We start from the raw sequence: 115343 nt of genomic DNA, 5'->3' as shown, positions 1-115343 counted from the left end.
ACAACGACGCCGACGAGGTCGTCACCACCACCGACGCCCGCGGCAGGACCCTCTGGTACGGCTACGACGCGCTCGGCCGCAAGACGCAGCTGCGCGAGGGCTCGGCCACCGGCACGCTGCTGGCCGAGTGGAAGTACGACGGGCTGGCCAAGGGCCACATGCACGCGGCCATCAGGTACGTGGACGGCCAGGCGTACACCGCCGAGATCAACGCGATCGACGCCGACTACCGCACGCTCCGCCAGACCGTGACCATCCCGGCACGGGAGGGCAAGCTCGCGGGTTCCTACCAGCTCAACACCCGCTACACGGCCGACGACCAGGTCCAGTCGATCAGCTTCCCGGCGGGCGGCGGCCTGGCCGAGGAGTCGGTCGTCTACAGCTACGACGGGCTCAGCCAGCCGGTCAAGGTCAGCGGCCTGTCGGCGTACGTGAGCGCGGCCCGCTACAGCAAGCTCGGCGAGACCCTGCAGTACGAGCTGGGCGAGGGCAGCAAGAAGACCTGGCTGACCTACACCCACGACGAGGCCACCCGCAGGCTCACGAGCATGCGGCTGGACCGGGCCGGCGCGCCCGCCAGCGACCTCGACCTGTCCTACACCTACGACGCGGCCGGCAACATCTCCAAGATCGCCGACCGGGCCGCCCAGGACACGCAGTGCTTCACCCACGACCATCTGCGCCGCCTCACCTCGGCGTGGACGGCCACCGACGACTGCGCGAGCGGCGCCCCGCAGTCGGGCAGGATCGGCGGCGTGGCCCCGTACGCGGTCAGCTACGCCTACGACGTCACCGGCAACAGGACGAAGGAGACCAAGCACGCCTGGGGCGGCGCGGCCGAGCAGGTGCGCACCTACACCTACCCGGCGGCCGGCGGCAAGCAGCCGCACGCGCTGCAGAGCGCCGGCGCCGACCTGTTCACCTACGACGCCGCCGGCAACACCACCAGGCGCAAGGTCGGCACCGCCGACCAGAGCCTGGTCTGGGACGCCGAAGGCAACCTGGAGTCGGTGACCGAGGGCGGCAGGACGACATCGTTCATCTACGACGCCGACGGCGACCGGCTGCTGCGCAAGACGGCCACCGACGCCACCCTCTTCATCGACGACATGGAGCTGCGGCTCGACTACGCCAAGAACACCGTCGAGCAGACCAGGTACTACACCATCGGCGGCGAGGCCATCGCGGTCCGCACGCCGGACAACCAGGTCTACTTCATGGCCAACGACCACCAGGGCACCGCGCAGGCCATGGTGAACGCCGGCACCGGGGACGTGGCGATCCGCCGGCAGACCCCGTTCGGTGAGGATCGCGGGTCACCACCGCCGTGGTGGCCGGGACAGCGCGGCTTCGTCGGCGGCACCAAGGACGCCACGACCGGGCTCGTGCACCTCGGAGCCCGCGAGTACGACCCGGCCAACGGCCGCTTCCTCTCGGTGGACCCGATCATCGACGAGGGAGAGCCGCAGCAGCTCAACGCCTACGCCTACGCCAACAACAGCCCCGTCTCGATGAGCGACCCCGACGGCCAGCTCGTCTGGTTCGTGGTCGGCATCGCGGCGCGGATCGCGGCGCGGGCCATCGCCAGGAAGCTGGCGCAGGCCGCGGCGCGGCGGGCGGCAGCGGCGGCGGCCAGGCGGGCGGCGCTCGCCGCGGCCCGGCGCAGGGCCGCGGCCCTGGCCAGGAAGCGTGCCCTGGAGGCGGCCAAGCGGCGGGCCGCGGAAGCCGCCAGGAAACGGGCGGCGGCCGAGGCCAGGAAGAGGGCCGCTGAGGCCGCCAAGAAGCGGGCGGCGGCCATAGCAAGGAAGAAGGCGGCGCTGGCCAGGCAGCGGGCGGCCGCGGCGGCGGCCCGGCGACGGGCGGCGGCAGCGGCACGGCGGGCCGCGGCGGCCCGGCGGCGCGCGGCCGCCGCACGCAGGGCGGTCACCCGGCGGGCCAGCAAGCCCAAGGCCACGGTCCGGCACCGTCCCGCCACCCGGCCCACCAGCCGCAAGGCCGTGCAGCGGCAGTCGCCGCCCAAGGCCCAGCGGTCGCCGACGAGCTCGTCCCAGCCGCGCGGGCTGAGCGAGGCGCAGAAGCGCTCGATCGACGAGCAGCTCGGCCGGGTGCGGCCCACCGGTTCGCACACCAGGGCGACGCCCAGGGAGGCCGACGGCATCGCCGACCAGGGCACCGGCTGGAGCCCTGCGTCGAAGGCGTACCAGTCGGACACCCCGCGCCCGGGCTCGAAGTGGTGGACGGTGGTTTATCGCCTGTGGCAGGTCTTCCGGCCGCCGGCGACGCCCTCCTAGAGAAAGGACACGACAGAGCCCCCGCTCCGGCCGGACACCCGTTCGGGGCGGGGGCTTCCCGCGTCCCGGTTCCGCCCCCGACGCCCGTTCGAGGCGGGGGCTTCCCGCCGTCCGGTTCCGGCCGCAGGCCCGGCCGGGCGTTTCCCTGGTTCGGGCTCCTCAGCCGGCCGGGGCGCGGTGGTGCAGGGCGAGCAGCATCGCCACGAGCAGCACGACCAGGAGCGCCAGCTCCGCCAGCCCCGCCCACAGGCCGGCCAGGGCGGCGGCCGGCGCGGCGACCGCGACCACGCCCTTGACGCGCGCCCAGGGCAGCCGGAGCATCCGCCGGAACCAGAAGTCGCCCGCCAGGTAGAGGGTGACGCCCATGGCCAGGACGATCGCCGCCGACGGCTTGAGCGGATCGACGGGGTGCCCGATGACCTTCTTGATGCCGCCCGACACCGCCACCACGCCGAGCAGCATCGGGATGTGCCCGTAGAAGTAGGCGCCGAGGATCATCCTGGTCCGCCGTACCGGCTCGGTCGTGGCCAGCGTGTGCTCGGCGGCCCGCTCGTCCTCGCCGGCGAAGTACGCCCACCACAGGCACGCCGCCAGGCACAGGGCGAGCACTCCCGCGACGCCGAGACCCAGGTTGACCGGCAGGTCCTTGGCGCCGATGCCGAGCGCCAGCATCGACTCGCCGAGCACCACGATGACCAGCAGTCCGTGCCGCTCGACCACGTGCGCGGCGCGCAGCGCGAAGCCCTGCTGGCCGATGAAGTACGGGCTGCCCCACAGCAGGACGAGCGCGGCGATCCACGGCAGGTAGGAGTAGGGCGTCTCGAGGAACCCGGCGACGCCGATGAGCGCGGTCGCGGCCAGGTTGAACGGCACCACCCGCACGATCGCCCGGGTGGCCTGCGCGTACAGGGCGCTGTGCACCAGGATCAGCAGCAGGTAGCCGACGGCGAAAGCGACCCCGCCGCCGGCGAACGTGCTCGGGATGGCCAGCGCCATGATGAGGAAGCCGGCCATGCCGAGCAGGACCAGGATCCGGCGGGCCGGCCGTACCGGTGGCACGGAGTTGAGCAGCCAGACGTACCCCGCGTACATCCACCACATCACGCCGAAGACGAGCAGCACCTGCAGCGCGCTCTCCCCGATGCCCACGGCCGGATGCCCGGGCGGCGGCGTCTCCATGCCGGCCACCAGCAGCGCGGTGAGCTGCGTGATGGTGAAGACGAAGACCAGGTCGAAGAAGAGCTCCAGGGTGGAGACGCGTAAGTCGGGCTCGGGAGCGGCGGCGGGCCGCTCGGCGAACCAGCTGGGCAGTCGCATGGGGGCCTTTCGATGTATGTCAGGGCTGGTACGGCGGGGCGACGCCCCATCCCCAGCGGGGCACCGGCGCCTCGGCCGGCGGGGTCGCGCCGGGCTGCGAGTTCTGGACCGCGATGCGGGTGCCCCACTCGATGTAGCCGGCGAAGGCGGCACGGAACTCCGGGTCGCCGGGCAGCCCGACCTCCTCGGCGGCGTCCATGAGCAGCGACACCCACCGCCGGCGCTGCTCCTCGCTCAGGCGCCGGTTGAGGTGGTGGGCCAGCATGCGGGGGTAGCCGCCCAGCTCGCGGGTGTAGCGGTCGGGACCGCCGAAGACCTCCGACAGCCAGATCGCCACGTGCCGGGGATGGTCGGGGCTCATGCCCGCGAACAGGGGCCCGATCAGGTCGTCGGCGAGCACGTGGCCGTAGAAGACCTCGGTGAGCCGCTCGAACGCCGCCGCGCCGCCCGCCCACTCGTAGAGCGTCGGCTCGGTCTTGGTGATGAGCTGCTCGTAGTGCCGCATCTCCTCGATCGCGGAGACGTACGGCTTGATCTCGGCGAAGAACGCGGCGAAGTGGTCGCTGTTCCTGAAGCCGTTCAGGTGGTCCTCGGCCGAGGTCCACTCGATGCGCAGGACGTAGCAGGCGGGCTCGTCCACGCAGCGCGACAGCTCGTAGCCGAGGCACTGGGGCGCCTCGCCGAGCGGGACGACGGCACGGCGGTAGGCCGCCTCGAACTCCCTGGCCGCTTCCGGAGGGACGCGGTAACGGATGTACTCGACGATCACAAGGTCCTCCGCTGTGTAATCAAGTAATCTAAATGCTCAGGCATCGTAAGAGACAAAGAGGGTTTTGTCTCCTTGATTACGTCCGCGGCGAGATCACCTTGACGGGCGTGACCGTTTGCCCGCTTACTGGTGACCCGGAGTTCGATCCAGGGGAGGTCATGGCGGGAGCGACGTTCGGCATCCTCGGTCCCGTCCACGCGTGCCGGGCGGACGGGCGGGACGTCGCGCTCAAGGGCAAGGAGTGCGCGCTGCTGACCGCGCTGCTCCTCAACGCCAACGTGCCGGTCTCGCGCAGGCGGCTGATCGACGCGCTGTGGGAGACGCCGCCCGCCTCCGCGGTGCCCAACCTGCAGACGCACGTCGCGCGCATCCGCAAGACGTTCGGCACCGACATCAGCCTGTCCACGGTGGGTCCCGGATATCTGCTGGAGGTCGCTCCCGAGGAGCTCGACCTGCTCGTCTTCGAGCAGGAGACGCGGCGGGCGCGGGCCGAGGCGGAGCAGGGCGACCTGGCCGCCGCGGTGCGCCGGTTCGAGCGGGCGCTCGAGGTGTGGCGGGGCCGGCCGGCCGAGGGCGTGCAACTGCACGACTGGGCGCTGTCGCGGGTGGCGGAGCTGGACGAGCGGCTCGACGAGACGCGGCTCGACCGGGCGGAGGCGATGCTCGGCACCGGCCTGCACACCGAGGTGATCGGCGAGCTGCGGCCGTTCCTCGCCGAGCAGCCGCTGAGCGAGCGCGCCTGGCGGCTGCTCATGCTCGGCTACGCGCGGGCCGGGCAGCGGCACCGGGCGCTGGAGGCGTACCGGCAGGCGCGCGAGCGGCTGGTCGGCGAGCTGGGCATCGAGCCGGGCGAGGAGCTGCGTCGGCTGCACGCCGTCATTCTGGACGACGCCCTGCCGGCGGCCGGCCCCGAGCAGCGCAGGCCGGTCTGCCAGCTCCCGCCAGGCCACGCCGACTTCGTCGGCCGGCACGCCGAGGCGGCCGCGGTGACGGCCGCCCTGCTGTCGGCGCGCGACGACTCCTCCGCGCTGCCGGTCAGCGCCATCTCGGGGCCGGGAGGCGTGGGCAAGACCACGCTGGCCGTGCACGTCGCGCACCGGCTGCGGGGCGAGTTCCCCGACGGCCAGCTCTACATCGACCTGCGCGGCTGCGAGCGGCACCCGCTCGACCCCGCCGAGGCGCTGGCCAGGTTCCTGCGCGCGCTCGGCATGGACAGCTCGGCGCTGCCCGCCGACCTCGACCAGCGCGCCGAGCTCTACCGCGAGCGGATCGCCGACTCGCGCCACCTCGTGGTGCTCGACAACGCGGCCGGCGAGGCCCAGCTGCGCCCGCTGATGCCGGGCACGCGCGGCTGCGCCGTCCTGATCACCAGCAGGCACCGGCTGGCCACGCTGCCCGCCGCGCAGCGCGTCGATCTCGGCGTGCTGCCCGTCGCGGACGCGGTCGAGCTGCTCGGCAACATCATCGGCGCCGACAAGACAGCGGAGGCGCCCGACGAGGCCCGCGACCTCGTACGCCTGTGCGGCGGGCTGCCCCTGGCCGTGCGCATCGCGGGCGCCAAGCTCGCCGCCCGGCCCTACTGGAGCCTCGGTCACCTGGTCTCGCGCATGAGCGACGTCCGCGGCCGGCTCAGCCAGCTCGCCCACGGCTCCGACGAGGTCAGGGCCAGCATCGGCGTCGGCTACCAGGGCCTGCCGCCGCAGGCGCAGCGCATGTTCTGCCGGCTCGGCCTGCTGGAGGCGCCCGACTTCCCCGTCTGGGCCGGGGCCGCGCTGCTCGACGTCTCCGAGGACGCCGCCGAGCAGCTGATCGAGCAGCTCGCCGACGTGCGGCTGCTCGAAGTGGCCGGCCAGGGCGCCGACGGGGCCGTCCGGTTCCGCTTCCACGACCTGACCAGGGCGTACGCGCGCGAACGCGCCGAGGCGGAGGAGGACGAGCACGAGCGGGCGGCGGCGCTGCGCCGCGTGTTCAGCGGCTGGCTGGCCCTGACCCGCCACGCGCACGTCCGGCTGTGCGGCGGCGACTACCGGGTCGTGCACGGCGGCGGCATCGTCTGGCGGCCGGACACCCCCGGACACCTCGTACGCGACCCGCTCGCCTGGATCGAGGCCGAGCGGGCCAACGTCGTCGCCGGCGTCCGCCAGTGCGCCGCCCTCGGCTTCGGCGAGCTGTGCTGGGACTGGGCCACCAGCGCCATGAGCCTGTTCGAGACCCGCGGCCTGCGCGACGAGTGGCTCGCCACCCACGAGACCGCCCTGCACGCCGCCCGCCTGTCGGACGACGTCCGCGGCCAGGCCGCCATGCTGCACGGCCTGGCCCGCCTGCTCTTCGCCCAGGACGACCTGACCGGCTGCGCGGCCGCCCTGGAGGAGGCCCTGGCCCTGTTCGAGAAGGCCGACGACCGGTACGGGCACGCGCTGGCCCTGGTCACCCTGGCCGAGCTGGCCCGCCTCCAGGGCCGCAACGCCGACGCGCTGGCCCACTACGAGGCGGCGGCCGACGGTCTCGCGCAGGCCGGCGACCGCAGCACGGAGATCACCGTCGTGCGCGGCATCGGCCGCATCCACTTCAACCAGAACCGGCTGGAGCTGGCCGAGCCGTTCATCCGGCGGGCGATCGGGCTGGCCGACGACACCGGCGACGTGCGCTCGCGCGAGTTCACCAGGATCGTGCTGGGGGAGATCGAGCTGGCCCGCGGCGATCTGGCCGCCGCCGAGGGCAGCTTCCGCCAGGCGCTCGACGGTCTGGACGCGCTCGGTTTCCCGAGCGGCATCGCGTACGCGGCGCTGGGCCTGGCCGAGGCCAGGCTGGCACGGGACGACGTGGCGGGCGCCGAGCGGCTGCTGCTGCGCAGCCTCGCGATCTACCGCGACACCGACGACCACGTGGGCCAGGCCCGCGTGCTGTTCACCACGGCGCAGCTGTGGCGAAGGCAGGGCCGTACGAACGAGGCCGCCGCCACGCTGCGCGAGGTCATCGGCATCTGCCAGGCGATCCCCGCGCCGCGCCGGCAAGGGCTGGCGCTGCGCGCGCTGGGCGACGTGCACCGCGACACCGGGGACCTGGCCGCCGCCGTGGACGCGTGGCGGGCGGCGCTGCAGATTTTACGCGCGACGGGTGCGCCGGAGGCCGACGAGGTGGCCGCTCTGCTGGAGTCGTACGGCGCTCAGCAGCAGTGATGGGGAAGTGCCGGGAAACCTCCGGCCAGTTTCACTGTATAGCAGATGAGCGCGCCTCATGAGAAACCGGGAAATGGTTCATACTGCCCGTTGCCCATCGCCCCGACGACACTCTGGAGCAACGGACGTGCCTTTTGTGCTGGCTTTCGACCAGGCCGACGCGACCCACACCGCCCACACCGGCGGGAAGGGAGCCCACCTGGCCGAGCTCTCCCGCGTCGACGGCGTACGCGTGCCGGACGGCTTCTGCGTCACCACCGACGCCTATCGGAGGGTCGTGGCCGCCGCCATCGAACCGCACCTCGACCTGCTGGCCGCCGCCGACCCCGACGACCGCGCGGCCATCGCCGAGCTGAGCGCCGCCGTGCGCCGGGCCGTCGAGGACGTCACGATCCCCGAGGACCTCGCCGCCGAGATCGCCGCCGCGCTCGCCCGGCTCGGCGAGCACACCCCCTGCGCGGTGCGCTCCAGCGCCACCGCCGAGGACCTGCCGACCGCGTCCTTCGCCGGCCAGCAGGACTCCTACCTCAACGTCACGGGCCCCCAGGAGGTCCTGCGGCACGTACGGCGCTGCTGGGCCTCGCTGTTCACCGAGCGCGCGGTGACCTACCGCGCCCGCAACGGCTTCGACCACCGCAAGGTGCAGATGGCCGTGGTCGTGCAGCGCATGGTGGCCCCTGAGGCGGCCGGCGTGCTGTTCACCGCCGACCCCGTCACCTCCAACAGGAAGGTCGCCACGGTGGAGGCCGTGTGGGGGCTCGCCGACGCCCTCGTCTCCGGCCAGGTCCCCGCCGACGCCTACACCGTCCGCGACGACCGCGTGCTGACCGTACAGGTCGCCACCAAGGCCCACGCCGTGCTGGCGGCGCGGGACGGCGGCACGCGGGACGTACCGGTCGAGCCCGAGCGCCAGACCGCGCCTGCGCTCACCGACGAGCAGGCGGTCGAGCTCGTACGCCTCGGCCGGCGCATCGAGAAGCACTTCGGCCGCCCCCAGGACATCGAGTGGTGCCTGACCGGCGACGGCTTCCACATCGTGCAGAGCCGGGCCATCACCACCCTCTTCCCCATCCCCGACGCCGGCGACCAGGGCCCTCACCTCTACCTCTCCGTCGGCCACCAGCAGATGATGACCGACGCCATGCGCCCGCTCGGCCTGTCGGTGTGGCAGCTCACCACGCCGCGGCCGATGCAGGAGGCGGGCGGGCGGCTGTTCGCCGACGCGGCCCCCATCGTGGCCACTCCTGGAGGACGGGCCGCGTTCCTGGAGGCCATGCGCACGGCGGACCCGCTGTTCCTGGACGCCGTCCAGACCGTGCTCGACCGTGGCTTCGTACCGCTGCGGGAGGACGCCGAGACCGACCTGCCGTCCAGCCTCGCCCCGCCCGGCGAGATCGAGACCGACCCGGAGATCGTCGCCGAGCTGATCAGGACCAACGCCGACTCGGTGGCCGCCCTGCGGCGCGCGATCGCCGGACTGACCGGGCCCGAGCTGCTCGACTTCATCCATGACGACTTCGGCGAGCTGCGGCGGCTGCTGTTCGACCCGCGCGGCACCCGGGTCATCATGGCCGGCATGAACGCCGCAGTCTGGCTCAACGAGCACCTCGAAGAGTGGCTCGGCGAGAAGAACGCGGCCAACGTGCTCTCCCAGTCCGTCCCGCACAACGTCACCGCCGAGATGGGCCTCGCCCTGCTCGACGTCGCCGACGTCGTACGCCCGCACGCCGAGGTCGTCGCGTTCCTCGGCCGCGTCGCCGACGAGCGCCCGGAGGGGGTCGCCTTCCTCGACGAGCTGGCCGGCCTGCCCGGCGGCCCCGAGGCCCGCGACGCCATCATCGCCTACCTCGACACGTACGGCATGCGTTGCGCCGGCGAGATCGACATCACCAGGACCCGCTGGAGCGAGAACCCCGCCGAGCTGCTGCCCACCCTCCTCGGCAACGTCGCCAACTTCCCGCCCGGAGCGGGAAAGCAGCACTTCGAGCGCGGCCTGGCGGAGGCGCGCCGCAAGGAGCAGGACGTCCTGACCCGCCTGCGGGCCCTGCCGGACGGCGAGCACAAGGCCGAGGAGACCAAGCGGATGATCGACCGCGTCCGCACCTTCACCGGCTACCGCGAATACCCCAAGTTCGGCATGATCAGCCGCTACTTCGTCTACAAGCAGGCGCTGCTCGGCGAGGCCGGCAGGCTCGTCGCGGCCGGCGTGCTGCACGAGCCGTCCGACCTGTACTTCCTGCGCTTCGACGAGCTGCGGGACGCCGTCCGCACCGGCAAGGCGGACGCCGCGCTCATCCGCGAGCGGCGCGAGGCGTTCCGCACCCACCAGACGCTCACCCCGCCCCGCGTCATCACCTCCGACGGCGAGGCGCTCACCGGCCAGTACCGCCGCGCCGACCTCCCGCCCGGCGCACTGCCCGGCATGCCCGTCTCAGCCGGCACCGTCGAAGGCCGGGCCCGCGTCGTCACCGACATGGCGCAGGCCAGGCTCGAAAAGGGCGACATCCTCGTCACCGCCTACACCGACCCCAGCTGGACCCCGCTGTTCGTGGCCGCCGCCGGACTGGTGACGGAGGTCGGCGGCCTCATGACACACGGGGCGGTCATCGCCCGCGAGTACGGCCTGCCCGCCGTCGTCGCGGTCAACCGCGCCACCCACCTGATCCGCGACGGCCAGCGCATCCGCGTCCACGGCACCGACGGCTACATCGAACTCCTCGACTGACGCTTCCACCTCGGCTCGGGGGCATCGGGCGGGCGCCGGCCCGCCCACGGTGGTGATTGATCCACTCGAACCGTTCGCCGTAGCATCAACCGTCCCCTGCGCCCCTACATTGAGGACCCGAGATGGCTGATGATCTGGCTCGCGGGGTTCGCCGTGTGACGGCTTCGGGCGTGGCGGTCGCCGTGGCCATGGGCCTGTGCCCAGGGGCCGCTGCTCACGCCCGGGCCACCGAGCCCCTTGAGAAGGTCGTGCATGAGGTGCCGCGGCGCCTGCCCGGTGGTGGGCAGGCGCGGCCGCGGCTCATGCTGGATGCCACCAGGCTGCTGCTGACCGCCGGGAAGAGCCTGTACGTCCGCCACCTTCGCAGCGGCAAGACGGCGAAGCTCGCCGACGTCCCGCTGCCTGCCGCCGCCCTCACGGGCCGGGCTGGTCACCGGGCTTGCCGTCACGCCGAAGGGGCTTGCCTGGTCGGCGGGGGATGACGGGGTGTTCGTCGCCGCCGGGGCAGCGGTGAAGCGGGTCGAGGGCACTCGGGGCCGGCACCTTCTGAGCTGGCCCTGGGCGGGCTCGCCCGGTCCCTTTGACCCGAGGCGGACGCCGTACCAGTCGGTCAAGAACGTCGAGACGGGGGAGACCCGCCGAGCGCCCGGCCCGGGTTCCGCCGTGGCCTATCCGCCCGGTCGCGTGCTGGTCCACGACGTCACGACCAGGACCGCGGTCGTCGTCAAAGGGGTGGACACCAGCACCCGGTACGGCGCGGCTCCGGGTGACGATCTCGTCGTGTTCAGGCGTGGCGACAAGTATGTGATCGTCAATCTGGCCGCCGTCAAATGACCTGCGGTTGCTCGGGCGACGCCGGGTAATTTGCGGGGATATCTGGGTATTTCGCGGGTGGTCTGGCGGCCAATAATTTCCGTTGGCGAGTTCATTCCGACGGTGCTTCCGAGCTCTTATACATAGACCGGATAACCGTCCCAGAAGGGCTCGCATATGGATACGCTCACCGCCGTGGTCACCATCATCTCGGTCGTCACCGCTCAGGCGGGTGCGCTGCTGGCGTTATGGCTGCGGCTGCGGTGGCAGCTGCGGCATGCCCGGGTCCAGGGCCGTCACCTCGTACGGCTCGCCGAGGTCGCCGGGGGCGAGGGGCGGCTACAACTCGTAGAAAAGCACGGAAAATCGCACCACGTCACGATAAATCTGACATTTTCCACGAGAGCAGATACGGCCCCATGAGCGACCCCGACGCCCAGGAGGGGCTGAGCCCGTCGCGCCAGGAAACCAGGGCGGAGACCCTCCGCGCCACCGACCTCGAATTCTCCTCGTTCTATCGCAGCGCCATTCACAGCCTGGTCGCTTTCCTCATCAACCAGGGCGCCAGGATCTGCGTGGCCGGTGACATCGCCCAGGACACGATGACGAAGGCGTACCAGCACTGGCCGGAGATCGACAACCCGCCCGCGTGGGTGCGGACCGTCGCCTCACGGGCCCTGGTCCGGCACTGTACGGAGACGCGCGAGGAGGCGCTGGACCCGGTGCCCGAGCCGACGGCGCTCCTGCCCCGCCCCGAGGAGGCCGCGGCGTGGGAGGCCAGGCAGGACATCGTGCAGGCGCTGCGCACCCTGCCGCCCCGCCAGCGCCAGGTCATGGCCTGGACGCTCAGCGGCTACACGCCCGCCGAGATCGCCGAAGAGCTCGGCATCTCGCCCAACGCGGTGAGCGCCAGCCTCAAGAAGGCCCGCCGCGCCACCATCGCCCACCTCGCACGCGCGGAGGAGGATCGTGATGCTCGCCCGGGGTCAGAATGACGCAGGACGGCTCGACCTGTGGCCCAACGCGCTGATCGACGAGCTGCACGGCCTGCTGGACATCGAGGCCGGGCTGCGTGAGGTGCTGCTGCACTCGCGTCACGCCGCCCAGCTCGACGGCCTGGCCGAGGTGCTCGACGTCGAGGCGGGACTCGGCGCGATCCTGCTCGCGGGCGGCGGGGGCAGGGAGGAGGTGCCGAGGCCCCGTCGCGAGCACGCCTTCCCGTCCATCGACGCCGAGGAGCGGCTGGCCCTGCGGCAGCACCCGCCGGTCCGCACCGCGCATCGTCTGCTCACCCGCGCGCTCGACCATCACCACGCTCTGGGCCTCGACCTCCACCTGGCCCGCAAGCTGACCTGCCACGTCGACCGCCCGCAGGCCGATCGCAGGCGGGCCTGCGTGCTCGCGCACCAGCTCGTCCGCCACCTGCACGCGGACCGCGAGCGCGCCGACGACCTGGCCCAGGCGATCGCCCGGTGCGCCGGCGCCGGGATCACCGCCGCCCACCTCGCCCACGCCCTCGACCACGCCAGGGAGCTCGGCCTGGTACTCGACCTCGCCCACGCACTCGAACGCGACCTCGACGGCGACCTCGCGGGCCAGCTCGTCCGCTGCCTCACCCGCGATCTCGGCGGCCTGCACGAGGGCACCCGTACGCTCCTCGCGCACGCGCTCACCTGGGTGCTCGTCGCCATCAGGGACCGGCTGGGCCGCGAGGTCGCGCTGAGCCAGGAGACGGTGTGCCAGTTCCTCGACGACTTCACGACCTCCGACCTGCGCGCGGTGCGGCTGTCGGACGTCGAGCTGGAGGGGGTGCGGTGGTCGGAGGCGGGGACGTGGTGGCCGGACGACGTGGACGTCGAGCATCTCCGGGCCCGCTCCGACGTGATCGGTGGCGGCGACGGGGTCTTGGTGATCCGTTCCGGGGCCGCCACCGTGCGGGACCTCGCCGGCCATTGAGCTACTCCCCGCGCGGTACGGGCGGCTCATCCTTGAGAAGGATGGCCCTCGATACCCCTAGGGGGCATGGTGGAAGGGACTGGCCGAGAAGAAGGACGCGAGATGTTGCTGATCGACGTGTACGTACCCAAAGGAACCCTGAGCGAGCAGGAGCAGCAGGAGCTGGGCCGCCGCCTCATCGACACGCTCATGGTCGAGGACGACGGCAGCCACGCCAAGGAGGTGATCGACGCCCAGCGCACGATCACCCAGGTCCTGGTGCACGAGCCCGCCACCTGGGTGCTCGGCGACCGGCGGGCCCCCGCCGACCCGCCGCGCTACCTCGTCCGCGTCACCGTCCCCGCGTCGTGGCGCAAGGACATGTGCGAGCCCATCCCGCGCATCGTCACCGGAGTGCTGGCCGAGACCGAACGGGCCGCCGGCCGCGACCCGGGACGCCTCGAGCGCGAGCCGCACGCGGTCGTCCTGCTGGAGGGCGTCACCGAGGGCGGCATCGGCATCTTCGGCAGGGAGATGAGCAGCATGGACCTCATGGAGCTGGTCTCCCGCCCGTACCGGGACAAGGGCGCCGAGAAGACGGAGGCGATCGATCCGGTCTGCGGCATGGCCGTGACGCTCGACGACCCGGCGCTCACCCTGGTGCACGAGGGCGTCCGGTACGGCTTCTGCAACGGCCTGTGCCGCCGGGCGTTCGCCGACGAGCACGGCCTGTCGCTCAGCCGGCGGGACGCGTCCTAGACGGCGTGCGTCCAGACGCGCATAGCGGACGGGCCCTTGGTTCCGGCTACCTTGGCACTCATAGATAACCGTGCAAGAGCTTTGGCGCATCTCGCCGCTCCCGGCGCGGCTGTGACGTGCGATATCCCAGTGAAACTGGTGCTCTGTCGGCTCGTGGTGCCGGCTGCTTGGTGTGGACTTATCAGATAGGTGTGTAAGCCCTGGTCGTGAGAAGGTCGAGCAGTGGCAGGGAACCGGACGGACCGGAGCCCGACATGCCGGACTCGGCAGGGGAACGATGGCCGATGACACTGAGCCGAACGGCGAGTCGCGCACCGCGGGCGTGGTGCGGCACCTGGAGGAGCTGATCTTCGACGGCGACCTGCAGCCGGGTCAGTTCCTCCCGTCGGAGGGCGAGCTGGCCACCGCGATGGGCGTCAGCCGGCTCACCGTACGCGAGGGCGTACGCACGCTGGAGGCCCGCGGCCTGCTCGAAGTGCGCCGCGGCCGGCGTCCCGCCGTCGCCCACCCCAACGCGGCCCCGCTGAGCGGCTTCTTCGCCGCCTCCCTGCGCCGCGACCCGCGCAACCTGCTCGAACTCGTCGAGGTACGCCTGGCGCTGGAGGTGCACGCCGCCACGCTCGCCGCCCAGCAGGCCACCCGCACCGCGCTGTCCTCGCTCGAGCTGGCCTACGACACCATGCGGCAGGCCACCGACGCGGAGTCGTTCAACCAGGCCGACGTGCGCTTCCACGCCGTGCTCGCCGCCGCGAGCGGCAACCGGATGATCGGTTTCCTCATCGAGGCGATGGACGAGCCCATGCACGAGAGCCGGGTGCGCAGCCTGCGCGGTCACCTCGCCAGGGGGCGCTCGATGGACGACATCATGGACGAGCACGCCCGCATCCTGGCCGCCGTACGCGAGCGCGACGCCCGCGCCGCCGCCGAGGCCATGCGCGAGCACCTCGTCCAGACCCGCATGGACCTGCGCGCCTTCCTCGCCCTGCCCACCGCCGACGGCCAGGGCCGACCCCGCCCCGAGCAGCCCCCTGCTCATCCCATGGAGACACAGTGAAGATCACCGCAGTCGAGACCATCCTCGTCGGCACCCCGTGGCGGGAGCCGACGTTCGTCGAGCTCATCAGCGACGACGGGCTACGCGGCCCCGGCGTCGCTCTCCACAAAGAGGCGCGCGCCGCGCATCCCCGTACGAACGCGCACTTCACCCCCGTACGCGACGGCTGGGAACGCCGCGACGGCGCCGACGTCGAGGCGGTGCGGTCATGACCGCGAACCTGCCGCGCCCCGCCGAGCTGCTGGCCGCGCTCGGGCTGCCGGACGGCGACCGGCACGACCTGCCCGCCTCGTCACGCCGGTTCCCCGACGGCGCGCAATACCGCGTGGAGATCCCCAGCGTCGAGGGCCCCGAGTGCCTGGCGGCCGTGCTGGAGGCCGCGCGCACGCTCGACGTGCCGGTCACCCGCGTCTCCCAGGGCACCGGCGTCGGCCTGCTCACCGATGCCGAGCTGGGGGAGATGGCCGCGCTGGCCGCCTCAGCGGGCGTCGAGGTCAGTCTCTTCGCCCGGCCCTGCGCGGGCTGGGACGCCTCCGCGATGGCCCGCAGCCCCGCCGGCTCCATCCTCGCGCCGGCCGCACGCGGCCAGGACCAGGTCGCGGCGGTGCTCGACGAGATCCTGCGGGCCGCCGAGCACGGCTTCCGCAGCGTGCTCATCGCCGACCTCGGCGTGCTGTCGATCTTCGGCAGGCTCAGGGCCGCCGGGCACCTGCCGCCCGACATGCAGGCCAAGGTCTCGGTCATGCTGCCCGCGGCCAACCCCGAGTCCGCGCGCGTGCTGGAGGACCTCGGCGCCGACAGCCTCAACCTGCCGACCGACCTGACGCTCGCGCAGATCGCCGCGATCCGCGCAGCCGTGGCGATCCCGCTCGACGTGTACGTGGAGGCGCCCGACAACGTCGGCGGCTTCGTCCGCCACTACGAGCTGCCCACCCTCGTCGAGGTCGCCGCGCCGGTGCACGTCAAGTTCGGCCTGCGCAACGCACCCGACGTCTACCCGGCGGGCACCCACCTGCTGTCCACCACCGTGGCGCTCTCCCGCGAACGGGTGCGCCGCGCCCGCCTCGGCCTCGACCTGCTGGCCCGCCACCGGCCCGGCGCGCACGGCACCGCGCCGGGAGACGAGGGCGCGCGGCTGCGCATCCCCCTGCCCTGAACGGCCTGCCGCCTCTGCCACCCCTGCCGCCCCGGTCCGTCCTCACGGGCCGGGGCGGTCGCGTGCGTCAGGTGTAGAGGAAGTAGTAGCGGTAGCGGCTCTCCCACTCGCACTTGTAGGCGTGCCACCAGCCCTGGGCGACGCCCTGGCGGCCGACCCGCTCGCAGTCTGACTGGTTCTTGAAGACGCCGACGAGCTGGGTGGTGGCCTGTGCCGGGGTGGCGCCGATCGTCAGCGACAGTGCGAGCGCCATGATGGTGGTGCTGACAACTGCGCGGGCCTTACGCATTCGTCCTCCTGGGACCGGGGGGATCATGACGCCGGACAATATCACTTACCCAGCGCCGTGAGAATTGTCAGGCGTGATTCAACAGCAGCCTTTCCCAGGCCTTTTCCGGCGTGATCACCGCTGGTAATGTCAGCGTCACTGTTTCGGGATGTAGGAAAACAGCCGTCGAACGCCTCGGGGGCGGGTATCCGACCGCCTGTACACTCCCGTGCTGATCTTGGTGCTTAAGTACGATTTATGCAGGTTTATCGTTGCATTGGGGGGCGGGCGGGAAAACTTTGACCATTCTCGCTCCGGTGTCATATGGTCGGCGCCGCCCATATCGAGTGAGCCGATCATCCGGAGCCGCACCATGCACGCTCGACCCCGCACGGCCACGATCGTCTGCATGGCGATGGCCCTGCTGGCAGCCGTCGGTCTCTCAGCAGCCTTACCCCGGCCGGCGCACGCAGCGCAGGTCGTCACCGATATCGCGTACGCACCCGCGCAGCCCGCCGGCAGCCGAGGGCACCTGCTCGACCTCTACCTCCCCGACACCGGCACCGCGCCGAGGCCGCTGCTCATCTGGCACACCGGCTCGGCCTGGAGCAGCGACGACGGCAAGGCGGGCGCCGACGCGATCGCCGCCATCTTCAACCCGCTCGGCTTCGCCGTGGCCGGCGTCAGCGTCCGCAGCAGCACTCAGGCGATCTTCCCCGCCCAGGTGCACGACATCAAGGCGGCCATCCGGTGGCTGCGCGCCAACGCCGCCACGTACCAGATCGACCCCAACCGCTTCGCGATCGCGGGCGACTCGTCCGGCGGCTGGCTGACCGAGATGGCGGTCTTCTCCGGCGGCGTCGCCGCGCTCGAAGGCAACATCGGCGTCACCGGCGTCTCCAGCGCCGTGCAGACCGGGCTCGCCTTCTACAGCCCCACCGACTTCCTGCAGATGAACGCCCAGAACCTGCCGGGTGGCGGCCTCGACCACAACTCGCCGGCCTCTCCCGAGTCGCTGCTGGTCGGCTGCGCGATCCAGACCTGCCCAGGGACGGTCGCGCAGGCCAACCCCATGACGTACGTCGACGCCAACGACCCGCCGCTGCTGTTCCTGCACGGCCAGGCCGACTTCCTGGTGCCGCACGGTCAGAGCGAGCTGCTCTTCAACCGCGTCAAGGCGCAGTGCGGGCGTGCCACGTTCGTCTCGGTGCCGGCCGCCGACCACATGATGGACCAGATCATGGACCCCGCCCAGTACGGCGCCGAGACCGTCCGCACCACCGCCGACTGCGGCGAGACCGTCCGCGTCGGCACGCTCAACGCCACCTGGGGCAACTTCACCACGTTCCTGCGCGGCGGCCTGCAACTGGGCACCTCCTGCGAGGTCATGTACGCGACCGGCGCGTGGAACGGCGCCTTCAACGGCAGCGTGACCATCAGGAACACCGGCACCACCCCCGTCACCGGCTGGACCGTCACCTGGGCCTGGCCGGGAAACCAGGCGATCACCAGCGCATGGAACGCCACCGTCACCCAGGCCGGCGCCCAGGTGACCGCCCGCGACGCGGGACACAACACCTACATCGGCCCCGGCTCCAGCCAGAGCTTCGGCTTCTCGGCCACCGCCACCGGCTCGAACAACCCGCCCGCCCAGTTCAAGATGAACGGCGTGACCTGCACCAGAGTGCTCGGCTGAGACCTCCGCGCCGGACCCGCGCGGAAAGGCGCGGGCCCGGCGCCGCACGCATTCCGAATTGCATTCGGCGAAACGCCGTGGAAAAGCGCCGGTAATGCAATACGTTCCGTCCTTCGCTGGTCACGATATGTCGCCGACCAAATGCTGGACACCGCCATTGCCTCGCCCGGCGGGCCGCCCCTATCCTTGCCGTGAAAACGGCCCGCCGGCCCATTTCACGGTTTCTCACCATCGGGCGGGCTCTTGATATCCCCGGACCCCGCGCCATTCAGCAGCGGCCGCCTTCCCGTGCCCGAAGGCCGTCGTCCGGGATCGTCGATGAGTAAAGGGGACGTGTGCGTACCTCGAATATGTTCGTCAGAAGCCTCGGCGTCCACGTACCGGAGAGCGTGAGCGTCGAGCACGCGGTCCGCGAGGGCTGGTACCCGGCGGAGGAGGCGGAGCGCCACCGGCAGCTCGGCGCGGCCGTGGCAGGAGACATGCCGGCGCCCGAGATGGCGCGGCTCGCCGTCCTCGACGCCTACGACCGCTGGGACGAGTCCGCGCCCCGCGACCTCGACCTGCTGCTCTACCCGTCGGTCTGGCACCAGGGCCCGAACGGCTGGCAGCCCCAGCACTACCTGCAGCAGCACCTGCTCGGCGGCCACGTGCCCGCCTTCGAGATCAGGAGCGGCTGCGTCGGCATGATCAGCTCGCTGGAGCTTGCGGCGAGCTACCTGCGCGCCGACGACGCGCGCGAGACGGCGATGGTCGTCTCCGCCGACAACCACGGCACCCCGCTCGTGGACCGCTGGCGGATGACCCCCGGCGCGCTCATCGGCGACGCCGCCGCCGCGATGATCCTCGGCAAGGAGTACGGCATGGCCGAGCTCCTGTCGGTCAACGTCGCCGTGATCCCCGAGGCCGACGCGGTCAACGACGGCGCCTACCCGCTGTTCCCCCCGGACGCCACCGTCGGGCGCGGGCTCAGCTTCTCCGACCGGCACGAGGAGTTCCGCCGGAAGCTGCTCGAAAAACAGGGCACCGGCATCCACCTGACCATCCAGAAGACGATGATGCAGCAGGTCGAGCAGACCCTCGACGAGGCCGGCATCGAGCTCGGCGACATCACGCGGGTGGCCTTCCCGCACGGCAGGCGCGAGGACCTCGACGGGCAGATGTCCTGGCTGGGCATCGAGGAGGACCAGACGACCTGGGACTACGGGCGGCGCGTCGGCCACTGCGGCGCGGTCGACCAGTTCATCGCCTTCGAGCACCTGCTCGCGACCGGCGGGCTCAAGGCCGGCGACCACCTGCTCATGGTCGGGTTCGGCTCCGGCACCTCCGTCGCCGCGGCGGCCTTCCGCGTCCTTTCCCCCCGCCCCGTCACGAAGGGATCCCGCGCATGACCGAGCTCACCGAGAACCTCACCGGAAATCTCACCGAGAAGCTGATCGCCTTCATCCAGGACAACCTCGTCCAGGACGGCGACGACCTCACCATCGACGCCACCACCCCGCTGCTCGCCTCCGGCCTGCTCGACTCCCTGCGCACCGCGCGGCTGCTCAACCATCTCCGCAAGGACCTCGGCGTCCCCGTCCCCGCCGCCAAGCTTGACCCCGAGAACTTCCGCGACGTCGCCACCATCGCCGCGATGGTCGCCGAACTCGAATCCGTCTAGCGGGGAGCAGGCATGCGGTACGCGGACATCTACATCGGCGGCGTGGGAACCTACCTCCCGCGCACCGTCGTCAGCGTCGAGAAGGCCGTCGCCAAGGGCTGGTACCCGGCCGAGGAGGCCGACCTGCACCAGCTCGGCGGCGCGGCCGTGGCCGGCGACACGCCGGCGCCCGAGATGGCCCTGCACGCGGCGCGCAGCGCGCTCAAGCGCAGCGGCCGCGCGCCCGGCGACCTCGGCCTCCTCCTGTACGCCTCCACCTGGCACCAGGGCCCCGACGGCTGGCCACCGCACTCCTACCTGCAACGCCACCTCGTCGGCGGCGACGCCCTGGCCACCGAGATCCGGCAGGGCTGCAACGGCATGTTCATCGCCCTCCAGCTCGCGGCCGGCCACCTGCACGCCGACCCCGCCCTGCCCGCCGCCCTGCCCGCTGCCCTGCTGGTGGCCGCCGACAACTACGGCACCCCGCTCATGGACCGCTGGCGCATGGGCCCCGGCTACGTCGGCGGTGACGCCGCCGCCGCGCTCGTCCTGACCAAGGAGCCCGGCTTCGCCCGCCTGGCGTCCGTCTGCACGACGACCGTGACCGAGGCCGAGGAGCTGCACCGGGGCAGCGAACCCCTCTTCCCGCCGGGCGTCACCGTCGGCAGGAAGATGAGCTTCGCCGCCCGCAACGACCAGTTCCGCCGCCAGGTCATGCCCACCGGCGAGGCCACCGCCGCGCTGTTCTCCATCCAGCGGGCCCTCGAAGAGGTCGTCGAGCAACTGCTCGCCGAGAGCGGCATCCAGGCCGCCGACCTCACCAGGGTCGCGTTCATGAACTACTCGCGGGAGATCGTCGAGCAGCGCTGCATGGCCCTGCTCGACCTGCCCATGTCCCGCTCCACCTGGGACTACGGCCGCACCATCGGCCACTGCGGCGCCGCCGACCAGGTCCTGTCCCTCGACCACCTGCTCCTCACCGGCCGGCTCGGTCCCGGCGACCACCTGCTCATGCTGGGCACCGGGCCCGGCGTGACCGTCTCCGGCGCCGTCATCGAGATCATCGACACCCCTCAATGGCTCTGAACACCGAAGGGAAACCGACGCGCATGGCCGACAGCCCCCGCGCAGACCGTCCAGAACCCGTGGCGGTGATCGGCATCGGCTGCCGCCTGCCCGGCGACGTGCACGCACCGGACGAGTTCTGGGACCTGCTGCGCGCCGGCCGCAACACCACCGCGCCGCTGCCCGACGGCCGGTGGCGCCCGTACGAGCGGCGCAGCCCCGAGGACGCCGCCGCGCTGCGCGACGCCGTACGTCATGGCAGCTTCCTGCGCGACATCGACGGCTTCGACGCCGAGTTCTTCGGCCTGTCGCCGCGCGAGGCCGAGCTGATGGACCCACAGCAGCGCCTGCTCATGGAGACCGCGTGGGAGGCCCTGGAACACGCGGGCGTGCCGCCGCACACGCTGGCCGGCACCGACGCCGGCGTGTTCGTGGGCGTCTGCACCGCCGACTACGGCGGCCGGCTGCTCGAAGACCTGCCCCAGATCGAGGCGTGGACCGGGATCGGCGCCGCCACCTGCGCCGTCGCCAACCGCGTCTCCTACTCCCTCGACCTGCGCGGCCCCAGCATGGCGATCGACACCGCCTGCTCGGCGTCGCTGGTCGCCCTCCACCTCGCCGCGCAGAGCCTGCGGCTCGGCGAGAGCGACGTCGCCCTGGCCGGCGGCGTCAACCTGCTCGCCACGCCCGGCCAGACCCTCACCCTCGGCACCGCGGGCGCCCTCGCGCCCGACGGGCGCTCCAAGTCGTTCGACGCCGCCGCCGACGGCTACGGGCGCGGCGAGGGCTGCGGCGTCGTCGTGCTCAAGCGGCTGCCGGACGCGCGGCGCGACGGCGATCGTGTCCTCGCGCTCGTCATCGGCAGCGCCGTCAACCAGGACGGCCACACCAACGGCATCATGGCGCCCTGCGGCGAGGCCCAGGAGCACGTGATGGCCCGCGCCTGCCGGCAGGCCGGGGTCGAGCCGTCCACCGTCGACTACGTCGAGGCGCACGGCACCGGCACCCGGCTCGGCGACCCGCTGGAGGCCGCCGCGCTGTCGGCCGTCTACGGCGCCGCCCGTCCCGCCGGCGACCCGTGCCTCATCGGCTCGGTCAAGTCGAACATCGGCCACCTCGAAGGCGCGGCCGGCATCGCCGGCGTCATCAAGGCCGTGCTCGCCCTGCATCGCGCCGAGATCCCGCCGACCGTCCTGACCACCCTGAACCCGGCCATCCCGTGGGAGAGCTCCGGCTTGCGCGTGGTGACCGAGCCCACCGCCTGGCCGACCCGCGACCACCCCCGCAGGGCGGGCGTCTCCAGCTTCGGCTACGGCGGCACGGTGGCCCACATCCTCCTCGAACAGGCGCCTCCCGTCGAAGAGCGACCCGAGGAAGGGGATGCGGGCGAGCGCCTCTTCCCCCTGTCCGCCGCCTCCACCCAGGCCCTCCGCGCGTACGCGGCCCGCCTCGCCGGCCACATCGAAACCGGACCCGGTCCGGCGTCGGTCGGGCACACGCTGGCGCGGCGCCGTACCCATCTGGCTCGGCGCGCGGTCGTGACCGCCGCCGGGCGGGACGACCTCGTCGCCGCTCTGCGGCGGCTCGCCGACGACGTGCCCGCCGAGACCGTCATCACCGGGGACGTGCTGCCGGACCTCGGGCCCGGGCCCGTGTGGGTGTTCGCCGGGCAGGGGTGCCAGTGGCGCGGGATGGGGCGTGAGCTGCTGGCCGTGCCGGAGTTCGCCGCGCTGGTCGACGAGGTCGAGCCGATCTTCGCCGAGGAGATCGGGTTCTCGCCCCGCCAGGTCCTGACCGACGGCGACCTCGACGCCATAGACCGCGTCCAGACCATGATCTTCGTCATGCAGCTCGGCCTCGCCCGGCTCTGGAACGCCTACGGCGTCGAACCCGTGGCCGTCATCGGGCACTCCGTCGGCGAGATCGCCGCCGCGGTGACCGCCGGCGCCATGAGCGTCGCCGACGGCGCCCGCCTCATCTGCCGCCGCTCCCGGCTGCTGCGCCAGGCCGCGGGCAAGGGCGCCATGGCCATGGTCGGGCTGCCGTTCGAGGAGGCGTCGGAGCGGCTGGCCGGGCGTACCGACCTCGTGGCGGCCATCGCGTCGGCGCCAGGATCCACGGTGCTGTCCGGCGCCCCGGCCGCCGTCGAGGCCGTGCTGGACGAGTGGCCCGCTGAGGGCATCATCGTCCGGCGGGTCGCCTCCGACGTCGCCTTCCACAGCCCGCAGATGGAGCCGCTGGCCGTCGAGCTGGCCGCCGCCACCGCCGGGCTCGCGTTCGGCGCGCCGAGCATCCCCATGTACACGACCACGCTGCCCGACCCCCGGTCCACGCCGGTGCTGGACAGCGCGTACTGGGCGGCCAACCTGCGCGACCCCGTACGGCTGGCCGCGGCGACGGCGGCCGCCGCCGAGGACGGCCACCGCGTGTTCCTGGAGATCTCACCGCACCCCGTGGTGGCGCACTCGGTCACGGAGACCCTGTCGGAGCACGGCTACGAGGACGTCTTCGTCGGCACCACCCTGCGCCGCAACCAGCCCGAACTGCCCACCTTCGAGATCGCGGTCGGCACCGCCCACTGCCACGGCATCGAGGTGGACTGGCGGCGCCTCCAGCCGTCCGGCGGCCTGACCACGCTGCCCCCGTACGCCTGGCAGCACCGCCGTCACTGGCGCGACCCTTCGACCTCGAACGACCACCCGGGCCACGACGCGGACTCCCACACCCTGCTGGGCGCCGTGACCAGCGTCGCCGGCAGCGACGTCCGCGTGTGGCGCACCAGCCTCCAGGACGCCGACCGTCCCTACCCGGGCAGCCACGCGCTCAACGGCATCGAGATCGTGCCGGCCGCCGTCCTGGTCAACACGTTCCTGCAGGCGGCCGCCCAGGGATCGGACGACGACGTCACATTGACCGGCGTCGAGATGCTGCATCCCCTGATGACCGCGGAACGCCGGGAGATCCAGGTCGTCCACGAACCCCCGGCCGTCCGCCTCGCCGCCCGCACCCCGGCGGCCCCCGGCGAGCCTGAACCGGCCTGGCTCGTGCACGCCGCCGCCGGCGTGTCGGCCGCCCGCCAGGTCAAGCCCGACGTCCTCCCGGACGCCGGCGACCTGCGCCCCCTCGACCCTGGCTACGTCCACCAGCGCCTGACCTCCGTCGGAGTCCCGTCCACGGGCTTCGACTGGAGGATCGGGACCCTCCTCGGCGCCGAGGGCGCCCTCCGCGCCACCGTCCATGGGGAGCAGGGGGGCTGGTCGGCGGCGCTGGACGCGGCGATGTCCGTCGCGCCCTGCGTGTTCCCCGGAGACCCGGTGCTGCGGATGGTGGTGCGGATCGACGAGGTGGTCCTGACCGGCACGCCGCCGGCCACGGTGATCATCGACGCGGCGATGGACCCCGAGGCGGAGGACACCGTACGGGCGCTGATCGCCGACGTGGACGGCCGCGTGCTGGGGCACCTCACGGGCCTGCGCTACCCGGTGATCGACGCCCCCGCCCCGGCGGAGGACGACCTGCGCGGCCCCGCCGAGTCGTTCACCGGCCTGTCACCCGAGGACCTGCGCGAGCGCGTGCAGCCCGAGGTCCGCGCGGAGATCGCGGCCGTGATGCGGCTGGACCTCGACGATCTGGCGCTCCGGCGTCCCCTCGTCGAGCAGGGGCTGGACTCGGTGATGACCGTCATGGTCCGCCGCCGCCTGGAACGGCGCTTCGGCTGCCGTCTCCCGGCGACCCTGCTGTGGCAGCAGCCCACCATCACCGCGATCGCCACTCACCTGGCCGAACTCCTCACCGCTCCCCGCCCGGAGCCGGAGGCCCAGGACGGCCCGCCCCTGATCGCCGGCTGAGCAGAGGGCGGCCCGAGCCTCGGGCCGCCCGCCCGGATCATCAGGCCTTTCTGATGGCGTCGGCGACCTCGGCGGGGGAGGCGTGCCAAGGGGCGCCGTGTCCGGGCAGGACCCAGGACGCCCGCAAGCCGGCGATGCGGTCAAGCGAGGCGAGGGCTTCGGCCGGGTCGTCGGTGAAGGGGGCCGGTTGGGGGCCGACGCGGCCGGTCAGGACGTGGCGGGTCGTCAGTGCGTCGCCGACGCAGACCGCGTCGGCGATCGGGACGTGCACCGCCACGCTCCCCGGCGAGTGCCCCGGCATGCCCACGATGACCGGGCTGCCGGGCAGGTCGAGGACGTCCCCGTCGGCGATCTCGGTGACCTCCTCGACGTAGCGGGTGCGCAGGCCGTTCTTGCGCAGGGAGTAGGCGAAGAACCCGACCGTGGGGCCGATCCGCAGGGGACCCACCGCGACCTTGCCCTTCTCTCCCGTACGGGCGCGCGCGGCGTCACCCGCGTGCACGAACACCGGCACGCCATGGGTGCTGCGCAGGCGCTCGGCGAACCCGAGGTGGTCGGAGTCGCCGTGCGTGAGGATGAGCCCGCGGATGTCGGCCTCGGTCTTGCCGAGGGCGCGCAGCTCGTCCTGCAGGTCCTGCCAGTGTCCTGGCAGGCCCGCGTCGATCAGCGTGATGCCCTCGGGTGTGTCGATGAGGTAGCACGCCACGATGTCGTTGCCGAGGCGGTGCAGATGAGGTGCGAGTCGCATGGTCTCTTCCGGGGGCCGTATGGAACTGATTCAATGGCTAATGTAATTAGCCATCATGGCTAACGTCAATAGCTTTCATGAAGGGAAGAACGGGTGCCGGCTCCCGAGAAGACCTCGCTGAGCAAGATCGTCGCCGCGGGACGCGAGTTGCTGGAGGAAGTCGGCCGGCAAGGACTGACGATGCAGACCGTCGCCGAGCGGGTCGGCGTCCGCGCTCCGTCCCTGTACAAGCACGTCGCCAACCGCGCGGCGCTGCTGACCGCCGTCGCGGAGGCCACCATCGACGACCTGAGAGCCCAGGCGGAGGCGACCGACGGCTCTCTGGAGGAGCTGATGCGCAGTTACCGGCGCTTCGCCCACGCCAGGCCCGAGGGGTTCAGGCTCATGTTCGACGCCTCGACCGAGTCGCTCGCCCGGACGACCGAACCGGTGCTGCGCGCCTCAGGGCGGCTCGCCGGCGAGCGGCACGCCCTGGAGGCCGCACGTACGGTGACGGCCTGGGCCACCGGCTTCATCAACATGGAGCTCAGCGGGCACTTCCGGCTCGGCGGCGACGTGGAGCAGGGCTTCGAGTACGGCCTGGCCACCATCTGCCGCGCGCTCGGCAACGGAGCAGGTCAGGGGTAGACGGCCGATACGGGGGAAATGGCCAGGTACAAGGCCCGTGCGCGGCGGTGCTGGACGATCCGGGGCCGCCACAAGGGACGCCGCGCACGCACCGCCTCGGGGAGGAGGCGCATGATGCCCGCATCCATCGTGGCCGGGTTCGACGACTCGCGGCCGGCGTGGTCGGCGCTCGGCTGGGCGGCCGCTGACGCCGCCCGCCGGGGGCTGCGCCTGCGGATCGTGCACGTACGTGAACCCTGGTGCGCCGAGCACCCGATGGACGCCTCCGTCGAGACCGACACCCTCACCGCCCGCTGCGAGAGCATGCTGGCCGGCGCGGCGGCCCACGCCCGCGACACGGCGCCGGACACGCCGATCTCGACCGCGCTGGTGACGGGGGCGGTGACGGAACGGCTGGTGACCGAGTCGGAGACGGCCGACACCGTCGTGGTGGGCAGCAGAGGGCTGGGCGGGTTCGCCGGGCTGGTGCTGGGCTCGGTCGGGCTCGGCCTGGCCGCGCACGTCGCGTGCCCGGCGGTCGTGGTCAGGCGGCTGCCCCGCGCGCCCACCGGCGAGGTCGTCGTCGGGTACGACGGGTCGCCGGCGGCCGAGCGCGCCCTGGAGTACGCCGCCAAGCAGGCCGTCGCCCGCCAGGGACGCCTGCACGCGCTGCACGGCCTGCGCTGCCCGCCCGCCGCCCCGCACCCCGTCGGCTTCGGCCCGCTCATCGTGGACGACGGCGACGACATCGCCCGCCGCCTCGCCGAATGGCGCGAGGCGCACCCCGGCGTCGAGCTGTCGGTGTCGATGAGCTTCGAACACCCCATCGCGGCCCTGTCGGCGGCCTCCCGCACCGCCGACCTCGTGGTGGTCGGCTCGGTGGGGCTCAGCGGGCTGCCCGCGAACCGGCTCGGCTCCGTCGGTCACAGCGTCCTGCATCGAGCCCACTGCCCGGTGGCCGTGGTCCCCGGCCCGAGCGCCGCAGCCCAGCCTTAGCCCTGCCTGGCGCGTACCACCGCGACTGGGCACACCGCGTGGTGGAGCAGGCCGTGGCTGACCGAGCCCAGGACGGCGGAGGTGAAGCCGCCGCGGCCCCGCGAGCCGACCACGACCAGCTCGGCCGAGGCGGAGGCGTCGGCGAGGGCGGCGACCGGGTGCGCATGCACCTGCGAGCCGTCGAAGCGCACGTCAGGGTACTCCCGCGTCCAGGACGCGAGCCGCTCCTGCGCGGCGGCGCGGTCCTCCTCGAAGGAGTCGGTGAACAGGTCGGCGAACTGCGGGCCGTAGGTGGCCAGGATGGGCTGCGACCAGGCGTACACGGCCAGGATCCCGGCGTCTTGGGCCCTGGCCTGCGCGACGGCGTACCGCATGGCCTGGTCGGCGGTCGCGGAGCCGTCGTCGCCCACCACGATCCTGCCGTGCTCGCGCGCGGCGGCGCCCGCCCGTACGACGACGACCGGTCCCTCGGCGTGCCCCGCGACGGCGAGGCTCACCGAGCCGAGCGCCAGCCCCGCGAACCCGCCCACGCCCCGGCTGCCCAGCACCACGCAGTCACCGGTCACCGCCTGCCCGAGCAGCGCCTCGACCACGTTCCCCTCGAGCAGTTCGGTCTCCACCTCCAGGGCGCCCGCCGCGCGGGCCCGGTCGGCGGCGGCCTCCAGCGTGCCCGCGCAGTACTTGAGCCCCTCGGCGCCCCGCTTCTGCTCGCACACGTGCACGAGCCGCAGCGGCAGGCGCCTGCGCCGGGCATCGGCGGCCGCCCACTCCACGGCCGTGTGCGCAGGCGTGGAGCCGTCCACGCCCACCACGATGGGTCCGCTCACGTGCTCACCTCCTCAGCCGGTCGATCGGGCTCAGTACGTCAGTCGGGCGGGATGCGCGGTCGCATGAGCCGGTGGGGGAGTCGTCGTAGCCGACCAGCACGGCCCGGCCATCGCTCATCGCCTGCCTCCCGGTGAGTACCGTCGCGGTCCGGCTGCCCATGGACGGAGCCGCGAGCCTCACGGGACGGTAAAGGCTCGGCCGCGCCATGCTTGCCCCGAGCCGCGTTTGCCGGGAACGCCCCCGGTGAGGGGACCTGAATGAGCGGTCTTTTGATCGTGGGCACCGACGGCTCCGCGCCCGCCGTCGCGGCGGTCGAGTGGGCCGCCGACGACGCCCTGCGTAAGCGCGCCGAGCTGCGCATCGTGCACGCGCTCGACCGCGGGCCCTACGCCATCACCGGGGTGGCCGTCCCCGGGCCTTACGTCATCGCGGGAGCGGACGTCCCCGAGCTGGACGAGGCTCTGAGGCGCGCGTCGGCGAAGGTGCTGGAGGCGGCCGAGGCGGTCGCGCGCGCCCGGCAGCCCGAGGTGCCCGTCACCACGCGGGTCGTGGAGGGGACGCCCGCCGGCGCGCTCGTGGAGCAGGCGCGGGACGCGGACGAGCTGGTCGTCGGCGACCGCGGGCTCGGCGGCTTCACCAGGGCGCTGCTCGGGTCGGTGACCATGAAGGTGGCGGGGCAGGCGCCGTGCCCGGTGGTCGTGGTGCGTGGCGGGCCCGGTGATCGTACAGGTGATCGCACAGGTGATCGCACAGGCGATCGTACGGGTGAGATCGCCGTCGGCGTCGACGGCTCCGAGAGCTGCGAACCGGCCATCGCGTACGCCTTCGAGCAGGCCGCCCTGCGCGGCGCCACGCTCCACCTGGTCCACGCGTGGGAGGTGCCGGTCCACGCGTTCGCGCCCGAGATCTCCTACGACGCGGACGAGGTCCGCGCCGCCAAGCAGGAACTGGTCCGCGCCCGCACCGAGCGGTGGCAGGCGGAGCACCCCGAGGTGCCGGTCGTCATGGACATCCAGTGCGCGCATCCCGTGGACGCCCTCACCGCCACCCCGTACGACCTGGTGGTGGTCGGCTCCCACGGCCGGGGCGCGATCGGCGCGCTGCTGCTCGGCTCGGTCAGCAGAGGCGTGCTGCACCACGCGCGCGGCACCGTGGCGGTGGTGCGCCCACCGGCGTGAGCACGGGACCGAAGGCGGTCGCCCGCGGGACTTCCTACCCGGGCGCCGGGGCCTGCGACAGGGGAGGGTGAGAGCAGGAAGGAGGGGTCATGAACATCGAGTCGCTGACCGCGTCGCAGGTGATGAGCAGGGTCCTGGTGGTCGTCACGCCGGACGAGTCGCCGCTGATGGCATGGGAGCTGATGCGCAGGGCCGACGTGCACCACCTGCCCGTCGTGGAGAACCGGCACGTGCTCGGCATCCTGACCCGCGAACACCTGGCCGCCTCCTGGTCGGGCGGCCCGGAGGAGCAGTCCGCCCGTCCCGTGCGGTCGTTGCTGCAGCGCGTGCCGCTGCCCCGGGTACGCCCTGACACGCCGCTGCCCAGGATCGCCGCCCTGATGCTCGACACCTGCTGCGACGCCGTGCCTGTGCTGTCGGATGACGGGCTGATCGGGCTGGTCACGGCCAGGGACGTGCTCTCGGCCGTCGCCGGGCGCGCCAGGCCGGAGACCGGGCCGCGTGAGGTCGTGACCGGAATGTTCCACCTTGAACCCGTCCTTCCCGGCGGGAAGCGCTGAAGGAGAGGTGACGTCATGCCGATCCCCGTCAAGGACGTCATGGGCCGGGTGGCCATCGCCGTCCTGCCGGACGCGACGTTCGCGGAGATGGTGGCCGCGATGAGACGGTACGCGGTCGGCGCGGTGACCGTGATCGACGCGGAGCGGCGGCCGATCGGCGTGGTCTCGGAGGACGACCTGCTGCTCAAGGAGGTCGATCCGGTACGGCACGGCGTGTCGATCTTCGAGTCGCGCAGGCAGCGGCACGAGCACGACAAGGCCGCCGGGGTCACCGCAGGGGAGCTGATGACCTCGCCGGCGATCACCGTCACCCCTGGGACCCCCGTACGCGACGCGGCCCGGCTCATGCACGCCAAGCGCATCAAGCAGCTGCCGGTGGTCGACCCGGAGACCGGCCGGGTCGTCGGCGCCCTGCACCAGCGCGACGTGCTGCGGGTCTTCACCCGGCCGGCGGCCGACCTGGAGAGGGACGTACGCGCCGTGCTCCCGGAGGACGCCTCGTTCACCGTCGAGGTGGCCGCGGGCGTCGTGCGGATCGGCGGGCGGGTGCGCCGCAGGTCGCAGGCCATCGCGCTGACCGAGGCCGTCCGCACGGTCGAGGGCGTGGTGGACGTGGCCTGCGACGTGAGCCACGACGAGGACGACCTCATCGGCGTCCCGCCGCTGCTGTGACCGGGGGAGGCAGGTGATGGGCGGACACATCGTGCTCGGCTACGACGGCTCCGACTTCTCCATGCAGGCCCTCGACTGGGCCCTCGACGAGGCCGAGCTGCGCAACCTGCCGCTGCTGGTCGCGCACGCCTGGCAGTGGCCGTACGGCGAGGCGGCGGATGAGGCCAAGTCCCACCTGCGCAAGGCGGCCGAGCACGTGGTGTGGCACGGCGCCGACTGCGCCCGGCACACCAGCGCCGGCGTCAAGGCCGAGACCGACCTGTACGAAGGGCCGGCCGCCGAACGCCTGATCGAGCTCTCCCGCGACGCCGAGCTGGTCGTGGTCGGCTCGCGGGGGCTCGGCGCGCTGCCGCGGGCGGTCGTCGGCTCGGTCGCCGACCGCACCGCCCTGTACGCCGCCTGCCCCGTCATCGTCGTCCGCGGCCCCGGGCCGTTGCCTCTCGCGCCCAACCTGGGGCCCGTCGTCGTGGCCGACCCCGAGCCGGGCGCCGCCGTCCTGGAGTTCGCCGGCCAGGAGGCGCTCCTGCGCCAGGTCGGGCTCGCCGCCCGGAGCGACCTCACCGAGTGGTCGGCGAGCCATCCCGGCGTACGGATCGAGCCCGCCGGTCACGCACCGGCCACGCTCATGGTCGTCCGCCGCGCCACCGCCGCCCGCGACGGCCTCGCCCGCCACCTCCTCCAGCACGCCCCCTGCCCCGTCGCCGTGGTGGGCGCGGGGGTGGGCGCCGGCCACTGACCGGCGTCGGCGCGGGAACTTGCCGGAGCGGGCATCGGCCGTCAATCGGTCTTGGCGGGGGTGCGGGTGAGGCGGGCGTCCAGCGTCCGCACGCCCTTCTCGTGCGCGATCCCCTCGAACAGGGTCCTCGCCTCCTCCCAGACGGCTCCGGCCGTGCCGTGGTCGCCCGCCGCGCCGTGCGCGTCGCCGAGATCCTTCAGCGCGTGCGCCAGGTACGGCACATAGCCGCGCGTGCGCCACATCGCGACCGAGCGTTCGAGGGTGGAGATGGCGCCGGCCACGTTCCCCTCGGCGAGGTCCAGCCGGCCGAGCACGGCGAGCGAGTCGGCCAGGTAGTGGCCGTAGTTGCCCTCCTCGCTGTAGGCCAGCGTCAGCTCCGCGGTGGCCCTGGCCCGCTCGTCGCCGATGGCGGCGTACAGCTTGGCCAGGTACAGCAGCGAGAACGTCTCCTGGTAGCGGTAGTTCGCCCGCCGCGCCATCTCCCGCGACTTCTCCAGCAACTCCTGACCGCCGGCGAAGTCGCCGCAGAACGCCTTCGCCGCCCCCAGGAACTGCATGATGGTCGTCCGGTAGTGCGGGTTGCCGAGCGCCTCGGCGACCTTCGTCGCCCGCTCCAGCACGGAATGCGCCGCCTGCGGGTCGTCCTCGCCGTGGATGATCGCCATCACGTGCAGCGCCCGCGCCTGGCCGCCGAGGTAGTCCGCCTCGACGGCCGTCCGCAGGGCCCGCTCGGCCAGGGCGAGCGCCTGCGCGCTGCCGTTGCCGTCGGCGGTCATGCTCCAGGCCAGGCTGGCCAGCGCGTCGGAGATCCCGATCGGGTTGTCCAGCTCGGTCCACAGGTCGAGGAGCCGGGTTGCGCCGGTCCGCATCCTGATCATCGCCGGCCCCTGGCCGGGCGGCGAGTTCCAGGTGGTGACCTCCAGCAGGCCGCGCATCAGCACGCCCTCGCCGCGCCTGTCGCCGCTCTCGCGGCAGAGCGCGAGCGCCTGCTCGTGCATCCGCTGCCAGCCGTCGTACAGGCCGCGCGCGTTGAGGTATTTCTCGGTGGAGCCCGCGAGGTCCCACGCCAGCTCGGTCAGCCGCGCCTCGCACGCCTGCGCGACCCCCGCCATCAGCGCGGCGTGCTCCGCGCCGAACCAGGCCATGTGGTCGTCCACCAGCGGGCCCGAGATCCGTGCGGGCAGCCGCCAGCGGGACGCCTCGCTGTGGATGGAGGCGTAGCAGGAGCCGGGCACGCGCTCCGCAGCGACCTCCGCCAGCGCCAGCCACGCGCCGAGGGCCCGCTGCAGGGCGGCCTGACGCTCGGGCTCGGGGTCCTCGCGCTGGGCGCGTTCGCGGGCGTACAACCTGATGAGGTCGTGGAAGCGGTACCTGAGCCGGCCGGTCTCGTCGGGCCCGGTCTGCGCCAGCAGATGCGCGTCGACCAGGGTCTCCAGCTCGCGCTCCGCCTGGCGTACCGAGACGTCGAGCAGCGCCGCCACCGCCCAGGAGGCGAAGTCGGGCGCGTCGAGCAGCCCGGACAGCCGGAAGGCCCGCTGCGCGCCCGCGGGCAGCATCCGGTAGCTCAGCTCGAACCCCGCGCGCACGTCGAGGTCGCCCGCCACCAGCTCGTCGAGCCGGTGGCGCTCCTCGCCGAGCACGCCGGCGAGGTGCGACAGGCTCCAGTGCCTCCTGCTGAGCAGCCTGGCCGCCGAGATGCGGACCGCCAGCGGGACCCGGCCGCACAGCCGCATGATCTCCAGAGCCGCGTCCATGTCGTCCTTGACGCGGTCGTCGCCGACGATGCGCTTGAGCAGGTCGATGGCCTGGCTCGCGGGCAGCACGTCCAGCTCCAGCAGGCTCGCCCCCTCCAGGCCGACCAGCCGGACCCGTCCGGTGAGCAGCACCGCCGTGCCGGGCGCCCCCGGCAGGAGCGGGCGCACCTGCTTCTCGCCCGCGACGTTGTCGAGCAGGATGAGCATCCTGCGGCCCGCCATGCAGCTACGGAACAGCGCCACCCGTTCTTCGAGGGACTGGGGGATGCCGTGGGTGCTGACGCCGAGCGCGAACAGGAACCGGCTGAGCACGTCCTCAGGGCGGGCCGGGTCGGCGGAGGCGCCGCGCAGGTCGGCGTAGAGCTGGCCGTCGGGGAAGCGCTCGGCGATGCGGTGGGCGACGTGCACGGCCAGCGTCGTCTTCCCCAGGCCGCCGATGCCCGCGATGCTGGCGATGGCGACGGTGCCGGGCCGCCCCCTGGTGAGGACGTCGGTCAGGTGCAGCACCTCGTCGTCCCTGCCGGTGAAGTCCGCGATGTCCGGCGGCAGCTCGGCCGGCGTCGGAGCCGCCTGCGTCGGCGTGACCGTGACCTGGGCGGACGCTTCGGCGGGCTCTTCGGCTTGTTCCGCGGGCGGCGCCGTGCCGCGCGGCTCCAGGTCGAGCGAGGGGTCCTGGGTGAGGATCCGGTGATGCAGGTCCTGCAGCTCCTCGGCCGGGTCGAGGCCGGTCTCCTCGACCAGGATCGCTCGGGCCCGGCCGTACTCGGCGAGCGCGTCGGCCCGCCGGCCGCACCGGTACAGCGCCAGCATCAGCTGCGCCCGTAACCGCTCCTGCAGCGGGTACGCGGCGGTGAGCGCGGTCAGCTCGCCCAGCAGCCCCGCGTGCCGGCCCAGCTGCAGGTCCACCGCGATCCGCGACTGCAGCACCGACAGGCGGACCTCCTCCAGCCGCGTGGCCTCGGCCGCCAGCATCGGCACGTCCACCAGCCCCGCGAACGCGGGCCCGCGCCACAGGTCGAGCGCCTCCCGCAGCAGCCGGCTGGCCTCCGCCAGGTCGCCCGCGGCCTCCGCCGCCTGCCCCGCGCCGGCCAACCCCTCGAACCGCGTCGCGTCCAGCTCGTCCGCGGCCACCGGCAGCAGGTAGCCGGCGTCCTGGCGGACGACGAGGTCCGGCGCGCCCAGCCGCCGCCTGAGCCGGTGGATGTACGTCTGCACGTTCTTCGTGGCGCTCTTCGGCGGGGCGTTGCCCCACAGCGCCATGACGAGCTGATCCTGCGACACCGGGTGATTGGCATGGCACAGCAGCACCGCCAGCAGCACCCGTGACTTGGGCGTGCCCACATCGAGCCGCGCACCGTCGCGCCACACCGCCAGCGGACCAAGTATTCCGAACTCCATGGCGCCCCCTCGGTCGGGACGCACTGTAAACCTTGACGGAGCGCTTCGTCGCTTCTTCCGGGATATAGAAATTATTGCGATCCGGCCGGGCGTCCGAACCTCAACCGTGGCGGGCGACCGGCTGGGCGGAGACGGCGTCGAGGACCGCGTCGCCGTGCTCGCGCGCCCACTCCGTCAGCACGTGGATCGGCTCGATCAGCGTCGCCCCGAGCGGCGTCAGCTCGTACTCGACCCGGGGCGGCGCCTCCGCGTACGCCTGCCGCCGCACGAGCCCGTGCGACTCGAGGCGGCGACGAGCGTTTCCTGCGCGCCGCCCGCAGCGGGGCCGGCTTCGTCCGCGAGGTGAGCCTGACGGCCGACGGCCGGGCCCTGGTGCCGCACCACGTGCCCGGCTCGGGTGAGCTGTACTACGCCGGGTTCTGCTCCGGCGCGGCCGGAGTGGCCAGGATGTTCTACGAGCTGCACCGGGTGACGGGCGACCTCGACGACCTGGACTGGGTGGAGCGGCTGGCGCACGGCGTGGTCGACAGCTCGGCCCCGCCGCGCCGCACGCCCGGCTACTGGAACTCGGCCTGCCAGTGCTGCGGCACGGCCGGGCTGGTGGAGCTGTTCGTCGGGCTCTGGTCGGTCACGGGGCGCGCCTCCTGCCTGGAGTTCGCCCGTACGCTCGCCGCCGACCTGGTGGCCAGGGCCGACGGCCACGACGGGCGCGGCTACCGCTGGTACCAGGCCTACCGCCGGGTCCGGCCCGGTGAGGTGAGCGCCGACACCGGTTACATGGTCGGCGCGGCCGGCATCGGCGCGGCCCTCCTCCACCTGGACGCGGCCGGGCAGCCCGACCAGGCGCGCCGGGTGCTCCTCCTGCCCGACAACCCGTTCCCCGTCCTCCCGATCCCCCGCATCACCACCCAGAGCGGCTGACCTCTGCGAGCGGCTGCCCGGCGATCATCCCGGCGCGGCGTGCCGGGATCTCAGCTCTCCGCCAGCACGATGACGCTGTCGTGCGCCTCCAGCACGAGCTCGGCGTCCTTGGGCGGGTTGAGCCGCACGCCGTAGGCGGGGGCCTCCTGGCTGTGGTCGTGCAGGCGGTAGCCGAGGGCGGTATCGCCGCGCCTGCGCGGCGATTCGAGCACGGTGGCGAAGTTCGCCGCGACGCCCGGCCGCACGGAGGAGGAGGCGGGCTTGAGGTAGATCTCCGAGCCCGACGGGTCGAAGAGCGTGGCGAAGACGCCGTGCAGGTGGCGGTTCTCGCTGAGCTGGGTCAGCAGGAGCCTGATGAGGCGGCTGCCGACGATGAAGTCGTCGGCCTTGGTGACCTGGGCGACCTCGCGGTTGTCGTCGTCGTTCATCTCCGTGACGATCGAGAACGGGTCGCCCAGCCGCTCCTCGATGTCGCGCAGGTGCAGCAGCGTGATCAGCGTGCGGTCGTCGGCGTGGCCGGGCTCCACGTCGTCGTGGGAGAGCACGATGATGTGCTGGTAGGAGCCGAGGTCGAGGCTCTCCGGCGACGGCCGGTTGGTGGTGCGGCACGGCTTGTGGTGCACGGTCAGGTTCGTCCGCGGCCGGTCGAGGGCCTCGTCAGGACGTACGGGCGCCGCGACGTGCACCTCCGCTCCCGCCTCGACCAGCCGGTCGCGTTTCGTGGCGGGCCGGATCAGCAGGTCGTCCTCGGCCGGCACGATCAGCTGGTCGCCCGGCCTGATCGGGGTGTCCATGTCGGGGTTGACGAGCGTGCGGCTGTCGGAGGTCAGCAGGCCGAGGGGGATGCCGAGCTCGTAAATGTGCAGCGCCGCCCCGAAGGTGACGCCGGCCAGGGCGGGGTCCGTACGGTCTCGTCGGCGAGCACCACCACGCACGACCTGCGCTCGCTCTGGTTGGCCTTGACCAGCTCGCTGATGATCGTGAACACCTGGTCGGACCAGCCGAGCACGATCGTGTGGCCGCGCTCGATGAGCCTGGACCTGCCCTTGCGGAGCTTGGCGATCCGCTTGTCGAGGCCCGTGGTGAGGATGCCGATGAGGGCGCTGACGAGGAAGATGCCGCCGATCGTGACGAGCGGCATGAGCGCGAGGAAGACCGCGCTGCCCTGGTCGCCGCCCATCGTGCCGGGGTCGAGCGTGCGCAGCAGGCTCACCACGCCGGCCCAGCCGCCGTTCTCATCTGCCTCGCCATTGCTCCCAGTAATGGATATGTCGCCGTACGTAAAGATGTGCGGCATGAAGCTTAGCGACGGCACGCTCTTGGTCACGGTTATCGCAGGATCGCGCGGCGGTAGGTCAGTCCTTCTCGGCCCGGGTGCGGCGGAGCCGGGGCAGGGCGAGCCCCAGGAGGACGAGCGCCACGCCCGCCAGCCGGATCGGCGTGGGCAGCGCACCCTGCTGGACGCAGTCGATGACCACGGCCGACAGCACCTGGCCGCTGATCACCAGCACGGAGGCGGTCATCGCGCCGAGCCGGGGGAAGACGTAGCTGTTGACCGCGACGAACAGGGCGCCGAACACCCCGCCCGCGTACGCGGCGACGGGCGTGTCCGTGACGTCGGGCCAGGTGCGCAGGACGAGCAGGACCGCGCTGAGGAAGGCGAAGCCGACCACGTGGTTCCACACCGACGCGCGGAAGGCGCCCTTGTGGGTGCCGAGCCGGCCGTTGACCGTGCGGCTGGTGGCGATGAGGACGCCGTTGAGCAGCGCCAGGGAGACGAGGAAGACCATGCTCACGCCCCCGCCACGATGAGGACGCTGCCCGCGAGCACGCAGCCGGCCACCGCGAGGTCCATGCCGGTGACGCGGCGGCGGGGCGTGTGGAGCAGGCCCAGGCGGTCGGAGACCGTGCCGAAGATCATCTGGCCGGTGAGCATCAGCGCGACCGTGCCGGCCAGGGCCAGTTCGCTGTTGACCGCGATGGCGGACAGCACGACGACGAGCGCGCCGGGGACGCCGCCCAGGTAGTACCAGAGGGGCGGTCGGCCGTCGTCGGGGCCCGGGGCCGGTGCGCGGCGGGCGAAGACCGGCACCAGGGCCGCGGCCACGAGGGCGCCGACCGCGTGGGCGGCCCAGGACGCGTACAGGGGGTCGGTGTAACCGGCGAGCACCGCGTTGGCCTGGGTCATCAGCGTGAGCAGTACACCTCCGGCGATGGCGAGGGGGAACACGGTCGCGTGACGCATGACAACGAATGTAATGAGAAATCCGATCAAACGGGTAGGTCTTGCTGGCTTTGTCGTAATGTGCCGAGCGGGGCGGCGGGGGAGGGGCCCTGCTCATGCGCTTACGCAGGGGCGGATGTGGCGCTACATGACCGTACGACGCCCGATAAGGTCGCTGCATGACCGCGCCCACCTCTTCCTGTGACGCGTTCCACGCCTCCCCGCCGGCCGGCCCCTTGGACGACCCGGTACGCGCCGCGCTGCTCGGAACGCACGCCCACCTCGCGGAACAGCGCGGCAGGGTGCTGCGCTACCCGCTCGACGTCTCCCCGTTCGTGTCGCTGCCGCCCGACCCGGGCCCGGCCGACTGGGCGGACGCGGCGGCGCTGGCCGGCGCGGACGGCACCGTGCTGATGACCGGCCCGGCCCCCGCGCCGCCCGCCGACGTGGCCGAGTCCATGCTCATCCCCGGCGTCCAGCTCACCGGGGAGCACGTCGCCGGGGCCCACGACGACGGCGTGGTACGCCTGGGGCCCGCGGACGTGCCGGAGATGCTCGACCTCGTCGCGCGCACCCAGCCGGGACCGTTCCTGCCCCGCACCGTCGAGCTCGGCGTCTACCTCGGCATCCGCCGCGACGGCGCCCTCGTGGCCATGGCCGGGGAGCGGTTCCGCCCGCCCGGCTGGACCGAGATCAGCGCCGTCTGCACCGACCCCGCCCACCAGGGTCAGGGGCTGGCGCGACGGCTGGTGCTCGCGATCATCGCGGGCGTCAAGGAGCGCGGCGAGCAGCCGTTCCTGCACGCCGCCGACACCAACACCGGCGCGATCCGCCTGTACGAACGCCTCGGCTTCCGGCTGCGCCGCCCGGTCGAGTTCCGCGTCGTGAAGCTACCGGCGTCCGTCTGACACCCGGCTCGCGGGGAGCCGTCCCCGCCGGCTGCCAGGCACCCGGCTCGGCGCTGGCGAGCCGTCCGGCCGCCTGCCTCCCGGGCGGCGGCTCAGAGGGAGGCGAGGAGGGACAGCTTCTCCGCGCTGTCGGTGCCGGCGTCAGGGTGCATGACGACGAGAGTCTGGCCCGGCGCGCCGTCGAGGCTCAGCCGCTCGCGGTTCAGCCACAGCTCGCCGACCTGCGGATGGTCGAGGTTCTTCGGCGTGCCCGCGCACGTGTTGACGTCGTGGCGGGCCCACAGCCGGGCGAAGAGCGGGCTGCCCAGCGACAGCTCGCCGACCAGCTCGATGAAGCGGGGGTCGTCGGTGTCGGTGCCCACGGACTTGCGGAACCCGGCGACCATGCCCGCCGCGCCGTCCTCCCATCGGGGGAGCAGGGCTTGCTCGGCGGGATCGAGGAACATGTCCCGCAGCCGGTTGCGGCCCGCCACGAGCCGCGGTGACACGGCGGTGGCGAGGGTGTTGGCGGCCAGCACGTCGAAGTAGCGGCCCTCCACGTACGCGGGGAACGGCATCGTGCCGATCAGCTTGGCGACTCCTGGCGGCACGGTCTCCTTGCGGGCGCGCCGCCGTCGCCGCCCGGGCTGCTTCGCCCCAAGGTGCAGCAGGTAGGCCGTGGCGTCGTCGTCGAGCAGCAGCGCGCGGGCGAGCGATTCGAGGACCTGCGGCGAGGGGTTGCGGTCGCGGCCCTGTTCGAGCCGCAGGTAGTAGTCGGTGCTGATGCCCGCGAGCATCGCGACCTCCTCCCGGCGCAGCCCGCGCACCCGCCGCACGCCGGTGGCGGGGATGCCGGCCTGGTCGGGGGTGACGAGCTCCCGGCGAGCGCGTACGTAATCGCCCAGAAGGTTCATGACCCCCACGGTACGCGGTGCCGGTGCGGCCGTGCCTGGCCCTGCCGCCCCCAGGACGACGGGGGCCCTGGTTGTGTCGCCGCGTGCCCGGCAGCCTCGTGTCCTGCACGAACACCGCAGCTGAGCGAGGAGCATCGAGCATGTCGACGTATGTACTGGTCCACGGAGCCTGGCACGGCGGGCAGTGCTGGGAGCGGGTCGTCCCGCTGCTGGCCGAGGCGGGGCACCGGGTGTTCGCGCCGTCGCTGACCGGCCTCGGCGACAAGGCGCACCTGCGCGGCCCGGAGGTGAGGCTGGACACCCACGTCGATGACATCGTGAGCCTGCTCACCGAGCAGGACCTCACCGACGTGATCCTGGTGGGCCACAGCTACGCCGGGCTGGTCATCACCTCCGCCGCCGACCGCGTGCCCGAGCGCGTCGGCCGGCTCGTCTACCTCGACGCCATGGTCCCCGAGGACGGCGAGAGCGCGGTGGACGTGCAGCCCATGACGCAGGCGCTCATCGACCGCGCGGCCGAGACGGAGCCCGGCTGGCTGGTGCCGCCGATGCCCGAAATGCCGCCCATGGGATTGTTCGGGGTCACCGACCCGGCCGACGCGGCGTGGCTGCGGGAGATGCTGACGGACCAGCCGGTGGGCTGCTTCGTGCAGCCGGTACGGCTGACCGACCCGGCCCTGCGCCTCATCCCGCAGACTCACATCCACTGCGTGGCCGGCGTGCCGGAGGGGATCGAGCGGCGGCCTGTCCCGGCCTCCGCGCAGGTGTGGGAGCTGCCGACGGGACACGACTGCATGATCACCATGCCGGCCGAGCTCACCGAGCTGCTGCTCAAGCTGTGACGCAGGTGGCGCCGGCGATCACGTGGCTGCCGCTGGCGAGCAGAGCGCCTGTAACGATTCTCATGGCTTGACCCGTCGCCCGATGACCGCGATCGGCCCCCTGAGAATCGCCCGCGCACATGGGAGCGTCACAGCGCCGCCCCGGCGAGGGGCGGCGCTGTGAACGTGCTCAGCCCACCCTGGCGGCCAGCAGTGAGGTCAGCCCGTCGACGGTGACGCTCTCCAGCTCGGCCACCACCGCCCCGTGACCGTCGCCCAGCGCGGCGCCGTCCTCGGGCACGGCCACCACCAGGCAGCCCGCGGCCAGCGCGGACGCGACGCCGGGCAGCGAATCCTCCAGCGCCACGCAGCCGCGCGGATCGACGCCCAGCCGCCGCGCCGCCGTCAGGTACGCCTCGGGGTCCGGCTTCGGCCGGCTCACCTCGTCGCCGCAGACCACGACCTGGAACGTGCCGGGGTCGAGCCGGGCCAGCACCTCGTCCACCAGGACGCGGTGGCTCGACGTCACCAGCGCCGTGGGGATGCCCCGCCGGCGTACGGACTCGACCACGGCCTGCGCGGCGGGCCGCCACGGCACGCCGCGGGCGAACAGCTGCCTGGTCCGTTCCAGCAGCCACGCCGCCGACTCCGCGGCGTCCGCCGTGACGTGCAGGTCGTCGTGGAGGAGCTGCGCGGTGTCGCGCAGATTCCTGCCGACCACCTGGCGGCGGATCTCGGGCCGCAGCTCGCCGCCGAGCCTGGCGGCCAGGTCGGCGAGGCTGACGTCCCAGAGCGGCTCGCTGTCGAACAGGGTGCCGTCCATGTCGAACAGCACCGCTTCCATCCCGGCCGTCCGCACGCTCAACGCAGCGCCTCGGCGAGCCAGCGCCGCACCGTGCGGGGGTCGTCGCCGGTGGTGCCGTCCACGCCGAGCTCGACCCAGTGGCGCAGGTCGTCCTCGGTGCGGGTGGGCCAGCCGTGCACCGGGAAGCCCTCGTCGTGCAGCCGCTTGACGACGTCGGCGGTCAGCCCCTCGCCGCCGCTGTGGATGCGGCTGGAGCCGGTGTCCTTGAGCAGCTGACGGTAGCCGCCGGGGTGGGCCTCGGCGTCGGTCCACTTGGAGACGATGATGCCGCGCGGGATGTCCGGCAGCTTCTCGGCCACCGTGGCCATCGCCTTGACCGAGAAGCCGGTCAGGATCGTGCGCTCGGCGTACTCGGGATGCCGGGGGAAGAAGTCCGTCAGGCCGTCGATGGCGGCCAGGTCCTTGATCTCCAGCTGCACGAACCTGGTCGTCGCCTGATACATCTGCTCCAGCGTGGGCACCCGCTCACCCCCGCCCACGTCCACCGCGCTGATCTGCGCCCAGGTCAGCGCGGCGACCGGCCCCAGGTCCTTGCCGCCGGGCCCGGCGGCGGTCCGGTCGAGCGTCGCGTCGTGCAGCATGAACAGCTGCCCGTCCGCGCTGATGCGGACATCGGTCTCCAGCTCGTCGACCCCGACCTCCTCGGCCACCCGGTAGGACGCGATGGTGTTCTCGGGTGCTTCGGCCATGGCGCCGCGGTGTCCGACGATGGCAAATGCCACGATCTTCCTTCCTCGTTTCTTCTCTTTGTCCGTGACGTCCCGTGGGGGGCGGCCGTCGGAGCGGCGGCACGAGAGGTCCGGAATCAGGGCGCCACCAGCCGGTGATACTTCGGCATCACCCGCTGGACGGCGGGGTCGAGGTTGCGCATCGCCTCGCGCAGCGTCTCGGCCGGGTCGGCGTTGGCGGAGTAGACCTTCTGCAGGACGATCAGCATCTCGGAGATCGTCTCGTTGACGTAGCGGCGCATGACGTCCGCCTGGCGGGCCCGGCTCAGCTGGTCCTGGGCCACCTGATACTGCGGCGACTTGGCGTTGCGCTCCTTGATCTTCGGCGAGTTGAGCGAGCTGGTCGTCACCGGGAGATAGCCGGTGTTGAGGCTCCACTCGGGCGCGCCCGTGCCGGCCAGGTACTTGACCAGCTCCCAGGTGGCCTGCTTGCGCTCCTTGGTCGCGTTGCGCATGATCGCCAGCCCGCTGCCGCCGGTCGGCACGCCCGGCTGGTCCTGCTCGGGCAGGAAGGCCGCGCCGATGTCGAACGTGGCCGCCTTGAGCAGCGAGGTGAGCGCGCCGGTCGAGTTGCAGATGGTCGCGGTCACGCCGGCCGCGAAGTCGGCGTTCACGTCGCCGGACAGGTATGCCATCTTGTCGTCGTGGATGAACGCCCGGTCGAACTCCAGGGCGGCGACCGTCTGCTCCGACTCCAGCATGGGCGTCATGCCGTCGGAGTAGGCACCGCCGAAGGCCCAGGACGAGCCCTGGAAGTACCAGTCGTCCTTGCCGTTGTAGGCGCGCATCCTGATCTGCGAGCCGTTGTGCTTGTAGCCCTTGAGCTGCTGTCCCCATTCGCGCAGCTCGGTGAAGGTCTTGGGGCCGCGGTCGGGCAGGCCGGCGCCGGCGAAGATCTCCTTGTTGTAGTAGAAGAGCGGCGTCGAGCGGGCCCAGGGCAGCCAGAAGATCTCGTTCCTGATCGTGCCCTCGGCGAGGAACGTCGGGTGGAAGGCGTCGGGGCGGAAGCCCGCGTCGAAGTAGCCGCTCAGCGGCTCCAGCGCCTCGGCGAGGTAGTAGCGGTTCCAGTTCACGTCGCTGAGCGTGACGATGTCGGGCACCTGCGCCACCGCGAAGCTGGCGGCCAGCTTCGAGTCGAGCGCCGGGTAGCCGGGGAACAGCTGGATCTCGCAGTAGATGTCCTGCTGCGCATCGTTGAACCCGTCGATGATCGTCTGCAGGACCTCGGCGTTGTGCGCGGTGAACGCGCTCCAGAGCACCACCCGCTCGCGGCGGGCGAACTTGTCCGGCACCTGCCCGCTCACCTGGGCGTAGTAGCCCTCCTTGCGGCCTGCGCAGGCGCTCAGCGCCAGGCCGGCCGCGGCCGCGGTGGCGGCGGACAGGAGCCGGCGTCGGCTGAAACTCGGTCCCGTCACGCTGCTTCCTTTCTCAAGTACGTGATGCTCATCGGCGCAGCGCGCTCCCGGCCAGGCCGGCGACGATGTAGCGCTGCGCCAGCAGGAAGACGATGGTCACCGGAAGGACGACGAACAGGGTCCCGGCCATCAGGGCGCCCCAGTCGTTGATGCCGTCGTTCTCCTTGAGGTAGAGCAGCCCGATCGGCAGCGTCCGCATGTTGACCGAGTTGGTGACGATCAGCGGCCAGACGAAGTTGTTCCACTCGTCGATCAGGGCGATGAGCCCGACCGTGATGATCGCGGGCCGGGACATCGGCACGATGAACGACCAGATCGTCCGCAGGTGCCCGGAGCCGTCGATCTGGGCCGCCTCCAGCACCTCGTACGGCAGCGACCGGAAGAACTGGTGGAGCAGGAACGTGCCGAACGCCGAGGCCACCCCCGGCAGGATGAGGCCGGCGTAGGTGTTCAGCAGGTTCAGCTGGCCCACGGTGATGTAGTTGACCAGCAGCGTCACGTGCCCGGGCACCATCAGCGCGCCGAGCATGAAGACGAACAGCCAGCGCTTGCCGGGGAAGGGCAGGAACGCGAAGGCGTAGGCGGTGAAGACCGCCAGCACCACCTTCAGCACCGTCCCGACCGCGGCCACCACGACCGAGTTGACCAGGAACTGCCCGAACGGGGCCAGCTCCCAGGCGGTGGCGAAGTTCTCCAGCGTCAGCGACTGCGGGATCAGCCGCATCGGCCAGCTGTTGATGTCCTCGTTGGTCTTGAACGCCGTGGTGACGAACAGGTAGATCGGGACGAGGAAGATCAGCGCGGTGACCACCAGGCCGAGCACGCCCCACCAGGGTGTGCGCCGGGAGGCCGGCGACTTGTGGCGGGTGGGCTCGGTGGACGCCGCGGTCGGCATGACCGTCATCAGTAGTGAACCCTCCGCTCGACGAACCGGAACTGCAGGACGGTGATCGCCATCAGCACCACGAACATGATCATGGAGGCCGCGCTGGAGACACCGACGTTGGTGCGGTTGAACGCCTCGTCGTAGATGAACCAGCTCAGCGTGGTCGTGGAGCGGGCGGGCCCGCCGCTGGTCATCATGGCGATCACGTCGAACGCCTGGAAGGCCGAGATCGTCTGGGTGATGACCAGGAAGAACGTGGTGGGGGAGAGCAGCGGGAAGATCATGCGCCGGAACTGCGTCCACCGGCCCGCGCCGTCGATCCTGGCCGCCTCCAGCACCTCCGAGGGGATCTGCTGGATGCCCACCAGGTAGACGATCGCGACGAAGCCGAGACCCTTCCAGATGGAGACGATGATCAGCGCCCACAGCGCCCACGAGCCGTCAGTGGTCCACGCCGGCGAGGTGGCGCCGAACGCCTCGAACACCAGCCGGCTCAGGCCGTGGTTGGGGTCGAAGATGAACAGCCAGATGGTCGCGATCGCCGCCCCGGACAGCACGTGGGGGGCGAAGGCGAGCGTCTGCACCGAGGTGGTGCCGCGTATGCGTTGCGCGAACAGCATCGCCAGCGCCAGGCCGAGCACGAGGGTCACGACCACGACGACGACCACCCACACCAGCGTGCGGAGCAGCACGTCGGGGAATGACCAGCTGCTGAACAGGGCTTGGTAGTTGAGGAACCCGGCCCACTCGGCCGCCGGCGAGATGAAGTCCCAGGTGGTGAAGCTGAGGTAGATGTTCTGGATGATCGGCCAGTACGCGAAGACGGCGATCAGCACCAGGTTGGGCATCGCGAAGGCGGCGAACAGCAGGTAGCCACGCCGGCGACGGCGTGCCGCAGCCCGTTGGCCGGACGCCTTCTGCCCGGTGTCGTCAGGCCGCCGGGCGCTGACGGAGAGTGCCGATCCCGATTCGAGATCGCTGACTCCACTGCTCACGGGCTACCACCCATCGCATCGGGAACGAACGTGTGCCGACTTTACTGGCGGTTAAGTGCTCGAATCTGGTCATTTGGTGCTGAATCTGTGACCATTGCGCGAACGTTTCCATCACATGTGCAAGGGTGTCGGCAGATGTCGAGCGTGTTTCAAGGTCGTGCCTTCGACCGTCAGCAGCGCATCCTCGGTTACGTCCGCAGCGAGGGCCGTGCCGTCGTCTCCGAGATCGCCGACATGTTCGCGATCTCGCCCGCGACCCTGCGCAGGGACCTGCGGGCGCTGGAGGCGCAGCGGCTGATCGTCCGCTCGTACGGCGTCTTCTACCCCACCGACATCGGCCGGTACGAGACGCCGCTGGAGCACCGGCACAAGGCCAAGACCCAGGAGCGGGTGGCGATCGCGGAGGCGGCGACCGCGATGATGGCCGATGTCGGGACCGTGTTCATCGACGAGGGTGCCCTGCCGGAGGACCTGATCGGGCCGATGCGCCGGCTGAACAGGATGACGGTGGTGACCCGGTCGGTGACCGTCGCCGCCGAGCTCGGCCGGCACTCCGACCACGACGTCATCATCGTCGGCGGGCGGCTGCGCCCGGCGACCATGGGCACCGTCGACAAGTGGGCGACGGCGATGCTCGCCGAGCTGAACGTGGACCTCGCGGTCATGGGCACCAACGGCGTGTCGATCGAACGCGGGCTGACCACTCCCGATCCGACGGTGGCCGCGGCCAAGACGGCGGCGCTGCAGGCGGCCCGCCAGTGCGTGCTGGTGTGCGAGCACACCAGGTTCGGCGTGGCCAGCTTCGCCAAGTTCGCCGAGCTCGACCAGGTGACCTGGGTCGTCACCGGCAAGCAGCTGCCCAGGGCGGCGGCGCAGCGCTACGGGGAGGCCGGCCCCAAGATTCTGCGCGTCTGACCAGGACCACGCCCCGGTCTCCTGAGGGCCGCGGGCTAGGGATAACCCTGGGCCGGGCCCTGACGCCGGGCCGGTCGCGCGGGAGGACACTGAGGCCCTCAGCGGCCCGGCAGGGGTGGCCGGGCCGTCCCCGTCAGCGGAAACCGGCCGAATCGAGGCAACGATGCCGAACGAAGAGTTTCTCGCGCCCTCAGGACTGCCCGAGCCCTTCCCGTCCGTCGCCGACGACGTCATGGCCCGCGCCGCCGGCGCGGTCACCGACGCCGCGCTGCGGGACGTGACCAGTCCCATCCGTGACGCGCACGGCGAGCTCGAGGACGCGCGACGTCCCCATGATGGTGCGCCACGGCGTCTTCGACGCGCAGCCGCACCGCTTCCGCATCCGCCCGGCGCCTGGCGGCGTCTCCACCGGATCGCGGTGCTCGAGCGCTTCCGCCCGATCGCCTTCGGCGGCGCGCCCAACCTGGTCGACTGCGCGGTCGCCTGGTGCTGGCCCGAGCGCGTACGCCGCGAGCTGACCTACGTCTGGGGCGGCGGCCAGGCGTTCTTCCGCATCTCCTCCGCGCCTCCCAGACGCTGGCCAACCCGATCAGGCTGGTCCTGGACGCGCTCGACATCAACCTCTACACCTGACGCGGCCGTACGAGGCTTCCCCGTCACGGTGGAGATCAGCGGCACGTTCCGCGCTCAGTGACATCCGCGGCCGGTGACATCCGGGGCCGGGCCCTCGCCCGGCCCCGGCTTCACGAAGCCGCCGACCGCCTGCCAGGTGCCCGACGGGTTCTCCTCGCGGGTCGGCCATGACCTGATCCCAGGGAGGTGGCGGCGCGGCCGGCCCTGGACCAAGGCGACCTGATCGCGCACCTCGACAGGCTGGAGTCCCGTGGCGCGATCGGCGGTACCCCTGATCCGGCCGACCGCCCTCAGGTCCAGGCGACCGGCACGCTCACCGGGCCCGCGATGATCTGGCCGGTCTTGCGCTGGAGATCCTCCGCCGGTACGGCGAGTCTGAGGGTGGGCAACTCGCGGAGCAGCACGCTCATGGCCGCCGCTATCTCGGCGTGGCCCAGATGGCGTCCGATGCAGTGGTGGGCGCCGTGGCCGAAGGACAGGTGGCGGTTCGGGGCGCGGGTGAAGGTCATGCGGTGCGGGTCTGGGAAGACGCGGGGATCGTAATTCGCCGTGACGTGGGACGGGATGACGAGGTCGCCCGCTCGTAAACGGGCTCCGCTCGGCAGAGCGGTGTCGCAGGTCGCGCGGCGCGGCAATGCGTCCGCCGCGGCCGTGGTGAACATGCGTTGCAACTCCACCAGCGCGGGCTCCACGTTTTCGGGATGCTCGGCCAGATAGGCGTAGGCGGTCTCGTGATCGTCGTACGGGTGGGAGAGCAGAACCTGCGTGAACGTGCCGATGCTGCTGGCCGTCGTTTCCCAGCCGCCCACGAGCAGCGCGAGCGGTAATTTGAGCAATTGGTCGGGAGGCAGGGCCGCTCCCCGTGCGGCGATCGTCGACAGCAGGTCGTCCCCCGGCTTGGAGCGACGTCGCTCGATCAGGGTCGCGAGGTAGCCGACCATCGCCAACTGGGCGTCGGCGGCCTCTGACCGGCTGAGGGTGCTGGTGGCCAGGAACGCCTCACCCCAGGCCCTGAACGGTGACCTGTCCTGCGCCGGCAGGTCGAACAGGTCGCTGATGACGTTCAGCGCGTAGGGCAGCGCGTACGACTCCATGAGGTCCGCCGGCTCGCCCGCCTCCAGCAGGTGTGCCAGCTGCGCCGACGCGGCGGCCTCGATCCGCGGACCGAGCCGGCGCACCGCCCGCGGCGTGAAATGGTCGGCGACGACGCCGCGCACGGCGGCGTGCTCGGCGTCGTCGAGGCCGAGAATGGTGCCGCCGAGATCGATGTCGTCCTCGCCGAGTGCCTCTTTCCGGGAGAAAGTCGCCTGATCTCGGAGCACGGTCAGCACATCGTCATAACGGGTCACCAGGAAAGCCGGGGAACCATTCGGGCGGACGACCTGATGCACGCCGGTTTCGGTCTCACGCAGCTCGTGATAAAGGGCGTGAGGATATAGGCCGGGACGATTGACCCCGTCGGGACCGAGATCCAGCGGATGAGTGATCGGGCAGGCGGGCACGTGCGCGTTCGCTGCGGTCATCGCCGGAATTCCCCTGTTCTCGGACGGCCGCCGAGGCGGATTTTCCCACCTACGGCAAAACCCCTACACGTCCGGCTCAGAATAAGAACGTGATCGCGATGACACATGTAGCGTCACGGTTGTATCGAACGAACCTCCCGGCAAAAGCGCCCTCTATGACTTACGAAATTCGGGAATGCGCGCCGAAACGCTTCACCAGAGCTGACGGCGCACGCGTTCCACGTCGGCGCGGGCGGGTCCTGGTCAGGGTCTGCTCCGGGCCCATCACGGCCTCGAACCGGGCGGCCGCCTCCTCGTACGCGGCCGACCAGCGCGTCCGCCTCGACGGCCTGGCATGACAGCAGCGACCCCTCCGGGCCCCGAGCGGGCCGAAGGGGTCGAAGTGCGCTGAGGTCAGGCGCCGGCGGCGGCGAGGCGGGCGAGCTGGTCGTCGGTGAGCTTGACGTCCAGGGCCGGCAGCGCCGCCTCGTACTGCTGAAGGGTGCGCGGCCCGATCAGCGGGACGATGCTGGGCGCGCTCTGGTGCATCAGCCACGCGAGGACCAGCGCGTTCGGCGTCACCCCCGCCTCGGCGGCCACCTCGGCGACCGCGGCCAGCCTGGCCTCGGCGTCCGGGCCCTCGTACGGGTCCATCGCCCAGTGCCCGCGCCGCTTGGCCGGGTCGTCGTAGATGCCCTTGAGGATGGGGGAGTAGGCGACCAGCGTGAGGTCGTCGTGCGTCTCCAGGTAGTCGAGCTGCTCGTCGTCCACGATCGAGGCGTGCCGCAGCCCTGCCCGGCGGCGCAGGTAGGAGTGCTGCTGCTGGAGGGCGACCGGCGCCGGCCAGCCGTGCTGCGCGCACAGCTGCCTGATCCGCTCCAGCCGCCAGGTCCGTACGTTGGACCAGCCGATGTAGCGGGCCTTGCCGGCCTGGACGATGCCGGCCAGCGCCTCCAGCGTCTCCTCAAGCGGCGTGGCCCGGTCGTCGACGTGCACGTAGTACAGGTCGACGTGGTCGGTGCCGAGCCGGCGCAGGCTGCCGTCGATGGCGTCGCGCAGCGTCTTGGCCCCGGCGCCGACGAAGGTGCGGTAGGCCGCGTCCCAGTCGGGTCCTTCGCCGGTCCAGACGGCGTCCAGGTCGCGGACGACGGCACTGCCCTTCGTGGCCAGGAACACGTCGTCACGCTTGCCCGACCGGCGCAGCCAGCGGCCGATCAGTTCCTCGCTCTCGCCGCCGAGACTGCCCCGGTTCTCCCACCAGCAGTAGCAGTCGGCGGTGTCCAGGAAATTGCCGCCGGCCGCCACGTACCGGTCGAGCATCGTGACGGACTCGTCCTCCGGCGTGACGGTTCCCATGATCATGCAGCCCAGGGCGAGCCTGCTGACCTGCTCGCCGGTACGTCCCAGCTCTACGGTCTTCACGCGACTTCTCCTGTCGTCGATGACGGTCGGATGCCTGCGGCGCCTCACGGTGAGTTCGAGGCTAGGAGCTGAAGTGCGCTCCAGGTCAAGGCGCGCTCACCCGGGTGTTCTGAAAGGAGGCGAACCGCCACCCTTCGGGGGTGCGTACGGCGGTGAAGGAGACGGTCGAGCTGCGCAGCCGCCCGCCGACGGCGGTGCCGCCCTCGGAGACCACGAGTACGGCCCCGTCGGCCAGCCGCTTGAACCGGGGCTCGGCGAGGGCGGGCATGGTGGAGCCCTTGAGTGGCCCGTCGAACAGCCACCGGTGGGCGGCCTCGATGGCGGTCCTGCCCTCGGTGTGGGTGCCGTCGAAGGTGATGTAGTCGGCGTCCTCGGTGAAGAGGGCGGCGTAGGCGGTGGCGTCGCCCGCGTTCCAGGCGTCGGCCAGGCGGGTGAGCAGGGCGGTGATCTCGGCGTTCTCGGACATGGTCGCGGCTCCTTCGCTGATGCCTTCTTCCTTATTGCGAATTGCACTATAGCCTGATCGTATGGCTATAGTGCAATTCGCCATAGAGAAAGGTGCCATACCATGAAGATCCTCGTCATCGGCGCGACCGGCCGTACCGGAAAGCACGTCCTGGCCCAGGGCGCCGCGCGCGGCCACGAGATCACCGCCTTCGCCCGCCGCCCCGAGCTGCTCACCGACCGCGGCGGCCTCGCGGGCGTTGTCGCAGGCGACGCGCACGACCTCGAGACCGTGCGCGCGGCCGTCCAGGGGCAGGACGCCGTCATCTCCGCGGTCGGCGGCAGCGGCATCGCGTGCACGCTCATCACCGCCATGCGCGAGGCCGGCGTGCGGCGGGTGGTGATGACCAGCAGCAGGTCGGTGCCGGCCACCCGCCCCAGGCTCGCGGTCACGCTGGCCTGGCTGTTCTTCCGCGCGGCCTACGTGGACCTCGCGCGGGCGGAGGGCATGCTGCAGGTCAGCGGGCTCGACTACACCATCGCTCGCGCGACCATGCTGAAAGACAAGCCGCCCGCAGGACGGGTGCACATCGACTTCGAGGACAACGCCACGGGCGGGGCGGCGCAGCTCACCCGCGCCGACTACGCGATGGCGCTCCTCGACGCGGCCGAGGACCCCGCGCCGGGCGGCCGGGCCATGGGCATCTGCGGCCCCAGATGACGCCTTAAGGTATCGATCATGATGAGCCCGGATGAACACTTCGAGCAGGTCGGCGCCGAGCTGGCCGACCTCGGCGTACGGATCTCCACGATGATGGGCAGGCCCGCGCTCAAGGACCAGGCGGGGAAGGTGTTCGCGAGCCTGCAACGCGACGGCGCGATGGTGTTCCGCCTGGTCAGGGACACTCCCGAGTACGACGCCGCGCTGGAGCTGGACGGTGCGTCCCTGTTCGACCCGATGGGGCGGGGCAAGGTGGTGAAGGACTGGGTGGTCGTGCCTCCTTCCGCGTCCGAGCGGTGGACGGACCTGGCGGAAGCCGCTTTGAGCCGCCCGCGCTGACCGCCCTCATGCTGCGCATGCGGCCGGACCGGATCGTGGACCTCGGCCTGCGTACCGGTCCTTACCGGCTGACGCTCGACCGGCTACGCCGCCTGCCGCAGGGAGCGGACCTCGGCGTGAAGGGCCGGCCCCGCCACCACCTGCTCATGCACCCCGGCGACATGGCGGCCCGCGAGCTGCCCGGCACCAGCGCCAACGCCGTCACCGACCCCGCCTGCCTCGACCAGGTCAGCGGCACCGCCGTGCTCAACGGCGTGCCCGTCACCGTGGAGCGCCGCCCATGAGCACGCGACCGAGCACGCGACGTCAGCGCGCGGCCGACGCCGCCATCGAGGTGATCGCCGAGCAGGGCCTGCGCGGCCTTACGCACCGGGCCGCCGACGCGCGCGCCGGGCTGCCGGCGGGCAGCACGAGCAGTTGCTTCCGTACGCGGCGGTCGCTGCTCGAAGGCGTCCTGGAACGCCTGCTGGAGCTGGACGAGCCCGCGGTCACCCGGCTCCCGCCCGGCGCCTGGAGCACCAGGGACCAGGCCGCCGCCACCTTGGCCGGCCTGCTCAAGCACTGGCTCGGCCCGGCCAGGATCCGCACCCGCGCCCGCATGCAGCTCTACCTGGACGCCGGGGACGGCGCTCTGCTGCGCGCCGAGCTGGACGCCGCCGGCGAGCGGTTCGTCCGGATGGCCGAGGAGGGCCTGCGCGCGGCCGGCGTCCCGGACGCGGGGCGCGCGGCCCGCATGCTGGTGGCCCAGCTGGACGGCGTCCTCTTCGACGCCTGCGCCCGCCCTTCCCCGGAGAAGGAGGAGGACGCCTGGCTCCGCCACGCCGCCACCACCATCATGCGCGCCATCTCCTGAGCCGGTTCCCACGAGCTTGGGGAGCTTTGGCGGCCAGGAATCATGTGCGCTCCGGGGGCCGCCGTCGGCTCTCCTGTCTGATGATCGTGTCGATCAGGTCGCGGAGAAGAGGATCGCTGGCCTCGCGGATCCGGCCCCAGAATTGCCCGTTACGAAGTTTCCTGTACACGAATTCCGCTGAGACCTTCTCCATCGACATCCGCCCAAGCTTGACCATGTCGTCGATGGCACCGATGATGGCCGCCCGAAGTTCCGGCGGGAGCTCGCCGACCAGGTCATGCTTGCCGTCCCACGCTTGCTTGGGTTTGGTGCTGGTCACCAGGACGTAATGCGCCGGTCGGGCGGGATTGCCCATGAGACCTCCTTGGCAGGAATCTTCCTCGACGCTAGGAAGCGCCCGCGCCGCAGGTCCACGAACGGTTATGGGCACGAACCTGTCCGGTGGGCGGCAGGGATCCGCCGGAGCGGCACCTCCGGGTGGGCGCTCGGCGATCGTGGTGTTTAGGCTCTAGCGATCCAGAAGGGACTCCTGTCTGAGGTGGCCGTCCACGTCGCGGTTGTCGACCCTCTACCCATGTTCCGGCAGGGGGTCGCCACTGTGTTGTCCGCCGCGGGCCACGACGTCGAGACTCCCGCGGACGTGCTGGCATGGGTGCGACGCGGCAGGCGGCAACTGGTCCTGCTGACGCTCGTCCGAGAGCCTGACTGGGACCTCCTCGAACGGCTATGTGACGGGGGAGGGACGCACGCCGTGATCGCGGTCATCGGCGAGGACGACCCGGGAGAGATCGGGGCCAGAGCGGTGCGTACCGGCGCGCGATCGGTGCTCGAGCGCGAGGTGACGCCGGGAGCCCTGCGCCGTACTGTCGAGGCGACGGCCGACGGGCAGGCGGTGATGCCCGCGGCGGTGGCGAGTGCGCTCAGTACAGGACCGCGGTCGGCCGACGGGGTTCCGGTATTCCTCAGTGCGCGGCGACTGTCGTGGCTACGACAGCTGGCCGCGGGATCGACGGTCGCCCAGCTGGCCAGGCGGTCCGGATACTCCGAGCGCGCGATGTTCCGGATGTTGCAGGCGCTCTACCAGGAGATGGGCGTCTCGACCCGCATCCAGGCGATCGTCCGCGCGCAGGCGGAGGGCTGGTTACGCGCGGACGTGGAGCCGGAAGGGGACACCGTCGCGGGCTCCCGGGGACCGTCCCGCTGAGAACGGCCCATGGGTCACGCGCCGGCGGGGCGGGAGCGGGCCGAGCGGAGGTCCCGGATGACCGGCTCCAACCGGCCCGGCGTCGCACTCCGGCGATCGAGCAGCTCCACCATGGGGACGATGAGACCCACCCGGTTCGGCGCAGGCCGGAGCGTCTTCTCGCGTGCCGTGCCGAAGGTCTTGCGGGCCTCCTCCACGCTGAAACGGTCACCTAGACCGCACATGGCGAACCCGCGGTGGTTCCAGGCTGTGATGTCGTCGTCATCGTGCTCGATGCGCTCGCGGGTCTCCTCAAGGAGCTGCTCGAAACGAGCACGAGCGTCATCGGCGCCCGGCGCGACCAGCGCCTGGAGCGCGGGGACGATGAGCGGGCCGCCGGGCCGCCGGTACCGTGCAGCGCTCTCGATCTGCCGAGTGGCTTCGACCACGTTCACGTCGTCACCCAGCAGGTACGCGTAGCACAGGCTCGTCCGAGCCAGGAGCAGGGTCGCCGGATCGCCGAACTTGAGCGAGTCCTCCACCGCCAGCTTCGCCATCGGGACGGCATCCTGGAAGCGCCCCTGCAGGAGGCGATTTCCGGCCACCTTCGCGTTGAAGAAGGCCCAGAGATCCTCCCGGATGCGCCTCGGCTGGCGCGGTCGCCTCGCCTGGCGCGGTCGCCTCTCCTGACGCTCTATTTCCGCCTTCGCGCGGATCAGGAGGCCATCGACCTCCTCGTCCTCATCGAGTTCGATGTGCCATCGGGCCAGCTTCAGCGCGATGCCGACGCATCGGGCGGCGGCATCCCAGCCTTCCTCCGTGTCCGGATACGCCTCATCTTCGGGCTCGTCCATGGCCAGCCGGGCGAGCTCCAGCGCCTCGTCGTAGCGGCCGTGGTGCCGGTGGCAGTCGGCCAACCCCTCAAGGGCGCCCAGCCGGACCGCCCGGAGCGCGTCGTACCTGTCAGGATCGCTCGGGATGCTCTCGTCGCAGTCCTTCCTGGCCGCGCCGTACTTGGCGCAGGCCGCCTTGACGTCGCCGTGCCACCAGTGGGCTCCGGCCAGGTTCACCTCGATCCTGATGCGATTGGGCACGTCATCCCGTTGACGGGCACGACGCAGCGCGTTGCCGTACGCCTCGATCGACTCGGCGAACCTCCCTTGCGCGGCATAGAGATACCCGAGCGCGTTCTCGTTCTGCTGTGCCCACCACGGGTTGTCGAGCCGCCCCCTGAGCGCCTCGCGCTGCTCGATGAGCAGGTAACCGCAGTTCCAGGGACCCAGAACCGCGTCGAGAGAGTCGATCAGGTCGTAGGCGTGGTTGAGGGTCACCCCTGTCCGGAGATGAGCACGCAGGCCGGCGAAGTCGGCGCGCAGGTCCTCGATGCCGTCGGCGGGCCGTACCCGGCGCTGGAACAGCTGCTTGGCGCTCTCGTACAGCAGCATGCTGCGTTGCGCGTCGGTGAGTCGTTCCTGCCGCGTGCCGCGTCCGAGCCAGTCGGCCTCGGACGGCGGCAGGTAGTACCGGCCGTCAGGGGTGGTCCGTACGACGCCCTTCTCCGCCAGCGTCGCCAGCATGTCCTTCACCGGGCCCTCGGGATGCTCCTCCTCGAGGACGGCGCACACCCCGGCGGCGTCGATCGGCGTGCCGAAAGCGTCTAGAGCCTCCAGCACGCGACGTGCGACGAGGCCGAGCCCCTTGACCAGCTCGTCGGTGAGGACCCGTGACAGGCCGTCGGCTCCGGTGCCCAGCACGATGGAGGCGAACCTGCGGTGGTCGAAGGGCGGCGAGGCGAAGATCGCGTGCGCCAGCTCGGCGAGGCGGGGGTTGCCGCGCAACTGCTCGTGGTACTCGGCTAGCGGCTTGGCCAGGTCGTGCCCACCGGCCTTGTCCAGCTCGCCTAAGTAGCGGGTGAAGTCCTTGACGGGCAGTGCGCCGACCTCGAAGGAAGCCGCCATCGCCGGCCAGACGTGGCGTTCCGAGACCCGCGGCGCCGTCCGCGTCACCAGGAGCACGTAGGTCCGGTGACCGGAGGTGGTGGCGAGAGTGTTGAACGCCTCGTTCAACTCTTCATCGGCGATCTCCCCGATGCCGGCGTCCAGCAGGTGTTCGGCGCTCTCGATCACGATCACCAGGCATCTCTTGCCGAGCGCCTCCAGCGCCGCCCTGAACTGATCGGGCGCAGTCGCGTGCGGCTCGTATTTCTCCCACGCGACCGGCTGGACACCGCGCAGCCGTTCCATGTCGTCGACCAGCGCGCTCAAAGGTAATCGCCGGTCGGGCGCGGCCTCGTAGGAGATGATGTGCGGGCGCACCGGCGACCAGCGCCGCTTGCGCAGATCGTCCAGGACCGTGCTCACCAGCCGCGACTTGCCGATGCCAGGCTCGCCGCTGACGACCACCACGCCACCCGAGCCGTCGAGCAGCCTCCAGCGCAGTGTCGTCCGCTCGTCCGTGCGATCCCACAGCCGGGAGGTCGTGGACACCGTCTCGACGGGAGGCAGGGCGGCGGGACCGACGCGTGCCGCGGGGGCGACGGGTCCGGCCTCGTCCGCGATCCGGCTCCGGGCCTGCTCGCGGTGGGCGGTTCTGCTCTGGAGGACGAAGAAGAGGACCGCGAGCGTCGGGCCCAACGCGCCGGCCACCCAGCTCGCCTGCTCCCAGAAGTCGTCCTTCTCGGAACGGAACAGCAGCGTGACCGTGAACGGTGCGACCGCGATGCACCCGGCCCACACCCACCGCCGCCACCCGTCTGGCCCCACCACGTCATCATCGCGCCATCGGCATCGCCGAGAAAGTCAGGTTTCTGCCACCTTTTCCGGCTCCGTCACCGCGGGTACAGCCCGATCTGCCGGTAGACGCTCTTGAGGTAGCCGAGCATGCCGTCGGCGTCCGGTGGGTCGGGCTGGAGGACGCGCCAGGTGACGGCTCCGGCCATCATGTCGATGAGCACGTCGAGGTCGGCGTCCTCGGCCACGGTGCCGTCCTGCTGGGCGCGGCGGAGCATGGCGGTGGCCAGTTCGCGGCGGGGCAGGACGTGGTGTCGCCAGTAGACGGCCATGAGTTGCGGGTGGCTGACGGCCGCGCCCATCATGCGGGCGACCAGCGCGCGGAAGGCGGGGCTTGCGGTCGTCTCCGCCGCCGTCTTCAGGCCGGCCTCGATGATGTCCTGCGGCGCCAGCGCCCGCACTTCGGCGGGGGTGGGCACCATGTCGGCGCTGACCAGCTGCTCGACGGCCTGCGCGATCAGGTCCTCCTTGGTGGTCCAGCGACGGTAGACGGTGAGCTTGCCCACCCCCGCGCGCTTGGCGATCTGCTCGATGCTGGTGCCCTCGACGCCGCGCTCGATGAACAGCTCCAGCGCGGCACGCAGGATGGCGGCGTCGGTCTCGGGGTCGCGAGGGCGTCCGCGTCCTCGGGCGGCGGTCAAGCGAGTGCTCCGTCCAGCCGGCGGGTGATCTCGGCGGGGCCGCCCTTGCAGGCGAGGTGGGCGTCCGGGCGTACGAGCATAGTGGGCGCGGGGCCGGTCGGCCGCAGGTGGACCACGAGGTCGCCGAGCCGCCGGCGGGCCGCGTCGAACGCGGCGCCGTCGCCGAGCACCGCCCAGCGGCCGCGCAGCTCGGCGTGCAGGCGGGTGGGGGTGCCGTCGGGGCGCGTGCAGTCCAGGTCGGGGATCCGGTCGCCGGGACGTGGCCGCCGCCCGCCGCCCCCGAGCGGCCCGCGCCGGTAGCTGACCCACAGCTGGGACGTCGTGTACGTGACCCGCCGCTGCAACCAGGCGATGTTGAGCACGGGAACGAGAACCCGGTCGCGCAGGAAGCGGCCGAAGGGCCCGGAGGCGATGTTGACCTTGGTGGTGGCGCTGCTGCCGCGCAGCACCTGGGTGGCCAGCGGGCGCCGCTCGGCCTCGTACGTCTCCAGCAGCCGCTCCCCGGCCTCGCCCCGCACGACGAGGGCCAGCTTCCACGCGAGGTTCTCGGCGTCGCCGACGCCGGTGAGCATGCCCTGCCCGCCGAACGGCGCGTGCACGTGGGCCGCGTCCCCGGCCAGCAGGACGCGCCCGCGCCGGTAGGTGTCGGCCAGGCGCCGGTGCACCCGGAACAACGACGCCCACGACGCGTCGAGCAAGCGGATGTCCCGCAGGCCCGTGCGCTCGGGCAGGATGCGGCGCATGCGCTCGACGATCTGCTCCTCGCCCGGCTTGTCGTCCTGGAAGGCGGGGTCGTAGGCGAGCAGCCGCCAGTGCCCGCCCGGCATGGGCATCGCGCCCAGCATGCCTTCCGGATGCACCCAGCCGCTCGTTCCCGAGCGGTCGAGGGTGGTGTCGAGGCGGGCGTCGACGAGCAGGAAGCGTTCGCTCAGCTTGACGCCGGGGAAGCCGATGCCGGCGAGCTTGCGTACGGTGCTGCCGCTGCCGTCGCAGCCGACCAGCCAGCGCGCCCGCACGGTACGACCGTCGCCCAGCACGGCGGTGACGCCGTCGGCGTCCTGATCGGCGGCGACCAGGGCGGAGCCCCATTCGGGAGCGCCGCCCAGCTCGGCCAGGCGGTCGCGCAGCCGCGCCTCGACGCGGGCCTGGGAGATCACCATCGGGGGAGCGGCGGTCCTCATGCCGGGGTCGCCGAACCTGATGCGCATGATGGCGCGGTCGCCGGCGTAGGTGGTGATCGTCATCGCCCTGACCGACTCCTCGGGCAGGCCGCTGAGCGCGTCGAGCCGGTCGAGCACCTCGGAGCCGCGGGCGTGGACGAAGTTGGCCCGCGAGGTGGTGGCCGGGGCCGCGGCCTTGTCGATCACACGTACGGAGACGCCGTGTTGCAGGAGAGCACACGCCAGGGCCAGGCCGACCGGCCCGGCACCCACTACGAGAACGTCAGCGTCCATCGCCACCTCCTGAATAATTAACGGAACGGTATCGTAAACAAAATAGAGCGCCGCTGTCCATGGCCCTCCGCGTCAGAGAACCGTCAGTCCGCGACCGCCCAGTCCATGAGCGCCTGCAGCGTCACCGCGCCGATCAGCCGCCCGTCCTCCACCACCGCCACGAGCGGGCTGTGCGTACGGGCCATCAGCGCCGCCATCTCCAGCGCGGTCGCGCCCGGGTCGGTGATCGGCAGCTCGCGCGGCTGCTCGGGAAGGGCGTCGCGGACCGTGCGGCCGGTCAGGGAGCGCAGGAACCGGTCGGCGTGCGCCTCGTCCACCACCCGCGCCAGCGCCGGGTCGTCCTGGCAGTACGCGGGCACCGCGAGCCGCAGCACCTGGGTGCCCGGCAGGATGCTCAGCGGCCGGCCCCGCTGGTCGAGCACGATGAGGCCGGGCAGCTTCTGCTCGGCCAGCAGCTTCGCGGCCTCGTGCACGGAGGTGTCGAGCGTGACGGTGGGAAAGGGCGCGGTGAGATCGCGGGCGCGCATGTGAGGGGGCCTTTCGTGATCGACGGTTACGGCATCGCCGACCAGACTTCCCGGCACACCGACCACGAACGTACCAACAAGGAGCGGTCCGGCGTGGTGAATTCGATCAGCGGCCGAAAAACCCGGCCAATATCTGGATATTGGAAACCATATCTGTGTATGGTCGCGGCATGAAGGAGAGCAGCGAGAAACCGCTCGACGACCTGACGGCGCGCGCCAGGATCAGGGACGCCGCGCTGGCCCAGTTCGCCGAGCGCGGCGTCAAGGCCGCCCGGCTGCAGGACATCGCCGCGGCAGCGGGCGTGTCCGTGGGCCTGGTGCAGCACCACTACGGCACGAAGGACGGGCTGCGCGACGCCTGCGACGCGTACGTCCTCGACCGGCTCGTCGAACGCTCGAAGGACGAGGTCGCCAAGCCGGATCCGGGCGGACTGGCCGCCCTGTACGACGGCAGCGAGCCGATGGCCCGCTACCTCGCCCGCGCCCTGGTGGACGGCAGCCCCGCCGCCGACGCCTTCTTCGAGGGCGCGGTCCGGGTGACCGAGGAGTTCCTGACCGGCACCTGGCCCGACCGCTTTCCCGCGGGCTCGGCCAAGGCCCGCGACGCGGCCGCCGTGATGAGCGCGATGCATGCGGGCACGATCGTCCTGCACGGCCACCTCGGCCGCAGGATGGGCGTGAACGTGCTGTCGGGCGAGCACGCCACCGCCATCGGCGCCGCCATGGCCGACGTGTACGCCGCCATGGGCGACTTCGTCCGCTCGGCGGCCGGCCGCCGGATCACCGGGGAGCACGACGATGACTGACCCGATCGAGATCACCGGCCTGGTCAAGACGTACGGCAGGACCCGGGCCCTGGACGGCCTGGAGCTGTCCGTCCGCCAAGGAGAGGTGCACGCCTTCCTCGGCCCGAACGGCGCGGGCAAGACCAGCACGCTGCGCATCCTGCTCGGCCTGCTGCGCGCCGACGCCGGCCACGTCCGGCTGCTGGGCGGCGACCCGTGGCGGCAGACCGTCGAGCTGCATCGCCGGCTCTGCTACGTGCCCGGCGACGTGCGGCTGTGGCCGGGCCTGACCGGGGGAGAGGTCATCGACGTGCTGGCCAGGCTGCGCGGCGGCGTCGACCCGGCCCGCCGGGCGGAGCTGATCGAGCGCTTCGAGCTGGACCCGGGCAAGAAGACCCGCGCCTACTCCAAGGGCAACCGGCAGAAGGTGGCCCTGATCGCCGCCTTCGCCTGCGACGCCGAGCTGCTCCTGCTCGACGAACCGACCTCCGGCCTCGACCCGCTGATGGAGGCCGTCTTCCGCGACTGCGTGGCGGAGGAGCGAGCGCGCGGCCGGACGATCCTGCTGTCCAGCCACCTCCTGGCCGAGGTCGAATCGTTGTGCGACCGGGTGACGATCATCCGCGCCGGACGCACGGTCGAGACCGGCACGCTCGCCGACCTGCGCCGGCTGACCCGCACCGCGATCACCGCCCGGCTGCCCGGCCCGCCCGGCGGGCTGGCGGCGCTGCCCGGCGTGCACGACCTGGCCGTGGACGCGGACGGACAGGTGCGCTGCCAGGTGGACACCGGCGAACTGCCCGGAGTGCTGGCCCGGCTGGCGGCACTCGGCGTCGGCGAGCTGACCGCCAGGCCGCCCACCCTGGAGGAGCTGTTCCTGCGCCACTACCAGGCGCCGCTCTCCGGCAGGGCGGGCTGACATGGCCGGGACGACCGCGCTGATCCGGCTGATCCTGCGCCGCGACCGCGTCTGGCTGCCGCTGTGGCTGCTCATGGTCGCCGGCTTCGCGTACGCGACCGTCGCCACCATCGAGACCCTGCTGCCCACCCTGGAGTCGCGCCGCCAGTACGCCGAGCAGATCGCCGCCAACCCCGCCGTGCTGCTCATGCAGGGCCCCGCCTACGAGCTGAGCGTCGGCGCCATCGCCGCCCAGCAGCGCGCCGCCGCCACGATGATCTTCGCGGCGCTCGGCGGCGTGCTGTTCCTGGTCCGCCACACCCGCTCCGACGAACAGGCCGGGCGGCGCGAACTCCTCGGAGCCGCGCCGGTCGGCCGGCACGCGCCGCTCACCGCCGCGCTGACCGTCGTCCTGGCCGCGAACGCCGTCCTCGCCGTCCTGATGGCCGCGCTGCTGACGGCGGCGGGCGTGCCGGCGGCCGGCTCGCTGGCCTGGGGCCTGGTCGCGGGCTGCGGCGGCGCCCTGGCCACGGGCATGGCCGCCGTCGCCGTGCAGTTGACGCGCGGCGCCCGGCCGGCCGCGGTGGGCACGCTCACCCTGTTCTTCGCGCTGTACCTGGTCCGCGGGGTCAGCGAGCTGACGGGCGCCGCGTGGCTGGGCTGGCTGGTGCCGACCGGCTGGCTGCTGCGGGCACGACCGTACGCCGGCGAACGCTGGTGGGTGTTCGCCGCAGCCGCCCTGGTCGTCGCCGGGCTGGCGGCGCTGGCGTACCGGCTGGCGGAACGCCGTGATCTCGGAGCCGGGCTGCTGCCCGATCGCGCGGGCCCGGCGACGGCGGCGGCCTGGCTGCGCACCCCGCCGGCCCTGGCCTGGCGGATGCAGCGCGCGGGGGTGGTCGCCTGGCTCGCCGCCGCCGTGCTGTTCGGGCTGGTGCTGGGGTTCGGCGGGCAGGAGGCGATCGAGCGGTTCGGCCGGAGCCCCGGCCTGGCGGTGTGGGCGTCCAGGATGGGCGCCGCCGGCGCCGCGGAGGTCTTCTACGGGCTGGTGATCTACGTCTTCGGCGCCTACACCGTCGCGCTCTGCTCCCTGCTGATGCTGTCCAGGCTGTGGCGGGAGGAGGCGGACGGCAGCGCCGAAGTCCTGCTGGCGGGGCCGACCGGGCGGCTGCGGTGGGCCTCGGGACACGTGCTGATCGCCCTGGCCGTGCCCGCGCCGCTGCTGGCGGTCGTCGGCGTGCTGTGCGGGATCGGCGCCGGTGACGTGCCCGGCATGCTCGGCATGACCATGGCGCTGCTGCCCGCCGTCTGGGTGCTCACCGGTCTCGCGACCGCCGCGTACGGGCTGCTCGGCAGGGCCGGAGCCGTCGCCGCCTGGGCGGCCTTCGCGCTGGTCGTGCTCCTGGAGTTCGGCTGGGAGATCGGCGTGCTCGGCGACGGCGTCTTCCGGCTGTCCCCGTTCGCGCACGTGCACTACTCGGCGCTCGCCGACCCGGGGCCGGTCACCATGGCGGCGCTGAGCGGCGTCGCCGCGGCCCTGCTGAGCGTGGGCCTGGCCGCGCTGCGGCGGCGTGACCTGATCGGGTGAACACCGGCGAATCGGGTGCTGTTACGGTAGGTGCCGGTGTGCCGGGAAGTCTGGTCGGCGAAAATCTCCAGCTTCGGTCGACCGGAGGTCTCCGCCCCCCATGCTCCTGACAGCGTTCGCTCTCCTGCTCCTGCTGGCCGTGCTGCTGTCCAGCCTCGCTCACCGCACCATCCTGTCCACGGCTGCGCTGTTCCTGGTCGCCGGATTCGTCCTCGGCGACGGGGTCATGGGCGTGGTCTCGCTGACGGCGGCCGACCCGCTGGTGGCCACGCTGGCCGAGCTGGCGCTGTTCGCGGTGCTCTTCACCGACGGCATGCGCGTGGGCTGGCAGGATCTGCGCAGCGCGTGGCGGCTGCCCGGCCGGGCCCTGGGCTGGGGGCTGCCGCTCACGCTGGTCATCACCGCGGTCGGCGCGCACTACCTGCTCGGGCTGGGCTGGATCGAGTCGCTGCTGGTCGGGGCGATCCTGGCGCCCACCGACCCGGTCTTCGCCGCCGCGCTGGTCGGCAACGAGAAGGTGCCGCCCCGGCTGCGGCAGCTGCTCAACGTCGAGTCGGGCGTCAACGACGGGCTCGCGCTGCCGTTCGTGCTGGTGTTCCTGGCCATCGCCGCCGGCTCGCACGACCTGCACCTGGGCGAGCTCGGTCTGGAGCTCGGCCTCGGCGTGCTGATCGGCGTGGCGGTGCCGTGGCTGGCCATCAAGCTGGAGCGGACCCGCTGGTTCGCCGCCTCCACCCAGTACGAGCCGCTCAACGCTCTGGCCATCGGCCTGCTCGTGCTCGCCATCGGCAAGGCCACGCACGGCAACTTGTTCCTTGCCGCCTTCTCCGCCGGCATCACCGTGGCCACCTTCGGGCCGCGGCAGCGCGAGTCGTTCGAGCACTTCGGCGAGCTGATCGCCGAGCTGTTCAAGCTCGCGGCGCTGCTGGTGTTCGGCGCCCTCATCACGCCCTCCCTGCTCGCCGTGGGCTGGCAGGGCTGGCTGTTCGCGCTCGGCGCGCTGGTGCTGGCCAGGCCCATCGCCATCTGGGTGTCGTTCCTGCGCTCCCGCCTGTCGGTGCGCGAGCAGGCGGCGGTGGCCTGGTTCGGCCCGAAGGGCTTCGCCTCGGTCGTCTACGGCCTGCTCGTCCTGGCCTCCGGGATCGGCGCCGCCCAGCAGGTGTTCCAGATCGTGGCGGTGACCATCGTGGCTTCGATCCTGCTGCACTCCTCGACCGACATCGTGGTCGCCCGCTGGTTCGACGAGGAGCGCGAGCTGCCCGCCTGGTACGGCGTCGCCCGGCGGATCCGCGGCTCGAAGGAACCAGGCGACGAGCCGGCCTCATGAGGTGATGCGGGCGATGGCCGTCGCGACGCCGTCCTCGGTGGTCACGCGGGCGGCCCGCTCGCCGGCGGCCGGGGCGAGCGGGATCGCCGCCTCGATCGCGGTGGCCAGGCGGTCGGGGGTGAGGCGGCCGGTCACGGGGGCCGGTGCGACGCCGAGCCGGTGCAGGCGGTCGGCCCAGAACGGCTGGTCGCCCAGGAACGGGCGCACCACCTGGGGGACTCCGGTGCGCAGGGCGGCGGCCACCGTGCCGATGCCGCCGTGGTGGACGGCGACCGCCACGCGCGGGAACAACCACTCGTGCGGCGCCTCCTCGATCACCAGGACGCCGTCCGGCTCGCCCTCGGGACGCAGCGCGCCCCAGCCGGTGGACAGGACGGCGCGGCGCCCGGTCAGCCGTACGGCCTCCAGCACCGTGGCCGTCAGCGTGCCGGGGTCGCCGCCGGCGGAGCTGCCGAAGCCGACGTGGACCGGCGGGTCGCCGTCGTCGAGGAAGCGGGCCAGCCGCTCGGGCGGCGTCCAGTCGCCGGTGGGCAGCGACCAGAAGCCGGTCGGCCGGGCGGCGGCGGGCCAGCCGGCGGGGGCGGGCAGCAGGTGCGGGCTCCAGGCGTGCAGGACGTCGCCCGCCTCGACCAGCGCCGTCACCGGCCTGGGCGTGCCGCGCAGGCCGAGCTTGCCCGCCCGCCAGCCGCGTACGGTGCCCCGGTACGGCGCCTCGACGGCCCCCGAGATCCGCCAGCTCGCCCGGTTGAGGCCGCGCGGCACCCGGAAGGGGAGGATCGGCGAGGGGAAGGCGGCGGTGGGCAGGTAGAGCGGCACCAGCAGGCCGGCCAGGGCCGGGACGCCGAGCTTCTCGGCGATCGAGGGGCCGCCGAGCGATTTCGGGTGATAAATCACGACGTCGGCTTGTTCGGCGGTGAGCGCCGCCTGGTCGTCGAGCATCCGGCGCAGCATCGGCTTGACGGAGCGGGCGGCGGTGATGGCGGCGCGCACGCCCTGCCCGCGGACGGTGTCCTGCAACCCCAGCATCTCGTCGTTCAGCGGCGCGAACTCCACGCCATGGGCGGCGGCGAGCGGCGCGAAACGGCGCGGCGCCGCCAGCAGCGGCCGGTGCCCTGCAGCCAGCAGCCCGAGGGCCAGCGCCAGGTACGGCTGCACGTCACCACGGCTGCCCACGGTGATCAGTAAGGGTCTCATCGGCGGTCCTTGAGCTCGTCCCACTCGTCGAGCAGCCGGGGGAAGCGGTCCATCATGAACGCGTACATGTCGCGCATGAGCTCCAGCCGCCGCCGACGGGCCGGATCGTCGCCCACCGCGCGCAACCCCTGCTCGGCCAGGGCGCGGAAGCCGTCGAACTCGGCCATCTTCGCGCGGAAGGCGCGGGCGAAGACGTCCTCCGCCAGGCGGTGGCGGTCGCGCCGCTCGCCCCTGACCCGGAACCGCTCGATCAGCCCCGCCTGCTCCAGCTGCCGCAGGGCCACGCTCATGCTGCTCTTGGCCACGCCCAGCGCCTCGGCCAGCTCCGGCGCGTCGGCGCCGCTCGAGTCGGCGGTCAGCAGCAGGCCCATGACCCGGCCGGACGTGCGGCTCAGCCCGAGCCGCTCGTAGAAGAGGCCGGCGTCCTCCACGAACTCATCGACGCTCATGCCCCTATGCTATCGCTTTGTTCGGGTCGATCCGAACAAAGCGAATTAGAAGGTGGCGATCGGGTTGACGGGGCTGCCGGAGGTGCCGGCGAGGCGGAGGGGGGTGAGGGTGAGGTGGAAGTCCCACTGGCCCAGCTCGGCGGCCGTGGTCGCGCATGCCTCCAGGTCGCAGTTGTCCAGGAGCCACAGGCCCATCGCGACGAGGGCCACCGCGTGGACGGGCATCAGCACGTCGTCGTAGCCCGACGGCTGGACCTCCTGCGGCGTGTCGGCGCCGATCAGGGCGACGCCGCGCTCGTGGAGCCACGGCAGGCAGGAAGCATGCCAGCCGGCCTGCGTCCAGCCGTTGTCCGCCGCGCCTTCGTGGCGGGCGCGACCCTGGCCGGTGCGCAGCAGCACGGCGTCTCCTGGGCGTACCCGGACGTCCTGGCGGCGTTCGGCCGCCTCCAGGTCCTCGGGGAAGACGCCCTGACCCGCCCCCAGCCACGGCACCTTGCGGACGGCCGCGACGTCGAGCAGGACGCCGCGGGTGACGATGCCGTTCGCGGCGGCCGTGACCGTGCCCCACCCCGACCCCGTGGCGGCGTCGACCAGCTCATGCGACCGCCCGTTGTAGAGCTTGCCGTCCCAGAAGATGTGGCACGGCGCGTCGAGGTGGGTGACGGTGTTGCCGTGGAAGGTGAGGCCGAGCCGCTCGGTCGAGAAGCCCCAGCGCCGGTCGTTGGCGAACGTCGGCGACGGCATGTTCTCGGCGCCCGGCATCTCGGCCGCGCACGGGCAGGCCATCGTCGAGCGCTCCATGTCGCGCGGCACGGCGACCTCCCACGCGCACGACACGCTCCTGCCGTGCCGCACGGCCCGCGCCGCCGCCAGGCGGACCTCGTCGGTGATGTGGTTGAGGGTGCCGAGCTGGTCGTCCTCGCCCCAGCGCCCCCAGTTCGACAGCGTGTCGAAGTAGCCGAGCACGTCGTCCTGCGTGCGTCGCTGCGTGGTCATACGGGCATCCCTCCGGTCTCACGCGGGCGTCGAAGGCACGCTACCGCTCACCGGGCCGAGCGGGTGATCACCGGCGCGGCGCAGGACGTCATCGAGCGTGACGTCCTTGCCCGTGAGGAGGGTGGCCAGGCGGTCCATGACGAAGGGCACCCGGCTCAGCCCCAGCATGAGGCGCCGGATCCGCAGGTCGGCCGGGGTGGCGGGCAAGAACCAGCGGGCCAGCGAGCGGGCGTTGCGCTGCCGTTCGGTGACGACCGGCCGCCACAGCCGCTCGAAATCGGCGATGGCCGCCTCGATCGACGGCACGTGCACGAGCCGGTCGGCCAGCAGGTACGCCCCCGCGATCCCCAGCGACGCGCCCTGCCCGGCGATCAGCGACACCGCGTACGCGGCGTCCCCGAGCAGGACGACCCGGCCCGAGCTCCACCGCGGCAGCTCGATCTGCGCGACCTGGTCGTAGTAGATCTCCTCGGCCGGCGGGCACTGTTCGAGGGCGCGTGGCGTCACCCAGCCGAGGCCGGCGTAGGCCCGCCTGACCGCCGCGCGCGGGTCGCCGGGCAGCGCGGGGCCGGCGCTGCGGTGCACGGTGAACGCGGCGACCCGGCCGTCACGCAGCGCGTAGAAGCCCATCTGCCGGTCGACCGAGTCGGTGAGGCGGAACGCGTGCTCGGTGGCGGCGTGCACGTCAGGCGCGTCGAAGGTGAACGCCGCCGTGTGCAGCCCCAGGTAGCGCAGGTAGCGCTCCTCGGGCCCGAACACCAGCCGGCGCACGGTCGAGTGGATCCCGTCGGCGCCCACCAGCAGGTCGGCGTCGAGGACGGTGCCGTCCGCGAGCGTCACGGAAACGCCGTCGGGGCGCTCGGTCACGCCGGTCAGCCCGGTGTCGTAGCGCAGCTCGACCTCGGCGGGAAGGTGCTCGGCCAGGACGGCCTCGATGTCGGGGCGCATCATGCTCAGCAGCCGGCCGCGCGCGAAGCTCTTCGTCAGGACCGTGGCCCGGCGCCGGCCGTCCGCGCCGACGAGATGCCCTTCCTGATAGTGGTACGCCGCCCGCTCGAACGCGGGCAGCAGCCCCATGGCCTCGACCGCCTCCAGGCCGGGACCGAAGAAGTCGATCATGTACCCCTGGGGGCGGCGCCCGGGAGCCCGTTCGACCAGCACCACCTCGCCGCCCTCGGCCGCGAGTCGATGGGCCAGGGCCAGCCCGCTGATGCCGGCTCCGCAGATCACTGTGCGCATGGTCATTCCTCCTGGGCAAGGTCGGGGAGCAGCCTGCGCAGCACCGCCGAGGTGTCGCCGGCGGTCAGGCCGAGGCCGCGGTGCAGCAGCAGGCCGTCCACGCAGGCCGCGAGCACGGCGGCGGTCGCGTACGGGGCGGGCACTCCGTGCCGCTCCAGCGCCGCGCCGAACCGCTGACGGAACCCGGCGATCAGCGCGGCGATCCGCTCGCGCAGCTCGTCGTCGCGGGTGCTCGCCAGGTATGCCTCGACGAACAGCAGCGAGGTGGGGTCGGTGCCGGTGTAGGCGTCGACAGAGGCGAGCATCGTCCCGATCGCGGCGCCGGGCTCGGGGGCACTCGCCAGCAGCTCGTCCATCTCGGCGAGCATGGCGCTCATCCTGCTGATCGCGGCCTCGTTCAGCAGGCTCGCCAGCGAGGGGAAGTGGTAGTGCACCACGCTCGGCGTCACCCCGGCGCGCTCGGCGAGTGTCCGGGTGCTGACCGCCGTCCAGCCGCGTTCGGGGATGAGCTCGGCCGCCGCGTTCAGCAGGCGTTCCCGTACGGCGCGCCCGCGCTCAGCCGCCGGTGATCTCATGACACCTCCGAATCAGGGCAGTCGTCCTGTACGACTGCCCTGATTCTAGGCGCGCTCGACGGAGAAGCTCAAGCCGGGCCTGGTTCGCGGGGGCGTTCGAGGAGGAAGCGGCGCTCGGGCGCGTCATAGGCGGCACGCAGGTGCCGGCCGATCATCGTGATGGCCGTACGCGCGGTCTCTACCGGCCTGACGTGGGTGAACCCGTGATCGGAGCGGGCGAACTCGTGGTGCTCGACCTTCGCGCCCTGCGCCCGCGCCCGCTCGGCGAACGCGCGCATGTCGTGCCTGAGCGTGTCCAGGCCGCCGGTGAGGACGAGCAGCGGCGGAAAGTCTCCAAGCCTCGGGTACGCGGCCGGCGACACGACGGGATCGGCCAGGTCGGCGCCCGCGAGGTAGGTCGCGCGGACCATCCGCGGCATCCAGCCGCCGATGACCGGGAACCGCAGCGGCGACGTGCGGCTCTCGTCGGGCAGGGTGAAGTCCGACACCCCGTACTCCAGGCTCGCGGCCACCGGCGCCGGCCTGCCGTCCTGCAACGCCTGGACGATCACGCTCAGCGCGAGCTTGGCGCCCGCGCTCGCCCCGCCGGCCGAGACCCGGCTCTCGTCCCAGCCCCACGCGCCCGCCTGGCCGAGGATCCACGAATAGACGTCGTAACACTGCTGCTCGGCGACCGGGAAGCGGACCTGCGGAGCCACGTCGTAGTCGGGCAGGACGACGTAGCAGCCCACCTCGCTCGCCAGGTAACCGGCGACGTTGTCCTCCTGCTCGGGACGGCGGGCCGCGAACGCGCCGCCGTGCAGGAGCAGGTGGACGGGCGGACGCCGCCCGGCCGCCCGCTGCGCCTCGATGTCGGCGGAGATCGGCCGGTACAGCAGGGCGCCGACGTCGCCGTGCCGGGTCGGGATCGTGATCCTGGCCGGCACGGTGAGCGGTTTCGTGGCGAAGCGCAGCTTCGGCGACTCCAGCAGCAGCCGGCTCAGGATCGGGAAGCCCGCCTGGAACGCGCGGGCGAGCAGCGCGGGCCGCCAGGCGATGGCCGCGTCTTTGAAGGGCATCGAAGAAGCTCCTGGTGTCGGGAGGGCGGCGGGCTCGCCGATGCCGCCGAAGGGGCGGCACCGGCGAGCCCGAGGGGGGGTCAGCCGAGCCGTCGCGCGCCCGGGTGGGGCAGGCGTGCGATCGCGGCGGTCATGCCGCCCGTTCCTCCTTCGCCCGTTCCTCCTTCGCCCGTGCCTTGGCGAGCTTGCGCTCGCGCATGGCGCAGGCCAGCCGCACCGCCACCGAGCGGACGACCTCGATGGGCACGTTCGACGGCACGAACAGCTGCCCCTTCACCCGGGCGAGGTGCTGATGCCGGACGACGGACGGCCGCAGCTCCGACTCCCAGGCGGTCAGCGCGGCGTCGAGGGAGTCAGGGTGCTCCCGCAATGCCCGGCCGAGTTCGGCCCCGCCGCGCAGCGCGTACGTGGCCCCCATGCCCGAGTAGAGGTTCAGGCACCACGCCGCATCGCCGGTCAGCATCACCCGCCCGCTGCTCCACCGGAGCATCTTCACCTGGTGCACCGAGTCGAACAGGAAGTCGGGCGTCTCCTCCAGGGCGTCCAGGGCGTGCCGCACCACGGGGTCGTCCATGTCGGCGAACACCTCCCGCAGCCGCTCGACCCTGGACCCGGCGAACTCGGCGTCGACGTCCGAGGTCCGGTACGTCAGCAGCACGGTCGGCGGCCGGTCGGCGAACCCGAACACCCACGCGGCCCGGCCCGCACGGGCGACCGTGATGCTGTCGGCCTCCTCGAACGACGGCACCTGCTCCTTGAGCTGGAACGCGCAGATCATGGCGTTCCACCCGACCATGTGGTCCTCGTGCGGCCCGAAGACCATGCGGCGCACCTCCGAGCGCAGCCCGTCCGCGCCGACGACCAGGCCGAAGCTCTCCCGGCGCACCTCGCCCGTGGCGGTGTCCTCCAGGAGCACGCGCACCTCGGCGCCGGTGTCGTCGATGGCCAGCGGCCTCGTGCCGAACCGCACGGGAACGTTCCCCTGCACGCCCTTCCAGAGCGCGGCCTCGATGTCCCCGCGCACCACCGCGGCCGGGTCGCCCGGCTGGTGCAGGAAGCCGAGGCCGGGTTCGAGGTCGCCGCGCCGGGTCAGCGACCACGCCTTCCCGCCGCCCGGCGGGTTGCGGGTGTGCAGGTGGTCGCGGATGCCGAGGTCAGTGGCCGCCTGCCGGCCCTCCGGCATGAGGCCGACGAAGTAGCCGCCCCGGCGGCGTTCCGGAGCCCGTTCGACGATGACCGGCTGCCAGCCTGCCTGCCGCAGCCCGATCGCCGCCGCCATGCCGGCGATGCCGAGCCCGGCCACCAACGCGCGTCTCGCCATGATGGATCTCCTCTCCGTGCGGGCTCAGCCGGGGACGACGACGGCGCGGGTGCGGCCCTGGTGCGCCCATGCCTCGCCGACGCGGCTGAGCGGGTAGGCGGTGTACGGCGCGTCGAAGGTGCCGTCGGCGAACCGGGTGATCATCTGGGGGAACTCGGTGATCATGTCGGCCTTGGAGACCGAGCCGAGCCCGCTGCCGGTGACCCGGAACCGCCGGCTGCGCAGCAGCGCCGCGGGCAGGGCCGCCTCGTTGCCGGCGAGCGAGCCGATCTGCACGTACGAGATCCCCTCGCCGTCCTCGTCGGGGTGGAGACCGGCCAGCGCGCCGAAGGCGGCCTCGGCCACCCAGCCCCACACGAAGTCGAGGATCAGCGTGGGCCGCGTCTCGGCGAGCACGGGGGTGAGCGCGTCCAGGGCCCCGCCCTGGGTGAGCGGGACGGTGAGCGCGCCGCCGCCGGCCAGCGGCTCCAGCGCCGCGCGGTCGCGGCCGGCCGCGATGACCTGCTTGGCGCCGAGCGCCACCGCCGCCCGTACGGCGAGGCCGCCCGACATGCCGGTGGCCCCGAGCACCAGCACGGTGCCGAGCCCGCCGGTCTCCTTGCGGTGGGCGGCCAGCGGCATCCAGCCGGCCGACGCGGGGTTCATGCCGGCGGCGACGGCGAGCGGGTCGGCCCCTTCCGGCACCTCCACCTCGAACGGGGTGACCATCGACTCGGCCATCGTGCCCCAGGGGCCGCGGGCCAGGCCCGTGTAGACGAGCCGCCCGTCCTCGGTCCTGGCGACCGCGTCCACGCCGGGGACGAGGGGGAACGCGTCGCCGCCGCGGTAGTGGCGGCCGGTGGTCATGCCGCGGACGACGTGGTGCAGGCCCGCGCCCACGAGCCGGACGGGCGCGCGGCCCGGCTGGGGCTGCGGCTCGGGGAAGTCCGCGCACACGGGGGTGGCGTCGGGAGAGGTGACAACGGCAGCACGCATGACAGCGCCTCCTGAACTAAGTTCAATTGCGGATGCCGTCAACGGTGCCTGAACTTTGTTAAGGTGTCAACCGTGGCGAAGGGCATCACTCGGGAGCGGATCGTGGCGGCGGCCCTCGACCTGCTCAATGACAAGGGCATGGACGCGCTGACGGTCCGTGCGCTGGCGTCCAGGCTCGGCGTGGGGGCGCCCGCGCTCTACTGGCACGTCCGCAACAAGCAGGAGCTGCTCGACGAGATGAGCACCTTCGTCATGCGCCGGGTGATCCAGGCGCTCGCGGAAATCGATCCCGGCGCGGGGTGGCGTGACGCGATGGCCGCGTACGCGCGTGTCCTGCGCTCCGAATACCTCAAGCACCGCGACGGCGCGCGCATCTTCAGCGGCACCCGCTTCTCCGATCCCTCGGTGGTCACGGCGAAGGATCCGTGGCTGGAGAGCCTGACCGGGGCGGGGTTCTCGCTGGCCGAGGCGGACGACGCGATCGATCTGATCACCGCGTTCGTGGTCGGCTTCGTGATCGAGGAGCAGGAGCGCAACCGGCCGGGCGGCGAGGACTCCGAGCGCTACTCGCTGGAGGGGCGCGACGAGTGGCTGGGGGAGGGCGCCGAGCTGGTCAAGGCCGCCGGGCATCTGCGCGACGACGGTGACCAGCGCTTCGAACGGCAGCTCGGCGTCGTCCTCGACGGGCTGGCGGCCCGGTTGCGCTGATGCCGTTGATGCTCCGTTACGCGCCGTTCAGGCCGAACAGGCGCTCGGCGTTGCGGTGGGTGATCTGCTCCCGCTCGCCGGGGGTGAGGCCGAGCCCGTCGATGAACTCACGCGTGCCGTCGAGCCGCAGGAAGGGGTAGTCCACCGACCAGATCAGCCGGTCCAGCCCCACGACGGCGCGCACGAAGTCGAACTGGGGCCGCTGGTACATGCCGCTCGGCGTGATCCAGACGTGCGAGCGGTAGGTCTCGGTGATCGTCCGCGACAGGCCGGTGTCGCCGGGGGAGAGCACGTCGTCCAGCCGGCTCAGGTAGAAGGGCACCATCTCGCCCCAGTGGCCGCTGACGACCTGCAGGCCGGGGAGGCGGTCGAAGACGCCGGCGAGGATGAGCCGCAGCACGTGGATCCCCGCCTCGTGGTGCCAGCCCCAGCCGGCCAGCGAGAACTCCGCGGTCACCTTGTCGCCGAACCCGGCGTAATACGCCTGCTGGACCTGCGGCACCGGCGCGTACGGGTGCAGGTAGAGCGGCACCCCCAGCGCGGCGATCCGCTCCAGGACCGGCAGGTACGCCGGATCGTCGAGGAACCGGGCGCCCGGGCGCCCCATGATGAGGACGCCGCGCAGGCCGAGGCCGGTCACGGCGCGGTCCAGCTCGTCCACGGCGGCGGCCGGGTCCTGCCACGGCAGCGCCGCGAACCCCTGGATCCGGTCGGGACGGGCGGTGGCCGCCTTCGCCAGCCGGTCGTTGGCCGCCCGGCACAGGGCGAGCCCCCGGTCGCCCGGCACGAGCTGCACCGGGTTGGTCCAGGAGACGATCTGCAGGTCGATGCCGTGTTCGTCCATCAGCTTGACGCGTCCTTCGCCGAGGTCGGCCCCGAGCTCCAACGCCTCGTCGATGTTCACGGCGGGCCGGCGTCCGGGGCCGGGACGCACGGGCGAGTCGCTGCGGCTCTGCAGGCGCATGTACGGCGTCTCGCTGGCGATGGCCGGGCCCGCCGCCGCGGCGATCGCCGGATCGAGCGCGTGTTCTTCGATGCAGATGAGTGTCATGAACCTTCCTTCCGGCCGGCCGTGTGCCAGGCGGTGCCGCTCATCCGGTCACCGCCGGCCTGATGACTTCCTCGGCGAACGCGCGGAAGGTGGTGGGCGTGGTCAGCTCGGCGGTGCGCGGGACGGCGTTGTTGATGCCGCGCTCGCCGGCGAGGTCCATGTCCATCATCGAGCGGGCCATCGCCTCGGAGAAGCCGCTGCTGACGAGGAGTCGCACGACGTCGGCGCGGTCGCCGCGCTCGTAGCGGATGGAGGTGCCGAGCACATCGGTCAGGATGCCGGCGATGTCCTGGTACGACAGGTCCTCGCCGCCGAGGACGTCGACCGAGGCCTGCCCGGTCCAGGTGCGGTCGAGCAGGTAGGTGGCGGCGAGCGCCGCGATGTCCTTCGTCGCCACCCACGGCATCCGGAAGCCGGCCGGCTGGGTGCCGGTGATGAGCCCCTTCTTGATCGTGGCCGTCTGCCTGAGCATGTTGTCCATGAAGGTCGGCAGGGCCAGCGCGCGCACGTGCGCGCCGGTGCTGCGGAACAGGTCCTCCATGGCGTGCGAGGCGGAGACGTGGCCGGCGTACATCTGCGAGCCGCGCCCGAGCGCGGAGACGATCACGACACGTGGCACCGCGTGGCGCACGACGGTGTCCGCGCCGGGGATGGAGGCGGTGACGTATGCCTCGTACGGGCTGCTCGCGGCCGGGAACGTCGGCATGAGCCAGAACAGCGCGTCGGCGCCCTTGAGCGCCTGGTCCAGGACGTCGCGATCCTTGTGCGTCCCGGCGACGACCTCGGCGCGCTCGCGGACCTCCGGAGCCAGCTTGCCGGGATCGCGCACGATGAGGCGGATCGGCTCGTTCTGCTGGAGGAGCGCGGTGACGAGCTGGCTGCTGATTTGCCCGGTCGGAGCGGTAATCACAATCATGGACGATGACTCCAATCGCTGCGGAGAGCAAAGTAAACTCCACTGTACCGTATACTTTGAGGTGAGGGTGGCATGGCCCGACGCGGGCAAGAGTTGCGCGAGCACATCCTGGAGACGGCGAAGTTCGCGTTCCTGGAGGACGGCTTCGAGCGGACCTCGATGGACGCCGTCGCCGCGCGGGCGGGCACGTCCAAGCGGTCCCTGTACGCGCACTTCCCGACCAAGGACGCACTGTTCCACGCGGTCGTGGAACACATCCGCGGCTCGTTCGGCGGCCGGATCCGCACCCCCGCCGCCTACTCCGACGACCCGCGCGAGGCGGTCGCGCGCTACTGCGGGCGGTTCGTCCAGCTCCTGCACTGGTCGGCGGCGGCCAGGATGATCAGGCTCGGCATCGCCGAGGCCGACCGCCTCCCGGATCTGGCGGCCGGCCTCTACGACGTCCTCTTCGGCACCACGGCCGCGGACCTGACGGCGTACCTGACGACCGCCCTGGAGCTCCCGCCCGGCCGGGCGGAGGCGGTGTCCTTCGAACTGTTCGGCCTCGTCCTGCATCCGACGCTGCCGCGCCTGCTGTTCGGCCTGGAGCCCCTCGTGGACGAGCTGCCTGACGAGTCCACGCTGGCCTCCGACGTGGACCTCGACAGGATCAGGCGGCTCCTGCGCGAGGTCCTGCCGGCGGAGGCGTGAGGCTACTGCGCCTGCTGGTCGTACAGGCCGTCCATCATCCGGACGAGCGGGGCCGCGTACGTCGAGCTCTCGCCCTCCTCGCTCGCCGACCCGCCGTACTCCACCTGCCAGTCGCCGGTCGAGGTGTTGCGGATGGAGGTGTGGCTCAGCGTGCCGCCGCTCGCGTTCTCGTCGTACAGGGCCCAGTGGTGGGCGGTGCGCTTGTTCGTCGCCGAGTCGACGCTGACCGTGTCGTCATGCCGCGAGGCGAGGAAGGTGTAGTCCGTGCCCATCTGCGACTGCGGCTGCTTGCCCAGCCAGCTGATGAAGCCGCTGCCGGGACGCATGTCGCTGCACTGCTCGTGGGTGATGGCGCACGCGGTCACCAGCGCGCTGCCGATGCCCTGGTGCGGGGTGGCGAAGGTGACCATGTCCTCGATGTAGAGGAACGGCGGCCAGTCACGGGGCCAGTCGGTGGCGCCGATGTGATCCGGGTCGACGGTCAGCCCGCTGATGTCGGGCGGCGTCTTGCCCACGCCGTACCTGTTGACGCCCTCGATGGCAGCCTTCGCGACGAGGCCGCCCATGGAGTGCGTCACCACGTCGATGGCGATGTCCTTGCTGGAGTACAGGTAGTAGACCGTCCACGCGAACTGGCGGCCGACCTCCTGGATGCGCGTGTCGGTCGTGCCTCTGAGCCTGAGGTCGCAGTTGGTGGCCTTGTTGTAGTAGCCGAAGGTGACGACGTCGCCCCAGCCGTTGCCGTTCAGCAGGTTCCTGGCGCTGTTCCACGCGCCCGAGCAGCTGATGTCCGCCTCGCGGTCGAACCCGTGCACCATGACGGTGACGCGGTGCCCGTCGGCCCGTGCGGGCGCGGCCGACGCGGCCGTTGCGGTGGCGATGAGGGTGGCCGCGACGATGGCCCCGATCAAGGACAGGGATCTGGCTAACTTGTGCATCCACGGTCTCCGTTCCGTTGAGCCGGAGGCAGAGTAACGCGTGGACGATCATGGCGAGCCGCAGTTGAACGCCGGCACCGGCCATGGGAAGGCCCGCCGCCACGGCGGCAGTTGAACACGTCCCCCCCCGCACCAGGCGGGGACGTGCTCAGGGGATCGTGCCGTAGGCCAGCAGGTCCTCCAAATACGCCACGTGCGCCGGGGCGAGCTCCAGCCGGTACGTCTCGCCGTTCGCCGGATCGGTGATCGTCAGCACCGTCCGCGGCGCGTCAGGGCTGCAGTCGCGCACGCCGTCGACCAGTTCCTCCTGGAGGGTGAGGGCCAGCGACTGCGCCGCCGTGTAGGGGGTGTCCATCGGTCAGGAGTCCCGTCTCCGTCCGCTCATTCGGTACGCAGCGCTTCCGCGATCGTCAGGGTGGCCGCCGAGCGGGCGGGCAGGAACGCACCCAGCATGGCGATGGCCACGCCCGCCACGACCAGCGCACCCAGGGCCGCGGCCTGCCAGACGTCGAGCAGGATCGCGGGCGCGTTGAGCCCGACGGCGTCGAGCATGGCCTGCACGATGACCCGGTGCGAGGCCATGCCGATCGGGATGCCGATCAGGCCCCCGATGGCCCCCAGCGCCGCCATGGACGTGATCATCATCAGCGTCACCTGGCGCGGCGTCATGCCGATGGACTTCAGCATGGCGAGGTCGCGGCGGCGCTCGCGGGTGTTGAGCACGACGGTGTTGAAGACGCCCAGGGTCGCGACCGTGCCGAGGAGCAGCGTGAAGAGCGAGGCCGCGCCGATGATGGCCACGCTGTTCTGGTCGACCTGGGACTTGGCCTGCGGATAGAGGCCGGGGTCGGCGGCTTTGACGGCGGCGTTGAAGGTGTCGACGTCGGTGCCGGGGGTGAGCTGCACCTCGTACTGGGTGGCGCGGGCGCCGGGGTCGATCGCGGTCAGCGTGGGCCAGCTCACCATGATCAGGTCGTTGGAGGCGTCCATGACCTCGCCGACGATCGTGGCCTGGGTGCGGGCGGCGCCGAGCGCGATCGTGAGCCGGTCGCCGACGCGCAGCCCGAAGCGTTTCAGGAACGCCGAAGGGGCCGCGACCTCGTTGGGGCCGGAGAAATAGCGGCCCGACACGACCACGTCGCCGCGGGTCGAGGCGTCGCCGCGCAGGAACTGCGCCTTGCTGCGGCTGGTGTGGCCGGGCAGCTGCACGTCGATCCAGGCGTCGGCGGTGACGTAGCGGACGCCGGGCTGGGAGCGCAGCAGCGCCTCGATGGCGGCGTCGTCGAGCTTGGGCCTGACCTGGTCGGGACGTCCGACGTAGACGACGGAGTGGACGTGGCCGACGCGCTGCGCGGTGTCGCCGTACGCGGTCATGGTCTGGAACAGGCCGGTGGCGAGCGTCACCGCGGCCACACCGAGCACGATGGCGGCGAGCGTCAGCGTCGAGCGGCCCGGCCGGGCGAACGGCATCCCCAGCCCGAGGCTCATGCTGCGGGGCAGCCGGGTGCCGGACAGCACGCGCTGGACCGCCTGCCCGCGGCCCGCCCTGGGCGCGCTGCCGGAGCGGATGGTCTCGGCGGCCGACAGCCGGTGCGCGCGCGAGGCCGGGATGAGCGCGGCCAGCACGACCACGGCCGGCACGCCGAGCAGCGCGACGAGGTAGACCCACCAGCTGACGCCCAGGCCGATGGACGCGCCGATGCCGGCGAACACGCGATCGAGCAGCGGCTGCGAGATCAGCGCGCCGAGCCCGGTGCCGACGAGGCACCCGGCGAACCCGGGCAGCAGGACCATGGCCAGATAGACCGCCATGACCTGGTTGGGAGTGAAGCCGAGCGACTTGAGCACGCCGATGTGCCGCTGCCCCGCGACGACGGCGCCGCTGATGACGTTGGCCACGATGAGCACCGCGACCAGCAGCCCGAGCAGCCCGAACCCGGCGAGGAACGGCAGGTAGGAGGTGGCCGCCCTGGAGACGTCCTGCTTGACGGTGAGGTACGGCTGCTGGTTGAGCACGCCGGCCGGCGGCAGGTCGGCGGTGACGTTCGCGGTGGCGGCGCGCACGTCGTTCTCGGTCTCGGCCTTGGTGAACCGGTAGAGCATCTGGGCGGTCGTGGGCTTCATCGCCTGCATCTGCGCGGGCGTGACCCATGCCTCGGCCGTCCTGGTGACGCTGGAGGCCAGGCCCACGATGGTGAAGTTCAGCCCTTCCCTGGTCTGGACGGCGGCGCCGACCATGTCACTGAAGAGCGGCTCGACCGGCCGGTTCACCACGATCTCGCCCGGCTTGGCGGCCCAGCGGCCCGCCCACAGGTCGACCTGGTCCACCGGCCCGCCCGGTCCGGGCCGCCCGACGACCGTGAGCGGTCCCGACGGCAGGCTCTGCCGGGTGTCGGCGACGGTGAGCACGCTCTGTCCGTACGGCCCCGCCGCCGCCTCGACACCCGGCCTGGACGCCGTCTCCGCGAGCCGCGCGTCGGGGACCTCGTCCCGGTCGAAGGTGACCACGACGTGGGGGCCGCGCTGCTCGGCGAAGGTGCGGTCGAACGGCCCCGACGACGCCTCCAGCAGGCCGAGCGCCACGACGATCGCGACCGTGGAGCACAGGACCACCACGGCGAGGATCGTGCTCTGCAGCCGGCGCCGCCGCACCGCGGCCAGCGCGATGCGCATCACCACGTTCATGGGGTCCACTCCAGCGTGCGCTCCGCGGTGACCCGGCCGTCGGCCAGCTCGATCACCCGGCCGGCGCACCGCTCGGCGAGCCGCTCGTCGTGGGTGACCAGCATCAGGGTCTGCCCGATCTGGTGCAGGTCGAGCAGCAGGTCCATGACCTGCTCGCCGGAGTGGCTGTCGAGCGCGCCGGTCGGCTCGTCGGCCAGCAGCACGGCGGGCCGGTTCATCAGCGCGCGGGCGACGGCGACGCGCTGCCGCTCACCGCCGCTCAGCACCGCGGGGTACATGCGGGCGCGGTCGGAGATGCCGAGCTCGTCCAGCAGCTCCATCGCCCGCCTGCGTGCCTGGGCGGCGGGCGTGCCGGTGAGCTGCGCGGCCAGCGCCACGTTGTCCAGCGCGGACAGGTCGTCGAGCAGGTTGAAGAACTGGAAGATCATGCCGATGCGGCGCCGCCTGAACAGCGCGAGCCCGGTCTCGTTCATCCCGGTCAGGTCCTCCCCGTGGACGACGACGCGCCCTGCGGTGGGCCGGTCGAGCCCCGAGATGAGATTGAGCAGGGTCGACTTCCCGCAGCCGGACGGCCCCATCACCGCGACCGCCTCGCCGGCGCGGATCTCCAGCGAGACGCCGCCGAGCGCCACCGTCTCGCCGTATTGCTTGCGTACCTGGTCAAGTTGTACGACGATCTCGGTTCCGGTTGTCATGAGAAGGAGGCTACAAACGGCGCGGGAGGCCGGTCATCCTTCCCCGGATGTAGTTCCGCACCGATGTCATCCTGTGGATGTAGTGCGGATCTCCACGTCGTTTGCCAGGGTGGAACGGTGGGCGGAGTCTGGGCGTACGCCTTGGTCGTCGTCGTGGTGGTGCTGCTGGGAGTGACGCTGGCGCTGAGCGTCGCCCTCGTACGAGCGCAGCGGCGGCACCGCGCGGCCATCGAGGAGCAGGGCAGGTTTCTTGAGCGGGAGAGCGACCGGGCCGCGAGAGCGGCGGTCGACGCCGAGCGGGCGAGGATCGCCAGGGAGCTGCACGACATCGTCAGCCACAACGTCAGCCTCATGGTCGTCCAGGCCAGCGCGGCCCGCGAGGTGATGACCCTGCAGCCGGAGGCGTGCGCGGAGGCGCTGAAGGCGGTCGAGAACGCCGGCCGGTCGGCGATGTCGGAGCTGCGCCACCTGCTCGGCCTGCTCGCCCCCTCGCCCGACGGCGTCGAGGACCCCATGGAGGACGCGCTGGTGCCGTCGCCGAGCCTGAGCGGGCTCAACCCGCTGATCGACCGCTTCGCCTTCGCCGGGCTCACCGTCGAGACGCGCATCCTGGGCGAGCCGAGGCCGCTGCCGCCGGGCATCGACGCGACCGTCTACCGGATCATCCAGGAGGCGCTGACGAACGCGCTCAAGCACGCCGAGCCGGACACGAAGGCCGAGGTGACGATCCGCTACGCCGACAACCAGATCCGCGTGGAGGTGCTCAACACCGGCCCCAGCACGCTCACCGCCGACCAGCCGCCCGAGCGGGGCCGCGACGCCCCGCAGGATCGGCAGCGCAAGGGTGACGACGGGGCCGGGCGCGGCCTGCTGGGGCTGCGCGAACGGGTCGCCGTCTACGGCGGTGACCTCGACGCCAGGCGCCGGCTCGGCGGCGGCTACCGCATCCGCGCCCGGATCCCGCTGAACGCGCCGCAAGCCGGCGACCCGCAAGGCCCGCCCGGCGCGGGCGCCGCACTCCGACAGGACGGCCGATGACCCCCGAGCCCTCGCCCCGCGTGCTGATCGTCGACGACCAGGCGCTCATCAGGACCGGGTTCCGGCTGATCCTCACCACCCGCGGCATCGACGTGGTGGGGGAGGCGGCCGACGGCGTGGAGGCGGTGACGGCCGCGCGGGAGCTGCGGCCGGACGTCGTGCTCATGGACATCCGCATGCCGAACCTCGACGGGCTGGAGGCGGCCAGGCGGGTGCTGGCGCAGGACCCGGACTGCCGGGTGCTCATGCTGACCACGTTCGACCTCGACCGCTACGTCTACGCCGCGCTGGCACTCGGCGCGAGCGGCTTCCTGCTGAAGGACGTCACGCCCGAGCACCTGGCCAACGCCGTGCGGCTGGTCACCACCGGCGACGCCCTGCTGGCCCCGTCGATCACCCGCAGGCTCGTCGAACGCTTCGCCGCGCAGGACCAGGCCGGGGGCGCCACGGCCACGAGCGTGCCCGCCGACCTGGCCGTGCTGACCGCGCGCGAGCTGGAGGTGCTGACGCTGGTGGGGCGCGGGCTGTCCAACGCGGAGCTGGCCGAGGCGCTGACGCTGAGCGAGACCACGGTGAAGACCCACGTCGCGCGCATCTTCACCAAGCTCGGCCTGCGCGACCGCGCCCAGGCCGTGGTGGTCGCCTACGAGAGCGGGCTGATCAGCGCGGGCTCCGCCGGTTAGCCCGCCCGGCCGGCGGCGGCCCCGGCGGTGGCCCCGGCCGCGGGCGCCCGCTGCTCGGCCGGGTGCAGCCGGTTCAGCAGGGGGCCGGTGAGCGCGGTCGTGACGACGGCCATCACGACCATGAGCGCGTAGAGGCGTTCGTCCAGCACGCCGAGCTCCAGCCCGACGCCGAGCACGACCAGCTCCGTCAGCCCGCGCGTGTTCAGCAGCGCCCCGAGGGTGACCGCGCCGCGCGCGTCCAGGCCGCCGATGCGGGCCCCCGCGTACGCGCCGGCGAACTTGGCGGTCACCGCCGTGACCAGGATGACGGCCAGCTCTCCCCACTCGCCCGCGCTCAGCCCCGACAGGTCGATCGTGAGCCCCGCCATCACGAAGTAGACGGGCAGCAGCAGCGTCCCGCACAGCGGCTCGACCCGCCGGATCACGCACGCGCGCACCTCGTCGCCGCCGGACGTGGCCAGCAGCACGCCGAAGAGGAACGCCCCGAAGATGTAGTGCAGCCCCAGCCAGTCGGTGAACGCGGCCGACAGCAGCAGCCCGGCCAGCACGACCGCGAAGAAGAGCCCGCCGCCCGCCTCTCCGCTCCCGCGCAGCCGGGCCGCGCGGCGCAGCAGCGGGCGCACGAGCGTGACCATCACGACGACGTACGGCACGAGCAGCAGCAGCCACCACTGCAGGCGGGCGCCGGTGGCGAGCGCGACCACCAGCGCGAGCAGCGCCCAGGCCAGCACGTCGCAGACGGCCGCGCAGGTCAGCGCGGTCGAGCCCATGCGGGTGCCGGTGAGCCCGCGGTCGGCGATGATCCGCGCGAGGACGGGGAACGCGGTCACCGACATCGCCACCGCGAAGAACAGCACGAACCCGGGGGCCGACCCCCTCTGGTGCCCCGCGAGCAGCGTCGCGGCCAGCAGCGCGCCCAGCGCCAGCGGCACCGCCGTGGCGAACAGCGAGGTCCACACGGTCACCCGGCCGCCGCCCCGCAGCGCGCCCACGTCCAGCTCGGTGCCGACGACGAACATGAACAGCGCCACCCCGACCCCGGCCAGCGCGCTCAGCACCGGCCGCACCTCGACGGGGAAGACCACGGCCGTGACGGCGGGGCTGAGCAGGGTGGGGCCGAGCAGGACGCCGGCCACGATCTCGCCCACGACGGCGGGCTGGCCGAGCCGGCGGGCGAGCCCGCCCATGACCTTCGCCAGCACCACGACGAGTGCGAGATCCAGCAGCAGCATGTGCGTGGGAAACACGGGGAAACCCATTCTCGGAAATGACGCCGCATTGATTGCCGGGCGCCGACTCTATCCGGGTCGCTCGCCGTCCGCCCGCGTTCAACCGGGGTGCGGAGGCGGTTGAACGCGACGTCCGCCGAAAATAGGCTCCGGGCGGCCGCTGAATGCCCTTTCACCGAGGTGTGCCGGCCGGAGACGCCGTCCGGCGACACGGCGGGAAACAACGGTTACCGTGACGGGCATGCTGGTACTGGGGCTCAGTGGAAACTTTTCCGACGGGGACGTCGATCTCGCGTCCCGCATGAACGACGATTTCTTCCACGACGCGGCAGCCTGCCTGATCCGGGACGGCAAAACCATCGCGGCGGTGGAGGAGGAGCGGTTCAACCGCATCAAGAAGACCACCAAATTCCCGACCGAGGCGATTCGCGCCTGCCTTGACCTGGCCGGCGTGACGCCGTCGCAGATCGACGCCGTCGGCCACTATTTCCAGGAGATCTTCGTCGACCGGGCACTGCACGAGCTGTATCTCCAGCACCCGGAAGCGCCCATCCGCTATTCGCGGGAACTCATCACCGACCATCTCGGCGCGGAATTCGGCATCGAACTCCCGGCCGAGCGGCTGGTGTACGCGGAACACCATGTGTCGCACGCCGCGTCCTGTTTCCTGCGCTCGGGAATGAAGGACGCGCTCGTCGTCGTCATGGACGGCCGCGGCGAAATGCATTCGACGACCGTGTTCCGCGGCGGGCGCGGCGGGCTGGAGCCGCTCGCGACGTACGGCATCGACAAGTCGCTCGGGCAGTTCTACGAGGCGGCGACCCATCTGCTCGGTTACCGGATGGGCGACGAGTACAAAGTCATGGGGCTCGCGCCGTACGGCGACGCGAACGTCCACCGCGACATCTTCGACTCCCTCTACACCTTGAGGAGCGGCGGCGACTTCGAATTGCGGCCGATCACCGGCGCGTTCTTCGTCAACGGCTTCGTCCCGCGCAGAAAGGGCCAGGACTTCACCCGCGAGCACATGGACTTCGCGGCGGGCGTGCAGCGCACGCTGGAGCGGATCGCCATGCACGTGCTCGGCTACTGGGCCGACTACACCGGGCTGACGAAGCTGTGCTTCGTCGGCGGCGTCGCGCACAACAGCAGCCTCAACGGCGTGATCCTGCGCTCAGGAAAGTTCGACGAGGTCTTCATCCACCCCGCCGCGCACGACGCCGGCGCCGCCGAGGGCGCCGCGCTCGCCGCCGCCACGCAGCTCGGCGAGGCGCCCGCGCGCCGGTCGCGGCTGTTCAGCGCGAGCCTCGGGCCCGCGCTCGGCGACCATGAGGACGTCCAGCGCGAGCTGGCCTCGTGGGGCGACCTCGTCCTGTGCGAGCGGCCCGCCGACATCGTGGAGTGCGCCGCCGAGCTGCTGGCCGGCGGCGCCGTGCTGGGGTGGGCGCAGGGCCGCTCCGAGTTCGGGCCGCGGGCGCTCGGCAACCGCAGCATCCTCGCCGACGCCCGGCCGGGCGAGAACAAGCACCGCATCAACTCGATGGTGAAGAAGCGGGAGGGCTACCGGCCGTTCGCGCCGGTGGTGACGGAGGAGGCCGCCGACACCTACTTCGAGCTGCCGCCCACCCGCGCCAACTACGACTTCATGTCGTTCGTCGTCCAGGTGCGCGAGGAACGCAGGACGGAGCTCGGCGCGGTCACCCACGTGGACGGCAGCGCCCGGCTGCAGATCGTCACCCAGCAGGCGAACGAGCGCTTCCACCGGCTCGTCCAGCGCTTCGGCGAGCTGACCGGCACCCCCGTGCTGCTGAACACCTCGTTCAACAACAACGCCGAGCCGATCGTGCAGACCGTGCAGGACGCCGTGACCTGCTTCCTCACCACCGAGCTGGACTACCTGGTGATCGAGGACTTCCTGATCAGGCGGCGGTGGGGCCACTGGCTGGGCCTCGACGGCCTGGTGCCCAGGCACCGCCCGGTGACCAGGCTCGCCAAGCGGGTCCGCACCACGCCGGCCGGGCACCGCGACGTCGTGCACGAGATCTCCCTCGACTACACGAACGGGCCGCGCGCGGAGATCTCGCCCGCCGCCTTCGCGGTGCTGGAGGCGGCCGACGGGAAGCGGACCCTGGAGTCGCTGGCCGGCGACGCGGGGGTGAGCGACGACCTGCGCAAGGAGCTCCACCTGCTGTGGCAGGGCAGGTTCTTCGTCCTGGCCCCCACCGGCCCTTAGAGCGGGATGTTGGCGTGGTGCCCCCGGCGTGGTGCGGCCTCGGCGATCACCTTGGCGATGGCCTCGCGGCTCTTCGCCGGGTCGATGACCTCGTCCACCACGCCGAGCCGCACGGCCGCGTCGAGACTGCCGGTCTCCTTCTCGTGCTCGGCGGCCAGGGCCGCCTCGAGCAGCGGGCGCTCCTGCTCCGGCGCGGCGGCCAGGGCCTGGCGGTGCAGGATGCGCACCGCCGACACCGCGCCCATGACCGCCATCCGCGCCGTCGGCCAGGCGAGGACCCGGGTGGCGCCCAGAGCGCGGGAGTTCATCGCGATGTACGCCCCGCCGTACGCCTTGCCCACCATCAGCGTCACCCGGGGGACGCTGGCCTCGGCGAAGGCGTGCAGCAGCTTCGCGCCCCGCCGGACGACGCCGTCCCACTCCTGCTTGACGCCGGGCAGATAGCCGGGGACGTCCACCACGACCACCAGCGGCACCCCGAAGGCGTCGCACATCCGCACGAACCTGGCGGCCTTCTCGGCTGACGCGGCGTCCAGGCAGCCGCCCAGCCGGATCGGGTTGTTGGCCACCACGCCGACCGTGCGCCCGCCGAGCCGGCCGAGCGCGGTGACCACGTTCGGGGCCCAGCGCGGGTGCAGCTCGGCGCCCGGCTCGTCCAGCAGGCCGTCGAGCAGCGGATGCACGTCGTACGCGCGCCTGGGGTTGTCGGGCAGCAGCGCGGCGAAGTCCGTCCCCGCGGTCTCCGGCATGCGCGCGCACCCCTGGTGCCCGAGCAGGCCGGCCAGGCGCCGCGCCGCGGCGACCGCCTGCGCGTCCGTCGCGGTGACCACGTGCGCGACGCCGCTGCGCCGCCCGTGCACGTCGGGGCCGCCGAGCCCGGCCATGTCGACGTCCTCGCCGGTCACCGAGCGCACCACGTCGGGGCCGGTGACGAAGATGCGGCCCTGGCCCGACAGGATGACGACGTCGGTCAGCGCCGGCCCGTACGCGGCGCCGCCCGCCGCGGGCCCGAACACCGCCGAGAGCTGCGGCACGACCCCCGAGGCCCGCGTCATCGCCGCGAACACCAGCCCGACCGCGTGCAGCGAGCCCACGCCCTCGGCCAGGCGGGCGCCGCCGGACTGCCACAGCCCCACGACGGGCACCCGGTCGTGCAGGGCGCGGTCGTAGGCGCGCACGATCCGCTCGCACCCCTCGGCGCCCATCGCGCCGCCCTGGATCCTGGGGTCGCTGGCGAAGGCCACGACGGGCGCGCCGTGGACGCGGCCCACGCCGGCCAGCACGCCGCTGCCGTCAGCGGGCCCCAGCAGGCACAGGCTGGAGCCGTCGAAGAACGACTCCAGCCGGGTACGCGGGTCGCGCGCGTCGGGCACGCGCACCCTGTCGAGATCGTCCAGCACCGGTCCCTACCCCCGGATGAAGGCGACGGCGTCCTTGACCGTGCGCAGCTCCTTGAGGCGATCGTCCGGGATCTCCACCCCGAACTCCTCCTGCGCCGCCAGCGCCACCTCCACCATGGACAGCGAGTCGATGTCCAGGTCGTCCACGAAGCTCCGCTCGGGCGCGACCTCCGCCGCCGGGACGCCGGTGACCTCCTCGATGATCCGCCCCAGCCCGTCGAGGATCTCTTGCTCGGTTGCCGTCATGACAGTGCGCTCCCATCGGTGTTCGGTGTGGACGAGCCGGTCAGGCCGGCTCGGGCCGGGGCACGGCGTTCACCGCCGGCCCGGCGAACTGCGTGCGGTAGAGGTGCGCGTAGAGCCCGCCGGCGGCCAGCAGCTCCTCGTGGCGGCCGCTCTCCCTGATCCGGCCCGCCTCGACGACCAGGATCTGGTCGGCCTCCCTGACCGTGGACAGCCGGTGCGCGATCACCAGCGAGGTCCGCCCGGTCAGCGCGCTCTTGAGCGCGCGCTGGATCGCGGCCTCCGACTCCGAGTCCAGGTGCGCGGTGGCCTCGTCGAGCACGACGATCGGCGGCGACTTGAGCAGCAGCCTGGCCAGGGCGAGGCGCTGCTTCTCACCGCCCGACAGCCGGTAGCCGCGGTCGCCGAGCACCGTGTCCAGGCCGTCGGGCAGGCTCGCCACGACCTCCCAGATCAGCGCCGCCTCGCACGCCTCGACCAGCTCCTTCTCCGTCGCGTCCGGGCGGGCGTAGAGCAGGTTCGCGCGGATGGTGTCGTGGAACATGTGGGCGTCCTGGGTGACGACGCCGACCGCCTCGCGCAGCGACGCCAAGGTCAGGTCCCGTACGTCGTGGCCGCCGATGCGCACGGCCCCTTCCGTGACGTCGTACAGGCGGGGCACGAGCTGGGTGATCGTGGTCTTGCCCGCCCCGGAGGGCCCCACCAGGGCCGTCAGCCCGCCCGCGGGGGCGGTGAAGCTGAGGCCGGACAGCACCAGGCTCTCCTCGCCGCCGTTCCGGCGCAGGGCCGGGGGCTCCAGCGAGGCCAGCGAGACCTCCGCGGCGCCCGGGTAGCGGAAGGAGACCCGGTCGAACACGATGTCCAGGGGGGCGCCCCCGCTCGCCGCCGGCAGCGGCCGTGCTCCCTCGCGGTCCGCGACCAGCGGCTCGAGGTCCAGCACCTCGAAGATGCGGTCGAAGCTGACCAGCGCCGTGAGCGCGTCCACCTGCAGGCTCGACAGCTGGTTGATCGGCCCGTACAGGCGGAACAGCAGCGCGACCATGGCGACGAGCGTGCCGATCTCCAGCGCGCCGCCGATGACCAGGCCGCCGCCGACGCCGTACACCAGGGCCGTGGTGAGCGCGGTGAGCGCGGTGACGACGATGTGGAACAGCTGGCCGTAGACGACGCTCAGCACGCCGACGTCCCTGACGCGGCCCGCCTTCCTCGCGAACAGCGCCTCCTCCTCGGCGGGCCGCCCGTACAGCTTGGCCAGCAGCGCGCCCGCCACGTTGAAGCGCTCGTTCGTCAGCGAGCTCAGCTCCGCGTCGACGTTCATCTCCTCCCTGGCCAGCCGCTGCAGGCGGCGCCCGACGAGCTTGGCGGGCAGCAGGAAGAACGGGATCATCACCAGCGCGGCGAGCGTGATCTGCCACGACAGGTAGAGCATCGTGCCGATCACGATGACGAGCGTGATGACGCCGGAGGTCGCGCGGGTCAGCAGCGAGGTGACCGCCTGCCTGGCGCCCATCACGTCGGTGTTGACGCGGCTCACCAGCGCCCCGGTCTGGGTGCGGGTGAAGAACGCGACCGGCTGCCGCTGCACGCGGGCGAAGACCTCCGAGCGCAGGTCGTAGACCAGGCCCTCGCCGACCTGGCCGGACGAGCGGGCCTCGGCGTACAGCGAGAGCGACTCCAGCAGCGCCAGCCCGACGATCGCCAGGGACAGCGTCAGCACCACCCCGGGCCGGCCCGGCACGATGCCGTCATCGATGATCATCTTCAGCAGCAGCGGCGTCGCCGCGGTGATGGCCGCCGTGAGCATCGTGCTCGTCAGCAGCATCGCCAGCGGCCTGCGGTAGCGCCTGACGTACGGGACGATGCGCCGCACGGTCCCCGGCCTGACCCGCTGTCGGGTGATCGAGTCGTCGTCGAACGACACCTTGGCCATCATTTCCGGACCGCCCACAGTGGCCACGGCCGTGTCCCTCGCTTTCGGCAGGAGATCGGGTCAGTGCTTGTCGAGAAACTCGATGAGCGCGAGATTGACCTCCTCGGGGCGCTCCAGATAGCCCATGTGGCCGCAGTCGCGGATCTCCACGTAGTCGCAGTCCGGGATGCCGTCGGCCACCTCCGCGCACAGGTGCGGCGGGCAGATGAGGTCGTCGGTGAAGGCGATGACCCGGCAGGGCGCGGCGATCGAGCGCAGCCGGTCCCTGCGGTCGCCGACCGGGTCCACCCACGCCTGCCCGCCACCGCCCGCGCCGCCGGCCAGCTCGAAGATCTCCAGCCACGAGGAGACCGCGGCGTCGTTCCTGAGCGTCGCGGGCGACAGCATCTCCATCACCGAGCGGGTCGCCGCGTAGCCGGGCGGCACCGTGACGCCGCTGTCCAGCAGCGCGTGGTCGGCGACGGCCAGCGCGCGCCTGAACACGTCCTCGCGCCCGCGCGTCGCGATCAGCGCCGCGCACCTGACCAGGTCAGGCCGGTCGATCGCCACCTCCTGGGCGATCATCGCGCCGAGGGACGTCCCGACGATCCGGCACGGGCCGAGCGCCAGCGCCTCGATCAGCCCCACGGTGTCGGCGACCATGTCGGCCAGCGCGTACTTGCCCGGCGGCGCGTCGGACGGCGGGATGCCCCGGTTGTCGAAGACGATCGTCTCGTAGCCCGCCCGTTGCAGCGCCGGCGTCTGGTACGTCGTCCAGACGCGCCCGGCCGCCGACGACCCCATGATCATCAGTACGGGCTCTCCCTTGCCGGAGCGCTCGTAGGCGAGTCGGATTCCGTTGGCTTGAACAAAAGGCATGATCCGTCCGCGCTCTTCGTATTCACCACGCCGCATGACGGCGAAAGGCCCCGGTCGAACGCTCACTATGGCAGCGGGGGAGCGGCCCGGCAATGCGCGGATCGGCGGCCGTTCAACTGCCGCCGGGCGTCGGTTGACCACCCCCCGGCGGAAAACCTTGACCCCGGCGCCGCGCATTCCGCTGAATTGAGCGTGCTTTCACGCGGCCATTTCTGAATACGGTGAGGTAATCGAATGCCCGACGGTACGCCGCGGATCAATCTGGTGGACCCCGAACTCTACGCGACGGGCGATCCCTATGTGCAGTGGCGGTGGCTGCGCGCCAACGCGCCCGTTTATTGGCACGAGCCGACGGAGCTTCCCGGTTTCTGGGCGCTGACGGCGTACGCGGACGTGCGCGCCGCCTATCGCGACGCCGAGACGTTCAGCTCGGCCCGCGGAATCCTGCTGCGGCCCGCCGACCACGGCGCCGACCCGGGCGGCGGGCGGACGCTCGCGCTGACCGATCCGCCGCGCCACCGCGACCTCAGGAGGCTGGTCGACGAATGGTTCGCGGTCCGCTCCGTGCGCAGCATGGAAGGCGAGATGCGCGAGGTCACCGGGCGGGTCGTCGACCAGGCCGTCGAGCGCGGGCGCTGCGACTTCGTCGCCGACGTCGCCGCCCGCGTCCCGCTGTACGTGATCTGCAAGATGATGGGCGTGCCGGCCGGGGAGTGGGAGCGGCTCTTCACCCTCACCAGCCAGGCGTTCGGCGCCGGCGACCCGATGGCGCGGCGCTTCGCCCACCTCGAGATCATGGGCTACTTCGAGACGCTGGCGGCGGAAAAGGCCAAGGACCCCGGCGACGACCTGGTCAGCGTGCTCGCCACGGCCACTGTCGAAGGCGCCCCGCTCAGCCCGGACGACGTCATACTCAACTGCGACAACCTGCTGGTCGGCGGCACCGAGAACACCAGGATCGCCGCCTCGGGCGGGATGCTCGCCCTCATGCGCCACCCGGCCCAGTGGCGGCTGCTCCAGGACGACCCCGGCCTGCTGCCCGGCGCGGTCGAGGAGATCCTGCGCTGGACCTCCACCGCCACCCACATCATGCGCACCGCCACCAGGCCCGTGGAGATCCGCGGCCACCGCGTCGAGGCGGGCGACCGGGTGACGCTGTGGCTGCCGTCGGCCAACAGGGACGAGTCCGTCTTCGACGACCCCGACCGCTTCGACGTGCGCCGTCAGCCGAACAGGCACCTGGCGCTCGGCTTCGGCGAGCACTTCTGCCTCGGCAGCGTGCTCGCCCGGATGGAGCTGCGGCTGCTCTACGAGGAGATTCTCGGCCGCTCCCTGCGCGTGGAGCCCGACGGCGAGCCGACGATGCTCAGCTCCATCGTGGTGAACGGGCCCGAGCGGCTGCCGGTGACCTTCGCCCCCGGCCGGCCCGCTCCCGCGGTGTTCAACTGACGCGGAAACGCGGTTGAGCGGTCACGGCACTGTTGCGCGCCCGCCGAACGGCTCCCTTTACTACGAATGACGATCCAGCAGAGAAAGGACCGTGTGGTGACGAATCCGTTCGACGATCCGGACGCCGAATTCCTGGTTCTGGTGAACGACGAGGGGCAGCACTCGTTGTGGCCCGTTTTCATCGATGTGCCAGAGGGCTGGACCTCCGTTTTCGGTAAGGCGAGCCGCGAGGAGTGCCTGGCCTACATCGAGAAGTCCTGGACCGATATGCGGCCGAAGAGCCTGATCGCCGCCATGGAAGGAAAGTAGGCTCGCCCCGTTCGCGCGGCCGGCGTCCGGCCGCGCGACGCCGAGCAGGACGCCGCCGCCCGATGCGCACGGTCCGGGCGCTTTTTTTGAATCCTCTTGTTTTGCGCTGCGAATCCGAATGGGGTGTTTCACGGCATGCCTGAATTCCGGGAACTGATGGCGGGTCAGCTCGGCATCTGGTATGCCCAGCAGCTCGCCCCCGAGAATCCGGTCTACAACATCGCCGAATACCTGGACCTGCGCGGCGAGCTGGACGCGGGCCTGCTCCTCGAGGCCGTGCGCCGCATGCTCGACGAGATCGACGGCTTCCGCGTGCGCTTCCGCGAGATCGACGGCGTGCCGATGCAGTACGTCGACGACAGCCGCGACTACGCCGTCCAGCTCGTGGACGTCAGCGCCGAGCCCGATCCGGAAGCCGCCGCCCTGCGCTGGATGCAGGCGGACGTGCGGCGCAACGGCGACCTGCGCGCGGGCTGGTTGTTCAGCTTCGCGGTGCTCGTCCTCGCGCCCGACCGCCACTACCTGTACGAGCGCAGCCACCACATCGTCATGGACGGCCACGGCGGCGCGATGATCGCCGCCCGCACCGCCGAGATCTACACCGCCCTCCTGGAGGGCCGCCCGTCGACGGGTGACGGCCCGGAGTCCGTCCACGCGCTCATCGACGCGGAACGCGCCTACCGCGACTCCGCCGACTACGCGCGCGACCGCGACTACTGGCTGAACGCGCTGGCCGACCTCCCCGAGACCACCAGGCCCGGCGGCTCCCCGCACTCCGGCCACGGCGCCAGGAACCTGCCGAACCCGCCGGAAGGCTGCTTCGCCGGCATCGACCAGGAGCAGGCCGCGGCGCTCAAGGCCACCGCCCGCCGCATGGGCACCAGCCTCGCCGGCCTCATGATCTCCGCCGCCGCCCTCTACCAGCACTGCCTGACCGGCGACCGCGACGTCGTCATCGGCGTGGCCGTGCTCGGGGCGGGCCCGCGCGAGCGCGCCATCCCCGGTATGAAGGCCAACCTCGCCCCCATCCGCGTCCAGATGGGCCCGCGGACCACCATCCAGGACGTCGTACGGCAGACCACCCGCGCCGTCCGCGACGGCCTGCGCCACCAGCGCTACCGGTACGAGGAGATCCTGCGCGACCTCAAGCTCGTCAACCGCGAGGCCCTCTGCCCCGTCGAGGTGAACTTCGCCTCCTTCGACTACCCCGTCAGGTTCGGCGAGTGCACCGCCGAGCCGCACAACCTGTCCACCGGGCCCATCAACGGCACCCGGATCAGCGTCTACGCCGGCTCCGACGACATCGACATCAAGATCGACGCCAACCGGGACGCCGACGGCGTCGCACCCGCCGCGGACATCTCCCGCCGCTTCCGCACCATCGTGCGCTGGCTGGCAACCGCCGAACCCGCCGACACCATCAGTCGGGCCGGCCTCCTGGACGAGGAGGAACGGCGGCAGGTCGTGGAGGAGTGGAGCGGCGTCGAGGCCGCTTCGGTGGGTGGGTCGGTGGTGGAGTGGTTTGGGGTGTGGGCTGCTGGGGTGCCGGGTGCGGTGGCGGTGGTGTGTGGGGATGAGTCGTTGTCGTTTGGTGAGGTGGAGTCTCGGGCGAATCGGCTGGCGCGGTTTTTGGTGGCGCAGGGGGTGGGGCGGGAGTCGGTGGTGGGGTTGTGTCTGCCGCGTGGGGTGGATGCTGTTGTGGCGATGTTGGCGGTGTGGAAGGCCGGGGGTGGGTTTTTGCCGGTTGATCCGGTTCAGCCTGCTGAGCGGATCGGGTTCATGCTGGCTGATAGTCGTGCGGTGTTGGTGCTGGGGTTGAGTGAGGTGCTGGATGAGCTGCCGGCTGGTCGGGTGCGGATGGTCGCTCTTGATGACGCGCTGGTGCAGGTGCAGTTGTCGGTGTTGGAGGAGTCTCCGCTTGGCTTGAGCATGCCAGGCCAGGGCTTGGCTTATGTGATGTACACGTCCGGTTCGTCCGGTAAGCCGAAGGGTGTGGCGGTCACGCATGGGGGTCTGGCCACTTATGTGGGCTGGGCGGTGCGGGCGTATCAGACGGATGGCGGGGCTCCGGTGCATTCGTCGTTGGGGTTCGACTTGACGGTGACCAGTGTGTGGGTGCCGCTGGTGGCTGGGGCGCCGGTGCGGATGAGCGTCGAGGGCGGCGCGGAAGGCTTGGCGGCCCTGCTGAGCGAGAACTCCTTCGGCCTGGTCAAGGTGGTGCCCGGACATCTGGCGCTGCTGAGCGAGCTTGTGCCGGCGGAGGTTCTCGCCGGTGCCGCCAGGACCTGGGTCGTGGGTGGCGAGGCGCTGGGCGGCGCGGATGTCCGCCTGCTGCTGGAACGGGCGCCGAACGCGGTGCTGGTCAACGAATACGGGCCGACGGAGACGGTCGTGGGGTGTTGCACCTTCGAGGTGCGGGCAGGCGACGAGGTCGAGGATCGGGTGCCGGTGGGGCGTCCGTCGCCGGGGACGCGGCTGTTCGTGCTGGATGGCCGGTTGGAGCCGGTGCCGGCGGGCGTGGCGGGGGAGCTTTATGTCGCCGGTGATCAGGTGGCGCGCGGCTATGTGGGCCGTCCTGGGTTGACGGCGGAGCGGTTCGTGGCGTGTCCGTGCGGTGGGCGGATGTATCGGACCGGGGACGTGGCGCGGTGGCGGGCCGATGGGGTGCTGGAGTTCCTCGGGCGGGCCGATGAGCAGGTGAAGATCCTCGGCTACCGGATCGAGCCCGGCGAGGTGGAGAGCGTGCTGGCCGCGCACCCGCTGGTGCAGCAGGCGGCGGTGATCGCTCGTGGGGACGATGCGGGCGAGGTGCGGCTGGTCGCCTATGTGGTGGGGGCCGATGCCGAGCCGGACCAGGTGCGGGCTTGGGCCGGGCAGCGGCTGCCGGAGTACATGGTGCCCTCGGCCGTGGTGGTGCTGCCCGCGCTGCCGCTGACCGCCAACGGGAAGCTGGACCGGCGGGCGTTGCCCGCGCCCGAGCATGTCGCGGTTGCCGGTCGTGAGCCTGCCACCGAGCAGGAGGCGGTGTTGTGCGGGTTGTTCGCCGAGGTGCTGGGTGTGTCCGGCGTCGGCGTGGATGACGACTTCTTCGCGCTGGGCGGGCACTCGCTGCTGGCGGTGCGGCTGGTGAGCCGCGTGCGTGCCGTCCTGGGTGTGGAGGTGGAGATCCGGACGCTGTTCGAGGCGTCCACGGTGGCCGCCTTGGCGGAGCGGTTGGGGGAGGCGGATGAGGCCCGGCCTGCGCTGACGGCGGGGGAGCGGCCTGAGCGGGTGCCGTTGTCGTTCGCGCAGCGCCGGTTGTGGTTCATCCAGCAGTTGGAGGGGCCGAGTGCGACGTACAACATTCCGACGTCGCTGCGTCTGAGCGGTGAGGTGGATCGCGCGGCGCTGGGTGTGGCGTTGCGGGATGTGATCGGTCGTCATGAGGCGCTGCGCACGGTGTTCCCGACCGCGAACGGTGAGCCCTATCAGCACGTTCTGAGCATGGGCGAGCTGGAGTGGGAGCTGCAGGTCGTCGAGGTCGCGCCGGAGGAGGTTCAGGGTGAGGTGGCGCGGGTGTTCGCGCACACCTTCGACCTGGCGTCCGAGGTGCCGATCCGGGCCTGGCTGTTCGTCACCGGCCCGGACGAGCACGTGCTGGCGGTCGTGACGCATCACATCGCCGCCGACGGCATGTCGATGAGGCCGCTCGCGAACGACCTGTCCCTCGCCTACGCCGCCAGGTGCCGGGGCCGCGCGCCGCAGTGGCAGCCGCTACCGGTCCAGTACGCCGACTACGCCTTGTGGCAGCGGGAGCTGCTGGGGGCCGAGGACGACCCGGGCAGTGTGCTGTCGCGGCAGGTCGGGTTCTGGCGGGAGGCGCTTGAGGGCGTCCCGGAGGAGCTGGCGTTGCCGGTGGACCGGCCGCGTCCGGCGGTCCCGGGTTACCGGGGGCATGGGGTGCCGGTCGAGGTGCCGGCCGAGGTGCACGCGCGGCTGGTCGAGGTGGCCAGGGCCGAGGGCGCGACCACGTTCATGGTTTTGCAGGCCGCGCTCGCGGTGCTGCTGGCCAAGCTGGGCGCGGGCACCGACATCCCGATCGGCACGCCCACCGCGGGCCGCACCGACGAGGCGCTGAGCGACCTGATCGGGTTCTTCGTCAACACGCTCGTGCTGCGGACCGACCTGTCCGGCGACCCCACCTTCCGCGAGGTGCTGGGCCGCGTCAGGGAGACGGGGCTCGACGCCCACTCCCATCAGGACGTGCCGTTCGAACGGCTGGTGGAGGAGCTCGCGCCGGCCCGGTCGCTCGCCCGCCACCCGCTGTTCCAGGTCATGCTCACGCTGCAGAACGACACCGGCGTGCCACTGCACCTGGCCGGCGTGACGGCCAGGGAGATCTCCCCGGCCACGGCGCCCGCCAAGTTCGACCTCGACGTGGCGGCGGCCGAGGTGTTCGACGAGGCCGGCGAGCCGGCCGGGCTGCGGGGGTACGTGATCGCGGCGGCGGACCTGTTCGACCGCGACAGCGCCGAGCGGGTCGCGGAGCGCTGGGTGCGGCTGCTCGACACGCTCGTCAGGGACGTCTCCGCCCGCCTGTCCGAGGTGGACGTGCTGGCCGCCGACGAGTGGGACCAGGTGGTGTGGGCGTGGAACACGACCGACGCGCCCGTACCGGACACCTCCCTGATCGGGCTGGTGGAGGCTCAGGCGGCGCGCACCCCCGACGCGGTCGCGGTGGTGTACGAAGGCGCCGAGGTCACCTACGCGGAGCTGGACGAACGAGCCGGACGGCTCGCCGGGGCGCTGGCGGCCGACGGCGTGACGGCCGAGTCGGTGGTGGGCGTCGCCATGGAACGCGGCGTCGATCTCGTGGTCGCGCTGCTGGGCGTGCTCAAGGCGGGCGCGGCCTACCTGCCGGTCGAGGTCGAGCTCCCGCCTGAGCGGGTGGCCTCGATGCTGGCCGACGCGAGGGCTCGGGTGATGGTCTGCTCGGCCGGCACCGCCGCGCTGGTGCCGGACGGCGTGACCGCGCTGCGGGCGGACGACCTGCCGCCGGGCGAGCCGGTGCGCGGCGACGTGCGGCCCGGCCAGGCCGCGTACGTGATCTTCACCTCCGGATCGACGGGACGGCCGAAGGGCGTCGTGGTGCCGCACGCCGGCGTGGTGAACCGGCTGGCCTGGATGCAGCGGCGGCTGCCGCTGGAGCCCGGCGACCGGGTGCTGCAGAAGACGCCATACGGCTTCGACGTGTCGGTCTGGGAGTTCTTCTGGCCGCTGGTGACCGGCGCCACGCTGGTCGTGGCCAGGCCGGGCGGGCACCGCGACCCGGCGTACCTGGCGGAGCTGATCAGGGACGCCCGGGTGAGTGTCGCGCACTTCGTGCCGTCGATGCTGGAGGTGTTCCTGCGGCAGCCCTCGGCGGCGGCCTGCGACGGGCTGCGCTGGGTGGTGTGCTCGGGCGAGGCGCTGCCGCAGCCGTTGCAGGAGCGCTTCTTCGACGTGCTGGGCGAGGCGGAGCTGCACAACCTGTACGGCCCCACCGAGGCGTCGGTGGACGTCACCGCATGGCGATGCCGCAGGGACGCCCCGGTCGCGATCGGCGCCCCGGTCGCCAACACCCGCGCCTACGTGCTGGACGCCTCCCTGCGGCCGGTCCCGGTCGGGGTGGCGGGCGAGCTGTACCTGGCCGGGGTGCAGCTGGCCCGCGGCTACGCGGGACAGCCGGGCCTGACCGCCGAACGGTTCATGGCCTGCCCTTACGGCGAGCCGGGCGAGCGCATGTACCGCACCGGCGACCGGGCCCGCTGGCGGCCCGACGGGCAGCTGGAGTTCCTGGGCCGGGCCGACGACCAGGTGAAGATCCGCGGGATGCGCGTCGAGCCTGGCGAGGTGCAGGCCGTGATCGCGGCGCACCCGCAGGTGGCGCAGGCCGCGGTGGTCGCCCGCCAGGAGCAGGGCGGGGCGCGGCTGGTCGCGTACGTGGTCGGCGCCGAGGCCGAGCCGGACGAGGTGCGGAGCTGGGCCGGGCGGCGGCTGCCCGACTACATGGTGCCGTCGGCGGTGGTCGTCCTGGACGCGCTGCCGGTCACGGTCAACGGCAAGCTGGACCGCAGGGCGCTGCCGGCCCCCCAGTACGCCGCCGGCGCGGGCCGCGGCCCGTCCGGCCCGCGCGAGGAGCTGCTGTGCGCCGGCTTCGCGCACGTGCTCGGCCTCGACCGGGTGGGCGTCGACGAGGACTTCTTCGCGCTCGGCGGCCACTCGCTGCTGGTCGTCTCGCTGGTGGAGTGGCTGCGCGAGCACGGCCTGCGCGTCCCCGTACGCGCGCTGTTCCAGACGCCGACCGTGGCAGGGCTGGCCACGGCGGCGGGCGCCGAGCAGGCGGAGGCGCCGCCCGCCGCCGTCCCCGAGGGCGCCACCAGGATCACCCCCGAGATGCTGCCCCTGGTCGAGCTGTCGCAGGCGGAGATCGACCGGATCGTGGCCGGGGTGCCGGGCGGCGCCGCCAACGTCGCCGACATCTACCCGCTCGCGCCCCTGCAGGAGGGCATCCTCTTCCACCACCTGCTCGCCGGGACCGGCGCGGACGCGTACGTGCTGGTGACGGTGCTGGAGTTCGACGACAGGGCCAGGCTGGACGCCTTCACCGAGGCGCTCCAGCACGTCATCGACCGGCACGACATCCTGCGCACCTCGGTGGCGTGGGAGGGCCTGGACGAGCCGGTCCAGGTGGTCCGGCGGCACGCCGGCCTCCGCGTCCACGCCGTCGAACTCGGCGCGGGCGACCCCGTCGAGCGGCTCATCGAGGCCGCCGGTCTGTCCATGGACCTCGGACGGGCCCCGCTCATCGACGTGCACGCCGCCCAGGACGGGCAGCGGTGGCTCGGCCTCATCCGCGTGCACCACCTCGCCCAGGACCACGCCGGGCAGGAACTCGTGCTCGACGAGGTGCGCGCCTTCCTCGCCGGACACGGGGACGAGCTGGCCGCGCCGCCGCCGTTCCGCGGTTTCGTCGCGCAGGCGCGCGGCGCCGACGGCGAGGCGGAGCACGAGCGGTTCTTCGCCGAGCTGCTGGGCGACGTGGACGAGCCGACCGCGCCGTACGGGGTGCTCGACGTGCGCGGCCACCACACCGCCACGGAACGGGCCAGGCTCGGCCTCGCCCCCGACGTCACCGCCCGGCTGCGCCGGGTGGCGCGGGCGCTCGGCACGAGCCCGGCGACCGTCCTGCATCTGGCCTGGGCGCGCGTGCTCGCGGCCGTGGCCGGGCGGGACGACGTGGTGTTCGGGACGGTGCTGTTCGGCCGCATGAACGCGGGCGCCGGCGCCGACCGGGTGCCAGGACCGTTCATCAACACCCTCCCGGTACGCGCCCAAGTGGACGGCACCGGCGTCGTGGCGGCCGTGACCGCGATGCGCGACCGGCTGGCCGGGCTGCTGGAGCACGAGCACGCCCCCCTGGCCCTCGCGCAGCGGGCCGGCGGCGTGGCGGGCGACACGCCGCTGTTCACCTCGCTGCTCAACTACCGGCACAACGCCGCCGGTGACCGCACCGGCGTGGCCGAGGGCATCCGCGTGGTCGCGCTGCGGGAGTGGGACAACTACCCCCTGTCGGTGTCGGTGGACGACGACGGCGACGCGCTGGACCTGCTCGTCGAGGGCGTGCCGCCGATCGACCCGCACGCGGTGGCGCGCATGCTGCGCACGACGGTCGGGAACCTGGCCGGCGCGCTGGCCGAGGCGGTGGACGGCGGCGCGGAGCCGCCGCTGTCGGCCGTCAGGGTGCTGAGCGAGGACGAGCGCGACCGGCTGCTCACCGAAGGGAACGACACGGCGGCGGCGGTCCCCGACGGGCCGGTGGCGCGGTGGTTCGAGGCGCAGGCGGCGCGGACCCCCGACGCGGTGGCGGTGGTGGCGGGCGGCGTCGAGGTCACCTACGCCGAGCTGGACGCGCGGGCGGACCGGCTGGCCCGGCTGCTGCTCGCCCGGCAGGTGGGGCCCGAGTCGGTGGTCGGCCTGGTGCTGGAGCGCGGGGTCGAGCTGGTCACGTCGCTGCTGGCGGTACTGAAGGCGGGCGGCGCCTACCTGCCGATCGATCCGCGGCACCCGGCGGAGCGCATCGCGTACATGCTGGACGACGCCGCCGCGACGGTCGTGATCACCACCTCCGGCGTGGCCGGCGTGCCGGGACGGACCCTGGTCCTGGACGATCCCGCCGTCGTGACCGAGCTGGCCGCGCTGCCCGGCGGCCCGCCGCCCGCGGCGCCGACCCTGCCCGCGCACCCGGCCTACGTCATCCACACCTCCGGCTCCACAGGACGGCCGAAAGGCGTGATCGTCACCCACGGCGGCTTCGCCAACACGGTCGCCGCGACGGCGGAACGGTTCGGGGCGCGGCGGGGGTCGCGGGTGGCGCAGTTCGCGTCGGTGAGCTTCGACCAGTTCTGCCTGGAATGGTCGGTGCCGCTGGTGTCGGGCGCGACCCTGGTCGTGGTGCCGCAGGACCGCAGGGCCGGCGCCGACCTGTCGGCGTTCCTCGCCGAGGAGCGGGTGACGCACGTGTGGCTGCCGCCGGTGGTGCTGGCCGGCCTGGACGAGGGGTCGATCGCGCCCGGCGTGGTCGTGGACGTCGGCGGCGAGGCCTGCTCGCCCGAACTGGTACGGACCTGGTCGGCGGACCGGGTGATGTTCAACTCCTACGGCCCGACGGAGACCGCGGTGGACGCGGCGGTCTGGCGGTGCCGCCCCGTGACCGGCGAGGTGCCCATCGGGTCGCCCATCGCCAACACCCGCGTGTTCGTGCTGGACCGCGGTCTCGAGCCGGTGCCGGTCGGCGTGGCGGGCGAGCTGTACGTGGCGGGCACCGGCGTCGCCAGGGGCTACGCCGGCCTCGCCGGGCTGACCGCAGAACGCTTCGTCGCCTGCCCGCACGGCGACGCGGGGGAGCGCATGTACCGCACCGGCGACCTGGTGCGCTGGAACGGCGAAGGGGAGCTGGAGTTCCTCGGCCGCGCCGACGACCAGATCAAGATCCGCGGCTTCCGCATCGAGCCGGGCGAGGTGCGCAGCGTGCTCGCCGCCCATCCAGGGGTGGCGCAGGCGGCGGTGATCGCCCGCGAGGACGTGGCCGGTGACCGGCGGCTGGTGGCGTACGTGGTCCCCGCCGCCGAAGAGGCCGCCGAAGAGGACGGGGCTGGAGACGTCGGGGCTGAGCTGGGCGAGCGGCTGCGGCGGCACGCCGCGGAACGGCTGCCGCACTACATGGTGCCCGCGGCCGTCGTCACGCTCGACGCCCTGCCGCTGACGATCAACGGAAAGCTCGACCGCAAGGCGCTGCCCGCCCCCGCCTACGCCGCCGGCGCCGGCCGCCGTCCCGCGTCGCTGCGCGAGGAGCTGCTGTGCGGGGTGTTCGCCGAAGTGCTGGGCCTGGCCGAGGTCGGCGTGCACGACGACTTCTTCGCGCTGGGCGGCCACTCGCTGCTCGCGGTGCGCCTCGTCAGCCGCGTACGCCGCCTGCTGGACGTGGACCTCGGCATCAGGACGCTCTTCGAGAACCCGACCGTGGCCGCCCTGGCCACCAGGCTCGACGAGGCGGACACCGCCCGGCCGCCGCTCACCGCGCAGGAGCGCCCTGAACGGCTGCCGCTGTCGTTCGCGCAGCGCCGCCTGTGGTTCATCCAGCAGCTGGAGGGCCTGAGCGACACCTACAACATCCCCGTCGCGCTCAAGCTGACCGGCGACGTCGACCACCCCGCGCTGGAAGCGGCGCTCCTCGACGTCATCGCGCGGCACGAGGTGCTGCGCACGGTGTTCGCGGTCGAGGACGGCGAGCCGTGCCAGCGGGTGCTGAGCCCGGCCGAGCTGGACTGGGACCTGCCGCTCGTCCAGGTGCGAGACCTGGACCAGGCGGTTCGGAAGGCGTACCGGCACACGTTCGACCTGGCCGTGGAGCCGCCGATCAAGGCGTGGCTGCTCGCGACGGACCAGGGCGAGCGGGTGCTGGTCATGGTGCTGCACCACATCGCCGGCGACGCCTGGTCCGAGACGCCGCTCGCCCGCGACCTCTCGGCCGCCTACGCCGCCCGCCGCCAGGGCCGGGCGCCGGACTGGGAGCCGCTGCCCGTCCAGTACGCCGACTACGCCCAGTGGCAACGGCGGCTGCTCGGCGACGAGCACGACCCCGGCAGCCTGCTCGCCCGGCAGATCGCCTACTGGCGGGAGGCGCTCGCCGGCCTGCCCGAGGAGCTGCCGCTGCCGTTCGACCGGCCGCGTCCCGCCGTCGCCGGTCACCGGGGGCACGTCACCGCGTACCGGGTGCCCGCCGAGGTGCACGCGCGGCTGGCGGAGCTCGCGCGGGACGCGGGCGTGACCACGTTCATGGTGCTGCAGGCCGCGCTCGCCGTGCTGCTGAACCGGCTGGGCGCCGGGCGCGACATCCCCATCGGCGTCGCGGTCGCCGGCCGCATGGACGAGGCGCTGGACGACCTCGTCGGCTTCTTCGTCAACACGCTCGTGCTGCGTACGGACCTGTCGGGCGACCCCGCGTTCCGCGAGGTGCTCGACCGGGTGCGCGAGACGAGCCTGGGCGCGTACGCCCATCAGGACGTGCCGTTCGAGCGGCTGGTGGAGGAGCTGGCGCCGGCCCGCTCGTTGTCGCGCCACCCGCTCTTCCAGGTGATGCTCACCCTCCAGAACGCCGAGGACGCCCGGCTCGACTTGCCCGGCGTGCGGGCCGGGGCATTGCTCGCGGACACGGTGCTGGAGACGTCGGTCCCGCCGGTGGCCAAGTTCGACCTCCAGGTCTACGTACGAGAAGAGCGGGACGAGCGCGGCGCGCCCGCCGGCCTGCGGGGCGTGGTGATCGCGGCGGCCGACCTGTTCGACGCCGGCACGGCCGAGCGGCTCGCCGACCGGTGGACGCGCGCACTCACCCACCTGGCCGGCGATCCTGAGCTGCCCACGTCCGCCGTGGACGTCCTCGCCCCCGACGAGCGCCGCCAGGTGCTGACCGGGTGGAACGACACGGCCGTGCCGCGCGGGGACGCGACGCTGCCCGCGCTCGTCGAGGCGCAGGCCGCCCGCACGCCCGGCGCGGTCGCCGTGGTGTGCGAGGACGGCGAGGTCACCTACGCCGAGCTGGACGCGCGGGCGAACCGGCTCGCGCGGCTGCTCATCGACACCGGTGTCGGTCCCGACACGGTCGTCGGGGTCGCCATGGACCGCGGGACCGACCTGATCGTGGCGCTGCTGGGCGTGCTGAAGGCGGGCGGGGCGTACCTGCCGCTGGATCCCGGGCATCCCGCCGAGCGGCTCGCGTTCATGGCCGGGGACGCCGGCGTGCACGTCGTCCTCACCTCAGGCGGCCCTGCGCCCGCCGGCGCGCCCTGCCTGGCCCTGGACGACCCCGTCGTGCGGGCGCGGCTCGCCGAGCTGCCCGGCGAGCCGTTCGGGCCCGGCGAACGGCGCGAGCCGCTGCCCGCGCACGCGGCCTACGTCATGTACACCTCCGGCTCGACCGGCGTCCCCAAGGGCGTGGTGATCCCGCACGAGGCGGCGGTGAACCGGCTGGCCTGGATGCAGGAGCGGCTGCGGCTCACCGGCGACGATCGGGTGCTGCAGAAGACGCCGACCGGGTTCGACGTGTCGCTGTGGGAGGTGTTCTGGCCGCTGATGGTGGGCGCCGCCCTGGTCGTCGCCCGTCCCGGCGGGCACCGCGACCCCGCCTACCTCGCCGGGCTGATGCGGCGGGCCGGGGTGAGCGTCGCGCACTTCGTCCCGTCCCTGCTGGAGGTGTTCCTGCGGGAACCGGAGCTCACGCGCGGCACCCGGCTGCGCACGGTCATGTGCGGCGGCGAGACACTGCCCGCGGCCCTGCAGGACCGCTTCTTCCAGGCGCTCGACGGCGTCGAGCTGCACAACATGTACGGCCCGACCGAGGCGACCGTGGACGTCACCGCCTGGCGCTGCGCCCCCGGCCGTCCCGTGCGCATCGGCTCGCCCGTGGCCAACACGCAGGTGTACGTGCTGGACGAGTTCCTGCGGCCCGCGCCGGTGGGCGTCACCGGCGAGCTGTACCTGGCGGGCGTGCAGCTCGCCCGCGGCTACGCCGGCCGTCCCGGCCTGACCGCCGAACGGTTCGTGGCCTGCCCCTACGGCGGGCGCATGTACCGCACGGGCGACCTGGCCCGGTGGACCGCCGACGGGCAGATCATGTTCCTCGGCCGCACCGACGACCAGGTGAAGATCCGCGGCGTCCGCATCGAGCCCGGCGAGATCGAGACCGTCATCGCCGCCCACCCCGAGGTCGCCCACGCCACGGTGATGGCCCGCGAGGACACCCCGGGCGACAAGCGGCTGGTCGCCTACGTCGTCCCGGCCGGCGGTGCGGACGGCGGTGCGGACGGCGGTGCGGCCGGCGAGCTGCCGGAGCGGGTGCGGCGGGAGGCGGCGCGGCGGTTGCCCGAGTACATGGTGCCGTCGGCGGTGGTCGTGCTGGACGCGTTGCCGGTGACCGTCAACGGCAAGCTCGACCGCGACGCCCTGCCTGCCCCCGAGCGGTCCGGCGGCGCCGGGCGCGGCCCCGCCGACGCCCGCGAAGAGCTGCTGTGCGAGGGCTTCGCGCACGTGCTCGGGCTGGAGCGGGTGGGCGTGGAGGACGACTTCTTCGCGCTGGGCGGTCACTCGCTGCTGGTGGTGTCGCTGGTCGAGTGGCTGCGGGCGCGCGGCGTGACGGTGTCGGTGCGGGCGTTCTTCCAGGCGCCGACCGTGGCCGGGCTGGCGGCGGTGACGGGCGCCGAGCCGATGGCCGTACCCGCCGGCGCCGTCCCCGAAGGCGCGCGCGAGATCACGCCGGAGATGCTGCCGCTGGTGAGCCTGTCGCAGGCGGAGATCGACCGGATCGTGGCGGGGGTCGAGGGCGGGGCGGCGAACGTCGCGGACGTCTATCCCCTCGCGCCGCTGCAGGAGGGCCTGCTCTTCCACCACCTGCTGGTGGGCGACGGACAGGACGTCTACACCCGTCCGGTGGTGCTGGAGTTCGCGTCGCGGGAGCGGCTGGACGAGGTGGTCGGGGCGTTGCGGCGGGTCGTCGACCGGCATGACGTCTTCCGTACGTCGCTGGCCTGGGAGGGGGTGCGGGAGCCGGTCCAGGTGGTGTGGCGGCAGGCCGCGCTGCCCGTGGAGACCGTGGAGCTGGACGCCTCCGGCGGTGACCTGGTCGAGCAGCTGATCGCCGCCGCCGACCCGTCCATGGATCTCGGCCGGGCGCCCCTGCTGGACGTCCACACCGCCCGCGTGCCCGGCTCCGAGCGGTGGCTGGCCATGGTCCGCATGCACCACCTCGTGCAGGACCACCTGGGCCTGGAGATCCTGCTGGACGAGGTGGGGGCGTTCCTGGCGGGGCGTGGTGGTGAGCTGGGCGAGCCGGTGCCGTTCCGCACCTTCGTCGCGCAGGCCAGGCGCGGGGTGAGCGAGGAAGAGCACGAGCGGTACTTCGCCGGGTTGCTGGGCGACGTCGAGGAACCGACCGCGCCCTTCGGACTGCGCGACACCCAGACCGGCGGCCGGGCCGAGCGGGCCACGTCCGATCTCGACCCGGCGCTGGAGAGCCGCCTGCGCGAGGTGTCCCGGCGGCTCGGGGTGAGTCCGGCGACCGTGATGCACGTGGTGTGGGCCCGGGTGCTGGGCGCGGTGTCGGGGCGGGACGACGTGGTGTTCGGGACCGTCCTGTTCGGCCGCATGAACGCCGGCCCCGGCGCCGACCGCGCCCCCGGCCCCTTCATGAACCTGCTGCCGGTCCGCGTACGGCTCGGCCACGCCGACGTGGCGGCGGCCGTGGCCGGGATGCGCGGCCAACTGGCGGACCTGCTCGTGCACGAGCACGCGCCGCTGGCCGTCGCCCAGCGCGCGAGCGGCGTCCCCGCCGACCTGCCGCTGTTCACCTCGATCTTCAACTACCGGCACAACGCGGACGGCGGCGCCGAACTCCACACCCGGCTGCCCGGCGTCCGGGTCGTCTTCACCGAGGAGCCGACCAACTACCCCCTCTCGGTCATCGTCGAGGACAACGGCGACGGGATGTCGGTGGTGGTGGATGCGGTCGCCGGGGTGGACGCGGAGGTCGTGGCCGGGCTGGTGTGCACGGTCGTGGAGAACGTGCTGACGGCCTTGGAGTCGGCTCCGGACACCTCATTGGCAGAGGTGGGGGTGCTGGACGCGGCGGATCTTGAGCGTTTGGCTTCCTGGGGCACGGGTTCCGCGGGTTCGCTTGCGGGGACGGTGGCGGAGCTGTTCGAGGCGCAGGTGGATCGGGATCCGGCTGCGGTGGCGGTGGTGAGCGACGGCATGGAGGTGTCGTTCGCCGAGGTGGAGGTCCGCGCGAACCGGCTGGCCCGGGCGCTGCTGGGCCGCGGGGCAGGCGCGGAGTCGGTCGTGGCGGTGGCGCTGGAACGTGGCGTGGACCTGGTCGTGGCGCTGCTGGGGGTGCTGAAGGCGGGCGCGGCTTATCTGCCGGTGGATGTCACTTACCCGGAAGCGCGTATCGAGTCGGTGATCAGCCAGGCTGGGGTGCGGGTGGCGGTCGCGTCGCCGGGGACGATGGACTGCCTGCCCGACGGCGTCGACGTGGTGCTTTCTGATGACCCTGAGCTCGCGCAGCTGGCGGGCGGCCGGTTGTCAGTCGATGAGCGGGGTGTGCTGCGTGTCGATCAGGCGGCGTATGTGATGTTCACGTCCGGTTCGACGGGGGCGCCGAAGGGTGTGGTGGTCTCGCATGCCGGGATCGGCGCGCTGGTCGAGGGGCAGCAACGCTGGCTGGGTATCGGGCAGGGCTCGCGGGTGGCGCAGTTCGCATCACCCGGCTTCGACACCTTCGGCTGGGAGTGGCTGGGGCTGCTTTCGGGGGCGTCGCTGGCGATCGTCCCCGAGGAAGCCCGGCTGGGTGAGGCGCTTTTGCAGGCGCTGAACGCCTTCCGGGTGTCGCATGTGACGTTGCCGCCGGCGGTGCTGGCGGGGCTGGACCCGGCCGGGCTGGATGCGAGCGTGACGGTGACGGCGGCGGGTGAGGCGTTGACGGCGGCCGTGCTGGAGAGCTGGAGCACCGGCCGGCGGATGTTCAATTCCTATGGGCCGTCCGAGACGACGGTGGATGCCACCTTGTGGCAGTGCGGCCCGGACCGCGTGTCCATCGGGCGGCCGGTCATCGACACCCGGGTCTGGGTTCTGGACGAGCGGTTGGCGCCGGTTCCGGTCGGAGTCGCCGGCGAGGTCTATGTGGCGGGGCCGGGGGTGGCGCGCGGGTATGTGGGCCGGCCGGGGTTGACGGCCGAGCGGTTCGTGGCGTGTCCGTTCGGGGGCGGGCGGATGTATCGCACGGGCGATGTGGCGCGCTGGGATGACGGTGAGCTGGTCTACGTCGGGCGGGCGGACGAGCAGGTGAAGATCCGCGGCATGCGGATCGAGCCCGGCGAGGTGCGTGCGGTGCTGTCCCGGCATCGGTGGGTGTCGGACGCGGCGGTGGTGGTGCGCGAGGACGGCTCGGGGGACAAGCGGCTGGTCGGCTACCTGGTTCCGGCCGCTGACGTGGGGGCGGACGAGCTGACGGAGGCGGTGCGGCGGTTCGCGGGCGAGCGGTTGCCGGAGTTCATGGTGCCGTCGGCGCTGGTGGTGCTGGATGAGCTGCCGCTGACCGTGAACGGCAAGCTCGACCGAGGCGCGCTGCCGGCGCCGGAGGTGACGCGGGCGAGCAGGGGACCGGCGGATGCGCGGGAGGAGCTGCTGTGTGCGGCCTTCGCCGAGGTGCTCGGGCTGCCCGAGGTCGGGGTGGACGACGACTTCTTCGTCCTGGGCGGGCACTCGCTGCTGGCGGTGCGGCTGGTGAGCCGGATCAGGGCGGTCCTGGATGTGGAGGTGGAGATCCGGGTCCTGTTCGAGGCGCCGACGGTCAGGGGGCTGGCGGAGCGGTTGGCGGAGGCGGATGAGGCTCGGCCTGCGTTGACGGCGCGGGTGCGGCCTGAGCGGGTGCCGTTGTCGTTCGCGCAGCGCCGCCTGTGGTTCATCCAGCAGTTGGAGGGGCCGACCGCCACCTACAACCTGCCGATCACGCAGATGCTGACCGGTGACGTCGACCGGGACGCTCTGGGCGCGGCTTTGCGGGACGTCATCGGCCGGCACGAGGTGCTGCGGACAGTGTTCCCGACCGCCGACGGCGAGCCGTACCAGCAGGTGCTGAGCGGGGAGGCGCTCGACTGGGAGCTCTCGGTCGTCGAGGTGGATCCCGCCGAGCTGGCCGGGGCGGTGGCCGAGGCGAAGGAGTACGCCTTCGATCTGGCGTCCGAGGTGCCGATCCGGGCGTGGTTGTTCGTGGCCGGTTCGGAGCAGGCGCTGGTGGTGGTGACGCATCACATCGCGGCGGACGGGTGGTCGATGGGGCCGCTGGCGCGGGACGTGTCGCTGGCATACGAGGCTCGTTCCCGTGGCAGGGCGCCGGTGTGGGAGCCGTTGCCCGTGCAGTACGCCGATTACGCCTTGTGGCAGCGGGAGTTGCTGGGGGAGCGGGACGATCCGGGCAGTGTGCTGGCGAAGCAGGTCGGCTTCTGGCGGGAGGCGCTGGACGGGATCCCGGAGGAGCTGGCGTTGCCGGTGGATCGGTCGCGTCCGGCTGTCGCGTCGCATCGAGGCGTGGAGGTTCCGCTGCGGGTGCCGGCGGAGGTGCACGCGCGGCTGGGTGAGGTGGCGCGGGCTGAGGGCGTGACGATGTTCATGCTGTTGCAGGCGGTGCTGGCGGTGATGCTGGCGAAGCTGGGGGCGGGGCGGGACGTGCCGATCGGGTCGGCGCATGCGGGCCGGTTGGATGAGGCGCTGGATGATCTGGCGGGCTTCTTCGTCAACACGCTGGTGATCCGGGCGGATGTGTCAGGTGACCCGTCGCTTCGGGAAGTGCTGGGGCGGGTGCGGGAGGCGGCGTTGGGGGCGCTGGCGCATCAGGACGTGCCGTTCGAGCGGTTGGTGGAGGAGCTGGCCCCGTCCCGGTCGCTGGCCCGGCATCCGCTGTTCCAGGTGATGCTCACCGTCCAGAACAACACCGACGCCACCCTGGACCTGCCCGGCATGGTCCACTCGGACCTCGCCAAGGGCGTGCTGGCGGCCCGCTTCGACCTCGACTTCAACGTCGGCGAGGTCTTCGACGAACACGGCGCCCCGGCCGGGCTGCAGGGGTCGCTGGTCGCGGCGGCCGACTTGTTCGAGGAGGAGAGCGTCGAGCGGCTGGCGCGCCGGTGGGCGCGGCTGCTGGAGAGCCTCGACACCCTCATGGACGCCCCGCTCTCCGCCGTGGACGTGCTGGACGACGCCGAGCGGCGCCAGGTGCTGGACACCTGGCAGGGCGGGCAGGCTGCGCTGCCGCCCACGTCGGTGGTGCGGGAGATCGAGGCGCAGGCCGACCGCACCCCCGACGGGGTGGCCGTGGTGTCGGGCGGCGCCCACCTGACGTACGCGCAGCTCGACGCCCGCGCGAACCGGCTGGCCCGGCGCCTGATCGCGCACGGCGTGGGGCCTGAGTCGCCGGTCGGCGTGCTGTTCAAGCGCGGCGTGGACGCCGTCGTCGCGCTGCTCGCGGTCTGGAAGGCGGGCGGCGTGTACGTGCCGATCGACGTCGAGTACCCGATCGAGCGGGCCGAGTACATGCTGCGCGACGCCGGCGTACGGGTCGTGGTGACGGACCGCGACATCTGCGCGCGGGTCGGGCTGGCCGCACGGACGTCCGGCGTCGAATGGGTGGTCATGAACGACCCCGCCGAGGCGGCCCGGCTGGCGAGCCTGCCGGACGAACGGCCGGACGTGGCGATCGACGGTTCGAGCCTGGCGTACGTCATCTACACCTCGGGCTCGACCGGCGCCCCGAAGGGCGTGGGCGTGGCGCACGCAGGGCTGGTGAACCTCATCGAGGTGTTCGCCCCGATCATGGGCGTCGGGCCGGGGGCCGGCGTGCTGCAGTTCGCCTCGTTCGGCTTCGACGCCTCCGTGCTGGACGTCGCCGTGACCCTGAGCCGGGGCGGACGCCTCGTCGTCGCGCTGCCCGCCGAGCGGACCGACGCCGGGCTGCTGCGCGAGCTGGTGACCACGGAACGGGTGTGCGCGGCCAGCGTGGTGCCGTCGCTGCTTGAAGTGATCGACCCGGCCGACTGGCCGGGCGTCCAGGCGCTGCTCGTGGGCGCGGAGCCGATCGCGAGCGGGACGGCGCGCAGCTGGTCGTGGGGCCGCCGCCTGGTCAACACCTACGGCCCCACGGAGGCGACGGTGATGGTGGCCGAGGGCCTCGTCGAGCACAACGGGACCCGCTCGGCGGTGCCGTTCGGCCGGCCGATCGCCAACACCCGGCTGTACGTGCTGGACGACCGCCTGACGCCGGTGCCGCCGGGCGTCGCCGGCGAGGTCTACATCGCGGGCGTCCAGGTGGCGCGCGGCTATGTCGGCCGGCCCGGCCTCACGGCGGAGCGTTTCGTGGCCTGCCCGTACGGCGGCCGCATGTACCGGACGGGAGACGTGGCCCGCTGGACCGCCGACGGCGAGCTGATCTTCGTGGGCCGGGTGGACGAGCAGGTGAAGATCCGCGGCATGCGGGTCGAGCCCGGAGAAGTGCGCGCGGTGCTGGCCACGCACCCGGACGTGTCCCAGGCGGCGGTGATCGTGCACGACGACGGGGGAGAGAAACGCCTGGTCGCCTACGTCGTGGGCGGCGACGCGGAGGACGTCCGGCGCTACGCCGCCGACCGCCTGCCCGCCCACCTGGTGCCCTCGGCCGTGGTGGTGCTCGACGAGCTGCCCCTGACCGTCAACGGCAAGCTCGACCGCGCCGCCCTGCCCGCCTCCGCCGAACACCAGGCGGGCCAGGGGAGAGCCCCGGCCACGCCGCAGGAAGAGGCGCTGTGCGAGGTGTTCGCGCAGGTGCTCGGCCTGGAACGGGTCGGCGCCGACGACGACTTCTTCACCCTGGGCGGCCACTCCCTGCTGGCCATCCAGCTGGTCAACACGATCCGGCACGCCATCGGCGTCGAGGTCAGGATCGCCGACGTCTTCGACACGCCGACGGTGGCCGGTCTGGCCCACCGCATCGAACAGGGACGACCATCGCGTCCGGCGCTCCGGCCGATGCGTCGCGGACAGGAGGACTCCTGATGATCCCCTTGTCGTTCGCGCAGCGCCGGCTGTGGTTCATCCACCGGCTCGAGGGCCCGAACGCCGCCTACAACCTGCCCTTCGTCCTGCGGCTGACCGGCGACCTCGACCGCGACGCGCTCGCCGTGGCGCTGCGTGACGTCATCGGCCGGCACGAGGTGCTGCGGACGGTGTTCCCGGTCGAGGGGGGTGAGCCGTACCAGCGGATCCTGAGCATGGACGAGCTGGCGTGGGAGCTGTCGGTCGTCGAGGTGGACCCCGGCGGTCTCGACGGTGCGGTGGCGGAGGCGAAGGCGTGCGCCTTCGACCTCGCCCGTGAGGTGCCGATCCGGGCGTGGTTGTTCGTGGCGGGGCCGGGCGAACAGGTCCTGGTGGTGGTGACGCACCACATCGCGGCGGACGGCTGGTCGATGGGGCCGCTCGCCCGGGACCTGTCGGCCGCCTATGAGGCACGCCGCGCCGGTCGGGCCCCGGCCTGGGAGCCACTGCCGGTGCAGTACGCCGACTACACGTTGTGGCAGCGGGAGCTGCTCGGCGCGGAGGACGATCCGGGCAGCGTCCTGTCCCGGCAGATCGGGTTCTGGCGGCAGACGCTCGACGGCATCCCCGAGGAGCTGGACCTGCCCTACGACCGGCCGCGCCCGGCCGTGTCGAGCAACCGCGGGATCAGGGTGCCCGTCACGATCCCGGCCGACGTGCACCGGCGGCTGGCCGAGATCGCCCGGACCGAGCGGGCCACCCTCTTCATGACGTTGCAGGCTTCCCTCGCGGTGCTGCTGGCCAAGCTGGGCGCGGGCCGCGACATCCCGATCGGCTCCGCGCACGCCGGCCGGACCGACCAGGCCCTGAACGACCTGGTCGGGTTCTTCGTCAACACGCTGGTGCTGCGCGCCGACCTGTCGGGGGATCCGACGTTCCGTGAGGTGCTGGGCCGGGTGCGGGCGGCGAGCGTGGCCGGTCTCGCCCACCAGGACGTGCCGTTCGAGCGCCTGGTGGAGGAGCTGGCGCCGTCGCGGTCGCTCTCCCGCCACCCCCTGTTCCAGGTGATGCTCAACCTGCAGAACAACGCCGCGGCGAGCCTGGAGCTGGCCGGCGTGCGGGCGGGCGAGGAGGACGACGCGGCGCAGGCGTCGTCCGCGAAGTTCGACCTCACCCTGAACATGGACGAGACGTCCGACGAGCGGGGCGCGCCGGCGGGGCTGCGCGGCTGGCTGACCGTGGCGGCCGACCTCTTCGACGCCGGCACCGCCGAACGCCTCGCCCGCTGGTGGACCCGCGTGCTCACCGTGGTGGCCGGCGACCCCGCCGTACGCCTGTCCGGCGTGCGGGTGCTGGGAGCACGTGAACGCGATCGGCTGGTCAAGGACGGGAGCCCGCAGGGGACGCCGGTCGCCGCGCCGTCCGTGGCCGCCCTGTTCGAAGCCCAGGTGGCCAGAACACCCGAAGCCGTGGCCGTGACGCACGCCGGGACCGAGGTGTCGTACGCCGCACTCGACGCCCGCGCCAACCGGCTGGCGCACCACCTGATCGGGCACGGCGTCGGCCCGGAGTCGGTCGTCGGCCTGTGCCTGCCGCAGGGCACGGAGATGATCGCGGCCATCCTGGCGGTGTGGAAGGCGGGGGCGGCGTACCTGCCCATCGACCCAGAACAGCCCGGGGAGCGGATCGCGTACATGCTGGCCGACAGCGCGGCGGTGCTGCTGCTGACGCGCGGCGGATCGCCCGCGTGGCCGGTCCGCACGCTCGCGCTGGACGACCCGGAGACGGCGGCGCAGCTGGCCGGCGAGCCCGGCACCGCGCCCGGCAGCCCGGCCGACCCCCGCAACCCCGCCTACGTCATCTACACCTCCGGCTCCACCGGCCTGCCAAAAGGCGTCGCGGTGACGCACGGCGCGCTGGCCAACTACGCCTCGGCGGTGCTGCCTCGCCTGGGCTGGGACGAACCCGGCCGCGCCTACGCGCTGCTGCAGGGGCAGGCGACCGACCTCGGCAACACGGCGCTGCTGGCCGCCCTGGTCTCCGGCGGCCGGCTGCACGTCCTCGACGCCGACCAGGTCACCGACCCGGCGGCGGTCGCGGCCGGCCTGGCCGAGCAGCGCATCGACCACTTCAAGGCGGTGCCCTCGCACCTCGCGGCGCTCGGGACGTCCGGCCTGGAGCGGGTGCTGCCCGGACGGTCGCTGGTGCTGGGCGGCGAGGCCGGCGCCCCCGAGTGGGTGGCGCGGCTGCTCGCGGCCGCCGGCGACCGCCCGGTGTTCAACCACTACGGACCCACCGAGACCACGATCGGCGTCGTCACGACGCGGCTGGACCCGGGACGCGTGGCGGCCGGCGTCGTGCCGATCGGCCGGCCGATCGCGAACACGCGGGTGTTCGTCCTGGACGAGTGGCTGTCGCCGGTGCCGGTGGGCGCCGCCGGCGAGCTGTACGTCGCCGGCGCCGGCGTGGCGCGCGGCTACGTCAACCGGGCCGGGCTGACCGGCGAGCGGTTCGTGGCCTGCCCGTTCGGCGGCCTCGGTGAGCGCATGTACCGGACAGGCGACCGCGTGCGGTGGACGCCGGACGGCGAGCTGGTGTTCCTGTCCCGCGTGGACGACCAGGTGAAGATCCGCGGCTTCCGCGTCGAGCCGGGCGAGGTCCGTGCGGTGGTGCTGGAGCATCCCGACGTGACGCAGGCGGCGGTGGTCGTCCGCGAGGACCGGCCTGGGGACAAGCGGCTGGTCGCGTACGTCGTCCCGGCCGGCGACCGTGAGGACCTGGCCGGCTCGGTACGGCGCTTCGTCGCCGACCGCCTGCCGGCCCACATGGTGCCGTCGGCCGTGGTGGCGCTGGCAGGGTTGCCCCTGACCGCGAACGGCAAGCTCGACCGCAAGGCCCTGCCCGTCCCCGAGTACGCCGTGGGTGGTCGTGGCCCGGCCAACCCGCGCGAGGAGCTGCTGTGCGAGGGGTTCGCGCACGTGCTCGGCCTGGAGCGGGTCGGCGTGGACGACGACTTCTTCGCCCTGGGCGGCCACTCGCTGATGGTGGTCTCCCTGGTGGAGTGGCTGCGCGAGCGCGGGGTCAGCGTGCCGGTACGCGCCCTGTTCCAGACACCGACGGTCGCGGAACTGGCCGCAACCGTCGAGGCGGAGCGCGTGGCGACACCGGCGAACCTGATCCCGCCGGACGCCACGGAGATCACGCCCGAGATGCTGCCGCTGGTGGAGCTGTCCCAGGCGGACATCGACCGGATCACGGCGGCAGTGCCGGACGGCGCGGCGAACGTGGCCGACATCTACCCGTTGGCCCCGCTTCAGGAAGGTCTGCTCTTCCACCATCTGCTCGCCGAGGGTGGCGACGACGCTTACGTGACGCCCACGGTGCTGGCCTTCGACACACGCACTCGGCTGGACGCCTTCACGGAGGCGTTGCAGCGGGTGATCGACCGGCACGACATCTTCCGTACGGCGGTGATGTGGGAGGGGCTGCCGGAGCCGGTCCAGGTGGTGTGGCGACGTGCGGTGCTGCCCGTGTCCGAGGTGACGGGTGATCTGGTGGCCACGGTGGGTCTGTCGATGGACGTGGGCCGCGCGCCCCTGCTGGATGTGCACGTCAGGCAGGACGATGACCGCTGGTTCGCTCTGGTGCGGGTGCATCACCTGGTGCAGGACCACCTGGGTTTGGAGGTGGTGTTGGGCGAGGTGGCGGCCTTCCTGGACGGGCGCGGTGACGAGCTGCCCGAGCCGCTGCCGTTCCGCGACTTCGTGGCCCAGGCCCGTAACAGCGCGAGCACCGAAGAGCACGAGCGCTTCTTCGCCGGCCTGCTCGGTGACGTCGAGGAGACGACCGCGCCGTTCGGCCTCATGGACGTCCGTGGCGGCAGCGACGACACGCGGCGCGCACGCGTGCCGGTCCCCGACGAGGTGGCGGCCGGGGTGCGGCGGGTGGCGCGCGAGCTCGGCGTGAGCCCGGCGACGGTGCTGCATGTGGCGTGGGCCCGGGTGCTGGCAGCAGTGGCCGGGCGGGACGACGTGGTGTTCGGGACGGTGTTGTTCGGCCGCATGAACGCGGGCGCCGGCGCCGACCGGGTCCCTGGGCCTTACATCAACACGCTGCCGGTCCGGGTGCGGGTCGGTGAGACCGGGGTCGCGCAGGCGGTCATTGGGATGCGGGGGCAGCTGGCGGAGCTGCTGGCGCACGAGCACGCCTCTCTCGCGGTGGCGCAGCGGGCGAGCGGGGTGCCAGGAGATGCGCCGCTGTTCACCTCGCTGTTCAACTACCGACACAACAGCGCCGACGACCAGGTAACCGACACCTTCGACGGCATCACGATCGCCTTCTCCCAGCAGCGCGACAACTTCCCCCTCTCCGTGGCCGTGGACGACGACGGCCGCACCCTCGGCCTGGTGGTCGACGTCGTGCCGCCGATCGACCCGCACGCGGTGGGCGCCCTGCTCGCCACGGCCGTCGAGAACCTCGTCCACGCCGACGCCGGCACACCGCTCGCGGCGATCGGCGTCCTGGACGAGGACGAGCGGCACCGGCTGCTCGACGAGTGGAACGACACGACGGCGGAGACCCACCTGACCTCGGTCGTCGCGGGCGTCGAGGCGCAGGCCGCGCGGACGCCCGACGCGGTGGCCGTGACCTGCGAAGGAACGCAGGTGACCTACGCCGAGCTGGACGCGCGGGCGAACCGGCTGGCCCGCCTGCTCATCGCGCGCGGCGCGGGCCCTGAGTCGATCGTCGGCGTCGCGCTGGAGCGCGGCATCGACCTCGTCGCGGCCGTGCTCGGCGTGCTCAAGGCGGGCGCCGCGTACCTGTCCATCGACGTGAGCCACCCCGCGGACCGCATCGCCGGCATCCTGGCCGACGCCCGGCCGGTGGTGGTCGTCGGACGGGCGGACACGCCAGGGGACGCCTCCGTGGTGGCGCTGGACGACCCGGCGGTCGCGGCCGAGCTGGCCGCCCTGCCGGACACCCCGCTCCGGGAACGCCCGCTGCCGCGACAGCCGGCCTACGTCATCTACACCTCCGGTTCGACGGGCCGCCCGAAGCCGGTGGTGGTGCCGCACGGCGCGTTCGCCAACACGGTGGAGGCCGCGGTGGCGTGCGTGGGCACCGGGCCCGCGTCGCGGGTGGCGCAGTTCGCCTCGCCCGGGTTCGACATCTTCTGTACGGACTGGTCGGTGGCGCTGGTGTCCGGCGCGACGCTGGTCGTGGTGCCGCAGGACCGCCGGGCCGGGGCCGACCTGGCGACGTTCCTGACCGAGGAGCGGGTGACGCACGTGTGGCTGCCGCCCCAGGTGCTGGCCGGGCTGGACCCGGACGCCGTCCCGCCGGACATGGTCATCGAGGTGGGCGGCGAGGCGTGCCCGCGCGAGGTGGTGGACCGCTGGGCGGCGGGACGGGTCATGTTCAACACCTACGGCCCGACCGAGACCACGGTGGACGCCACGGTCTGGCGCTGCCGTCCCGGCGTCGACGAGGTGCCGATCGGCCGGCCGATCGCGAACACCAGGGCGTACGTGCTCGACCGGCGGCTGCGGCCGGTCCCCGTGGGCGCGGCGGGCGAGCTGTACCTGGCGGGCGCGGGCCTGGCGCGCGGCTACCGGCCGGCGCTGACGGCGGAGCGGTTCGTGGCCTGCCCGTTCGGCGGCGCGGGCGAGCGCATGTACCGCACGGGCGACGTCGCGAAATGGACCGCGGACGGCGACCTGGTGTTCCTGGGACGCGCCGACGACCAGGTCAAGATCCGCGGCTTCCGGATCGAGCCCGGCGAGGTGCAGGCCGTCGTCGCCGAGCACCCCGGCGTGGCGCGGGCCGCGGTGATCGCGCGCGACGACGAGCGCGGCGACCGGCGGCTCGCCGCCTACGTGGTGCCCGCCGCCGCCGCCGAGGGCGAGGGCGAGGGCGAGGGCCTGGCCGAGTCGGTACGCGCATTCGCGGCCCGCCGCCTGCCCCACTACATGGTGCCGTCCGTGACGGTGCTGGAGTCGCTGCCGCTGACCGTCAACGGCAAGCTCGACCGCAGGGCGCTGCCCGCCGAAACGGCGGGCCCCGTGGGGCGGCGGCCGTCCGGGCCCCGCGAGGAGCTGCTGTGCGCGGCGTTCGCGGACGTGCTCGGCCGGCCCGAGGTCGGCATGGACGACGACTTCTTCGCCGTCGGCGGCCACTCCCTGCTGGCGGTGCGGCTGGTCAGCAGGATCCGCACCGTGCTCGGCGCCGAGGTGAGCGTCAGGACGCTGTTCGACGCGCCGACGCCGGCCGCGCTCATGGAGCGGCTGGACGAGGCACGCGCGGCGCGGGCGCCCCTGGCCGTGCGGGGACGGCCCGAGCGGGTGCCCCTGTCGTACGCCCAGCGCCGCCTGTGGTTCATCAACCGGCTGGAGGGGCCGAGCCCCGCCTACAACATCCCCGTCGTCCTGGAACTGACCGGCGACCTCGACCGCGCGGCGCTGGAAGCGGCCTTCCGCGACGTGCTCGACCGGCATGAGGTGCTGCGGACGGTCTACCCGATCGTGGACGGAGAGCCGTACCAGCGGGTCCTTCACCTGGACGAGCTGGACTGGGAGCTGCCGGTCGCCGAGGTGGCGCCGCTGGACGCCGAGGACGCGATCGGCCGGGCCTGCGCCCACACCTTCGACCTGACCACCGAGCCGCCGATCAGGGCGTCGCTGCTG

The 115343-nt window shown here is 72.6% G+C and carries 90 protein-coding genes (2 of these 90 cut by a window edge); 46 read left to right on the top strand and 44 right to left on the bottom strand.

Going from position 1 to position 115343, the window contains the following annotated elements:
- Positions 1-2291: the 3' end of an RHS repeat-associated core domain-containing protein gene (locus tag AB0K12_RS28080; protein ID WP_364567352.1), read on the top strand. Its footprint begins 4009 nt before the window's first position; 2291 of the gene's 6300 nt are visible here — the last part of the coding sequence; the start codon falls outside the window, past its left edge; the stop codon is at positions 2289-2291.
- Positions 2292-2450: 159 nt separating this feature from the next.
- Here AB0K12_RS28080 and AB0K12_RS28075 read toward each other — a convergent pair whose 3' ends face one another.
- Positions 2451-3608 carry a low temperature requirement protein A gene (locus AB0K12_RS28075; RefSeq protein ID WP_364567349.1) on the bottom strand — a complete coding sequence of 386 codons (1158 nt, stop codon included), beginning with the start codon at positions 3606-3608 and terminating at the stop codon, positions 2451-2453.
- 19 nt (positions 3609-3627) lie between these two features.
- The gene (locus tag AB0K12_RS28070; protein ID WP_364567346.1) at positions 3628-4377 is read right to left on the bottom strand and encodes an antibiotic biosynthesis monooxygenase; all 750 of its coding nucleotides are present in this window, start codon (positions 4375-4377) and stop codon (positions 3628-3630) included.
- Between the two features lie 158 nt (positions 4378-4535).
- Here AB0K12_RS28070 and AB0K12_RS28065 point away from each other — a divergent pair, with 158 nt between their 5' ends.
- From AB0K12_RS28065 to AB0K12_RS28015, 11 genes are all read left to right on the top strand, one after another.
- A complete protein-coding gene (locus AB0K12_RS28065) occupies positions 4536-7556 on the top strand; it encodes a BTAD domain-containing putative transcriptional regulator (protein WP_364567343.1) in 3021 nt (1006 codons plus the stop codon).
- Between the two features lie 127 nt (positions 7557-7683).
- The gene (gene rph / locus AB0K12_RS28060; RefSeq protein ID WP_364567340.1) at positions 7684-10281 is read left to right on the top strand and encodes a rifamycin-inactivating phosphotransferase; all 2598 of its coding nucleotides are present in this window, start codon (positions 7684-7686) and stop codon (positions 10279-10281) included.
- Positions 10282-10436: 155 nt separating this feature from the next.
- Positions 10437-10763: a hypothetical protein gene (locus AB0K12_RS28055; RefSeq protein WP_364567338.1), complete on the top strand. Its 327-nt coding sequence runs from the start codon at positions 10437-10439 to the stop codon at positions 10761-10763.
- Positions 10764-10767: 4 nt separating this feature from the next.
- The gene (locus AB0K12_RS28050) at positions 10768-11115 is read left to right on the top strand and encodes a hypothetical protein (RefSeq protein WP_364567335.1); all 348 of its coding nucleotides are present in this window, start codon (positions 10768-10770) and stop codon (positions 11113-11115) included.
- A 174-nt stretch (positions 11116-11289) separates the two neighbouring features.
- Complete coding sequence (locus AB0K12_RS28045) at positions 11290-11517, top strand: hypothetical protein (RefSeq protein ID WP_364567333.1); 228 nt, start codon at positions 11290-11292, stop codon at positions 11515-11517.
- Complete coding sequence (locus AB0K12_RS28040; RefSeq protein WP_364567330.1) at positions 11514-12089, top strand: sigma-70 family RNA polymerase sigma factor; 576 nt, start codon at positions 11514-11516, stop codon at positions 12087-12089. Before AB0K12_RS28045 ends, AB0K12_RS28040 begins: the two co-directional genes overlap by 4 nt.
- Complete coding sequence (locus AB0K12_RS28035; RefSeq protein WP_364567327.1) at positions 12067-13050, top strand: hypothetical protein; 984 nt, start codon at positions 12067-12069, stop codon at positions 13048-13050. The genes AB0K12_RS28040 and AB0K12_RS28035 overlap by 23 nt, the downstream gene beginning before the upstream one ends.
- Before the next feature lie 102 nt (positions 13051-13152).
- On the top strand, positions 13153-13788 hold the full coding sequence (locus tag AB0K12_RS28030; RefSeq protein ID WP_364567324.1) for a hypothetical protein: 636 nt from the start codon (positions 13153-13155) through the stop codon (positions 13786-13788).
- A 277-nt stretch (positions 13789-14065) separates the two neighbouring features.
- Complete coding sequence (locus AB0K12_RS28025) at positions 14066-14842, top strand: FCD domain-containing protein (protein ID WP_364567321.1); 777 nt, start codon at positions 14066-14068, stop codon at positions 14840-14842.
- A complete protein-coding gene (locus AB0K12_RS28020) occupies positions 14839-15054 on the top strand; it encodes a hypothetical protein (RefSeq protein WP_364567318.1) in 216 nt (71 codons plus the stop codon). The genes AB0K12_RS28025 and AB0K12_RS28020 overlap by 4 nt, the downstream gene beginning before the upstream one ends.
- A complete protein-coding gene (locus AB0K12_RS28015; protein ID WP_364567315.1) occupies positions 15051-15998 on the top strand; it encodes a U32 family peptidase in 948 nt (315 codons plus the stop codon). Before AB0K12_RS28020 ends, AB0K12_RS28015 begins: the two co-directional genes overlap by 4 nt.
- 67 nt (positions 15999-16065) lie before the next feature.
- Here the strand turns inward: AB0K12_RS28015 and AB0K12_RS28010 are convergent, their stop codons facing one another.
- A complete protein-coding gene (locus AB0K12_RS28010) occupies positions 16066-16251 on the bottom strand; it encodes a hypothetical protein (RefSeq protein ID WP_345385161.1) in 186 nt (61 codons plus the stop codon).
- A 388-nt stretch (positions 16252-16639) separates the two neighbouring features.
- Between AB0K12_RS28010 and AB0K12_RS28005 the strand changes: the two genes are divergently transcribed.
- The 5 genes from AB0K12_RS28005 (at position 16640) to AB0K12_RS27985 (ending at position 24517) form a co-directional block, all read left to right on the top strand.
- Complete coding sequence (locus tag AB0K12_RS28005; protein ID WP_364567312.1) at positions 16640-17962, top strand: cellulose binding domain-containing protein; 1323 nt, start codon at positions 16640-16642, stop codon at positions 17960-17962.
- Positions 17963-18297: 335 nt separating this feature from the next.
- Complete coding sequence (locus AB0K12_RS28000) at positions 18298-19350, top strand: ketoacyl-ACP synthase III family protein (protein WP_364567310.1); 1053 nt, start codon at positions 18298-18300, stop codon at positions 19348-19350.
- Complete coding sequence (locus tag AB0K12_RS27995) at positions 19347-19622, top strand: phosphopantetheine-binding protein (protein WP_364567307.1); 276 nt, start codon at positions 19347-19349, stop codon at positions 19620-19622. The genes AB0K12_RS28000 and AB0K12_RS27995 overlap by 4 nt, the downstream gene beginning before the upstream one ends.
- Positions 19623-19634: 12 nt before the next feature.
- Complete coding sequence (locus tag AB0K12_RS27990; RefSeq protein WP_364567304.1) at positions 19635-20690, top strand: ketoacyl-ACP synthase III family protein; 1056 nt, start codon at positions 19635-19637, stop codon at positions 20688-20690.
- Positions 20691-20713: 23 nt separating this feature from the next.
- Positions 20714-24517 (top strand): beta-ketoacyl synthase N-terminal-like domain-containing protein, encoded by a 3804-nt coding sequence (locus tag AB0K12_RS27985; RefSeq protein ID WP_364567301.1) that lies wholly within the window; start codon positions 20714-20716, stop codon positions 24515-24517.
- 40 nt (positions 24518-24557) lie between these two features.
- On the opposite strand, the gene AB0K12_RS27980 is transcribed toward AB0K12_RS27985, so the two are convergent.
- Entirely contained in the window at positions 24558-25265 is a 708-nt protein-coding gene (locus tag AB0K12_RS27980; RefSeq protein ID WP_364567298.1) for an MBL fold metallo-hydrolase, read from the bottom strand.
- A 93-nt stretch (positions 25266-25358) separates the two neighbouring features.
- On the opposite strand from AB0K12_RS27980, the gene AB0K12_RS27975 reads away from it, so the two are divergent.
- Together AB0K12_RS27975 and AB0K12_RS27970 are read left to right on the top strand one after the other, a co-directional pair.
- A complete protein-coding gene (locus tag AB0K12_RS27975) occupies positions 25359-25892 on the top strand; it encodes a WHG domain-containing protein (protein WP_364567295.1) in 534 nt (177 codons plus the stop codon).
- Between the two features lie 111 nt (positions 25893-26003).
- Positions 26004-26867: a universal stress protein gene (locus AB0K12_RS27970; protein WP_364567292.1), complete on the top strand. Its 864-nt coding sequence runs from the start codon at positions 26004-26006 to the stop codon at positions 26865-26867.
- On the opposite strand, the gene AB0K12_RS27965 is transcribed toward AB0K12_RS27970, so the two are convergent.
- Positions 26864-27694, bottom strand: coding sequence for a universal stress protein (locus tag AB0K12_RS27965; RefSeq protein ID WP_364567288.1), 831 nt, complete (start codon positions 27692-27694; stop codon positions 26864-26866). The two genes, AB0K12_RS27970 and AB0K12_RS27965, sit on opposite strands and share 4 nt — an antisense overlap.
- A 258-nt stretch (positions 27695-27952) precedes the next feature.
- Here AB0K12_RS27965 and AB0K12_RS27960 point away from each other — a divergent pair, with 258 nt between their 5' ends.
- From AB0K12_RS27960 to AB0K12_RS27945, 4 genes are all read left to right on the top strand, one after another.
- On the top strand, positions 27953-28873 hold the full coding sequence (locus AB0K12_RS27960; protein ID WP_364567285.1) for a universal stress protein: 921 nt from the start codon (positions 27953-27955) through the stop codon (positions 28871-28873).
- Between the two features lie 89 nt (positions 28874-28962).
- The gene (locus AB0K12_RS27955; protein ID WP_364567282.1) at positions 28963-29433 is read left to right on the top strand and encodes a CBS domain-containing protein; all 471 of its coding nucleotides are present in this window, start codon (positions 28963-28965) and stop codon (positions 29431-29433) included.
- A gap of 15 nt (positions 29434-29448) precedes the next feature.
- Complete coding sequence (locus AB0K12_RS27950) at positions 29449-30105, top strand: CBS domain-containing protein (protein ID WP_364567279.1); 657 nt, start codon at positions 29449-29451, stop codon at positions 30103-30105.
- 16 nt (positions 30106-30121) lie between these two features.
- Positions 30122-30841 (top strand): universal stress protein, encoded by a 720-nt coding sequence (locus AB0K12_RS27945; RefSeq protein ID WP_364567276.1) that lies wholly within the window; start codon positions 30122-30124, stop codon positions 30839-30841.
- A 41-nt stretch (positions 30842-30882) separates the two neighbouring features.
- On the opposite strand, the gene AB0K12_RS27940 is transcribed toward AB0K12_RS27945, so the two are convergent.
- Both AB0K12_RS27940 and AB0K12_RS27935 read right to left on the bottom strand, forming a co-directional pair.
- Positions 30883-33993, bottom strand: a complete 3111-nt coding sequence (locus AB0K12_RS27940) for a BTAD domain-containing putative transcriptional regulator (protein WP_364567273.1) — start codon at positions 33991-33993, stop codon at positions 30883-30885.
- Between the two features lie 100 nt (positions 33994-34093).
- Complete coding sequence (locus tag AB0K12_RS27935) at positions 34094-34261, bottom strand: winged helix-turn-helix transcriptional regulator (protein WP_364567270.1); 168 nt, start codon at positions 34259-34261, stop codon at positions 34094-34096.
- A 74-nt stretch (positions 34262-34335) separates the two neighbouring features.
- Here AB0K12_RS27935 and AB0K12_RS27930 point away from each other — a divergent pair, with 74 nt between their 5' ends.
- Positions 34336-34914, top strand: coding sequence for a lanthionine synthetase LanC family protein (locus tag AB0K12_RS27930; protein WP_364567267.1), 579 nt, complete (start codon positions 34336-34338; stop codon positions 34912-34914).
- 50 nt (positions 34915-34964) lie between these two features.
- On the opposite strand, the gene AB0K12_RS27925 is transcribed toward AB0K12_RS27930, so the two are convergent.
- Genes AB0K12_RS27925 through AB0K12_RS27910 form a run of 4 tightly spaced genes read right to left on the bottom strand, consistent with a single transcriptional unit; the run spans position 34965 to position 37159 of the window.
- Positions 34965-35849 carry a hypothetical protein gene (locus AB0K12_RS27925; protein WP_364567264.1) on the bottom strand — a complete coding sequence of 295 codons (885 nt, stop codon included), beginning with the start codon at positions 35847-35849 and terminating at the stop codon, positions 34965-34967.
- Complete coding sequence (locus tag AB0K12_RS27920; protein ID WP_364567261.1) at positions 35741-36211, bottom strand: hypothetical protein; 471 nt, start codon at positions 36209-36211, stop codon at positions 35741-35743. The genes AB0K12_RS27925 and AB0K12_RS27920 overlap by 109 nt, the downstream gene beginning before the upstream one ends.
- 58 nt (positions 36212-36269) lie before the next feature.
- Complete coding sequence (locus AB0K12_RS27915) at positions 36270-36704, bottom strand: DMT family transporter (RefSeq protein WP_364567518.1); 435 nt, start codon at positions 36702-36704, stop codon at positions 36270-36272.
- A gap of 2 nt (positions 36705-36706) precedes the next feature.
- The gene (locus AB0K12_RS27910; protein ID WP_364567258.1) at positions 36707-37159 is read right to left on the bottom strand and encodes a DMT family transporter; all 453 of its coding nucleotides are present in this window, start codon (positions 37157-37159) and stop codon (positions 36707-36709) included.
- A 158-nt stretch (positions 37160-37317) separates the two neighbouring features.
- Here AB0K12_RS27910 and AB0K12_RS27905 point away from each other — a divergent pair, with 158 nt between their 5' ends.
- The gene (locus AB0K12_RS27905; RefSeq protein WP_364567255.1) at positions 37318-38046 is read left to right on the top strand and encodes a GNAT family N-acetyltransferase; all 729 of its coding nucleotides are present in this window, start codon (positions 37318-37320) and stop codon (positions 38044-38046) included.
- Between the two features lie 92 nt (positions 38047-38138).
- On the opposite strand, the gene AB0K12_RS27900 is transcribed toward AB0K12_RS27905, so the two are convergent.
- The gene (locus AB0K12_RS27900; RefSeq protein WP_364567252.1) at positions 38139-38939 is read right to left on the bottom strand and encodes a helix-turn-helix transcriptional regulator; all 801 of its coding nucleotides are present in this window, start codon (positions 38937-38939) and stop codon (positions 38139-38141) included.
- 140 nt (positions 38940-39079) lie between these two features.
- Between AB0K12_RS27900 and AB0K12_RS27895 the strand changes: the two genes are divergently transcribed.
- A complete protein-coding gene (locus tag AB0K12_RS27895) occupies positions 39080-39781 on the top strand; it encodes an alpha/beta hydrolase (protein WP_364567250.1) in 702 nt (233 codons plus the stop codon).
- A gap of 169 nt (positions 39782-39950) precedes the next feature.
- Here AB0K12_RS27895 and AB0K12_RS27890 read toward each other — a convergent pair whose 3' ends face one another.
- The 5 genes from AB0K12_RS27890 to AB0K12_RS27870 all read right to left on the bottom strand — a co-directional run bounded on the left by AB0K12_RS27890 (position 39951) and on the right by AB0K12_RS27870 (position 44649).
- Entirely contained in the window at positions 39951-40619 is a 669-nt protein-coding gene (locus tag AB0K12_RS27890; RefSeq protein ID WP_364567516.1) for an HAD family phosphatase, read from the bottom strand.
- 2 nt (positions 40620-40621) lie between these two features.
- On the bottom strand, positions 40622-41347 hold the full coding sequence (locus tag AB0K12_RS27885) for a glycerophosphodiester phosphodiesterase family protein (RefSeq protein ID WP_364567247.1): 726 nt from the start codon (positions 41345-41347) through the stop codon (positions 40622-40624).
- 83 nt (positions 41348-41430) lie between these two features.
- On the bottom strand, positions 41431-42768 hold the full coding sequence (locus AB0K12_RS27880) for an ABC transporter substrate-binding protein (RefSeq protein WP_364567244.1): 1338 nt from the start codon (positions 42766-42768) through the stop codon (positions 41431-41433).
- Positions 42769-42796: 28 nt separating this feature from the next.
- On the bottom strand, positions 42797-43672 hold the full coding sequence (locus tag AB0K12_RS27875) for a carbohydrate ABC transporter permease (RefSeq protein WP_364567241.1): 876 nt from the start codon (positions 43670-43672) through the stop codon (positions 42797-42799).
- Complete coding sequence (locus AB0K12_RS27870; RefSeq protein WP_364567238.1) at positions 43672-44649, bottom strand: sugar ABC transporter permease; 978 nt, start codon at positions 44647-44649, stop codon at positions 43672-43674. Before AB0K12_RS27870 ends, AB0K12_RS27875 begins: the two co-directional genes overlap by 1 nt.
- A 135-nt stretch (positions 44650-44784) precedes the next feature.
- Between AB0K12_RS27870 and AB0K12_RS27865 the strand changes: the two genes are divergently transcribed.
- Entirely contained in the window at positions 44785-45564 is a 780-nt protein-coding gene (locus tag AB0K12_RS27865; protein WP_364567235.1) for a DeoR/GlpR family DNA-binding transcription regulator, read from the top strand.
- A gap of 163 nt (positions 45565-45727) precedes the next feature.
- Positions 45728-46258 carry a hypothetical protein gene (locus AB0K12_RS27860; RefSeq protein WP_364567232.1) on the top strand — a complete coding sequence of 177 codons (531 nt, stop codon included), beginning with the start codon at positions 45728-45730 and terminating at the stop codon, positions 46256-46258.
- Between the two features lie 229 nt (positions 46259-46487).
- On the opposite strand, the gene AB0K12_RS27855 is transcribed toward AB0K12_RS27860, so the two are convergent.
- The 3 genes from AB0K12_RS27855 to AB0K12_RS27845 all read right to left on the bottom strand — a co-directional run bounded on the left by AB0K12_RS27855 (position 46488) and on the right by AB0K12_RS27845 (position 49587).
- Complete coding sequence (locus tag AB0K12_RS27855) at positions 46488-47720, bottom strand: cytochrome P450 (protein ID WP_364567229.1); 1233 nt, start codon at positions 47718-47720, stop codon at positions 46488-46490.
- A 393-nt stretch (positions 47721-48113) separates the two neighbouring features.
- Positions 48114-49121, bottom strand: a complete 1008-nt coding sequence (locus tag AB0K12_RS27850; RefSeq protein WP_364567226.1) for an aldo/keto reductase — start codon at positions 49119-49121, stop codon at positions 48114-48116.
- An 85-nt stretch (positions 49122-49206) separates the two neighbouring features.
- Entirely contained in the window at positions 49207-49587 is a 381-nt protein-coding gene (locus AB0K12_RS27845; RefSeq protein ID WP_364567224.1) for an SgcJ/EcaC family oxidoreductase, read from the bottom strand.
- Positions 49588-49689: 102 nt separating this feature from the next.
- Between AB0K12_RS27845 and AB0K12_RS27840 the strand changes: the two genes are divergently transcribed.
- From AB0K12_RS27840 to AB0K12_RS27825, 4 genes are read left to right on the top strand one after another with little or no spacing between them, the layout of a single operon-like run.
- Positions 49690-50286, top strand: coding sequence for an NAD(P)H-binding protein (locus tag AB0K12_RS27840; RefSeq protein WP_364567221.1), 597 nt, complete (start codon positions 49690-49692; stop codon positions 50284-50286).
- Between the two features lie 18 nt (positions 50287-50304).
- The gene (locus tag AB0K12_RS27835) at positions 50305-50625 is read left to right on the top strand and encodes a hypothetical protein (RefSeq protein ID WP_364567219.1); all 321 of its coding nucleotides are present in this window, start codon (positions 50305-50307) and stop codon (positions 50623-50625) included.
- Between the two features lie 17 nt (positions 50626-50642).
- Positions 50643-50909, top strand: a complete 267-nt coding sequence (locus tag AB0K12_RS27830; RefSeq protein WP_364567216.1) for a hypothetical protein — start codon at positions 50643-50645, stop codon at positions 50907-50909.
- Positions 50906-51478, top strand: a complete 573-nt coding sequence (locus tag AB0K12_RS27825; protein WP_364567213.1) for a hypothetical protein — start codon at positions 50906-50908, stop codon at positions 51476-51478. The genes AB0K12_RS27830 and AB0K12_RS27825 overlap by 4 nt, the downstream gene beginning before the upstream one ends.
- Positions 51479-51518: 40 nt before the next feature.
- Here AB0K12_RS27825 and AB0K12_RS27820 read toward each other — a convergent pair whose 3' ends face one another.
- Complete coding sequence (locus AB0K12_RS27820; protein ID WP_364567210.1) at positions 51519-51833, bottom strand: hypothetical protein; 315 nt, start codon at positions 51831-51833, stop codon at positions 51519-51521.
- 219 nt (positions 51834-52052) lie between these two features.
- Here AB0K12_RS27820 and AB0K12_RS27815 point away from each other — a divergent pair, with 219 nt between their 5' ends.
- Entirely contained in the window at positions 52053-52682 is a 630-nt protein-coding gene (locus AB0K12_RS27815; RefSeq protein WP_364567207.1) for a hypothetical protein, read from the top strand.
- 14 nt (positions 52683-52696) lie between these two features.
- On the opposite strand, the gene AB0K12_RS27810 is transcribed toward AB0K12_RS27815, so the two are convergent.
- The 4 genes from AB0K12_RS27810 to AB0K12_RS27795 all read right to left on the bottom strand — a co-directional run bounded on the left by AB0K12_RS27810 (position 52697) and on the right by AB0K12_RS27795 (position 58072).
- Complete coding sequence (locus AB0K12_RS27810; protein ID WP_364567204.1) at positions 52697-55423, bottom strand: AAA family ATPase; 2727 nt, start codon at positions 55421-55423, stop codon at positions 52697-52699.
- A gap of 65 nt (positions 55424-55488) precedes the next feature.
- A complete protein-coding gene (locus AB0K12_RS27805; protein WP_364567201.1) occupies positions 55489-56091 on the bottom strand; it encodes a TetR/AcrR family transcriptional regulator in 603 nt (200 codons plus the stop codon).
- Positions 56088-57545, bottom strand: coding sequence for an FAD-dependent oxidoreductase (locus tag AB0K12_RS27800; protein ID WP_364567198.1), 1458 nt, complete (start codon positions 57543-57545; stop codon positions 56088-56090). Before AB0K12_RS27800 ends, AB0K12_RS27805 begins: the two co-directional genes overlap by 4 nt.
- A gap of 83 nt (positions 57546-57628) precedes the next feature.
- Positions 57629-58072: a CBS domain-containing protein gene (locus AB0K12_RS27795; RefSeq protein WP_364567195.1), complete on the bottom strand. Its 444-nt coding sequence runs from the start codon at positions 58070-58072 to the stop codon at positions 57629-57631.
- Positions 58073-58242: 170 nt separating this feature from the next.
- Here AB0K12_RS27795 and AB0K12_RS27790 point away from each other — a divergent pair, with 170 nt between their 5' ends.
- From AB0K12_RS27790 to AB0K12_RS27775, 4 genes are all read left to right on the top strand, one after another.
- On the top strand, positions 58243-58878 hold the full coding sequence (locus AB0K12_RS27790; protein ID WP_364567192.1) for a TetR/AcrR family transcriptional regulator: 636 nt from the start codon (positions 58243-58245) through the stop codon (positions 58876-58878).
- A complete protein-coding gene (locus AB0K12_RS27785; RefSeq protein ID WP_364567189.1) occupies positions 58871-59776 on the top strand; it encodes an ABC transporter ATP-binding protein in 906 nt (301 codons plus the stop codon). Before AB0K12_RS27790 ends, AB0K12_RS27785 begins: the two co-directional genes overlap by 8 nt.
- Position 59777: 1 nt before the next feature.
- Positions 59778-61340 (top strand): hypothetical protein, encoded by a 1563-nt coding sequence (locus AB0K12_RS27780; RefSeq protein WP_364567186.1) that lies wholly within the window; start codon positions 59778-59780, stop codon positions 61338-61340.
- A gap of 100 nt (positions 61341-61440) precedes the next feature.
- Positions 61441-62667, top strand: a complete 1227-nt coding sequence (locus tag AB0K12_RS27775; RefSeq protein WP_364567183.1) for a cation:proton antiporter — start codon at positions 61441-61443, stop codon at positions 62665-62667.
- Here the strand turns inward: AB0K12_RS27775 and AB0K12_RS27770 are convergent.
- From AB0K12_RS27770 to AB0K12_RS27735, 8 genes are all read right to left on the bottom strand, one after another.
- Positions 62662-63861 carry a glycosyltransferase gene (locus AB0K12_RS27770; RefSeq protein ID WP_364567180.1) on the bottom strand — a complete coding sequence of 400 codons (1200 nt, stop codon included), beginning with the start codon at positions 63859-63861 and terminating at the stop codon, positions 62662-62664. The genes AB0K12_RS27775 and AB0K12_RS27770 overlap by 6 nt on opposite strands.
- Complete coding sequence (locus tag AB0K12_RS27765; RefSeq protein ID WP_364567177.1) at positions 63858-64310, bottom strand: MarR family transcriptional regulator; 453 nt, start codon at positions 64308-64310, stop codon at positions 63858-63860. The genes AB0K12_RS27770 and AB0K12_RS27765 overlap by 4 nt, the downstream gene beginning before the upstream one ends.
- 45 nt (positions 64311-64355) lie before the next feature.
- A complete protein-coding gene (locus AB0K12_RS27760) occupies positions 64356-65306 on the bottom strand; it encodes a cyclase family protein (protein WP_364567174.1) in 951 nt (316 codons plus the stop codon).
- An 18-nt stretch (positions 65307-65324) separates the two neighbouring features.
- Entirely contained in the window at positions 65325-66545 is a 1221-nt protein-coding gene (locus tag AB0K12_RS27755; protein ID WP_364567171.1) for an FAD-dependent monooxygenase, read from the bottom strand.
- 2 nt (positions 66546-66547) lie between these two features.
- Positions 66548-67120, bottom strand: coding sequence for a TetR/AcrR family transcriptional regulator (locus AB0K12_RS27750; protein ID WP_364567168.1), 573 nt, complete (start codon positions 67118-67120; stop codon positions 66548-66550).
- A 68-nt stretch (positions 67121-67188) separates the two neighbouring features.
- Positions 67189-68178, bottom strand: a complete 990-nt coding sequence (locus AB0K12_RS27745) for an alpha/beta hydrolase (RefSeq protein WP_364567165.1) — start codon at positions 68176-68178, stop codon at positions 67189-67191.
- A 130-nt stretch (positions 68179-68308) separates the two neighbouring features.
- A complete protein-coding gene (locus AB0K12_RS27740) occupies positions 68309-69499 on the bottom strand; it encodes an FAD-dependent monooxygenase (RefSeq protein WP_364567162.1) in 1191 nt (396 codons plus the stop codon).
- A 24-nt stretch (positions 69500-69523) separates the two neighbouring features.
- Entirely contained in the window at positions 69524-70474 is a 951-nt protein-coding gene (locus tag AB0K12_RS27735; protein ID WP_364567159.1) for a zinc-binding alcohol dehydrogenase family protein, read from the bottom strand.
- Between the two features lie 72 nt (positions 70475-70546).
- Between AB0K12_RS27735 and AB0K12_RS27730 the strand changes: the two genes are divergently transcribed.
- Positions 70547-71182 carry a TetR/AcrR family transcriptional regulator C-terminal domain-containing protein gene (locus tag AB0K12_RS27730; RefSeq protein ID WP_364567157.1) on the top strand — a complete coding sequence of 212 codons (636 nt, stop codon included), beginning with the start codon at positions 70547-70549 and terminating at the stop codon, positions 71180-71182.
- Between the two features lie 16 nt (positions 71183-71198).
- On the opposite strand, the gene AB0K12_RS27725 is transcribed toward AB0K12_RS27730, so the two are convergent.
- Together AB0K12_RS27725 and AB0K12_RS27720 are read right to left on the bottom strand one after the other, a co-directional pair.
- Complete coding sequence (locus AB0K12_RS27725; RefSeq protein ID WP_364567154.1) at positions 71199-72233, bottom strand: amidohydrolase family protein; 1035 nt, start codon at positions 72231-72233, stop codon at positions 71199-71201.
- 40 nt (positions 72234-72273) lie between these two features.
- The gene (locus AB0K12_RS27720) at positions 72274-73149 is read right to left on the bottom strand and encodes an NAD(P)H-binding protein (protein ID WP_364567151.1); all 876 of its coding nucleotides are present in this window, start codon (positions 73147-73149) and stop codon (positions 72274-72276) included.
- Positions 73150-73221: 72 nt separating this feature from the next.
- Here AB0K12_RS27720 and AB0K12_RS27715 point away from each other — a divergent pair, with 72 nt between their 5' ends.
- A complete protein-coding gene (locus AB0K12_RS27715) occupies positions 73222-73839 on the top strand; it encodes a TetR/AcrR family transcriptional regulator (protein WP_364567148.1) in 618 nt (205 codons plus the stop codon).
- A gap of 2 nt (positions 73840-73841) precedes the next feature.
- Here AB0K12_RS27715 and AB0K12_RS27710 read toward each other — a convergent pair whose 3' ends face one another.
- The 4 genes from AB0K12_RS27710 to AB0K12_RS27695 all read right to left on the bottom strand — a co-directional run bounded on the left by AB0K12_RS27710 (position 73842) and on the right by AB0K12_RS27695 (position 78157).
- Positions 73842-74777: a hypothetical protein gene (locus tag AB0K12_RS27710; RefSeq protein ID WP_364567145.1), complete on the bottom strand. Its 936-nt coding sequence runs from the start codon at positions 74775-74777 to the stop codon at positions 73842-73844.
- 148 nt (positions 74778-74925) lie between these two features.
- Positions 74926-75132 (bottom strand): hypothetical protein, encoded by a 207-nt coding sequence (locus AB0K12_RS27705; protein ID WP_364567142.1) that lies wholly within the window; start codon positions 75130-75132, stop codon positions 74926-74928.
- 26 nt (positions 75133-75158) lie between these two features.
- Entirely contained in the window at positions 75159-77462 is a 2304-nt protein-coding gene (locus AB0K12_RS27700; protein ID WP_364567139.1) for an FtsX-like permease family protein, read from the bottom strand.
- Positions 77459-78157 (bottom strand): ABC transporter ATP-binding protein, encoded by a 699-nt coding sequence (locus AB0K12_RS27695; protein ID WP_345385093.1) that lies wholly within the window; start codon positions 78155-78157, stop codon positions 77459-77461. Before AB0K12_RS27695 ends, AB0K12_RS27700 begins: the two co-directional genes overlap by 4 nt.
- A 117-nt stretch (positions 78158-78274) precedes the next feature.
- Here AB0K12_RS27695 and AB0K12_RS27690 point away from each other — a divergent pair, with 117 nt between their 5' ends.
- The gene (locus AB0K12_RS27690) at positions 78275-79195 is read left to right on the top strand and encodes a histidine kinase (protein WP_364567134.1); all 921 of its coding nucleotides are present in this window, start codon (positions 78275-78277) and stop codon (positions 79193-79195) included.
- Positions 79192-79878, top strand: coding sequence for a response regulator transcription factor (locus AB0K12_RS27685; protein WP_345385091.1), 687 nt, complete (start codon positions 79192-79194; stop codon positions 79876-79878). Before AB0K12_RS27690 ends, AB0K12_RS27685 begins: the two co-directional genes overlap by 4 nt.
- Here AB0K12_RS27685 and AB0K12_RS27680 read toward each other — a convergent pair.
- Positions 79875-81125 carry a cation:proton antiporter gene (locus tag AB0K12_RS27680; protein WP_364567131.1) on the bottom strand — a complete coding sequence of 417 codons (1251 nt, stop codon included), beginning with the start codon at positions 81123-81125 and terminating at the stop codon, positions 79875-79877. The two genes, AB0K12_RS27685 and AB0K12_RS27680, sit on opposite strands and share 4 nt — an antisense overlap.
- 283 nt (positions 81126-81408) lie before the next feature.
- Here AB0K12_RS27680 and AB0K12_RS27675 point away from each other — a divergent pair, with 283 nt between their 5' ends.
- Complete coding sequence (locus tag AB0K12_RS27675; protein ID WP_364567128.1) at positions 81409-83340, top strand: carbamoyltransferase C-terminal domain-containing protein; 1932 nt, start codon at positions 81409-81411, stop codon at positions 83338-83340.
- Here AB0K12_RS27675 and AB0K12_RS27670 read toward each other — a convergent pair.
- Genes AB0K12_RS27670 through AB0K12_RS27655 form a run of 4 tightly spaced genes read right to left on the bottom strand, consistent with a single transcriptional unit; the run spans position 83337 to position 87771 of the window.
- Complete coding sequence (locus AB0K12_RS27670) at positions 83337-84740, bottom strand: carboxyl transferase domain-containing protein (RefSeq protein ID WP_364567125.1); 1404 nt, start codon at positions 84738-84740, stop codon at positions 83337-83339. The two genes, AB0K12_RS27675 and AB0K12_RS27670, sit on opposite strands and share 4 nt — an antisense overlap.
- A 6-nt stretch (positions 84741-84746) precedes the next feature.
- Positions 84747-84986 carry an acyl carrier protein gene (locus tag AB0K12_RS27665; RefSeq protein WP_345385088.1) on the bottom strand — a complete coding sequence of 80 codons (240 nt, stop codon included), beginning with the start codon at positions 84984-84986 and terminating at the stop codon, positions 84747-84749.
- A 40-nt stretch (positions 84987-85026) separates the two neighbouring features.
- Positions 85027-86916: an ABC transporter ATP-binding protein gene (locus AB0K12_RS27660; protein ID WP_364567513.1), complete on the bottom strand. Its 1890-nt coding sequence runs from the start codon at positions 86914-86916 to the stop codon at positions 85027-85029.
- Between the two features lie 57 nt (positions 86917-86973).
- The gene (locus AB0K12_RS27655; protein ID WP_364567121.1) at positions 86974-87771 is read right to left on the bottom strand and encodes an alpha/beta hydrolase; all 798 of its coding nucleotides are present in this window, start codon (positions 87769-87771) and stop codon (positions 86974-86976) included.
- A 234-nt stretch (positions 87772-88005) separates the two neighbouring features.
- Between AB0K12_RS27655 and AB0K12_RS27650 the strand changes: the two genes are divergently transcribed.
- The 4 genes from AB0K12_RS27650 to AB0K12_RS27635 form a co-directional block, all read left to right on the top strand.
- Positions 88006-89220 carry a cytochrome P450 gene (locus AB0K12_RS27650; RefSeq protein ID WP_364567117.1) on the top strand — a complete coding sequence of 405 codons (1215 nt, stop codon included), beginning with the start codon at positions 88006-88008 and terminating at the stop codon, positions 89218-89220.
- Positions 89221-89316: 96 nt separating this feature from the next.
- Positions 89317-89529 carry an MbtH family protein gene (locus AB0K12_RS27645; RefSeq protein ID WP_345385085.1) on the top strand — a complete coding sequence of 71 codons (213 nt, stop codon included), beginning with the start codon at positions 89317-89319 and terminating at the stop codon, positions 89527-89529.
- 135 nt (positions 89530-89664) lie between these two features.
- On the top strand, positions 89665-108681 hold the full coding sequence (locus tag AB0K12_RS27640; RefSeq protein ID WP_364567114.1) for a non-ribosomal peptide synthase/polyketide synthase: 19017 nt from the start codon (positions 89665-89667) through the stop codon (positions 108679-108681).
- Positions 108681-115343 carry the 5' end (the start) of a non-ribosomal peptide synthase/polyketide synthase gene (locus tag AB0K12_RS27635; RefSeq protein WP_364567111.1) on the top strand. It continues 15375 nt past the right edge of the window, so only the first 6663 of its 22038 coding nucleotides appear in the window; it begins with the start codon at positions 108681-108683; its stop codon lies off the right edge, out of view. The genes AB0K12_RS27640 and AB0K12_RS27635 overlap by 1 nt, the downstream gene beginning before the upstream one ends.

Source organism: Nonomuraea sp. NPDC049419 (genome assembly GCF_040676995.1).
Taxonomy (GTDB): Bacteria; Actinomycetota; Actinomycetes; order Streptosporangiales; family Streptosporangiaceae; genus Nonomuraea; species Nonomuraea salmonea.
This window is presented reverse-complemented; position numbering and strand designations above follow the sequence as displayed.

Bases quoted from the DNA above. Each gene is read 5' to 3' on its own strand.
- AB0K12_RS27755 (WP_364567171.1), bottom strand. From the start codon at position 66,545: ATGCGCACAGTGATCTGCGGAGCCGGCATCAGCGGGCTGGCCCTGGCC.
- AB0K12_RS27940 (WP_364567273.1), bottom strand. From the start codon at position 33,993: ATGGAGTTCGGAATACTTGGTCCGCTGGCGGTGTGGCGCGACGGTGCG.
- AB0K12_RS27915 (WP_364567518.1), bottom strand. From the start codon at position 36,704: ATGGTCTTCCTCGTCTCCCTGGCGCTGCTCAACGGCGTCCTCATCGCC.
- AB0K12_RS27815 (WP_364567207.1), top strand. From the start codon at position 52,053: ATGTTCCGGCAGGGGGTCGCCACTGTGTTGTCCGCCGCGGGCCACGAC.
- AB0K12_RS27665 (WP_345385088.1), bottom strand. From the start codon at position 84,986: ATGACGGCAACCGAGCAAGAGATCCTCGACGGGCTGGGGCGGATCATC.
- AB0K12_RS27685 (WP_345385091.1), top strand. From the start codon at position 79,192: ATGACCCCCGAGCCCTCGCCCCGCGTGCTGATCGTCGACGACCAGGCG.
- AB0K12_RS27840 (WP_364567221.1), top strand. From the start codon at position 49,690: ATGAAGATCCTCGTCATCGGCGCGACCGGCCGTACCGGAAAGCACGTC.
- AB0K12_RS28030 (WP_364567324.1), top strand. From the start codon at position 13,153: ATGTTGCTGATCGACGTGTACGTACCCAAAGGAACCCTGAGCGAGCAG.
- AB0K12_RS27740 (WP_364567162.1), bottom strand. From the start codon at position 69,499: ATGGCGAGACGCGCGTTGGTGGCCGGGCTCGGCATCGCCGGCATGGCG.
- AB0K12_RS27660 (WP_364567513.1), bottom strand. From the start codon at position 86,916: ATGATGGCCAAGGTGTCGTTCGACGACGACTCGATCACCCGACAGCGG.
- AB0K12_RS28015 (WP_364567315.1), top strand. From the start codon at position 15,051: ATGACCGCGAACCTGCCGCGCCCCGCCGAGCTGCTGGCCGCGCTCGGG.
- AB0K12_RS27770 (WP_364567180.1), bottom strand. From the start codon at position 63,861: ATGAGACCCTTACTGATCACCGTGGGCAGCCGTGGTGACGTGCAGCCG.
- AB0K12_RS27955 (WP_364567282.1), top strand. From the start codon at position 28,963: ATGAACATCGAGTCGCTGACCGCGTCGCAGGTGATGAGCAGGGTCCTG.
- AB0K12_RS28040 (WP_364567330.1), top strand. From the start codon at position 11,514: ATGAGCGACCCCGACGCCCAGGAGGGGCTGAGCCCGTCGCGCCAGGAA.
- AB0K12_RS27725 (WP_364567154.1), bottom strand. From the start codon at position 72,233: ATGACACTCATCTGCATCGAAGAACACGCGCTCGATCCGGCGATCGCC.
- AB0K12_RS27980 (WP_364567298.1), bottom strand. From the start codon at position 25,265: ATGCGACTCGCACCTCATCTGCACCGCCTCGGCAACGACATCGTGGCG.
- AB0K12_RS27790 (WP_364567192.1), top strand. From the start codon at position 58,243: ATGAAGGAGAGCAGCGAGAAACCGCTCGACGACCTGACGGCGCGCGCC.
- AB0K12_RS27750 (WP_364567168.1), bottom strand. From the start codon at position 67,120: ATGAGATCACCGGCGGCTGAGCGCGGGCGCGCCGTACGGGAACGCCTG.
- AB0K12_RS27985 (WP_364567301.1), top strand. From the start codon at position 20,714: ATGGCCGACAGCCCCCGCGCAGACCGTCCAGAACCCGTGGCGGTGATC.
- AB0K12_RS27900 (WP_364567252.1), bottom strand. From the start codon at position 38,939: ATGAACCTTCTGGGCGATTACGTACGCGCTCGCCGGGAGCTCGTCACC.
- AB0K12_RS27990 (WP_364567304.1), top strand. From the start codon at position 19,635: ATGCGGTACGCGGACATCTACATCGGCGGCGTGGGAACCTACCTCCCG.
- AB0K12_RS28025 (WP_364567321.1), top strand. From the start codon at position 14,066: ATGGCCGATGACACTGAGCCGAACGGCGAGTCGCGCACCGCGGGCGTG.
- AB0K12_RS27845 (WP_364567224.1), bottom strand. From the start codon at position 49,587: ATGTCCGAGAACGCCGAGATCACCGCCCTGCTCACCCGCCTGGCCGAC.
- AB0K12_RS27960 (WP_364567285.1), top strand. From the start codon at position 27,953: ATGAGCGGTCTTTTGATCGTGGGCACCGACGGCTCCGCGCCCGCCGTC.
- AB0K12_RS27970 (WP_364567292.1), top strand. From the start codon at position 26,004: ATGATGCCCGCATCCATCGTGGCCGGGTTCGACGACTCGCGGCCGGCG.
- AB0K12_RS28010 (WP_345385161.1), bottom strand. From the start codon at position 16,251: ATGGCGCTCGCACTGTCGCTGACGATCGGCGCCACCCCGGCACAGGCC.
- AB0K12_RS27950 (WP_364567279.1), top strand. From the start codon at position 29,449: ATGCCGATCCCCGTCAAGGACGTCATGGGCCGGGTGGCCATCGCCGTC.
- AB0K12_RS27875 (WP_364567241.1), bottom strand. From the start codon at position 43,672: ATGACGGTCATGCCGACCGCGGCGTCCACCGAGCCCACCCGCCACAAG.
- AB0K12_RS27825 (WP_364567213.1), top strand. From the start codon at position 50,906: ATGAGCACGCGACCGAGCACGCGACGTCAGCGCGCGGCCGACGCCGCC.
- AB0K12_RS27905 (WP_364567255.1), top strand. From the start codon at position 37,318: ATGACCGCGCCCACCTCTTCCTGTGACGCGTTCCACGCCTCCCCGCCG.
- AB0K12_RS27705 (WP_364567142.1), bottom strand. From the start codon at position 75,132: ATGGACACCCCCTACACGGCGGCGCAGTCGCTGGCCCTCACCCTCCAG.
- AB0K12_RS27655 (WP_364567121.1), bottom strand. From the start codon at position 87,771: ATGCCTTTTGTTCAAGCCAACGGAATCCGACTCGCCTACGAGCGCTCC.
- AB0K12_RS27650 (WP_364567117.1), top strand. From the start codon at position 88,006: ATGCCCGACGGTACGCCGCGGATCAATCTGGTGGACCCCGAACTCTAC.
- AB0K12_RS27785 (WP_364567189.1), top strand. From the start codon at position 58,871: ATGACTGACCCGATCGAGATCACCGGCCTGGTCAAGACGTACGGCAGG.
- AB0K12_RS27830 (WP_364567216.1), top strand. From the start codon at position 50,643: ATGCGGCCGGACCGGATCGTGGACCTCGGCCTGCGTACCGGTCCTTAC.
- AB0K12_RS27995 (WP_364567307.1), top strand. From the start codon at position 19,347: ATGACCGAGCTCACCGAGAACCTCACCGGAAATCTCACCGAGAAGCTG.
- AB0K12_RS27910 (WP_364567258.1), bottom strand. From the start codon at position 37,159: ATGCGTCACGCGACCGTGTTCCCCCTCGCCATCGCCGGAGGTGTACTG.
- AB0K12_RS27735 (WP_364567159.1), bottom strand. From the start codon at position 70,474: ATGCGTGCTGCCGTTGTCACCTCTCCCGACGCCACCCCCGTGTGCGCG.
- AB0K12_RS27675 (WP_364567128.1), top strand. From the start codon at position 81,409: ATGAACGACGATTTCTTCCACGACGCGGCAGCCTGCCTGATCCGGGAC.
- AB0K12_RS27640 (WP_364567114.1), top strand. From the start codon at position 89,665: ATGCCTGAATTCCGGGAACTGATGGCGGGTCAGCTCGGCATCTGGTAT.
- AB0K12_RS27860 (WP_364567232.1), top strand. From the start codon at position 45,728: ATGCCGAACGAAGAGTTTCTCGCGCCCTCAGGACTGCCCGAGCCCTTC.
- AB0K12_RS27780 (WP_364567186.1), top strand. From the start codon at position 59,778: ATGGCCGGGACGACCGCGCTGATCCGGCTGATCCTGCGCCGCGACCGC.
- AB0K12_RS27820 (WP_364567210.1), bottom strand. From the start codon at position 51,833: ATGGGCAATCCCGCCCGACCGGCGCATTACGTCCTGGTGACCAGCACC.
- AB0K12_RS27745 (WP_364567165.1), bottom strand. From the start codon at position 68,178: ATGCCCTTCAAAGACGCGGCCATCGCCTGGCGGCCCGCGCTGCTCGCC.
- AB0K12_RS27800 (WP_364567198.1), bottom strand. From the start codon at position 57,545: ATGGACGCTGACGTTCTCGTAGTGGGTGCCGGGCCGGTCGGCCTGGCC.
- AB0K12_RS28065 (WP_364567343.1), top strand. From the start codon at position 4,536: ATGGCGGGAGCGACGTTCGGCATCCTCGGTCCCGTCCACGCGTGCCGG.
- AB0K12_RS27775 (WP_364567183.1), top strand. From the start codon at position 61,441: ATGCTCCTGACAGCGTTCGCTCTCCTGCTCCTGCTGGCCGTGCTGCTG.
- AB0K12_RS27920 (WP_364567261.1), bottom strand. From the start codon at position 36,211: ATGCCGCACATCTTTACGTACGGCGACATATCCATTACTGGGAGCAAT.
- AB0K12_RS27700 (WP_364567139.1), bottom strand. From the start codon at position 77,462: ATGAACGTGGTGATGCGCATCGCGCTGGCCGCGGTGCGGCGGCGCCGG.
- AB0K12_RS27695 (WP_345385093.1), bottom strand. From the start codon at position 78,157: ATGACAACCGGAACCGAGATCGTCGTACAACTTGACCAGGTACGCAAG.
- AB0K12_RS27855 (WP_364567229.1), bottom strand. From the start codon at position 47,720: ATGACCGCAGCGAACGCGCACGTGCCCGCCTGCCCGATCACTCATCCG.
- AB0K12_RS27710 (WP_364567145.1), bottom strand. From the start codon at position 74,777: ATGCACAAGTTAGCCAGATCCCTGTCCTTGATCGGGGCCATCGTCGCG.
- AB0K12_RS27795 (WP_364567195.1), bottom strand. From the start codon at position 58,072: ATGCGCGCCCGCGATCTCACCGCGCCCTTTCCCACCGTCACGCTCGAC.
- AB0K12_RS28075 (WP_364567349.1), bottom strand. From the start codon at position 3,608: ATGCGACTGCCCAGCTGGTTCGCCGAGCGGCCCGCCGCCGCTCCCGAG.
- AB0K12_RS28035 (WP_364567327.1), top strand. From the start codon at position 12,067: ATGCTCGCCCGGGGTCAGAATGACGCAGGACGGCTCGACCTGTGGCCC.
- AB0K12_RS28005 (WP_364567312.1), top strand. From the start codon at position 16,640: ATGCACGCTCGACCCCGCACGGCCACGATCGTCTGCATGGCGATGGCC.
- AB0K12_RS27895 (WP_364567250.1), top strand. From the start codon at position 39,080: ATGTCGACGTATGTACTGGTCCACGGAGCCTGGCACGGCGGGCAGTGC.
- AB0K12_RS27715 (WP_364567148.1), top strand. From the start codon at position 73,222: ATGGCCCGACGCGGGCAAGAGTTGCGCGAGCACATCCTGGAGACGGCG.
- AB0K12_RS27945 (WP_364567276.1), top strand. From the start codon at position 30,122: ATGGGCGGACACATCGTGCTCGGCTACGACGGCTCCGACTTCTCCATG.
- AB0K12_RS27835 (WP_364567219.1), top strand. From the start codon at position 50,305: ATGATGAGCCCGGATGAACACTTCGAGCAGGTCGGCGCCGAGCTGGCC.
- AB0K12_RS27865 (WP_364567235.1), top strand. From the start codon at position 44,785: ATGTCGAGCGTGTTTCAAGGTCGTGCCTTCGACCGTCAGCAGCGCATC.
- AB0K12_RS27765 (WP_364567177.1), bottom strand. From the start codon at position 64,310: ATGAGCGTCGATGAGTTCGTGGAGGACGCCGGCCTCTTCTACGAGCGG.
- AB0K12_RS27760 (WP_364567174.1), bottom strand. From the start codon at position 65,306: ATGACCACGCAGCGACGCACGCAGGACGACGTGCTCGGCTACTTCGAC.
- AB0K12_RS27720 (WP_364567151.1), bottom strand. From the start codon at position 73,149: ATGATTGTGATTACCGCTCCGACCGGGCAAATCAGCAGCCAGCTCGTC.